Annotated in this window: 90 protein-coding genes (2 of these 90 running past the window's edge); 50 read left to right on the top strand and 40 right to left on the bottom strand. The window is 42.7% G+C overall.

Translation table 11 applies throughout. The annotated features are described in order from the left end of the window. The 4 genes from MLE17_RS09705 to MLE17_RS09690 all read left to right on the top strand — a co-directional run. Positions 1 to 694 carry the 3' portion of a hypothetical protein gene (locus tag MLE17_RS09705; protein WP_243348594.1) on the top strand. Its footprint begins 254 nt before the window's first position, so the window shows 694 of its 948 coding nt (coding positions 255–948); the start codon falls outside the window, past its left edge; its stop codon occupies positions 692 to 694. 74 nt (positions 695 to 768) lie between these two features. Continuing rightward, positions 769 to 3183, top strand: coding sequence for a glycosyl hydrolase family 95 catalytic domain-containing protein (locus MLE17_RS09700; protein WP_243348593.1), 2415 nt, complete (start codon positions 769 to 771; stop codon positions 3181 to 3183). A 74-nt stretch (positions 3184 to 3257) separates the two neighbouring features. Continuing rightward, the gene (locus MLE17_RS09695; protein ID WP_243348592.1) at positions 3258 to 6314 is read left to right on the top strand and encodes a glycoside hydrolase family 2 TIM barrel-domain containing protein; all 3057 of its coding nucleotides are present in this window, start codon (positions 3258 to 3260) and stop codon (positions 6312 to 6314) included. A 460-nt stretch (positions 6315 to 6774) separates the two neighbouring features. Further along, on the top strand, positions 6775 to 7983 hold the full coding sequence (locus MLE17_RS09690; RefSeq protein ID WP_243348591.1) for a PLP-dependent aminotransferase family protein: 1209 nt from the start codon (positions 6775 to 6777) through the stop codon (positions 7981 to 7983). 234 nt (positions 7984 to 8217) lie between these two features. Here the strand turns inward: MLE17_RS09690 and MLE17_RS09685 are convergent, their stop codons facing one another. Both MLE17_RS09685 and MLE17_RS09680 read right to left on the bottom strand, forming a co-directional pair. Continuing rightward, positions 8218 to 9027: a hypothetical protein gene (locus MLE17_RS09685; protein WP_243348590.1), complete on the bottom strand. Its 810-nt coding sequence runs from the start codon at positions 9025 to 9027 to the stop codon at positions 8218 to 8220. A 326-nt stretch (positions 9028 to 9353) separates the two neighbouring features. Further along, positions 9354 to 10628, bottom strand: coding sequence for a hypothetical protein (locus MLE17_RS09680; protein WP_243348589.1), 1275 nt, complete (start codon positions 10626 to 10628; stop codon positions 9354 to 9356). Between the two features lie 675 nt (positions 10629 to 11303). Here MLE17_RS09680 and MLE17_RS09675 point away from each other — a divergent pair. From MLE17_RS09675 to MLE17_RS09635, 9 genes are all read left to right on the top strand, one after another. Continuing rightward, entirely contained in the window at positions 11304 to 12056 is a 753-nt protein-coding gene (locus tag MLE17_RS09675; RefSeq protein ID WP_243348588.1) for a polysaccharide deacetylase family protein, read from the top strand. Positions 12057 to 12214: 158 nt separating this feature from the next. Further along, a complete protein-coding gene (locus MLE17_RS09670; RefSeq protein ID WP_243348587.1) occupies positions 12215 to 13465 on the top strand; it encodes a glycoside hydrolase family 28 protein in 1251 nt (416 codons plus the stop codon). A gap of 432 nt (positions 13466 to 13897) precedes the next feature. After that, positions 13898 to 15514, top strand: coding sequence for a right-handed parallel beta-helix repeat-containing protein (locus MLE17_RS09665; RefSeq protein ID WP_243348586.1), 1617 nt, complete (start codon positions 13898 to 13900; stop codon positions 15512 to 15514). Between the two features lie 235 nt (positions 15515 to 15749). After that, positions 15750 to 16493 (top strand): rhamnogalacturonan acetylesterase, encoded by a 744-nt coding sequence (locus MLE17_RS09660; RefSeq protein WP_243348585.1) that lies wholly within the window; start codon positions 15750 to 15752, stop codon positions 16491 to 16493. Positions 16494 to 16559: 66 nt separating this feature from the next. Further along, complete coding sequence (locus tag MLE17_RS09655) at positions 16560 to 17933, top strand: glycoside hydrolase family 28 protein (RefSeq protein ID WP_243348584.1); 1374 nt, start codon at positions 16560 to 16562, stop codon at positions 17931 to 17933. Positions 17934 to 18611: 678 nt separating this feature from the next. Then, the gene (locus MLE17_RS09650) at positions 18612 to 19724 is read left to right on the top strand and encodes an endonuclease/exonuclease/phosphatase family protein (protein ID WP_243348583.1); all 1113 of its coding nucleotides are present in this window, start codon (positions 18612 to 18614) and stop codon (positions 19722 to 19724) included. A gap of 77 nt (positions 19725 to 19801) precedes the next feature. Further along, on the top strand, positions 19802 to 20584 hold the full coding sequence (locus tag MLE17_RS09645) for a hypothetical protein (RefSeq protein ID WP_243348582.1): 783 nt from the start codon (positions 19802 to 19804) through the stop codon (positions 20582 to 20584). Positions 20585 to 20696: 112 nt separating this feature from the next. Continuing rightward, positions 20697 to 21059 (top strand): Mth938-like domain-containing protein, encoded by a 363-nt coding sequence (locus MLE17_RS09640; protein ID WP_243348581.1) that lies wholly within the window; start codon positions 20697 to 20699, stop codon positions 21057 to 21059. A 56-nt stretch (positions 21060 to 21115) separates the two neighbouring features. Beyond that, on the top strand, positions 21116 to 21571 hold the full coding sequence (locus MLE17_RS09635) for an aminoacyl-tRNA deacylase (RefSeq protein WP_243348580.1): 456 nt from the start codon (positions 21116 to 21118) through the stop codon (positions 21569 to 21571). A 101-nt stretch (positions 21572 to 21672) separates the two neighbouring features. On the opposite strand, the gene MLE17_RS09630 is transcribed toward MLE17_RS09635, so the two are convergent. The 4 genes from MLE17_RS09630 to MLE17_RS09615 form a co-directional block, all read right to left on the bottom strand. Then, positions 21673 to 22881 carry a bifunctional 3,4-dihydroxy-2-butanone-4-phosphate synthase/GTP cyclohydrolase II gene (locus tag MLE17_RS09630; protein ID WP_243348579.1) on the bottom strand — a complete coding sequence of 403 codons (1209 nt, stop codon included), beginning with the start codon at positions 22879 to 22881 and terminating at the stop codon, positions 21673 to 21675. Between the two features lie 4 nt (positions 22882 to 22885). Beyond that, on the bottom strand, positions 22886 to 24781 hold the full coding sequence (locus tag MLE17_RS09625; protein ID WP_243348578.1) for an LptF/LptG family permease: 1896 nt from the start codon (positions 24779 to 24781) through the stop codon (positions 22886 to 22888). A gap of 60 nt (positions 24782 to 24841) precedes the next feature. Further along, a complete protein-coding gene (locus tag MLE17_RS09620) occupies positions 24842 to 25225 on the bottom strand; it encodes an START-like domain-containing protein (protein WP_243348720.1) in 384 nt (127 codons plus the stop codon). Positions 25226 to 25384: 159 nt separating this feature from the next. Then, complete coding sequence (locus tag MLE17_RS09615) at positions 25385 to 25942, bottom strand: NUDIX hydrolase (RefSeq protein ID WP_243348577.1); 558 nt, start codon at positions 25940 to 25942, stop codon at positions 25385 to 25387. Positions 25943 to 26187: 245 nt separating this feature from the next. On the opposite strand from MLE17_RS09615, the gene MLE17_RS09610 reads away from it, so the two are divergent. From MLE17_RS09610 to MLE17_RS09595, 4 genes are all read left to right on the top strand, one after another. Continuing rightward, the gene (locus tag MLE17_RS09610) at positions 26188 to 26403 is read left to right on the top strand and encodes a DUF4492 domain-containing protein (RefSeq protein ID WP_243348719.1); all 216 of its coding nucleotides are present in this window, start codon (positions 26188 to 26190) and stop codon (positions 26401 to 26403) included. A gap of 99 nt (positions 26404 to 26502) precedes the next feature. Further along, complete coding sequence (locus MLE17_RS09605) at positions 26503 to 28062, top strand: cytochrome ubiquinol oxidase subunit I (protein ID WP_243348576.1); 1560 nt, start codon at positions 26503 to 26505, stop codon at positions 28060 to 28062. Positions 28063 to 28104: 42 nt separating this feature from the next. Beyond that, positions 28105 to 29250: a cytochrome d ubiquinol oxidase subunit II gene (gene cydB / locus MLE17_RS09600; protein WP_243348575.1), complete on the top strand. Its 1146-nt coding sequence runs from the start codon at positions 28105 to 28107 to the stop codon at positions 29248 to 29250. A 116-nt stretch (positions 29251 to 29366) separates the two neighbouring features. Continuing rightward, positions 29367 to 29831, top strand: coding sequence for a CYTH domain-containing protein (locus MLE17_RS09595; protein WP_243348574.1), 465 nt, complete (start codon positions 29367 to 29369; stop codon positions 29829 to 29831). 18 nt (positions 29832 to 29849) lie between these two features. Here the strand turns inward: MLE17_RS09595 and MLE17_RS09590 are convergent, their stop codons facing one another. The 11 genes from MLE17_RS09590 to MLE17_RS09545 all read right to left on the bottom strand — a co-directional run bounded on the left by MLE17_RS09590 (position 29850) and on the right by MLE17_RS09545 (position 45030). Continuing rightward, entirely contained in the window at positions 29850 to 30566 is a 717-nt protein-coding gene (locus tag MLE17_RS09590; RefSeq protein WP_243348573.1) for an SDR family NAD(P)-dependent oxidoreductase, read from the bottom strand. 91 nt (positions 30567 to 30657) lie between these two features. Beyond that, positions 30658 to 32637: a KUP/HAK/KT family potassium transporter gene (locus MLE17_RS09585; protein WP_243348572.1), complete on the bottom strand. Its 1980-nt coding sequence runs from the start codon at positions 32635 to 32637 to the stop codon at positions 30658 to 30660. Positions 32638 to 33086: 449 nt separating this feature from the next. Further along, complete coding sequence (locus tag MLE17_RS09580; protein ID WP_243348571.1) at positions 33087 to 33782, bottom strand: response regulator; 696 nt, start codon at positions 33780 to 33782, stop codon at positions 33087 to 33089. Between the two features lie 10 nt (positions 33783 to 33792). Next, positions 33793 to 36459 (bottom strand): sensor histidine kinase, encoded by a 2667-nt coding sequence (locus MLE17_RS09575; protein WP_243348570.1) that lies wholly within the window; start codon positions 36457 to 36459, stop codon positions 33793 to 33795. A gap of 125 nt (positions 36460 to 36584) precedes the next feature. Next, positions 36585 to 37169: a potassium-transporting ATPase subunit KdpC gene (gene kdpC, locus MLE17_RS09570; protein WP_243348569.1), complete on the bottom strand. Its 585-nt coding sequence runs from the start codon at positions 37167 to 37169 to the stop codon at positions 36585 to 36587. Between the two features lie 10 nt (positions 37170 to 37179). Then, positions 37180 to 39267, bottom strand: a complete 2088-nt coding sequence (gene kdpB, locus MLE17_RS09565; protein ID WP_243348568.1) for a potassium-transporting ATPase subunit KdpB — start codon at positions 39265 to 39267, stop codon at positions 37180 to 37182. Between the two features lie 10 nt (positions 39268 to 39277). Next, positions 39278 to 40954 carry a potassium-transporting ATPase subunit KdpA gene (kdpA, locus tag MLE17_RS09560; RefSeq protein WP_243348567.1) on the bottom strand — a complete coding sequence of 559 codons (1677 nt, stop codon included), beginning with the start codon at positions 40952 to 40954 and terminating at the stop codon, positions 39278 to 39280. Between the two features lie 11 nt (positions 40955 to 40965). After that, on the bottom strand, positions 40966 to 41043 hold the full coding sequence (kdpF, locus tag MLE17_RS18965; protein ID WP_410795622.1) for a K(+)-transporting ATPase subunit F: 78 nt from the start codon (positions 41041 to 41043) through the stop codon (positions 40966 to 40968). 785 nt (positions 41044 to 41828) lie between these two features. Continuing rightward, positions 41829 to 42398, bottom strand: a complete 570-nt coding sequence (locus tag MLE17_RS09555) for a dihydrofolate reductase family protein (protein ID WP_243348566.1) — start codon at positions 42396 to 42398, stop codon at positions 41829 to 41831. A 158-nt stretch (positions 42399 to 42556) separates the two neighbouring features. Next, positions 42557 to 43711, bottom strand: coding sequence for an epoxide hydrolase family protein (locus MLE17_RS09550; protein ID WP_243348565.1), 1155 nt, complete (start codon positions 43709 to 43711; stop codon positions 42557 to 42559). Positions 43712 to 44157: 446 nt separating this feature from the next. Continuing rightward, on the bottom strand, positions 44158 to 45030 hold the full coding sequence (locus MLE17_RS09545; protein WP_243348564.1) for a hypothetical protein: 873 nt from the start codon (positions 45028 to 45030) through the stop codon (positions 44158 to 44160). A 154-nt stretch (positions 45031 to 45184) separates the two neighbouring features. Between MLE17_RS09545 and MLE17_RS18960 the strand changes: the two genes are divergently transcribed. Beyond that, the gene (locus MLE17_RS18960) at positions 45185 to 45469 is read left to right on the top strand and encodes a transposase (protein ID WP_410795620.1); all 285 of its coding nucleotides are present in this window, start codon (positions 45185 to 45187) and stop codon (positions 45467 to 45469) included. Positions 45470 to 45788: 319 nt separating this feature from the next. Here the strand turns inward: MLE17_RS18960 and MLE17_RS09535 are convergent, their stop codons facing one another. The 3 genes from MLE17_RS09535 to MLE17_RS09525 form a co-directional block, all read right to left on the bottom strand. Then, on the bottom strand, positions 45789 to 46574 hold the full coding sequence (locus MLE17_RS09535) for a hypothetical protein (RefSeq protein ID WP_243348563.1): 786 nt from the start codon (positions 46572 to 46574) through the stop codon (positions 45789 to 45791). Positions 46575 to 46814: 240 nt separating this feature from the next. Further along, on the bottom strand, positions 46815 to 47126 hold the full coding sequence (locus tag MLE17_RS09530; RefSeq protein WP_243348562.1) for a hypothetical protein: 312 nt from the start codon (positions 47124 to 47126) through the stop codon (positions 46815 to 46817). Between the two features lie 2025 nt (positions 47127 to 49151). Continuing rightward, positions 49152 to 49418 (bottom strand): hypothetical protein, encoded by a 267-nt coding sequence (locus MLE17_RS09525; RefSeq protein WP_243348561.1) that lies wholly within the window; start codon positions 49416 to 49418, stop codon positions 49152 to 49154. 412 nt (positions 49419 to 49830) lie between these two features. Here MLE17_RS09525 and MLE17_RS09520 point away from each other — a divergent pair, with 412 nt between their 5' ends. The 3 genes from MLE17_RS09520 to MLE17_RS09510 all read left to right on the top strand — a co-directional run bounded on the left by MLE17_RS09520 (position 49831) and on the right by MLE17_RS09510 (position 55032). Then, the gene (locus tag MLE17_RS09520) at positions 49831 to 52452 is read left to right on the top strand and encodes a phosphatidylglycerol lysyltransferase domain-containing protein (protein WP_243348560.1); all 2622 of its coding nucleotides are present in this window, start codon (positions 49831 to 49833) and stop codon (positions 52450 to 52452) included. Between the two features lie 275 nt (positions 52453 to 52727). After that, entirely contained in the window at positions 52728 to 54173 is a 1446-nt protein-coding gene (locus MLE17_RS09515; protein WP_243348559.1) for an AcvB/VirJ family lysyl-phosphatidylglycerol hydrolase, read from the top strand. Between the two features lie 10 nt (positions 54174 to 54183). Beyond that, positions 54184 to 55032, top strand: coding sequence for a polysaccharide deacetylase family protein (locus tag MLE17_RS09510; RefSeq protein ID WP_243348558.1), 849 nt, complete (start codon positions 54184 to 54186; stop codon positions 55030 to 55032). A 111-nt stretch (positions 55033 to 55143) separates the two neighbouring features. Here the strand turns inward: MLE17_RS09510 and MLE17_RS09505 are convergent, their stop codons facing one another. Continuing rightward, positions 55144 to 56013 carry a protoheme IX farnesyltransferase gene (locus MLE17_RS09505; protein ID WP_243348557.1) on the bottom strand — a complete coding sequence of 290 codons (870 nt, stop codon included), beginning with the start codon at positions 56011 to 56013 and terminating at the stop codon, positions 55144 to 55146. A 185-nt stretch (positions 56014 to 56198) separates the two neighbouring features. Here MLE17_RS09505 and cyoA point away from each other — a divergent pair, with 185 nt between their 5' ends. Genes cyoA through cyoD form a run of 4 tightly spaced genes read left to right on the top strand, consistent with a single transcriptional unit; the run spans position 56199 to position 60226 of the window. Next, positions 56199 to 57224 carry a ubiquinol oxidase subunit II gene (gene cyoA, locus MLE17_RS09500; protein WP_243348556.1) on the top strand — a complete coding sequence of 342 codons (1026 nt, stop codon included), beginning with the start codon at positions 56199 to 56201 and terminating at the stop codon, positions 57222 to 57224. 13 nt (positions 57225 to 57237) lie between these two features. Beyond that, the gene (locus tag MLE17_RS09495; protein WP_243348555.1) at positions 57238 to 59235 is read left to right on the top strand and encodes a cbb3-type cytochrome c oxidase subunit I; all 1998 of its coding nucleotides are present in this window, start codon (positions 57238 to 57240) and stop codon (positions 59233 to 59235) included. A 4-nt stretch (positions 59236 to 59239) separates the two neighbouring features. Beyond that, on the top strand, positions 59240 to 59854 hold the full coding sequence (gene cyoC / locus MLE17_RS09490) for a cytochrome o ubiquinol oxidase subunit III (protein ID WP_243348554.1): 615 nt from the start codon (positions 59240 to 59242) through the stop codon (positions 59852 to 59854). A 51-nt stretch (positions 59855 to 59905) separates the two neighbouring features. Further along, a complete protein-coding gene (gene cyoD, locus MLE17_RS09485; RefSeq protein ID WP_243348553.1) occupies positions 59906 to 60226 on the top strand; it encodes a cytochrome o ubiquinol oxidase subunit IV in 321 nt (106 codons plus the stop codon). A 114-nt stretch (positions 60227 to 60340) separates the two neighbouring features. Here cyoD and MLE17_RS09480 read toward each other — a convergent pair whose 3' ends face one another. From MLE17_RS09480 to MLE17_RS09455, 6 genes are all read right to left on the bottom strand, one after another. After that, positions 60341 to 60583: a CDGSH iron-sulfur domain-containing protein gene (locus MLE17_RS09480; RefSeq protein ID WP_243348552.1), complete on the bottom strand. Its 243-nt coding sequence runs from the start codon at positions 60581 to 60583 to the stop codon at positions 60341 to 60343. 422 nt (positions 60584 to 61005) lie between these two features. Beyond that, a complete protein-coding gene (locus tag MLE17_RS09475) occupies positions 61006 to 62124 on the bottom strand; it encodes an IS110 family transposase (RefSeq protein WP_243348551.1) in 1119 nt (372 codons plus the stop codon). Between the two features lie 386 nt (positions 62125 to 62510). Beyond that, positions 62511 to 63227, bottom strand: coding sequence for a hypothetical protein (locus MLE17_RS09470; RefSeq protein WP_243348550.1), 717 nt, complete (start codon positions 63225 to 63227; stop codon positions 62511 to 62513). Between the two features lie 149 nt (positions 63228 to 63376). After that, positions 63377 to 64969 (bottom strand): MFS transporter, encoded by a 1593-nt coding sequence (locus MLE17_RS09465; protein ID WP_243348549.1) that lies wholly within the window; start codon positions 64967 to 64969, stop codon positions 63377 to 63379. Beyond that, complete coding sequence (locus MLE17_RS09460) at positions 64966 to 66027, bottom strand: HlyD family secretion protein (protein WP_243348548.1); 1062 nt, start codon at positions 66025 to 66027, stop codon at positions 64966 to 64968. The genes MLE17_RS09465 and MLE17_RS09460 overlap by 4 nt, the downstream gene beginning before the upstream one ends. 203 nt (positions 66028 to 66230) lie before the next feature. Beyond that, positions 66231 to 67556, bottom strand: a complete 1326-nt coding sequence (locus tag MLE17_RS09455; RefSeq protein ID WP_243348547.1) for a TolC family protein — start codon at positions 67554 to 67556, stop codon at positions 66231 to 66233. A 359-nt stretch (positions 67557 to 67915) separates the two neighbouring features. On the opposite strand from MLE17_RS09455, the gene MLE17_RS09450 reads away from it, so the two are divergent. Beyond that, a complete protein-coding gene (locus tag MLE17_RS09450) occupies positions 67916 to 68713 on the top strand; it encodes a helix-turn-helix domain-containing protein (protein WP_243348546.1) in 798 nt (265 codons plus the stop codon). Between the two features lie 565 nt (positions 68714 to 69278). Here MLE17_RS09450 and MLE17_RS09445 read toward each other — a convergent pair. Both MLE17_RS09445 and MLE17_RS09440 read right to left on the bottom strand, forming a co-directional pair. Further along, entirely contained in the window at positions 69279 to 70022 is a 744-nt protein-coding gene (locus MLE17_RS09445; RefSeq protein WP_243348545.1) for a hypothetical protein, read from the bottom strand. Between the two features lie 396 nt (positions 70023 to 70418). Continuing rightward, complete coding sequence (locus tag MLE17_RS09440) at positions 70419 to 72620, bottom strand: T9SS sorting signal type C domain-containing protein (RefSeq protein ID WP_243348544.1); 2202 nt, start codon at positions 72618 to 72620, stop codon at positions 70419 to 70421. A 281-nt stretch (positions 72621 to 72901) separates the two neighbouring features. On the opposite strand from MLE17_RS09440, the gene MLE17_RS09435 reads away from it, so the two are divergent. Further along, complete coding sequence (locus MLE17_RS09435) at positions 72902 to 73636, top strand: lysophospholipid acyltransferase family protein (RefSeq protein WP_243348543.1); 735 nt, start codon at positions 72902 to 72904, stop codon at positions 73634 to 73636. A 277-nt stretch (positions 73637 to 73913) separates the two neighbouring features. Here the strand turns inward: MLE17_RS09435 and MLE17_RS09430 are convergent, their stop codons facing one another. Then, positions 73914 to 74426 carry a hypothetical protein gene (locus tag MLE17_RS09430; RefSeq protein ID WP_243348542.1) on the bottom strand — a complete coding sequence of 171 codons (513 nt, stop codon included), beginning with the start codon at positions 74424 to 74426 and terminating at the stop codon, positions 73914 to 73916. A 186-nt stretch (positions 74427 to 74612) separates the two neighbouring features. Here MLE17_RS09430 and MLE17_RS09425 point away from each other — a divergent pair, with 186 nt between their 5' ends. Both MLE17_RS09425 and MLE17_RS09420 read left to right on the top strand, forming a co-directional pair. Beyond that, positions 74613 to 77201, top strand: a complete 2589-nt coding sequence (locus MLE17_RS09425) for an alpha-L-arabinofuranosidase C-terminal domain-containing protein (protein WP_243348541.1) — start codon at positions 74613 to 74615, stop codon at positions 77199 to 77201. Between the two features lie 181 nt (positions 77202 to 77382). Next, positions 77383 to 79335, top strand: coding sequence for a glycoside hydrolase family 97 protein (locus tag MLE17_RS09420; RefSeq protein ID WP_243348540.1), 1953 nt, complete (start codon positions 77383 to 77385; stop codon positions 79333 to 79335). 325 nt (positions 79336 to 79660) lie between these two features. On the opposite strand, the gene MLE17_RS09415 is transcribed toward MLE17_RS09420, so the two are convergent. The 5 genes from MLE17_RS09415 to fabD form a co-directional block, all read right to left on the bottom strand. Then, positions 79661 to 80605, bottom strand: coding sequence for a ribose-phosphate pyrophosphokinase (locus MLE17_RS09415; RefSeq protein ID WP_243348539.1), 945 nt, complete (start codon positions 80603 to 80605; stop codon positions 79661 to 79663). Between the two features lie 100 nt (positions 80606 to 80705). Further along, the gene (locus tag MLE17_RS09410; protein WP_243348538.1) at positions 80706 to 82400 is read right to left on the bottom strand and encodes an alpha-amylase family glycosyl hydrolase; all 1695 of its coding nucleotides are present in this window, start codon (positions 82398 to 82400) and stop codon (positions 80706 to 80708) included. Between the two features lie 16 nt (positions 82401 to 82416). Continuing rightward, positions 82417 to 83463, bottom strand: coding sequence for an oxidoreductase (locus tag MLE17_RS09405; protein WP_243348537.1), 1047 nt, complete (start codon positions 83461 to 83463; stop codon positions 82417 to 82419). A 13-nt stretch (positions 83464 to 83476) separates the two neighbouring features. Beyond that, positions 83477 to 84247, bottom strand: coding sequence for a patatin-like phospholipase family protein (locus MLE17_RS09400; protein ID WP_243348536.1), 771 nt, complete (start codon positions 84245 to 84247; stop codon positions 83477 to 83479). A gap of 155 nt (positions 84248 to 84402) precedes the next feature. Continuing rightward, positions 84403 to 85278: an ACP S-malonyltransferase gene (gene fabD / locus MLE17_RS09395; RefSeq protein ID WP_243348535.1), complete on the bottom strand. Its 876-nt coding sequence runs from the start codon at positions 85276 to 85278 to the stop codon at positions 84403 to 84405. Between the two features lie 251 nt (positions 85279 to 85529). Here fabD and MLE17_RS09390 point away from each other — a divergent pair, with 251 nt between their 5' ends. From MLE17_RS09390 to MLE17_RS09330, 13 genes are all read left to right on the top strand, one after another. Continuing rightward, on the top strand, positions 85530 to 85733 hold the full coding sequence (locus MLE17_RS09390; protein WP_243348534.1) for a twin-arginine translocase TatA/TatE family subunit: 204 nt from the start codon (positions 85530 to 85532) through the stop codon (positions 85731 to 85733). After that, positions 85730 to 86536: a twin-arginine translocase subunit TatC gene (gene tatC, locus MLE17_RS09385; protein WP_243348533.1), complete on the top strand. Its 807-nt coding sequence runs from the start codon at positions 85730 to 85732 to the stop codon at positions 86534 to 86536. Before MLE17_RS09390 ends, tatC begins: the two co-directional genes overlap by 4 nt. A 48-nt stretch (positions 86537 to 86584) precedes the next feature. Continuing rightward, entirely contained in the window at positions 86585 to 88483 is a 1899-nt protein-coding gene (locus MLE17_RS09380; protein ID WP_243348532.1) for an AMP-dependent synthetase/ligase, read from the top strand. A gap of 22 nt (positions 88484 to 88505) precedes the next feature. Further along, a complete protein-coding gene (proB, locus tag MLE17_RS09375; protein ID WP_243348531.1) occupies positions 88506 to 89588 on the top strand; it encodes a glutamate 5-kinase in 1083 nt (360 codons plus the stop codon). 35 nt (positions 89589 to 89623) lie between these two features. Then, on the top strand, positions 89624 to 90097 hold the full coding sequence (locus tag MLE17_RS09370; protein ID WP_243348530.1) for a GAF domain-containing protein: 474 nt from the start codon (positions 89624 to 89626) through the stop codon (positions 90095 to 90097). A 110-nt stretch (positions 90098 to 90207) separates the two neighbouring features. Then, entirely contained in the window at positions 90208 to 92244 is a 2037-nt protein-coding gene (locus tag MLE17_RS09365; protein ID WP_243348529.1) for a transketolase family protein, read from the top strand. A gap of 597 nt (positions 92245 to 92841) precedes the next feature. Beyond that, positions 92842 to 93387, top strand: a complete 546-nt coding sequence (locus MLE17_RS09360; protein WP_243348528.1) for a 4Fe-4S dicluster domain-containing protein — start codon at positions 92842 to 92844, stop codon at positions 93385 to 93387. 48 nt (positions 93388 to 93435) lie between these two features. After that, on the top strand, positions 93436 to 94284 hold the full coding sequence (locus MLE17_RS09355) for a CoB--CoM heterodisulfide reductase iron-sulfur subunit B family protein (protein WP_243348527.1): 849 nt from the start codon (positions 93436 to 93438) through the stop codon (positions 94282 to 94284). Positions 94285 to 94326: 42 nt separating this feature from the next. Further along, positions 94327 to 96327 carry a CoB--CoM heterodisulfide reductase iron-sulfur subunit A family protein gene (locus MLE17_RS09350; RefSeq protein WP_243348526.1) on the top strand — a complete coding sequence of 667 codons (2001 nt, stop codon included), beginning with the start codon at positions 94327 to 94329 and terminating at the stop codon, positions 96325 to 96327. Positions 96328 to 96385: 58 nt separating this feature from the next. Continuing rightward, a complete protein-coding gene (locus MLE17_RS09345; protein WP_243348525.1) occupies positions 96386 to 96844 on the top strand; it encodes a hydrogenase iron-sulfur subunit in 459 nt (152 codons plus the stop codon). Between the two features lie 28 nt (positions 96845 to 96872). Next, complete coding sequence (locus MLE17_RS09340) at positions 96873 to 97688, top strand: 4Fe-4S dicluster domain-containing protein (RefSeq protein WP_243348524.1); 816 nt, start codon at positions 96873 to 96875, stop codon at positions 97686 to 97688. A gap of 4 nt (positions 97689 to 97692) precedes the next feature. Continuing rightward, entirely contained in the window at positions 97693 to 98694 is a 1002-nt protein-coding gene (locus MLE17_RS09335; protein ID WP_243348523.1) for a 4Fe-4S dicluster domain-containing protein, read from the top strand. A 215-nt stretch (positions 98695 to 98909) separates the two neighbouring features. Beyond that, positions 98910 to 99788 (top strand): FAD/NAD(P)-binding protein, encoded by an 879-nt coding sequence (locus MLE17_RS09330; protein ID WP_243348522.1) that lies wholly within the window; start codon positions 98910 to 98912, stop codon positions 99786 to 99788. Positions 99789 to 99953: 165 nt separating this feature from the next. On the opposite strand, the gene MLE17_RS09325 is transcribed toward MLE17_RS09330, so the two are convergent. Next, complete coding sequence (locus tag MLE17_RS09325; protein WP_243348521.1) at positions 99954 to 100910, bottom strand: hypothetical protein; 957 nt, start codon at positions 100908 to 100910, stop codon at positions 99954 to 99956. Between the two features lie 114 nt (positions 100911 to 101024). Continuing rightward, positions 101025 to 101744 (bottom strand): hypothetical protein, encoded by a 720-nt coding sequence (locus tag MLE17_RS09320; protein WP_243348520.1) that lies wholly within the window; start codon positions 101742 to 101744, stop codon positions 101025 to 101027. 789 nt (positions 101745 to 102533) lie between these two features. Here MLE17_RS09320 and MLE17_RS09315 point away from each other — a divergent pair. Together MLE17_RS09315 and MLE17_RS09310 are read left to right on the top strand one after the other, a co-directional pair. Continuing rightward, complete coding sequence (locus tag MLE17_RS09315) at positions 102534 to 103265, top strand: ABC transporter ATP-binding protein (RefSeq protein ID WP_243348519.1); 732 nt, start codon at positions 102534 to 102536, stop codon at positions 103263 to 103265. Between the two features lie 92 nt (positions 103266 to 103357). Next, positions 103358 to 104476, top strand: a complete 1119-nt coding sequence (locus MLE17_RS09310) for an ABC transporter permease (protein WP_243348518.1) — start codon at positions 103358 to 103360, stop codon at positions 104474 to 104476. Between the two features lie 75 nt (positions 104477 to 104551). On the opposite strand, the gene MLE17_RS09305 is transcribed toward MLE17_RS09310, so the two are convergent. From MLE17_RS09305 to MLE17_RS09295, 3 genes are all read right to left on the bottom strand, one after another. Further along, complete coding sequence (locus MLE17_RS09305; protein WP_243348517.1) at positions 104552 to 104950, bottom strand: hypothetical protein; 399 nt, start codon at positions 104948 to 104950, stop codon at positions 104552 to 104554. Between the two features lie 149 nt (positions 104951 to 105099). Beyond that, complete coding sequence (gene htpG, locus MLE17_RS09300; protein WP_243348516.1) at positions 105100 to 107157, bottom strand: molecular chaperone HtpG; 2058 nt, start codon at positions 107155 to 107157, stop codon at positions 105100 to 105102. 227 nt (positions 107158 to 107384) lie between these two features. After that, entirely contained in the window at positions 107385 to 107927 is a 543-nt protein-coding gene (locus MLE17_RS09295) for a DUF3124 domain-containing protein (RefSeq protein ID WP_243348515.1), read from the bottom strand. Positions 107928 to 108211: 284 nt separating this feature from the next. On the opposite strand from MLE17_RS09295, the gene MLE17_RS09290 reads away from it, so the two are divergent. The 6 genes from MLE17_RS09290 to MLE17_RS09265 all read left to right on the top strand — a co-directional run. Continuing rightward, on the top strand, positions 108212 to 110149 hold the full coding sequence (locus MLE17_RS09290) for a YgiQ family radical SAM protein (RefSeq protein ID WP_243348514.1): 1938 nt from the start codon (positions 108212 to 108214) through the stop codon (positions 110147 to 110149). Positions 110150 to 110333: 184 nt separating this feature from the next. Next, positions 110334 to 110498 (top strand): hypothetical protein, encoded by a 165-nt coding sequence (locus tag MLE17_RS09285; RefSeq protein WP_243348513.1) that lies wholly within the window; start codon positions 110334 to 110336, stop codon positions 110496 to 110498. Positions 110499 to 110794: 296 nt separating this feature from the next. Next, positions 110795 to 112504 (top strand): glutamine--tRNA ligase/YqeY domain fusion protein, encoded by a 1710-nt coding sequence (locus MLE17_RS09280; protein WP_243348512.1) that lies wholly within the window; start codon positions 110795 to 110797, stop codon positions 112502 to 112504. Between the two features lie 6 nt (positions 112505 to 112510). Continuing rightward, on the top strand, positions 112511 to 113902 hold the full coding sequence (locus tag MLE17_RS09275) for a tetratricopeptide repeat protein (protein WP_243348511.1): 1392 nt from the start codon (positions 112511 to 112513) through the stop codon (positions 113900 to 113902). A 5-nt stretch (positions 113903 to 113907) separates the two neighbouring features. Next, the gene (locus MLE17_RS09270) at positions 113908 to 114543 is read left to right on the top strand and encodes a DedA family protein (protein WP_243348510.1); all 636 of its coding nucleotides are present in this window, start codon (positions 113908 to 113910) and stop codon (positions 114541 to 114543) included. A 156-nt stretch (positions 114544 to 114699) separates the two neighbouring features. Continuing rightward, a protein-coding gene (locus MLE17_RS09265; RefSeq protein ID WP_243348509.1) for a hypothetical protein crosses the window boundary here: on the top strand, positions 114700 to 115343 show its 5' portion. 439 nt of this gene lie beyond the right edge of the window; the window shows 644 of its 1083 coding nt (coding positions 1–644); the start codon lies at positions 114700 to 114702; its stop codon lies beyond the right edge, outside the window.

Raw genomic sequence — 115343 nt, 5'->3', positions numbered from 1 at the left:
GAAAGTGGTCTGGAACTACGATGCACCTACAGGTACTGAAACCCACACGGCTGTTCCGATTCGGAAGAACAGGGTGTTGTTTTTGCAAAACGGAAACCCGGCCAAACTCATTGTGATGAATAAGAAAACAAACACGGTGGAGAAGGAGCTGATTATGCAAGTGGGTAATCCCAACAAGATTCATGGCCATTTCCGCCACGCCCGCCTTACCAAAGCGGGAACCATTTTGGTTGCTCACATGGATATGGGACGCCTTTGCGAATACGATTCTGATGGAATCCAGTTGTTTAAGATGGATATTCCGGGTCTCTGGTCAGCTGAAGAGTTGCCGAACGGACATTTTCTGGTAACCAGCAAAACCGTTGTTCGTGAAATTGACCGCCAAAAGAATGTTATCTGGGAATATGCATTAAGCCTTTCCAAAGAGGACGGTTGCAGCGTTACTTCGCCACAAACTTCCGTTCGTTTAAGCAATGGAAATACCATTATCAGTAACTGGTTTAATCAGTGGAACGGAAACGGCCAGGTGGATATGAACAATCAACCGGTGCAAGCAATTGAAGTAACTCCGGACAAAAAAGTTGTATGGGTTTTGCGTCAGTGGCAATCGCCCGATTTGGGACCATCAACTATTATTGTTCCTCTGTCTCAGCCACGAACTACGGAAAAAGCTTCCTTCGGGAATATTCATTGAGAAACACCTTCTTGTTAATTATTCCATTGATGATTAATAACTTATTCGCATACATATCTTAGATATATTGTTTTATGAAACACAAACTTATAACGGTTGTGGTGCTGATGATAATTTCTATATTATCAGTTTTTTCTCAACCTAAAAACGCATCAACCCTTTGGTATAATCGTCCGGCTAAAATATGGGAAGAGGCTTTGCCTATCGGAAACGGCCGCCTGGGAGCTATGGTCTTTGGCCGTGCTGCCGAAGAAACCATCCAACTAAACGAACAAACCCTCTGGACTGGTGGCCCCGTTGATTTGAATGCCAAAACAGATGCTCCGTCTTACCTTCCGAAAGTGAGGGCAGCTCTTTTTGCTGGCAATTACGATGAAGCAGCAAAAAATATGCGAAAGATGCAGGGTAATAACTGCCAGATGTACCAGCCGCTTGGTGATTTGGTCATCTGGCAGAAATTTGATGGAGAACCAGTCAATCTTTATCGCGATCTGGATCTTACACGTGCTGTGGCAACTACCCGTTTCACGGCAAACGGAACCACCTACACACGCGAGATCTTTTCATCTGCTCCCGATCAGGTAATTGTGTTACGTCTGACTGCTGATAAAAAAGGGATGTTGAATGTCAGTATGAATGTTCGCCATGAGCTGAAATATCAAAAGGAATTTACCACTAAGAATGAAATAGTACTGAAAGGGAAAGCCCGGATTTCTTCTGATACCCGCCGGGCACCACTGCCTATTATATACGAGGACAGTTTGGGGCAAAAGGGGATGCGATACCAGTTTCGTGCCAAAGTATTGGCGACAGATGGTAAAGTATCGACGGATAGTCTCCTTAATATCACTGGTGCCACCGAGGCAATTGTGTTGGTATCGGGTGCCACCAGTTTTAGTGGCTATGATAAATTTCCGGTATCAGAAGGCAAAGATGAGGAAGCAATAGCTTGTGCTTATCTTGATAAAGCCCTGGGTAAATCCTATACTCAGTTATTAACCGCTCACCTGGCCGATTTTCAGCGGTTTTATAATCGGGTGGAACTTTCACTCACGACCAATCCGGTAAACGATCAGCCAACCGATGAACGCTTGGCGAACTATAAAAAAGAAGCCAATGATCCTTCGCTCGAAATGTTGTACTTCAATTTCGGACGTTATCTACTGATCAGTTCAAGTCGTCCTGGAGGACTTCCGGCTAATCTTCAGGGTATTTGGAATGGTAATATCCGTCCTTCGTGGGGCAGTAATTTCACTACCAATATCAATCTGCAAATGAATTACTGGCCTGCTGAAATTCTGAATATGTCTGAAATGGCTTCTCCGTTGATCGATCAGATTAAACGTTATGCTGTAACGGGTAAGGCTGTAGCCAAAAGCTATTACAATTGCAACGGATGGACCGTGCATCACAACTCTGATATCTGGGCCATGGCCAATCCCGTATCGGGTGATCCGAAATATGCCAACTGGGCATTGGGAAGTCCGTGGTTGTGTCAGCATTTATACGAACATTATCGCTATTCAGGCGATACAATATTCCTGAAAGAAACGGCTTACCCACTGATGAAAGGTGCTGCCGATTTTTGTCTCGACTGGTTGACAGAATACAAGGGTGAGTTAGTAACAGCTCCATCCACTTCTCCCGAGAATGACTATTACTTACCCGATGGAAAGAAGACGTCGGTAACCATAGCTTCTACTATGGATATGGAGATTATCCGCGACTTATTTACCAACCTGATTGAAGCCTCTCAAACCCTGGGTATTGATGACGCCTATCGTAAAATGCTGATCGAAAAGAGAGCTAAGATGCATCCGCTTCAGATTGGGAAATGGGGCAATCTGCAAGAATGGTACGGTGATTATCAGGACGTGGACTCACAGCATCGCCATGTTTCACACCTGTTTGGGTTACATCCCGGACGTGAAATATCACCGCTTCTTGACATGAAGTTTGCAAATGCATGCCGCAAAACCCTCGAAATTCGTGGTGATGGAGGTACCGGTTGGAGTAAAGCCTGGAAGATTAATTTCTGGGAGCGTCTGCTTGACGGTGACCATGCTTATAAAATGTATCAGGAGTTGCTGAAACAATCCACGCTGAACAATCTTTTTGATTCGCATCCGCCCTTCCAGATTGACGGAAACTTCGGGTCGATAGCCGGTATTGCCGAGATGTTTGTTCAAAGCCACTTGGGCGAAATCCAATTGTTACCGGCATTGCCTTCGAAGTGGTCGGATGGTTATGTGAAAGGCTTGCGTGCCAGAGGCGGATTTGAAACTGACATCAAGTGGTCGAAAGGTAACCTGACCTCGGCAGTTATCCGTTCCTCAATTGGCGGAACCTGCATATTACGTACTAATGTACCGGTTGTAGTCAAAGGTGTGAAAACTATAACCCGGAAAGTGAAACTCGGACAGGCTGTTCAGTATGTTTGCCGTTTCGATACCAAAGCGAGAAATGTGTATGACGTAATGAGTAAATGATTTTATAACAAGTCGCGGTATAACGGCTACGGAGTTGTGAATAGAATCGGAAAATTATCAAAAAGAAAATACGTATGAAATTGAAAAAGATTATTACCGGTATTTGTCTGCTTCTGACATTACTCAGTAGCGGCAGCGTAATGTCGCAGGTGTTAATGCCATCAAGAGGTTTGGGGAAACAAATATCGTTGAATGGTATCTGGAAATTCAAATATTTCCCTTCATCGCATATAGGGAAGGATACCGCATTTTTTGATACCCAAACAGATGTGTCCCGTTGGGCTGATATAAGAACACCCGGTCACTGGGAATTGCAGGGATTTGCTGAACCTTTTTATGGTAAAGAGCTGAAGGAGGGAGCCGGGTTATATCGTACTGAGTTTAATGTGCCTGCCGATTGGAAAGGAGAGCCCATTTATATTGCTTTTGACGGAGTGCAGTATGGTTATCAGTTTTGGGTAAACGGGAAATACGCCGGAAGCTTCAATAGTTCCTTTAACCGGCAAACCTTTGACATATCCTCATTCGTTACGCCCAGAAAAGCGAATGTGCTGGCAGTTCGGGTGACCACACGCTCAAAAGGATGGGAGTTTGATACAAACGATTGCTGGTCGTTATCCGGAATTATTCGTGATGTGACTTTGTTTAGTTTACCAACTACCCATATCAAAGATTTGGTGGTGAGAACCAAAGTAGGTAAAACCGATGCAACGCTTTCGGTTTCGGCTCTGATTGAGAAAGTATCAGGTGGTAAATTCTCCTCTACGGCAACAGTTACCGCTACACTGACTGACCCTGAAGGTAAGGTGGTGAGGGCGTTTTCGCTTACACGAAGCAATTTAAACGCTGCGTCCGATACAGCTTCATTTTTCCAAAATATAAAAATTGATGCTCCCCGTCTGTGGACAGCCGAAACACCGAATCTGTATAAACTTTCTGTTTTTCTGAAAGATAAAGGAAAAGAAATCCAGCGATACAATGAAAAGGTCGGTATTCGAGAAATTACCTGGGATAATGGCATTCTCAAACTGAATGGCAAGCCCATCAAACTACGTGGGGTGAACCATCACGACCTGTCGCCGGTTAATGGTCGTTCCGTTACCGAAGCTGAAATGCTTCAGGATTTAAAGCTGATTCGGGAAGCAAATATCAATTATATCCGTACTTCCCATTATCCTCCGCACTCTCATTTTATTGAGCTGTGTGACTCTCTTGGATTCTATGTGATGGAAGAAGTTCCATTCGGTTTCGGCGATAATCATTTGAATGATAAATCCTATTTGACAATCCTAAAGGAACGGGCGAAATCAACTATCTGGCGGGATAAAAATCATCCCTCAGTCATCGTGTGGAGTGTGGGGAATGAAAATCCGTTGACACCGATGTGTATTGAAGTGGGAGAGTATGTAAAACAGCTCGACCCGACTCGTCCGCATTGTTATCCGCAGATTGGTTCCTACTTCCGGAAAATATACGAAACTATCCCTGCTTCTGTCGATATTTTGTCACCTCATTACACCGTTCCGGCTGTGTTGCGTGAATATTCCAACAAGTTTGACCGCCCGATGATTATAACCGAGTATGCCCATGCGTTGGGTCTTGACTTTGACCGTGTAGAGGCTCTGTGGGAAATCATGTATGCCAATCCGAAGCTGGCTGGTGGTTCCGTATGGCATTTCTTTGACCAGGGCATTTTGCGTAAGTCGAAGGAAAAGACCATTCCAGGTACTTTTACCACCTCCGTTTGGCAAGATTCAGTTACTGTGTATGACAATTGCGGCAATCAGGGGGCTGATGGTTTAGTTTATGCCAATCGTGTTCCTCAGGTGGATTACTGGCAATTGCGCAAGGTGTACACGCCTGTGAAAGCGATGGATGATACTCTACTTGTTTCTGGCGGAAAACAGACGGTCAATCTCAAAGTGAACAACCGATACGACTTTACCAATCTTTCGCAAACTCGGTGCAAATGGGCACTTTATGCAGATACTACGGCGTTGGAGTCCGGAAAAAGCGCTCTGGATTGTGCTCCCCATGACACAATGAACCTGACGATAAATGTCAATCTTCCGGAAAAGGTAGACGCAAACTATTACTACCTGAAAGTGCAGTTTAGCGACAAGCAGAATTATACTTTTTATGAAAAAGTCTATCCGTTGCAGGTCAAAAATCATACAACCGGTTTGCGTCAAAAGCAGGCATCCAAAGCTCAGAAACCGGTTTTGAAGGCCAATACCATCACTGGCGGAGATTTCAAACTGGGATTGAATCCTCAAACGGGAATGATAAAGCTGACTGACCTATCCGGTTCAAATTTAATTGCGAATGGCCCTTATGCCCGCATGGGACGCAAAACCACCATGTCTGAACTGGCAACCACTAGCAAACCGGCGGAAAAAAAAACAGCAAACATTGACGACCCTTTGATGACAGAGAAAAACAGTGCTGAAAGTAATCCGGTCTGGACGCCTCATTTACTGACCCGTCCACAGGTGAAAGTCGAAAGTATTACAGCTAAAAAGATGGTAGTGAATTATACCTACGAGCGACAAAACGGCAAAGGTCAGTTTATTTCCGGCAAGGTAATCTATTCAGTTTCTGACAGTGGTCGTATTGATGTAGAATACCGTTTTGTGCCCAATCAGGCAAAAGGCATTGCACTCGAGGCGGGACTTTCATTCCTGATGCCGGCATCGTTTACTGAATTTCGTTGGGCTGGCAAAGGGCCTTACCCTGCTTATCCCGGAAAAGACAGACTAGACGAATTCGGCCTTTACCACCTGAACAGTGCAGACCTGAATTACCAGGGAAACCGGGAGGATGTGGATATTGCCATTCTTTCCGATGCGCAGGGCAAAGGCATTGCTCTCGTGGCAAATAAAAGCAATATTGCCGTGGAGAATACTGCTGAGGGTATTATCGTCAGCTACAATGCTTATGTTTCAGGACGATTCAACAAAGGAAGCATGCCGGAAACGAAAGTAAATGTGGAAAAATTGCAGGAAATATCCGGTCGCTTTTCTATTGTGCCACTCAATGCCAATTGGCCTGATGTTCTGCATAAACTATTTGGTTCATCCACTAATCTGGCGAAACCTTTTAAGCCGTTTTATAATAGTTATGACCAGTGAAATGAATAGTCAAACCATATTGAAGTGCGAAAATCTGAACTCCACATGCCTGATGTTTTGCCATTTATAGTAGTCTCTAATGGGTGCAGCGGTTTTTAACCGCTGATTCTAAACGAATATTATCGCGGTTAAGAGATGGTTATCGGGATGCGACACCCGCAGAGTAACCTAATGCTTCTTGTATAGTTAACAAATGTAAAAATAAATGGTGTTAAATAACATCGTAAGCCCAAAATAACTTCCTTTGCAAAACCACAACAGGAGTGTGGGAAATACTTACAGCTCAAAAAATGAGAAGAAATCTAATTAACATAGTAGTGGTCGCCATTATTGTCACCTGGGTCAGAACGATTCACCGACGGTAATGCTATTGCTATAACTCAGGAAATAGACTACCCCCTTTCGGTGATTGACCGGAAGGGGGTTTTTTCATTTAATAACTTCATCAAAACATTGAATTATGGATTCCAGTTCCGAATCGAAGAAAATGGCATTTGCCCAAAGAATGGAGGGGGTACCCCGTTCATTTATTCGTGAGATACTCAAAGTAGCAATATCACCCGAGGTTATCTCTTTTGCAGGCGGTTTACCTAACAAAGAGCTCTTTCCTCTCGAAGCGTTGAGTGCCTCGGCTCAGAAACTAATGACATCCGGTGACCGCAACATTTTGCAATACTCCAATACCGAAGGGTACATCGGATTGCGCAGGAAGATAGCCGAACGATATGCAAAGAAAGGGTTGTCGGTCAATCCGGACAATATTCTCATAACGAACGGTTCACAACAAGGCCTCGACCTGTTGGCAAAAGTGTTTATCAATGAAGGCGATAAGATTGTGATTGAAAAACCCGGATACCTGGGTGCCATTCAGGCATTTTCGGTATTCAGACCCTCTTTTATTCCTGTTCCTCTCCTGGACGATGGAATAGATACGATTCGTTTTGAAGAGGCTGTGACGAATGAATCTCCCCGCTTAGCCTATCTGATTCCCAATTTTCAGAATCCGTCCGGGATAAGTTACAGTTCTGAAACCCGTCAGCGGGTAGCAGATATTTGCCGAAATCGTTCGCTCTACCTGATTGAAGATGACCCGTATGGGGATATCCGCTTCAAGGGAGGATCGTTACCATCGTTTTATCACTTCATTCCGGAACAAACCATCATGTTGGGGACATTCTCAAAAACAGTAGTACCGGCATTTCGGTTAGGCTGGATAGTTGCACCGGATAATGTGATGGATAAGCTAATCATTGCCAAACAGGCTGCCGATTTGCATACTGACTATTTTACACAACGGCTGGTTTGCCAATACCTGACGGACTATGATGTTGACAATCATATCGCTACCATCAGTAAATCTTACGGTAAGCAGGCAAAAGCTATGATTGCGGCTATTGAACAATATTTTCCACCGGAGGTAAAATACACCCGCCCCGAAGGTGGAATGTTCCTGTGGTTAACGCTCCCTGATGACATCAATGCCATGGAGCTTTTTGAGCGGGCTATTCAGGAGAATGTTGCTTTTGTACCCGGAAATCCTTTTTACACAGACAATGAAAATGTCAATACTTGCCGGTTAAACTTTTCATGTTCGAATGAAAGTGAGATTTTTATCGGCATTCAGAAGTTGAGTCAGGTTATCAGGGAAATGATGGCTGAGAATGCGTAATGTGGAAACTCTTAACGGCGTCAGTCAGGCAGTACATTGTTTTTCTGATGTTTCGCATTATTCTACAGACTGCAAATATTATGGAACTCTGCCCGGTTATCATTAGATAAACTGAGCGAGTTCCGTAGTCTTTGTAGAATACATGTCCATAGAAAATATTGAAGTAGCGTCCCTGGATATTAATTATCATCATCGGGGTGTTCAGCTGATAACCACGAATCTCCCCAATTCCAATCAGAATATCTTCAATATCCGTCCGGTTCCCGTTTGCTTCATCTTCTCGATTTGTCCCGCAGCATTAGCCTTGCCAAAGACAATTCCCATTCCCAGTACAAGTGAATAGCCGGATAAAACCTCATCCTTTTCAAGGAAATCGGTATTCAAAGTACATTCGATTCGTTCGCTGATAGCGGAAGTAGAGAGCCATTCACTTTCAAAAGTACGACAAGCGCCTATCCATCCCTCTTTGGTTGATGTGTAGTCTTTGCCTTCTGCTTCTCTATACACATCCGGGATAAACGCCAGATTTACCATTACCCTGTAGTAAGGCATATTGATTTCGTTTACCAGATGGTAAGCCGGGTCGATAGGCGGTAAGGATAAAGTGGCGGATAAAGCCTCTCTGTCCACTTTGTATTCAGGCATTACGCTCAGTATCTGTCCGAATATTCGTCTCCGGTTGGGACTGAAACCCTCCAGCACCTCACCGTACTTACTGAGATAGACCCCTCTGAAGCCCTGCTCATGCTCCGTATCCATCAGTTGTATCTTTTTGCACAAGGCATTGAGTGTGCCAATCACCGGATAATCCGCCTGTGCGAATACATCGTGCAGCCCTTTGAATATCAGTCTTGACATCTTTGTACAGCCTGACCATTCACTGTTATTCTTGCGTACCTTTTCAAAATTAGGGTGTTTCTTAATCTTGTTTTTACTTGGTCCGCCTTTGGTGCGTACAATGGTTTTATCACAACCTGCCATTTTGTAGAAAGAGAGATTGCGGATCTTTCCTTCTATCTCAAATAAATTCTCCGCTTTTGCCATTTTGCAGTCTATTTATTATACAATGTTTTCAAAGGTAGCTCTTCTGTTGATTATATCCAACTCCGTATCATATTATATATAATACCTTATACCGTACTTACTTTTTCCATAGATATCTCATATTATATTATAATATGGGATATCCATGGGTTATCTATAGGATATCCTTGGAATTATAAATAATCAGTATACTTGTTGGTACGGAAATGGTACGGAGCAAGGGGTTGTGAAGTGGGGCGTTTTTAGGCAGGAAATGAGAGGTGAACCTTTTCCAAAGTACAAAACTTTGGAAAAGTGAGAGGAATGGGTGTTGAGCTTATATTCCGCTAACACGACATTGGTGAATCCGAGGGTATTTCCTGTTCATCGTATTTATGAAGATAATGTTCAATAAGATTAGCGGTAGATTGAATGTCTGTTTTGTCTGTTAAAATCGGGGCAATCGTCTTTAGCTCAGTTAATTTACCGCAACCGATTTTCTTAAACAACCTGCACACACTCTCGTTTCCTGCAAAATCTTCCGAATAGAAAGAGGATAGTTTGTCCAAAGCGAGATAGCTCTTGTCCGCTTTATTCAGTCCGGTAAGCTCTTCCAGTTTGTCCGCTTCCGGTGTGTCGCTGTTTGTAACCAGCAAAAAGGTCTTAATGAGTAATGCCCCTTCTACTATCGAGCAGAGCAAATACCCCACTTTTATTCGATTGATTGCAAATTCGATTAAAATACGGCCCTTGTAATGAATAATTTTAGGATTCAAAAAAGCAGTGACTAAAAGCATCTGAATCAGTCCGAGAGGAATAGTATCAATTCGTTCGGTTAGACGGTTAATGGCATGGGTCTGGATATATACCTCTATAGGTAAATCAGCAAGCCCACATTTTAAACCAAGTTTTCCTGGTGTAATTGTTGGCCAGACTTCAGTTCCAAAGGGTTTTGCCCATCCAAGCCGATATCCGGTTCTCTTTTTCTGATCAATTACAAAAGTTCTGGTTTCCGGTATCGTCTGGTGAATGATTATGGTGTTATGTAGCTTTAACGTTTTATTGTTTACTATTGGTTTTTCATTAATCCAAAGCAGTCGTTCGAAGGTATTAGCTTCATAGCAGAGATAGCTAACGCATTCAATTAAAATCTGCACAGACTGTAATTGCATTCCATTTTGTCCGTTACCTGGTTTATCGGATATAAAATCCTCAAATTCATGCTCTAAGATGGAGGTCTCTTTAAATTTTTTCTTGCTGTCTTCATTTTCTATCATGTATATAAACGACAGGAATATTTCAAAATAATCCCCGATAGTTATCTCATATTCAGGATTCTGGAATTGAATATAATCTTTATGGTAAATCGACATAAATATGTCTCTTCCTGTATTCAGCAATTCCGGCGAGATGTGGCAGGAATCATCGGCAACAATCTGCAAGGTATTGTACCTACACATAAAAAGACGTTCTTTAAATGATTCGGAAAGTAACTTATAGGTGTCACCTTTTCCCAGACCCATTAAAATGGTATGTAGTTTACGCAGGAAGATATTGCGTTGTTGTGCAATAGCCTCTTTCTGACATTTATAGCTGTTGACCGGCTTCTTCTTTTTACTCATGGCAAATGGATTGTGTGGTGTGGATTACTATGTCTTGTTTTCATGGTAGGGTTGCCCCATTCGCAAATATAATGATTTTAATATACCATTGAGCGGGGAATCTCATTTATCACTTTCCATACGGAGAATGATCACTTCCGCATATATGGTGTGCCATTCTTTACTTACAGTAACCGCCAGATGTTTGATCAGGCCATGGGGGCTGAGTTTGTTGTATCGGGATGAGGTTGATGTTCGCTCACTAACTTTTCCAAAGTTCGAAGCTTTGGAAAAGTTGGTCGAAGTCGTAATATACCGCCGGTTAAACGTCGTTTAGAGGGTATTTAACCGGCGGTTTTATCTTTGTATTTGTTATCGCTGCTCGAGGAACCGGATTTACCTAGCACCCGAATCAAATATTGGGCAGCTGGAAGGATTGTAAAAGATCTACTTTGCAGAATCATCCATTCATTTTTCGAAAACATTATTGATTTTCACGAGGAACTTAAACAGGCTCTTAGTTGAACCAATGTATTTGGTAGGTTATATAGAAAGACTTGGCACAGGAACAGGTGATATTGTTCGCATAGTCAGGGAAAACGCGGACAGTCAAAACAGAAATAAACTCCGACATTAATTGGAGTAGTGATTTCCTGAAAAGCTCTACCTTCGGGCACTCAAAGAAAATCTAATAGTATGAAGAAATATCTTATCGTTTTATTGAGTCTCTTGTTGGGGGCTTTCTCATCGCAAGCAGCCAATAAATTAAAGAAAGAAAAGGCTCCCATTGTAGTATTGACTTTTGACGATGCCGTAATCAGCCATTACGAAGTGGTGGCACCATTGTTGAAGAAATACCATTTTGGCGGGACATTCTTCGTCTGCGAGTTTCCCCGTCAGGCGCCTGAGGATTCTCTCAAATATATGACCTGGTCACAAATTGCAGAATTGAATAAGATGGGATTTGAGATTGGGAACCACACCCGCACCCACAAGCATGTCAACAAAATGAACCGGGCAAAAATGAACGAGGAGTTGGGATACATCGAAATGAAATGTAAACAGTATGGCATTCCCAAACCTGTTTCTTTTGCCTATCCCGGGTATGATACCGACTCGTTGTCTCAGGTCGTTTTGCCTGAAATGGGATACCGGTTTGGACGAACCGGAGGTAGTAAGGTCTATATCCCGGGTGAGCAAAAAACGTTGCTTATCCCTAGTTTTAGTACGACTGGAACTACAGAAAAAGCCCGCGAACGTGTCATGAAAGTGCTGCAGGAAGCCCAACCCGGTCAGATTATCGTCTTTACCATACATGGCGTGCCAGATACTGCTCATCCTTCGGTATCGACTTCTCCCGTATATTTTACCGAATACCTGCAATATATGCACGACCATCATTTCAAGGTTATCGCGATGCGTAATCTGGGAAAATATATTGATAAGTAGTAAGTTACGTCTTTTTGTTCGGTAGGAGTGTTTGTAAGACGGGATATTCTTCCATAGAATAAGTACAATTCTACATTATTTCATGAGAAATAACGATTAGTTTTGTCTAACCTACCACAACAGTGTAAACCATCTAATAAATCGGACTGAAACGTTCTATGAAAAGAGTATTATTGTTTTTTTGTTTAGCATCAGTGGCTTTTACGGCAAAGTCGAAGGATTATGTGATTACTGATTTTGGCGTTAGTGCTGATAGTACAAAACTCAACACGGTTGGAATCCAAAAGGTGATTGACAAAGCCTCTGTTGAAGGGGGAGGTACAATTGTAGTTCCCAAAGGCGTGTTCCTCTCAGGCGCACTCTTCTTCAAACCTCATACCAAACTTCGTCTAATGGAAGGTGCCGTGCTGAAGGGTTCGGATAACATTGCCCATTATCCCCTGATACCATCCCGTATGGAGGGCAAATGCCTGAATTATTACGCAGCCCTTATCAATGCCTACAAAGTGGATAGTTTCAGCATCACCGGTGCAGGTACAATCAATGGCAATGGCGCCAAATTCTGGAGTTATTTCTGGGCTTACCGCGACTCGATGAAGCTGTTGAAAAAATCGGCTACCAATCTGGAGGTTCATCGTCCCCGTTTACTTTTCATCTGGGGATGCAATAATGTAACGATTTCAAATACGAAGTTGTGTAATTCGGGATTCTGGACAACCCATTTGTACCAATGCAATAATGTGTTGATTGAAAATTGCCAGATACGCTCACCGTTCAAACCGGTTAAGGCACCCAGTACAGACGGAATTGATATCGATGTATGCAAAAAAGTAACGATTCGAAAGTGCTATATCTCGGTCAATGATGACGCCGTTTGTGTAAAAGGAGGTAAAGGCCCTTATGCGCATAAACAACCGGAAAACGGAATCGTTGAGGATGTGCTTGTCGAAGATTGTACCTTTGGTGAATCGCACGGCGTATTAACTCTGGGCAGTGAAAGTGTCCATGCGCGTAATATTACTCTCCGCAACTGTAAGGTGACCAGCAATACACCGCTATTGCGTATCAAAATGCGCCCGGATACCTATCAGGTGTTTGAAAATGTGACGGTAGATAATGTAACCGGTAGTTGTGGCTCAGTGATTGACCTGAAGCCCTGGAAACAGTTTTTCAATATGGAGGGAAGCAAGGAAAAGCCTTACGGGATAATCCGTAATATCACTCTGTCAAATATCAAGGTAAAATGTACCCAGTTTGGCGAGATTGCCGGCAATCCTTTGGATAAAGTATCCAACTTTGTTCTTAAAAACATCGAGGTTACAGCCAAAACACCGGAACTGAAGACCAAATACCCGGAGGTGAAAGCGGTTAATGTAATGGTTAACGGTGCTCCATTGGTAATGAAATAAATTGCATTTATCAGACTAATAACAAGAAAGAGAATTCCAGATACGAGTTTCTGCGTCCGGCAGAGCAGTGTAAGTTGGAGGGAATTTCAGTGAGCGGATGATTTTGGAGTCATTCGCTCACTGACGTCCTGGGTTGATTTGGTGTGGTTTACCCGGCTAATGTCAATGGAAAGAAAGCGGCTTTCTTTGATCCGTTTGCCAACGACCAGGATTGGGCTCTGGTTTATTATCTGAAAACATTAGATTCATATAAATTCAAATAAGGAAGTTCCAAACCAGCCGGTGGAGAAGGTGTGATTTAAATCTTTTATGGTGATTTATCTCCGTTGTGTAAGATAAAGCATGGATTTGTACAATCGACCATATTAAAGAGCTTATTGGTCATTTAACTTTGTGATTGATACTTTATTGACCTTGTTAAGAAATTACACTATGAAACGATTTATCTCATTCCTCTCTTTTCTGTTGTTGATTTCCCTTTCCGGAATCTCTGCCAGGAACTATTATGTTGCCACAAATGGCAATGATACAACAGGTACCGGTGCTATTTCAGCTCCTTACGCCACAATAATGAAAGCACAGCAATACGTTGTTGCGGGTGATACTGTATTTGTGCGTGGAGGAACCTATAAAATGACGGAGGCTCAAATATACAAAGAGGAGAGCATCTGGGCCTATACGCACTATCTCGATAAAAGCGGAACCTCTGCGACAAGCCGTATTTGCTATTTTGCCTACCCGGGAGAGCAACCGGTATTTGACCTCTCCAATGTGAAGCCTTCCGGATACCGGAATACCATTTTCTATACCAAAGGTTCCTGGTTGCACATCAAAGGTCTGGAAGTAATCGGGGTGCAGGTGACCATCACAACGCATACGCAGTCGGAGTGCTTCCGCAATGAAGGCAGCAATAATATCTTCGAACAGCTGAAAATGCACGACGGTATGGGTATTGGTTTCTATCTGACCAAAGGTGCAAATAACCTGATCCTGAATTGCGATGCGTATCGTAACTATGATAGTGTTTCCGAGTCAGGTGCGGGAGGAAATACGGATGGATTCGGACTTCATCCGGCCAAAGGTGGTACCGGAAATGTAATCCGGGGCTGTCGTGCATGGTTTAACAGCGACGATGGTTACGATTGTATCAACTCGGCAGAAAGCGTCACCTTTGATAACTGCTGGGCATTTTACAACGGATATGATGCCTCGTTTGTTAAGCATGGTGATGGCAACGGCTTCAAAGCCGGAGGTTACGGACAGGCTCCTGCCATTTCCAGTCTGCCCAGCCCGATTCCTTCCAATACGATCAAAAATTGTCTGGCTTACCGGAACAAGGCAAATGGATTTTATGCCAATCATCATGTGGTAACCGGCAGCAAGTGGAATAACAATACGGCGTATCGTAATTCGACCAATTACAATATGCTGAGTCAGCGACTGACCAAGAGTCCAACGACAGGAGCGGATACGACCATCGATTGTCCGGGAATCAACCACATCCTGCACAATAATATCTCCTTCAAATATTCAACTTTGAAGGATACGGTAAATCTGGGAACGTCAGTGAATACATTTAATACGTTCTCTCCCGGAATTGCAGTAGTGGTCGATGCTAATGATTTTGTTAGTCTCGATGAATCTTTGCTGATAGCACCCCGGCAGGCAGACGGCAGTCTCCCAAATAACGGTTTTCTAAGGCTTAAAACAGGCAGTGACCTGATTGATAAAGGAACGAATGTCGGTTATCCTTTTGTGGGCATAGCTCCCGACCTGGGCGCTTTTGAATACCAATCGACAAATACGGCTGTGTCAGAAGTTCAAAAAGAGAAAAAAGTGGCTTTCTACCCCAATCCCGCCCAAACAGCAATTAACTTCGGAAATAATTCTTTCAGGCATTTATCCATATATGATCTTAGCGGAAAGAGGCTGGTGGATACTCCTTATATGCCAAGCGTAGATGTTTCATCACTCAATAAAGGATGCTATCTGGTAAAAATTGAAAGAGAGGAGGGCAGTAGCCTTATTGAAAAGATGATTAAAGAATAATTATTAAGGGATTTAAAGCAAAGAGAGAGGTTGTCCGGATGCAAGATCGCCGCTTTCTTTGTTTGAATACCCAATGGAGCGTCGAATATGAAAGCATAAAAGCCGTTTGTGGCCGTTTGTCCAGCCAAAATGTACAAATCTGCATTTGGATGAATCCGGTTAAGCGTAGTTTTGCTTCTGAAATAAAGGACCGTTTGGATAAGCCACAGCGGTCATTTACCTAAATATCATAACTATGAGAATCTTCAAAACACTTTTATTCTTATTCCTTTCAGTAATTACCATACTCTCTTTCAAAACAGCTGAGAAAGTAAACATTTGGATGATTGGCGATTCGACCATGGCATCCAAAAAGCCGGAACGCGCTCCCGAATCTGGTTGGGGAGTGGCAATGAGTGACTTTGCAAAGGCGAATGCAGTCATCCATAACCATGCCGCGAGTGGTCGCAGTACAAAAAGCTATATTGATGAGAAGCGCTGGGAAGCGGTTTGCGATAGCATTAAGCCGGGGGATTACGTCATTATCCAGTTTGGTCACAACGATGAGAAACCCGATTCACCCCTTCACACCGATCCTTACACAACCTATCAGCAAAATCTGAAGAAGTTTGTAGAGGAAACCCGCATCAAAGGTGGAATACCCATTATCTGTTCATCCATTGTACGTCGTCATTTCGATGGCAAAGGCGACTTACTCAATTCACATGGGGAATACATCAATGCTGCCCGACTGATTGCAGAGCAAACTCAGACCTCTTACGTGGATATGGAGGCTCAGACGCGTCAGTTGATATCCCAATTAGGCTCTGAGAAATCGAAATCCTTATACACATTCTGCAAACCGGGTGAATATAAGGGGCGAATGAAAGGCGTGCAGGACTCTACGCATCTGAATAATGATGGTGCACGTCAGGTAGCCGCCTTGTTTGTCTCGGAAGTAAAACACCTGAAACTGTCGTTGGCAAAATATTTGAAGTAAAAGGACTGGTTTTGCCACTCATGTTTTGCACATAACTACTATTTAACTACAATAAATATTCTGATTATGAAAAATGCAGCATTATCGCTGATTCTCTTATTCTCTATTCCACTGTTTGCTTCGAATAAAGCGGAAGGAACCATCAACGTAAAATCCGTAAACGTTACTGCGCCTTTTAAGATGCCGGCCATTAAGTATCCTGATTTTGCAAAATGTAAAAGACTTTCCATTACAGATTTCGGGGCTGTAAGGGGCGATAAAGGTAAAACGACTCAGGCTATTGCAAAAGCCATTGAGGAAGCCAATAAGCAGGGCGGTGGGGTAGTGGTCATTCCCGAAGGCGAATGGCTCACCGGAGCAGTTCACCTGAAAAGTAACGTCAACCTTCACCTGAATAAGGGCGCTGTACTATTATTTTCAGAAAATCCGAAAGATTATCTGCCTGCCGTTCATTCCTCCTGGGAAGGACTGGAGTGTTACAACTATTCTCCACTGATTTATGCGTATCAGTGTAAAAACATTGCGATAACCGGACAGGGCGAGATCAGGGCTAAAATGGATGTCTGGAAGATCTGGTCAAAACGTCCGAGTGGTCACATGAACAGCCTCAAACGCCTTTACTACATGGCTTATGAGAATGTGCCTGTGGCTCAACGCATGATGGTGAACGGTTCGGCCAATTTCCGTCCGCAATTTATCCAGATAAACCGTTGTGAAAATGTCCTGCTCGATGGATTTAAGATCAGGAACAGCCCATTTTGGACAGTTCACCTTTACCTTTCCAAAGACATTGTGATGCGTAACCTTGATATTTATGCACACGGTCACAACAATGACGGCCTCGATCCGGAAATGAGCCAGAATGTTTTAGTGGAAAATGTCGTGTTTGATCAGGGAGACGATGCCATTGCTGTGAAATCAGGCCGCGCTCCCGAAGGATGGCGTACTCAGACACCTTCAAAGAATATTGTAATCCGTAACTGCACCATGAAGAATGGTCACCAGTTGCTTGCCGTCGGCACAGAAATATCCGGGGGAGTAGAGAATGTCTTTGTCAATAATTGCCATACAACGGATAGCGTAAAGATGTTTAACATCGTCTTTATCAAGACCAACGAACGTATGGGAGGATATGTAAATAATATTTATGTATCCAATGTAAGTGGCGGAAAGATGGATTATGGAGTGCTCGGCATCGAAACCGATGTGCTGTACCAATGGAAAGACCTGGTTCCAACCATCGAAAAGCGTCTTACCCCGATCAAGAACATTTATCTGGATAATGTAAAAGCAAGCAGTGCGAAGTTTGTTTCCAGAATATTAGGCAATAAAGAGCTGCCGGTGGAGAATGTTTCGCTCAAAAATGTGTCGGTAGGTACTATGAGTGGCAACCAGAAAAACATTCAGGAGAATGTAATCAACTTTAGTACTGGCAAATAAATAGGGGGCACTTTATCAGGATGTTACAGGTCCGAAGTGCCTGTATATTCAGGACGAGATTTGCCTGATTAGTGCGTTGATCAGGTAAACAATAGATGGACAAATAGGAACGATAGATTATTCAGCCGTTTCTATTTGTCCATTTTTGCTTGAATTGCCATTTTATGTATTGTGCAGATGCGCTACCTCAGTCTCTATAGTAAGCCATTGTAGCGCTACATTTCACTACTATAGTCTCTAAAGTTGCACACTGCACGATACAATGTGCAGCCTTAGTCTCGTAGGTAAGCCAATGTATCTCTACATTGTACTACTCTGGTCTCTGGGTTTGCCGGTTGCAACGAACAGGGAACAATGTTTGTTTTATCAGACAATTTTTTCGGAACATTGATAGCAAATTTTGGAAAAATATTTAATAGGTTATCTTAGCAATTTTGTTGTATTCACCCATGATTAGCAAGCCCTCAAATCGTATTAATTGATTTGGTTGTATTATCTATAGCAACTAAATCTTTATCCGAACTGTTTTATAAAAGGCAGGCTTTACTTCTCAAAAAAACATTACAACCTGAATCTCTATTTTTGGGGCTAACTAACAATATGCTTTTGCATAGAATTTTACCTAAACCGGTCTTTTACCTATAAGTTCAAGTTAATCAGATCTTAATATTCAAAGAAATGGGAAACAATACTCTGCTGAAACGGACTTGGGGATTCTTCCTACTCTTGCCAATATTTGTCTCCTGCGAAAAACCGGCAACATCTTTCGACGAAGTGGAAGACGCCATCTATTACGAGAAACAACAGAAGGTCGCAGCGCCATCGCCAGACTCTTCAATCCATGTAATGACCTGGAATATCCGTTTTGGAATAGGACGTGGTCCCTGGTTTGGGGATGCTTGCGGATATAAGGTTGTTTATGCGGCAGATGAAGTTATGCCAAATCTGAAGCTTATTGCTGACAAGATAAATCTTTTAAAGCCGGATATCCTTCTGCTGCAGGAGGCTGATATAAAATCAACCCGTTCAGCATACATCAATGAACTCAGATGGTTGCTCGATAACACCTATTTCAACTATGCCGTGTATGGCTCGCAATGGAAAGCGCAATTTATTCCCAGTGATGGATTAGGCCGAATGGATGAGAGCAATGCTATTTTGTCACGTTGGCCGCTGACCAATGCCAAAAGAATCCAGTTGGATTTGCGTAAGGATCAGATTTCCATTGAACGTTATTTTTATGAACGCTGCTGTATGGTTAGGGCAAAGGTTCTGATACCCGGTTTTGAGGATTTCTATGTAGTCAATATCCACGCTTCTGCATTTGCGACAGATGAAACTAAACATCGACATCTGATTGAGTTTAAGGAAGAGTTGGACCGGATTTCAGCTTCAGGAGCCGTTTTTGTCGCGGGTGGCGACCTGAATGAGATTCCTCCGGGCAGTGATTCTACTGATTTTTGCATCGAAGATATGTGTCCGGGGGAATCATTTCACCATCCGGGAGATGATCCGATGCATAGACCGGGTAATAACTATACGCCAGAGGTTGATTGGCTGACTCCGCTTTTTACCGCTTATCGTTCGGCGTTTTCCCTCAGCGAATATATTCAGAACCAGAAAGCCTATTTTACTAGTACGCCACTTCCGGATAAGTTCTGGGAGCGCACGCTTGACTATTTGTTTACAAACTATAGATGGAAGATTGGAGGAACAGTTATTCATCAGGATTTCATTCAGGAGTCAGACCATGTTCCGGTGAGTGGTACGCTCATTTTAAAGAAAAAGTAAAGACTTTTTTCGTCATAAGAAGACAAGAGTTTTGATTGTGAGCAATAGATATTTTCAACTCTTAAAAACGAATGGGAATGTTACGGAAAGCAGCTATAACGTTTACTTTATCAGTACTGTGCTTTGTAAGTATTGCTCAGGAGAACATTTTGTCGGATAGATGGGGGGAGAATACAGCATTTGTTAAGTCGAAAGGCAAATGGGAAAGCGGGTTGGTCCAGTCGCTGCGTTATGGGGTGAGTGATAAGGTAGAGTTTCGTACCAATGCATTATTAATGCCTTTGTTGCCCAATGCCGGAATAAAGATTCTTTATAGTGCCAGAAACGATTACTATCTTTCGGGAGAACATTCGATAAGCTATCCGACACTCTTTCTTAAAGCTGTTAGCTTCAAGGGAACAGGAGGCCTGATTTCTCCTCAGTACGATTTCCCGTTTATTTTGTCAGTAGATAATTCGTTGCTTGTAACGCATCCTGTCGGGACTTCTTCTCTGCTCACATTAAGGGCTGGTGTCTGTTTTGCAATCCATGGATCAACCCCTGATTATCAGTCAACAATTGATCTTCCACTTATATATCCAAGAATGGCACATTATTACAAAGGAGCATCTTTAAGAGGAGGACTATTTTACAAAGGATTGATTTCACAGAAACTATATTGGGAAGCGGGAGCACGGATATTCAGCATCACACGCGATCGGGATAATCTGTTTGCTGAGAATAGTGGTACGTTGATGTGGGCCATAAGTCGTTCTTTGCGGATCAGGGGAGGATATATTCTGGCGTGGGGTAATTATCCCTTCGGAGAACAAATTCAGTTATGGCCAACTATCGATCTTATATTTGGCAGTAAACTATAATTCTTTTTCACTTCAATTATCACAATCGAAGCAGGATATTTAAAAGCAACTACAACATGCAACCTTGCTGAATATAAATGTGTTGTATTGTTATAATCAGAAAGAATGTATTATGAAACCAACTATTGATACTACAACATTCGGAAGTATAACCATTAACGGGAATCTGTATGATTACGATGTAATGATCGGGTTAAACGGCCATATAAGAAGAAGAATGAAAGAGTTGTCTTCCGGAAAATACGGTACTTCACACAAGATTTCACTGGAAGAGGCCATCTATATTTTTGAGAAGGGAGCGAAGCAAATCATTATTGGAACCGGTCAGACGGGATATGTTGTGCTTTCGGAAGAAGCCAACCAGTTCTTTAAGGATCATGGTTGCACCATCACCCTGTTGCCCACTCCCAGAGCTATACTGGCATGGAATTCAGCCGAAGGCTTTGTGGTCGGAGTTTTCCATGTTACCTGCTGATATCCTTTATTAGTTCTATTATCAAGTAAGAAAGTTACACCTAAACCTTTATCATTATGCCAGTACGTAAATTAATTGAGTTCCTCAGGGAAAACAGCATCAAGTTTGTTGTCATCAGCCATTCTCCGGCTTATACAGCGCTGGAGATTGCCGAATCAGCCCATGTGCCCGGGCAAGTATTGGCAAAAACCGTGATGGTTGATATTGACGGTCAATTAGCCATGGCGGTATTGCCTGCCTCCCGTATGATTAATCTGGAATTACTAAAAGAGTCTGTTGGCGCAAAAAATGTAATTCTATCCTGTGAACAGGAGTTTGCCCGCAGATTTCCCGGTTGTGAACTGGGTGCGATGCCTCCATTTGGTAATCTCTTCGGAATGGAAGTGTATGTCTCTCCTGATTTAGCTGAAGATGACGAGATTGCATTCAATGCAGGTTCGCTATCGGAACTAATCCTGCTTTCGTATAAAGACTATGTCCGTTTGGTAAATCCTAAGATTGTGAAGTTCTGATGGATTAATAAATCAGACGGAGAGAAAAGACAGAGAGCCACGAAAGAATTTTACTTTCGCGGCTCTCTATTATATTAGAATGTATCGTGATTCTCTGAATACTAAAGGTTCTTCAGGTTGTGTCCCATTCTTTCCTTTTTCGTTTTCATGTAAAACTCATTATAAGGATTGTGAGAAACCTCGATAGGAACATTTTCTATCACTTCCAAACCGTAAGCTTCGATGCCAATGCGTTTGATCGGATTGTTGGTCATTAGTCGCATCTTGCTTACACCAATTTCACGAAGAATCTGGGCTCCAACACCATAATCACGCTCATCGGCTTTAAAACCCAGGTGAAGGTTTGCATCGACTGTATCATAACCGTTTTCCTGTAGTTTATAGGCTTTGATTTTATTCATCAGGCCAATGCCTCGGCCTTCCTGATTCATATAAACGACAACGCCTTTACCTTCCTTCTCGATTGTTTTCATCGCAGTATGAAGTTGTTCGCCACATTCACAACGTTTACTGCCGAATATATCTCCGGTTACGCAGGAAGAGTGAACGCGAACCAGGATCGGCTCATCTTTATCCCAGGTTCCCTTGATCAGGGCAACATGTTCGAGACCGTTTGATTTCTGACGGAAAGGGATGAGGCGGAAATCACCGTAATCGGTAGGCATATTGACCTCTTCGCCTTTTTCTACAAGCGATTCTTTTTCCAATAGATAAGAAATCAAAGCCGCCACTGAAATAATCTTCAGATCGTGTTCTTTGGCCATCTCGATCAGTTCCGGTAAACGGGCCATTGTTCCGTCTTCGTTCATAATTTCAACCAACACTCCCGCCGGATACAAACCGGCTAAACGGGCAAGGTCAACAGAGGCTTCGGTATGTCCTGCGCGACGAAGTACACCACGGTTGCGGGCACGAAGCGGGAAGATGTGTCCCGGACGTCCGAAGTCTTCGGGTTTAGCATCTGTCTCACAAAGTCTTTGTATAGTTTTTGCCCTGTCGTGAGCAGAAATACCGGTCGTACATCCGTGGCCTAATAAGTCAATCGAAACCGTAAAAGGGGTTGCATGGAGTGATGTGTTTTTAGTCACCATCATTTCCAGGTCAAGTTCATCGCAACGCTCCTCAGTCAAAGGAGCACAAATCAATCCACGGCCATAGCGTGCCATGAAGTTGATCTTCTCCGGAGTAATCAGTTCGGCAGCAGCAATAAAGTCTCCTTCATTTTCACGATCTTCATCATCTACCACGATCAGTAATTTACCGGCACGAATATCCTCGATAGCTTCTTCTACTGTATTTAATCTAAACATATTGTCAGTTTTTTATTAGATTCGACAATTCCTGATTGATGCGGGTCATTTGCTCGAAATCTTTCAGTAATCGTTTCTGTTGAATTTTTGCATTTATAAATAACACGATACCTATCGGGAAAAGGTATGCCAACGTCGTTCTTATCCATTTTACTTCCGGCACCACATTATATCTTTCTACCGGAATGACCGGATATTCCAATAACTTGAAATAGATATGCTGATCTGTGGAGTTATTCATCTCCTCAACCAGGCTTTCCAGAGCTTTACTTAATTGGATCAATTGATGAGAGTGTGTTCCTTCTTTCCAGAAGCGGACGTAATTCAATTTTCCCTGAGCTTTAAAGCTGTTAACTAAATCGTTTATCAGGTCGTTTTGTTCATCTATCAGTGACAAAACTTTGTTAATATCAGGATTGAACATGACTAACTCCTTGCGTTCCAGTGCTCGTTTGCCTCTTTTGCCAAACAGCTTTTTGAAAAATAACATATAGGCGTCAGAGTTAAGAATCATCGAGTCGCGGGCCGATTTGTAAGTCAGGAACGTGCCAAGCGGCAACAGGACAAAGGAGCTAAGCCACATTCCTTCCCAAGCCGGCCATTTACCATCACGGGCAAGTTTATATCCTGAATAGTCTATCATATAATAAATGATAAACAGAATAACCGAAATTACCACCGGTAATCCAAGACCACCTTTCCGGATAATTGCACCCAGTGGCGCACCGATAAAGAAGAATATCAGACAGGCAAAGGATAGTGTAAACTTTTTGTGCCATTCAATGTAGTGGCGATTAATATTGCCCTCCTGTGAATCGATAAAAAAGCTCTTGTATTCCAGCTCCTGACGGTTTGCTTCTGCAGTAGCAATGGCTCGGGAAAGAGCCGCTGACTTTTCACCGGATTCAGCATCGGCATAAAGGCTGTCCAGATTAATCGGTTTAAATGTTCGGGCAAATGCAGAATCGCTTGGCTGACCCACTTGCAGATAGGTGCTTTGTAGCGGAACGGTATTGATACTTGCCTTTTTGTTGACCTTATTGACACTGTCGATACGCACCTCCATGGAATCGATAGAGTGTCTGAGCTCTGCAATGTTTTTACCGATATACTGGCTTTGTAAGAAGCTGTTGTCAACACGCTTAAAGCTGGCGTCGAATTGGATTAGAATCTGTTTTAAAGTGAAAGACTCCCTGCGGTAGGGGATACTGTTGGAGTTGGAAGCACGCTGTTTCTGGAAGTTCTCAAATGATTCTCCATTGAAAATAGAGAATACCAGAAACTGCTTATCTTCAGTCATTTTTATTTTGGCTGAATCTGCTGCAATGACCCGTGCATTATCAAAACCCTGCGAGAAGTCGTAAATCATAACCTTTCTCAAGGTGCCTGTTTTCGGATCTTTTTTCTCTACATAAATATTGTATCCCTGTATCTGATCATAGAAAACACGTTCCGGAATATCAAGTTCAGGTGATTTCTGGCGGACGGAGAACATGAGACCCCAAAGTTTTACCTGGACTTTGGGCATGACATAGTTTTGGAAGTAAAATGAACCAATGGCAATGACTATCAAGGTGACAATCAGCGACCGCATAATGCGGATGAGCGAGATGCCTGCCGATTTCATGGCCAGTAGTTCGAGACTTTCCCCCAAATTTCCGAACGTCATCAGCGAAGCAAGCAGGATTGATAGCGGTAAGGCCATTGGCACCAGGTTGAGCGCTGCATAAGAGAAAAGTTCTGTCAGGACGGAGATGCTTAGTCCTTTTCCAACCAGTTCATCAACATATTTCCACAAAAACTGCATCAACAAAATGAAGAGGCAGATAAAAAAGGTCATGAAAAAAATAGGCAGAAATGTCTTTAAGACAAACAGGTATAATTTTTTGACACGCAACATGAGCTAACTCTGGTTTTTAGGCTGCAAAGTTAACAAAAAAGCATTATATCCCGCCACAAACTACGCACCAATACGGCGTTTGAGGGTTTCTACCTGACTATTCCAAAGTTCGATGGTGTCTTCGATTTCATCGGGTTCGGAGAAATCGGTAATCTCCAGCGCTGTTTCCCCTGTCAGCTCGGAGGTAGTCACCTTAAATTCGAAATAATATTTGGTGTCAGCGTCTTCTTCCCAACGAAAGCGAATAAAACTGCCGAAACGATTGAGAATCAGATCTGCAATCTGAGGTGTTCGTTGCCAGTAGAAGGTGAATTTCTTTCCATCCACATTTAGATCATCGCAAAACCATTTGCTCAGGCCACTCGGCGTGCCGATGTAAGTCCAAAGTACTGAAAGGGAGATGTTTTTCAGCTCGTATTCGATATGTAGTTTCTCTTTAGACATAGTTTTCATGTATTAAATTATTATGCCCCTAATATATGGGAAATTTATTTAACCGGACAAATAAATTAAAGAGAAAAATTGAGTCAGCGATTGTTTTTCTTGCTTTGGGGAGGTTTTATTGAAATAAAGTTTTTGGGCGTTGTAGTATATGTATAAAAATCAGTCTGTAAGTAAACCCTCTTTACGCAGAATGTGTTCTACCTCCGACATAATCATGGCCGTTGCGCCCCACAGGTGCCGGTTATCCAGCAGATAGGAGGGGATGGTGAACGTTTCACCATGCTCTTCGGTAAAAAGGAATGAATTCTTATTGCTGTGGTGTAAAAGGTTAAAGAGGTCAACTTCATAAAGCCGGGCGACCTCACTGTCCTGGATTTTAAACTGAGGGCGGGCAGTACAATACCCAACGAATGGATACACGATAAAGCCGCTTCGGGGAATGACCAGGGAAGAGAGTTGGCCAATCAGGGTAATTTCATAAGGGTGAACCCCGATTTCCTCTTCTGTTTCCCTGAGAGCAGTCTGATCGAGTGTCATGTCCTCAGGTTCAAACTTGCCTCCGGGCAGACTGATTTGTCCGCTATGGATACCGATTCCATTTTGCTTCAGGGTCAGAACCGTCATGATGCGGTCATTTTCATCGGGATACAACAGAAGCATTACCGCTGAAAGGCGTGCTTTCTTTTCATCCCATTCATGAAGTAATTTTCGCCTCATTTCAGATTCCATAGCTCTGTGAGCCTCGCTTCCAGGCAGCTCATTCTGAAGCAGTCTGGCCAATTGGTTTCTAAATATGTCGAATTTCGTTTTCAAGAATCAATTTAAATAAGGATTGTAATATCCGGATAATTATTTTTCTTACTTTTGCGTTTAACGCTAGTGAAGTTGTTTTAATGTTTGTTTAAACACAACTTTGTTCGCTTCAAAAATAGAGATTTCTTTATAAATAAACAGGGCTTATGATGAGAAATTCGCTGTATAAAGTTTACAGATTCTATTTGGAGGGCTTCAGGAGCATGACTCTCGGGAAAACTTTATGGATGATTATCCTGATTAAACTATTTATCATGTTCGCCGTTTTAAAGGTATTCTTTTTCCCTAATTTCCTTAACTCCAGATTTGAAATGAAAGAGCAGAAAGCCGATTATGTCGGAAAGGAACTTATTCAAAGGAAGTAAGACTAAAGACAAGATTGCCAATTCTACTTTTGCACCATTAGCATGGAAAACAAATCAAAATCAAATAATTATTCACTTTAAAATTTGCACCTATAACTTATGGAGACGATTGATTACTCTCTGGTTGACTGGTCGCGCGCGCAATTTGCGCTGACGGCTATTTATCACTGGATTTTTGTGCCGCTAACACTGGGTTTGGGCGTCATAATGTCCATTATGGAAACTATTTATTACAAAACGGGGAATCCGGAGTGGAAGCGAATCACCCAATTCTGGATGAAGCTCTTTGGAATCAACTTTGCCATTGGTGTGGCTACGGGGATTATTCTGGAGTTTGAATTCGGAACCAACTGGTCAAACTACAGCTGGTTTGTGGGGGATATTTTCGGCGCTCCGCTTGCCATTGAAGGGATTATGGCCTTCTTTATGGAATCAACCTTTATAGCAGTGATGTTCTTTGGCTGGAAAAAGGTAAGCAAAGGATTTCACCTGGCTTCCACCTGGTTGACTGTGATTGGAGCGACCCTCTCAGCGCTTTGGATTCTGGTGGCCAATGCCTGGATGCAGGCACCTGTTGGGATGCACTTTAATCCGGAAACCGTTCGTAACGAGATGATGGATTTTTGGGCGGTATTGTTTTCTCCGGTAGCTATAAACAAATTCCTTCATACGGTGACTTCCAGCTGGATGGTCGGTTCTGCTTTTGTAGTAGGCATCAGTGCATGGTATTTATTGAAGAAAAGAGAAATTGAGTTTGCCCGGAAAAGTATCCTGGTTGCAGCAGTTTTCGGCTTCTTCGGAACATTACTGGCAGCCTGGACAGGAGATGGTTCTGCGTATGAAGTGGCACAGAAACAGCCGATGAAACTGGCTGCCATGGAAGGTCTTTATAAAGGTAACACGCATGCAGGGCTGGTTGTATTTGGAGTGCTTAATTCGGATAAGAAAAGCTATGACGATGTTGTTGAGCCGTTTAAGGTTCGTTATGCTATACCAGGTGCCCTATCTGTACTATCTTTCCGTAATACAGGTGCATTTGTTCCCGGTATCCAGGATATCATGAATGGTGGTTACAAAATGAAAGACAGCAAAGGAAATACCATTACTGCGCTTTCTGCTGAAGAGCGGATTGTACGTGGGAAAGTTGCTATCCAGGCTTTGGCTGACTTTAAGGCGGCGAAAGCTGTTAAGAATGATTCCCTTGCTGCCGTTCATCGTGCTACATTGGAGGCCAATTATGACCACTTCGGCTATGGCTTTATTAAGGATAAAAAAGAACTGGTTCCTAATGTTCCATTGACATTCTATGCTTTCCGTCTTATGATACTCATTGGCGGATTTTTCCTTTTATTCTTTATTGTTCTCTGGGTTGCCGCAAGGAAGAAGATGCTACAAAATAAATGGTTGTTGTGGTTGTCTGTTTTGACTATTCCGCTGGCGTATGTTGCTACTCAATGTGGCTGGATTGTTGCTGAAGTGGGTCGCCAGCCCTGGGTGATTCAGGATATTATGCCAACGTTTGCTGCAGTGTCCCACATTGAGACTGGTTCGGTGAAGATTACCTTCTTCCTGTTTGCAATTCTCTTTACCGTATTGCTGATTGCAGAAGTAGGCATTATGTTGAAACAGATCAAAAAAGGGCCAGAGGCAGCACATTGATAATTAACTGAATTGATTAATCCGGCAATAAAATATAAAGTTATGGACTATACATTTTTGCAACAATATTGGTGGTTTCTGGTTTCGTTACTGGGAGCTTTGTTGGTTTTCCTTCTGTTTGTACAAGGCGGACAGACGCTAATATATACTATCGGAAAAACTGAACTTGAACAAACTATGCTGATTAATGCAACCGGTCGCAAGTGGGAATTTACTTTCACTACGTTGGTGACGTTTGGTGGCGCTTTTTTTGCATCATTTCCTCTCTTTTATTCAACCAGTTTTGGCGGTGCCTACTGGGTGTGGATGATTATCCTGTTCTGCTTTATTATTCAGGCGGTAGCTTATGAGTTCAGAAGTAAGAAAGGTAATTTCCTGGGAAAAAAGACTTACGAGGTTTTTCTATTGATTAACGGTTTTGGAGGACTGATTCTGTTGGGTACAGCTGTTGCTACTTTCTTTACCGGTTCGGAGTTTGTGGTTAACAAACTGAATCTGACCAATCCGATGATGCCTGTTATTTCCAGTTGGACCAATCCGTTGCACGGCCTTGAGGCTGCTTTGAGCATACATAACTTGTTGCTTGGCCTGGCTGTGTTATTCTTGGCCCGGGTGCTGGGTGCATTGTATTACATCAACAGCATTGACGATGAAACGATTTTTGCACGCTCTAAAAAACAGGTGTTGGTTAATGCGATTCCGTTCCTTGTAACCTTCCTTGCTTTTGTGGGATGGACTCTCTTTGGTGATGGCTTTGCTGTAAATCCTGAGACACAGTCGGTTTACTTGGCTCCTGCAAAATATTTCCACAACCTGATTGAAATGCCGGTAGTGCTGATTATTTTCCTGTTGGGCGTTGTGGCAGTGCTGTTTGGTATTGGTAAAACCCTGTTTTCTCCTAAATATACCAAGGGCATCTGGTTTGCAGGTATTGGAACCGTATTGACAGTTCTGGCTCTTTTCCTGATTGCCGGTTACAACAATACGGCTTATTATCCTTCAACAACTGATTTGCAAAGTTCGCTGACTATTTACAACAGTTCATCAAGTCCGTTCACGCTGAAAGCAATGAGCATTGTTTCGCTATTGATTCCGTTTGTATTGGCTTATATCTTCTATGCATGGAAAGCCATCAATAACAAACCGATTGATGCCGCTGAAATGACCGCTGATGAACATTCCTATTGATTGAGGTTAAAAACGTTTCGCTTTTGCCGGAACGTTTTTCTGAAATATTCTACTTTTGTAAGGCAATGTCAGTTGAATGGCATTGCCTTATTTTTTTATCCTAAATGTAAATAACAATGGGGCAGGAGATTGAACGCAAGTTTCTGGTAAATTCGGATGAATTCAAACAATTGGCCAAAGGTATTCATTACCGTCAGGGATACATGAGCCGGACCGAAAAAGGTGTTGTCCGGGTACGTATTGCCGGAGACAAGGGCTTTCTGACAATAAAAGGAAAGAAGAGTGGTATTTCACGCCTGGAATATGAATATGAAATTCCGGTGGAGGATGCAGCCGAAATGCTGGACAGGTTATGTATGAAGCCCGATATTGAGAAATACCGCTATCATATAGACTTCGAGGGTTTTACGTGGGAAGTCGATGAGTTTCTGGGCGCAAATGCCGGCCTTGTAGTCGCCGAAATTGAATTGCCGGAAGAAGATACTCCGTTTACCAAGCCGGATTGGATTGGAGCTGAAGTATCGCACGATGCCCGATACTTCAATTCCAATTTGATAAAACATCCTTATTCGGAGTGGTAGTCAGACTAAGACTACCGCTTATATTTTTTCATATAAAAAACGGGGAATCAGTCGAATCAGTTGTGCCATCCCCCTCCATCGACGGGAAACGTAGATAATTTCGTCTTTTCGAAGCAGCGAGCATACGATTTGTCGGGCAGCTTTTTCCACGGGGGCTACCCAAAAGATACCTTCACCCTGAGCCATCGCCGTATCTACAAATCCCGGACGAATGTCACTAATGACTATGGGTAATCTCAGTTTTCGGGCTTTATTCCTTAACGCCTGCATGTAGTTGATTTGGTAAGCTTTAGAGGCGCCATAGGCAGGTGCAAAACGCATTCCCCGAATGCCTGCCACAGAGCTGACCACCGCAATATGTCCTTCCTCTTTCTCTCTGAAATAGTTAAACGCCCAGTCAGCGATTGCCGTAAATCCCAGTACATTGGTCAGTATGGCCGGTTTCTCCACTTCAAAATCCAGCGCTTCATTTCGATGTCCTGTACCTGAGTTGATTAACAGTAAATCCAGTCCGCCCATTTTATCGACTAGTTCTTTCAAATGATTGACAGACGTGGTTATATCGGTAATGTCAAAAGTCTGGATAATATAGTTTTCCGGATTTTCTGCTTTAAGTTTCTCCAGTAGTTCGGTTCTTCTTCCGGTAATTCCAACCCGATAGCCTTCTTTTACCAATTCTCTGGCAACACCTTGTCCAATGCCGGAGGAGGCTCCTAATACAATTGCTCGTTTCATATTCTACTAATTTGCTGTAAAAATAGCTTTTTTCCCCTAACTCCATAAAAAAAGACCTTGTCCTACGGAGAACAAGGCCTTAAGTCAAATATTAGTCGTTAATCTGTTTGTCATGGAGGAATTGTTTGTCCGACCGTGTGATGCGTGACGGAGTCGCCTGTTGCAACAGGATAGGTACTTTTTCTTCGATAACCGAGCTTGTATCCAGACCCAATGCTTTGACATCGGTGTTACTGATGTGGCGAATAATGTTGTGCAGGTTCATTACGAAGCTTTCCTGTGGTTGCAGTTTGTAGTCCTCGGTCATAATGCGGTCGAGGTTTACAAAGAGGAAGTTGGATGTGATGTTATATTTGCGCAGGGATTCGTAAGGGCTTTCCAGCGAAAATTCCCCTTTGGAAACCATATCCTCAATCACCTGGCGGAAGTAGAGATTGATTCTTCGTTCAATCTTAAATCCGAGTCGGAAGTCGATTTTAATCAATGTGCCGGGGATAATCTGATTTACATGATATTCAAATGTTTCCGGAGCATCGTCATTGTCGATGTGAAGCAGGAAGTAGGTGTTAGCCCGTTTGGGGTTTTTCCTGAAAATGGAATAGATGATTTTTGATTCAATCTGCATCAGGTGATCAGCCTTTGTAATATAGACAAGGTTACCGCTGAGCAAAGGTACTGAATCGTCATTTTTCAGGTCGGTAAACATATCCAGGTGCTTGCGGAGGCTGGTGAAGGTGATATAGCGGTTCTTGATCTTACGGCCATAATACCATCCGTACATGATGGTAAAAAACACTAAGGCCAGTAGGATTGTAAACCAACCACCGTACATGAATTTATGCAGATTGGCAATCAAAAACACTGTCTCAATGGTAATAAACATGGCAATCAGAACAAACCGGAATACCTTCATATATCCTTCACGGGGCAGATAGGAGGAGAGAAGCATGGTGGTCATAATCATCGTAATAGTGATGGAAAGACCGTAAGCCGCTTCCATGTTTTGCGATTTACCAAAGAATACAACGACGAAAGAGCATGCCAGCCACAAGAACCAGTTCACCAACGGAATGTAAACCTGACCTTTTACGTTTGTAGGATAGGCGATTTTAAATTTGGGCCAGAAGCTCAGGGAAATAGATTCGCTCACAAGCGTATAGGAACCACTAATTAATGCCTGACTGGCAATAACTGCAGCTGCAGTAGCAAGGATGATACCCGGGATCAGGAACCAGGACGGCATTACAGCGTAGAAGGGGTTGACACTTTTTGCAATACCCACATGGCTAAGAATCCATGCGCCCTGACCGAAATAGTTGAGAATCAACATTACTTTTACAAAAATCCATGAGATTTGGATGTTCTTGATTCCGCAGTGCCCAAGGTCGGAATAAAGTGCCTCGGCTCCCGTTGTACACAGGAAGACTGCCCCCAGCAATAGGATACCGCTTGGATATTCGGTTAATAATTCGATGGCATAAGCAGGGTTTAGCGCCAGTAAAACGTGTGGCATGGTTACGATCTGACTTACACCTAAAATGCCCAAAGTCAGGAACCAGATAAACATAACCGGGCCGAATGAGGTTCCGACAAAGTTACTACCGAACTGCTGCACAAAGAATAATACTGCCAGAATAAGCAGTACTACCGGAACAACAGGCACATTCGGAGTGATTAGCCTCAATCCTTCCACAGCGGTGGTTACGGTGATGGCAGGAGTGATAACCCCATCGGCCAGCAAGGTACTACCACCAATCATTGTCAGGATGGCGACTGTGCTCGTTTTCTTTTTCAATAAGGCAAACAGGGCAAAAATACCTCCTTCACCGTGGTTGTCAGCCCTAAGGGTGATAATGACATATTTGATGGTGGTCTGAAGTGTCAGTGTCCAGAAGATACAGGAAATGCCTCCCAACACAAGGAGTTCGTTGATCTGTTTTGCTCCCCCCAGGATAGCGCTCATGGTATACAAAGGACTGGTACCGATGTCCCCGTAAACAATTCCTAAGGTTACAATTAGGCCGGCTAATGTGATTTTTTGAATGGCCGAATCGTGTTTCGTCTTGCTCATAAAACCGTTTATTGAATGATTTTTTATCTTTTGCTCAAAAAGCGGGCACAAATATAGCTTTTTGATATCGTATTCTCATGTGTCTTGATAAAATCTTTATACGGGGCTTCTATGATTTTATGTGAGGATTATATCTTTTTTCAATAGGTCTTAGTGAAAGCTTTGTATTTGAATGGGTGTCTTATTATAACAGAATAGAAAGACATTTGTCCTGTTTTTATGCCAGAAAATAAAGCTTAGTGTTTGATTTTCAGAAACTAGAACGCGTTAATAACGATCGCAGCTCTTTTGAATAGCTTGTAACAATCGTGGTTCTATAGGTTATCCCAAAAGTAATTAATAGCAAAACGACTTCGATCAAATCAAGGATCGAAGCCGTTTTGCTATTGAGCTAAGAAAATGCTTATAACGCTATAATTATATCAGGAAGGAAGAGGAAACTTGTCGATTTATATCTTTTTGAACCGGTAACCAACCCCTGATTCGGTAATCAGGAGCTCAGGCATTGCCGGATTTGTCTCAATTTTCTTTCGGAGTTGTGCCACATGTACACGTAGTATCTGTGCATTGTCGGAATAGGGATTTCCCCAAATCTCTTTCATAATAAAAGAGTGCGTCAAAACCCGACCAGCATGTTTGACAAAAAGCGCCAGAATGGCGTATTCGGTAGCTGTGAGTTTAACTTCTGCATTATCAAGCATCACAACGCGGGCTACAAGGTCAACAGACAACCTTCCACTGACAAACAACGGGGATTCTTCCTCTTTACGTGAATGACGCAGCGCTACACGGATGCGGGCCAATAGTTCTCCGGTATTAAAAGGTTTGGTCACGTAATCATCAGCCCCCTGATCCAAAGCCGCGATTTTTGTCATTTCGTCATCCATAACGGTAAGGACGATGATAGGCGTCTTTGACCATTCCCGCAGTTGCTTCAGCACCTGAAGTCCGCTTTTATCAGGCAATCCCAGGTCCAGCAGGATTACATCCGGGTTGTACATGGTTGCAGCCAGCATAGCACTTTTTGCATCTTCCGCCAGATAGGCTTTATAGTCGTGCGCTTCGAGTGTGATGGTCAGCATCCGACGAATCGGTGGCTCATCATCGACGATCAGTACTTTGTATTTTCCTTTATTTTCTTCCATTGCTTATTGATTATTGTTTCAATTGGAAAATCACTTTCAATCCTCCGTGTTTCCGGTTTTGGGCAGAGATGCTACCGCCGTGCGCTTCCACAATCGCTTTTGCAATGGTAAGTCCAAGGCCCATTCCTCCGCTTTTTGAGCCCGGGATGCGGTAGAATTTGTCAAAAAGTTTGTCCAGAGTCAGATCAGGAACCCCTTTCCCGCTATCTGATACTTCCAGTTGTATCAGCCCCGACTCCAGTTGATGTGCTTTGAGGATAATTTCTCCGCCTTCCGGGGAATAATCGATAGCATTGTGGATCACATTGACCAACGCTTGTTTGAGCCAATTGAAATCGAAATTGAGCATGGGCAGATTGTCCTGTACTTCTGTTTTCAAAGAATATTCCGAAAGCTCCGGCCGCAAATCGTTCAATGCTGATCCAATGAGATCGGAAATATCATGTATCTGTAGATTTAACTGCAAATATCCGGATTCAATCTTTGACATATCGAGGATATTTTCCACCAAAACATTGAGCCGCTTGGAAGCCAGATTGAGTTCTTCACAAATGCCGGAACGAATATCGGGATTTGCTGCCGTTTTTTCATCATTCAAATTTGAAATAGCTGAAGAAATGATTGAAATTGGTGTCCGCAATTCGTGTGAAACGCTGTTTAAAACAGTCTGGAAGAGCTTTTGAGACTCTAACGCCACTTCATTTTCACGAATCAGGTCTATGTTGATTTCCCGCTCAATGGCTGTAGAGACCTGACCGACAAAATTGTGTAATACCATCATATCGTTATGGTCGGGACGCTTATTTTCGAGAAATTTAATACAGAGCACGCCGATAATTTCATTGACAGTAGTCAATGGGATGACCTGAATATCTGAGTTGCTCAATGTATCCGTAAACCGACCAGCCGCTTGTCCGTTGTTAAAAACCCAGGAAGCTACAGACCAGTTCTTTTCACTGATCATCTTTTTATTTCCAAAGATTCTTTTATCCAGACCTTTACCGTCCTTATTCTTAAGCAGGATTGCAGCATCAGCAGAGAAATATTTCTGGAGTTTATCCTGAGTTCGTGCCGCCACTTCCTTGATGGAATTGGTACGGTTCAACGCTTCAAGCATGGAATTAAGCATGGTAATATGCTGCTGACTTTTCATTAACACGATTTGGTTTTTCCGTATTTTAGTCACAAAGACAGCTGAAACCATCGCGATCAGAAAATAGGCAAACAAAGTGAATACATCTTCCACGCGTTGGATATGAAAGGTAAACAGTGGAGGTATAAAGAAATAGTTCCAGATAAGAAAATTCAGAAATGCCGTCAATATTACCGGCCCACGGCCTAAAATCAGAGAGAGGACGGCAATCATAATCAGGAAAATAATACCTACAGTCTGGTATCCCATTAAGCCGCTCAATGGAAAACAGATCAAAGAGACTAATGTAACGACGGTTAGCGCTATTGTATAATCCCTTGATTTGAATGATATTCCTTCAAATAAAACGCGTTTCTGCTTTCCGGTTGTTGCTGATTTGTCGGCCTTGATAGCGTAAATATCGATATTCCCACTCTCTTGTATCAGACGGTCTGAAATGTTCTTTTTAGATAACGGATTCCATATGTTTTTTTTGTCCAGCGTTTTGCCCACCACAATCTGGGATACATTATATTCCTTGCCTACCTGCAAAAGTCCGTCTACCACATCGGTATTGGCAACGTGTATAATGGTTGCGCCCAACTTTTCTGAAAGCTCAATATTTTTATTGAGCAGATTCCGGTCTTCTTCCGATAGTTTGTGCCCTGTATCCACACATACAGCCAACCAGCTTGCACCCAGATTATAAGCCATTCGTCGTGTCCAGCGAATTAGTTTTGCAGAATAGGGACTCGGGCCAACGGCAACCATCAGCTTTTCGGTGGTTTTCCAGGGCCCGGTAATGTTTTTTGCCCGCATATAATCAAGCATATCATCATCCACCTTTTCGGCAGTGATACGAAGGGAAAGCTCGCGCAGAGCGTGCAGATTGCCTTTGCGAAAGAAATTCTCCACGGCATGCTGTGCCCGTTCCGGAATATAGACTTTTCCCTCTTCAAGGCGTTTCAACAAATCGTCGGTGGAGATATCGATCAGTTCGATTTCGTCTGCCAGGGCAATGAACGAATCCGGGACCGTTTCGTGTATATGAATACCTGTAATTTCGGTCACAGTTCCTGAACGGCTCTCTATGTGCTGTACATTAACTGTGGTTAAAACGTTGATTCCGTTATCCAGTAGTTCCGTTACATCTTGGTAACGTTTAGCATGACGGCTTCCCGGCACATTCGTATGAGCGAGTTCATCGACAAGAACGTACTGAGGATTACGTTGGAGAATTGCATCAATATCCATTTCTTCGAAGGTCACGGAGCGATAAGGGATCTTCATGCGGGGTAGCACCTCCAATCCCTGGACAAGCGCTTCAGTCTCCTGCCGTTTATGCGTCTCCACCAAACCTACGACTACATCCAGACCTTCCCGTTTCAGGACATGTGCGGCCTGAAGCATGGCATACGTCTTACCCACACCGGCACACATGCCGAAGAAGATTTTCAGTTTTCCTCTTTTTTCGACGCTTTCTTCTTTCTGAATCAGGCGCAGGAGTTCATCCGGATTTGGGCGTCCTTCAATATCATCTATCATATTTTAAACATTTTGGGACTGACCTGTTTTTCAAAATAATATCAGACAGCCTTGCGGATTAAAAAAGAAAAACTTTAAGGGTGATTTCACCCCTAAAGTAATACAATATGATCTCTAAACATCAATTATTTCACTGGAAATTGTTTATCCACCTCAATATTAAGCAATAACACATTGACCCGTTCTTCACCGAGACATCCTAATTGACGACCTTCAATCTGCTGTTTTACAAGATTTGTCAATTTATTCTGTTGAATTGACGAAAGATGTCTGGCTTTTGCAACACGTGCTACTTGTAGCAAAGCCGATTCAGGGGAAATATGAGGATCAAGTCCGCTTCCTGAAGCATAACGCATTTCAGCTGGAATAGCAGTCTCTTTACTCTGTCCATTAGAGGCCAGCCAGACTGAATCACGTTGAGCTACTTGTTGTCTGAGTTTTTCCGAAGTAATAGAAAGGTTACTTGCACCTGAACAATCCGGATTGTAATCTATTGCTGATGGTCGCCCCTGGAAATATTGATTTCCGGTAAACTTTTGTCCGATCAGCTCAGAACCGATATTGCCTTTGCCGGTTTTAATCAGGCTGCCATTCGCTTTATTCGGGAAAATAGCCTGAGCCAATCCAAATACAAGCAATGGATAAAGGACTCCCGTCAGGATCGTCATGGCCAATAACAGCTTTATCGAAGTTAAAATAGAACTCTTCATAGTCATTATATTAAACCAAATGTAAAAAATTAATCAGTAAGTCAATCGCTTTGATGGCTATAAACGGTAAAATAACACCACCCAAACCATAAATCAGGATATTACGGCGCAAAACAACAGTCGCTCCTTCAGGACGGTAAGTTACCCCTTTTAATGCTAACGGGATTAAGGCAACAATAATCAGGGCATTGAAAATCACCGAACTCAGTACTGCGCTTTCAGGACTTTGCAGGTACATGATATTCAATACCGACAAAGGGCCTTTGGCTCCACCCATCGCGTAAACACCCGCAAACACGGCCGGGATAATGGCGAAATATTTGGCAATGTCATTGGCAATACTAAAGGTTGTCAAAGCACCGCGGGTCATTAGCAGCTGTTTGCCGGTTTCCACGATTTCAATCAGTTTGGTTGGGTTACTATCGAGGTCCACCATATTTCCGGCTTCACGGGCTGCCTGCGTGCCGGTATTCATCGCCACACCTACGTCAGCCTGGGCAAGGGCAGGGGCGTCGTTAGTTCCATCACCGATCATACCCACCAGTTTTCCGTCGGCCTGTTCCTGACGGATACGTCCGAGTTTATCTTCCGGTTTGGCTTCTGCAATGAAGTCATCGACACCAGCTTCGGCAGCAATAGCGGCAGCTGTCAACGGATTATCACCGGTAATCATTACCGTTTTTATTCCCATCTTACGCAAGCGGGCAAAACGTTCGCGGATACCTCCTTTCACAATATCTTTCAGGCGAATGACACCAACCACTTTACCATCTTCTGTTACTACCAATGGAGTTGATCCTTCAGATGAGATCTGATTTACAGCTTTATCAATATCTTCCGGATAGACATTATTCTGTGATTCCACATAGTTTTTGATCGCTTCGGCAGCTCCTTTTCGGATGGATTTAATTACCTCGCCTTCTTTATTCAAAATATCAATGCCACTCATACGGGTTTGTGCCGTAAAAGGAATAAAGTTGACGTGCATATCATGTAATTCGCGTCCGCGGATATTGAATTTCTCTTTCGCCAACACCACGATGGAACGGCCTTCCGGTGTGTCATCGGACAAGGATGAAAGCTGGGCAATATCAGCCAGTTGCTGCTCATTCACTCCGGCGGTGGGGACAAACTCAGTTGCCATACGGTTTCCTAAGGTGATAGTACCGGTTTTATCGAGCAGTAATACGTCAATGTCACCGGCTGCTTCTACGGCACGGCCGCTTTTAGCAATCACGTTTTTCGACATCAACCGGTCCATGCCGCTGATACCAATAGCGCTCAAAAGTCCGCCAATGGTAGTCGGAATCAGACAAACCAATAAGGAAATCAGGATCGGCAGAGTCAATGTTACATGTTCACCCGATTGAGAAGCCGTATAAACTGCAAATGGTTGCAATGTAACGGTAACGAGCAAGAATACGATAGTCAAACCCGAGAGCAGAATACTCAAGGCAATCTCGTTAGGGGTTTTCTTGCGTTTAGCACCTTCCACCAGAGCAATCATACGGTCGATAAATGAGTGTCCGGGATCGGAAACAATGCTTACGATAATCTTATCGCTCAACACCTTGGTTCCGCCCGTTACTGCCGAACGGTCACCACCGCTTTCACGAATCACAGGGGCAGATTCACCGGTCACCGCCGATTCGTCAATCGTTGCAATACCTTCGATCACATCGCCATCAAGCGGAATGATGTCTCCGGCTTCACACACCACAATATCGCCTTTGTGCAGATCATTTGCCAAAACCTGAACCTCTTTATCTCCTTCGAGTTTACGGGCATAAGAGTTGGTTTTCAGTTTGCGTAAAGAGTCGGCTTGCGCCTTTCCACGCCCTTCTGCCATTGACTCTGCAAAATTGGCAAAGAGTAACGTAAACCACAGCCAGATCGTAATCTGAAGATTAAATCCGCTGAAAGAGTGGTTGATCAAATCCTGAATGACAAGTATGGTCGTCAGAATAGCGCCCACAAATACGACAAACATCACCGGATTTTTCAGCTGGGTTTTCGGATTTAATTTGATAAATGAGTCTTTAAGGGCTACTCCGATCAGCTCCTTATCGAACATTCCTATATTTTTCGCACGCTTCATAGCTTAACAATTAAAAAGTTTTACCGGAGAGCATCAGGATGTGCTCTATGATTGGTCCCAATGATAATGCAGGGAAGAAAGTCAATGCCCCGACGATTAATATGATAGAAATCAATAAGAAAACAAAGGTCATGTTGTCGGTCTGGAAAGTTCCTGCCGAAACAGGCACAATCTTCTTGCGGGAAAGACTTCCCGCAATGGCTAATACAGGCAGAATGATGCCGAATCGCCCGATCAGCATCCCGATACCGATCATGATGTTGTAAAAAGGAGTATTGGTGGATAATCCGGCGAAAGCGCTTCCGTTATTTCCTGCTGCGGAGGTAAAAGCGTATAGTATTTCGCTGAAACCGTGCGGTCCTTTATTGGCGATACTATTCAGTCCGGCCGGAATCAAAACCGCTATTGCTGTAAACGTCAGTATAACAAAACTCGGCAATACCACCCCGATAATCGCCATCTTCATTTCGAACGATTCGATTTTTTTGCCCAGATATTCAGGAGTACGACCTACCATCAGTCCGGCAATGAACACAGTAAGGATTACGAAGACCAGCATGCCATATAGACCGGCTCCAACGCCTCCGAAGATAATTTCCCCGAGCATCATGTTAAACAGAGCAACCATTCCCGATAATGGAGATAAACTACTGTGCATAGCATTGACCGAACCATTTGATGCTGCGGTGGTTGCATTTTCCCATAACACACTATTCAGGATGCCAAACCGGGTCTCTTTGCCCTCCATAATGTGTCCGGCAAATGAAAATTCAGAGTAAGTGGTAATGGCTTGTCCGACCAGAAAAAGAATCAACATGGTGGTAAACAGTATCCAGCCCTGCCTGACCGAACCTACCATTTTCCCATAAGTAAAGGTGAGACCAGCCGGAAGTAGCAGGATAGCCAGCATTTCGAGGAAGTTACACAGGGGAGTCGGATTTTCAAAAGGGTGAGCGCTGTTTGCCCCGAAAAATCCTCCACCGTTTGTTCCCAGTTGCTTGATCGCAATTTGCGATGCTGCCGGTCCTTGTGGCAGTATCTGTTTAGCGCCTTCAAGGGTAGTAACCTCTGAATAGTGTGAGAAATTCTGGACCACACCCTGGCTAACGAGGAATACTGCAAACACAATACTTAATGGCAACAGCACATAAACGACACTGCGGGTCAGATCGGCAAAGAAATTTCCGAGGTTTTCAGAGGTCCGGTTGCGCAACCCGCGGATCAGGGCAAGGATTACCGTGATTCCGGTAGCGGCGCTGACAAAGTTTTGCACGGCAAGCCCCAACATTTGGGTCAGGTAGCTCATGGTATTTTCACCGGAATAGCTTTGCCAATTGGTATTCGTCATAAAGCTGACTGCGGTGTTAAAGGCCAACGTTCCTTCCACATTTTTCTGATGTTGTGGATTCAGCCCAAGATGTTGCTGGAAGAGCTGGAGTAAAAAGACAACCAGGAAACCCGTGAGATTGAAGAACAAAAGAGCGAAGGTATATTTCTTCCAGTCCATCTGCTTTTCAGGGTCGATGTCGCAGATTTTGTAAATTGACTTTTCAGCCCATAGAAAAGCTTTTTTCCCTTTGAATGGCTTGTTTTCAAATACATTAGCCATAAACTTACCTGTAATGGGCGTCAAAACTACCAATGCTACGATATACAGGGTCAATTGGATCACATCAAAATAGTTCATACTTGCCGTTTTTAGAATTTTTCCGGATTTAACAATGAGTAAACGAGATAGATCAGTAGTAGAATCACTACAATAAATGAAATAATCATCATAATCTTTGAATTTTGATTAAGAAATGAATGGGTAGAACGCGATATTCACTTAAACAACTTTTTATTGCTTTTTTGTTCATGAAATCAGTTAATTAGGCTATATGCAATTCCTTTACGTAAATCTCAATAGTTGCAATTGCAAAGTTCAGTCGGAAGGAGTAAATTGGATATAAAGAATAGTAATGGCGATATAAAGATTTTGTAAAGAAAATCTTGTATTGTGAACCACATCCAATTCAATCACGGCGGTAATAGTATTTATCCAGTTTGAAAAGATGCCCTATCAGTCCGGCAATCACAAAAAGGAGAGCAAGTCCACCCAAGAAACCAAGAATAAACAAAATTGTTTCCATAACTTTACTTTTAAGATGCCTGTAAACAAGAATATTAAGTGCAAATGGTTGAAAATCCTATTCCCGTTTTTTGTTCCTGTTTACATCTGCAAAGTTCGGGCGGAAAGAATAAATATGTTGTAAAGAAAAGAGGGTGACGGGTGAGGATTTTATAAAGAAACAGGCTTGTTCCAAGGTGTGAGGGATTGAGGGAGTGAAGAATGAGGGTGATGTCATTCTCTGGCGCGAGGATGGCGAAGCGTTCCTCGTGCAGGGGATTCAAACAGCTTGTAGCTGTTTTAGAATTCGAAGAATTCTGCATTCCAATAGGCTGCAAGAAAAACTATAGCCTTAGGCGCATTGTGCTTATTGAAAGGACAGCTACAAGCTGTCTGGTTTTTTGGTACGAGATACGCTATCGCTAAACGCGCACCAGTGAGGGCATTGTTATTATCTATCCACTGTATAATTCAGCTCAGTTACCCCGCAAGAAAATGGTCGGGAAGACAATAGGTTTAGTTTGATTTTGTCTTTGATGTCTACAAACAATGGAATACCTTGACCAAGAATAATTGGATTGACAAATAGCCAGAAGCCGTCAATCAAGTTCAATTGCATAAGAAAATGTGTTGCAGTTGGGCTACCAAAAAGCAGGATTTCATTACCGGCCATTTGTTTTATTTCGCTTATTCTGTCCGCAAGGTTGTCGCTAATTATTGTTGTGTTAGTTAAACCCGCCTCTTTCAATGTTTTTGATAAAACGACTTTGTGAGCTTTGTTATACCACTTTGAATGTTCAATGTCATGCTTCGTTGCAGCCGGTTTGTCTGCTGCTGTAGGCCAGTAATTTTCCATCATCTGGTAAGTTACCCGTCCATATAATGCAGTGTCGCTCTCGCTTATCCGCTTACCGACAAAATCAAAAATTTCTTCATCAACTTTTATCCAGTCCATTTCTCCGTTGGGTCCTGCTACAAAACCGTCAAGCGACATGTGCATAAATGAAATTATTTTTCTCATAGGATTCTGTTTTTTGTTGTCGTTGGTTTGTTTGTCTTTTTACGTTAGTGGCTATGCGCTGTGTGGAATGCAAAACCCCATTACGGGCTTTACCCATGCAACCTTCAAAAATCTACAAGGCATATGAACCGTTGTTAGCTGTATTGGTTGAATAAAGTTTAGATTGGCTGTCTGAATATCCTGTAAAAGTTGCGAATATCCTCCGTAAATAAAGTTGGTTCTTCCATTGCTGTAAAATGTCCTCCCCTTGGTATTTCAGTCCAGTGAACAATATTCAGATTCTTCTCTGCCCATTCTTTGGGGGGCAGCAAAATATCTCCACGGAAAAGCGCAAGGCCGGTTGGTACATTGATTTTATTCATTGGAGGTAATGAATGTGTATTTTCATAATACATTTGCGCTGAAGAACCGACCGTATTGGTTAACCAATAAATCATCACATTGGTCAATAGTTCATCTTTACTGAAAGTATTCTCAAGATTACCTTTGCAATCGCTCCATGAACGGAATTTTTCAAGAATCCAGGCAGCTACACCAACGGGTGAGTCGGAAAGTCCATAGGCCAGTGTTTGAGGTTTTGTGGATTGAATAGACATGTAGCCACCCTCTTGAGCAATCCATTGTTGAGCTGTCCTTTTGTAGGCTATTTCTATTGCAGAAAGCTTGCTCTCATCGGTCTCCATTAAAAGGGGGCGAATAATTCCAATATCAGTCAGATGGATTCCGATAAGTAACTCGGGGTGATTTAGCGCCATATAACGCGTAATGCCTGAACCCATATCGCCTCCTGCTGCGGCAAATTTAGCATAACCAAGTTTTTCAGTCATCAGTTTTACCCATAATTCAGCTACCCGTGAATTATTATAACCACTATATTCCGGGCTGGAGGAAAAGCCAAACCCGGGTATGGAAGGTACAATGATATCAAATGAATCATTTGGATTACCACCATAACTCGCGGGATCAGAAAGCATCTTGATTACTTTTTTATAGCGGAGAAAGCTATCCGGCCATCCATGTGTGAGAATAATGGGTATTGGATTTGGTCCTTTTCCTTTCTCGTAGATAAAATGAATATCAATTCCATCAATATTACATTGGAATTGGGTGAAACTATTTAAATCTTTTTCCTGTTTACGCCAATCATAATTATTTTTCCAATACTCTACTATTGATTGTAATTCATCTCTTTTGGTGCCTCTTTCCCAATCTGAATCTTTTAACTGATTTGGCCAACGTGTATAGGATAATCGATAAGCAAGATCCTCCAGGGACTTATCCGATATTTGTATTTGAAACTTTTTGAGTGACATAGTGATTCTAATCTATTTAGTTTTTAAAATACTATTCCGTAAGTTTCCGCCCTGTGAGAGGTTTCTGGTAATGCTATGCTGTTGTTATTTTGCTAAATAGGAAAGTGACTATTTTAGAACAGTTGCGCATATAAGAATTTGTGGATTTATTGTAAGTAACGTATTTTGCTGTTTGTTTGTTCCCCCTTTAGCATGAGGTTGGCGAAGCGAATAGCTATCCGGATCGTGGTGGAAATTCAAACAGCTTGTAGATGTTTGAAAATTCGAAGAATTCTCACTCCAATAGGCTTCAATAAATAACTATAATCTTAGACACATTGAGTTTATTGAAAGGACAGCTACAAGCTGTCTTTGTTTTGGGCACGGGTTGCGCATTCGCTAAACCCGCGCCAGTGGGGTCTACTTAACCCCTTTTGGTTATAAAACAGCGTGCCAGCGTCCTTATTTTATTTTTCACCTACTGCTTGTTCCTTAAGATTGCCATATATATCACTGCTGGTGCGTATATAAACCTTACTAAAACGAAAGTCGGCGTTTACCATGTTGTTATACTGATGAATCATTGTATAATAAAAGTACTCTCCCGATTTAGAATCAAAAGACCTTGCAACTTGTCTGTTTATCAAAGCATCCAGGGCAAAGTATCCAAGACTTAAAGCCGGCAATGGTTTCCCCGTTTTTCTAAAGATATAGTGTGTAAATTGTAAGAAAGAGGAAAATATGATTAGTAACAAAGGCATAATAAGGATCCCCGGAATTATACTTATAAGAAGGCCAACCACACCAAAATAGATTTGGGAGATGATCACGACAATTATTCCAATCACTGGCAACGAGAGAATCATTCCTTTAAGGAAGCTATCTGATAAGTCCCAAAACACAGTCACTCTTTTCCGTCCATTAAGTTTAATACAGAATAGGATGCTATCTATTACTTCAGCATGTTTTCGCAGATTTCTGGCGGACTCTTTATCGTATTTGTCTAATGATTGCCTGAACCTTAGAAACCTTTTACCAAATAAGATTTCTAGACCCTCAATGTATTCTTTGATGTTTTTCGCACTATACTCTCCCTCAAAATGATAGGCTTTATGTTCTTCCGGAATCGGATGATTTTTCAAATAACCTATGTAAATAAAAGGAACCACAATTAATAGACTAAATATACACAACAGAATATCACAATATGACACAAAATCTTTTACCGATAAAATAGAATGTACAATTACATGAGGACCTAGTATGGCTGGGATTGAGTCAGCAAAAATGCAAATAGAAGAAAAGGATAAAGTAAAAAGAAGACTTAATCTATTTTTCATGAATAGAAATTGTTTCGGATGTTGATTTAAATCATTCGTTAAACGAATATATGCGACAGCTACAAGCTGTCTTAGTTTTGGGTACGAGGTACGCTATCGCTAAACCCGCGCCAGAAGTTACTTTTCAAACTCGCGCGAAAGAGGGGTAGAGTTTTTGCGACGCTTTGCGATGCACATTCTACCCAAAGGCTTTGTAAAGATCCGCTACTTCGGCATACTGGGCAGCAGCTATAAAGAGCAGGTTAAAGCCCTGAAACAGAAACCGGATATCATCCTGAAGGCAGAAACCCGACAGCAACGCATCATCCGTCTGACCGGTTACGATTCCTGTCAGTGCCCTGCTTGCAGCAAAGGCAACATTCAGCCGGTAGAAATTCTACCGCGCATCCGTTCGCCTGGCAATGTCTTTTATCCGCAAACCACGACCCTGATCCTGTAATCTGCGCTTTCTTATCTCGCTTCACTAAGCAGGACGGCCATTGTATTGTCTATGCTTTACAAGAATCAACTATATTGGCTGATTCAGAGACTCATGGCTGCGTTGCTTTTGGTGTTTGTATCAGTCAATGCCTCTTTGATACAAGCTATTTCTCCCTTACCCTGACACCGCGGTGCTCATAAAACCTGCCGCTTTCTCCATAATCAGATGACTTCTTTCTTCCGTACATGATCGACTGTGAATCGGGAATGTAGTTCAACCTGTACTTCATCTGGGTCTTGCCGACCGCACGAAAGGCTATGTAATAGGCGGTCGGTATTTATTTCGTTTTAAAGAATATTCCATCAATAGTCGCATTTAGTCCAAACAGTCTGCTACGATGCTCTTTTGTGTACTTTATAAAAACAAAGTCTTTGAAAAATTTCACTTTAAACTCGCAATCATCTGATTCTGGAACATTATAAATAAATTCCCGCTTTGTCAACTTTATAGTATCAGTTTCAATTTCTGCTGTACTTAATTCTGGTTCTCCTTTCACTGAGTATATATTAAAAGAAGCTTTGTCCTTGTTGATTTTAGTTATATTAAAAATACCAGAAGCCTTGTTCCCCCACTGGTATTCATAATCTCCAAATATTTTTGACAAATCAGGTTGATAATCTTTTGAAATTATAACCGTGTCTTTTGTAGATAAATTTAGAGATAGTTCTTTATTTGTTTTGAGGGAAGACCAAATTCCATTAAATTCTTTACCGTCTGGAAGTCCAGTTATAATTCCGGTAATATTTCCGGCTTTGTCAAATTCTAAAAGTCTGTACTTTTTATCCCAATCCTCAATTGTCCCAATAAGTTTAATCGGAGTTTTACTTTTTGTGTTTAGGTAAATAATTTCTCCAATTATTACTTCATTGTCAAACTGATAATGAATGAAAATTGGTATTTTCCCATTTAAAGTTCCTTTCCAACAAAGATCTTTTTTCTGGTCTGTTTTTGATTCGGTCAAATTTGTCGAATTACTTGTATTCGATTTGTCTGAATTCGTAAAACTAAATAGAGCAAATAAAGAAATCAATAACAATGATAATACGTAAATTCTACCTTTCATCTTGCTGTTTTTTTAGAATGCCGCCTAACGACCGAGGCTATGGGCATTTGGCGGGGTGCGGGAGCGTTCACTGTCGCACTGCGACAAAGTGAATGCGGGAGCAAAACCTGCTAAATGCACGTCAGCCAGCCAATGAACATAGGCGTGTGTTATGGCCTAGGTGTTTTATTTTTTTATTTCGTCGCTTTTCATACGAAGTATTTTAGTCGTGTTTCTCTACAATCAGTCCGCAATTCAAGCTCAAGAAAAGTCGTATTGAACTATGTTGTTTTCTTTCAGCTTGTTGATAATAGTTTTCAGTACATCTTTATCTGAGAAGTAATAAATTGGGGAAGTTATATCTCGTCCAAAACTCATTACGCTAATATATAGATTTCCAGTTCTAAAAATAAAGGTTACTTGTCTTTCGTTGCTGAACCTAGGATTTGTTTGAAAGATTATTATATCATCTTCTTCTTTTTGAATCTTCCAGTTAGGATCAGTTGTCAAGTCATGAATATATTGTTTGGTTTTTGTTTTGTCTTTGACAGACAACACAGTTAGTTTCTTCATCTTGTCAATAGTGAAGAATGTCAATGAACAAATTATAATGTAAATAGAAATCCAGAAAATTCTAATAGGTGTTATTTCATGAGTGCTATCCCTCAGTATGTCCATTAAAATGTAAGAAAGGAATACTGTCGCAAAGAATCCGTACCAAAGAAAATCTGAATAGTAACTAAACCATGATTTCGGGCAAATCTTTCCCTTTTCTATTGATTTTTCTATGTCTATTTTTAGTTTCATTTCTTTTGTTTCTCAATTATAAGTCTCGCGATAATTGTCACTTATAGGATAGATTTCTCTTGTCTTTCTTTTTTTCTACACTTGGCCATAACATCTCTCTATGTGACACTCGATTCCTGTATGAGACACTGATGTCGTATATTTCCGCCTTAGATATTTTTGATTTGGTGTATAATAGGTTGTATTTTAGGCTTGTATCTAATAATGGCAAAAAAGAGCTGTGTCACATACAGAAAAAAGGGCAATAGAGAAGGTTGTGATTTGATTGTATTTATTCTAATTCACACCTCAAATGTATGAATAAAATATTGAAATACAAATATGTCAATTACTTAATATTGAGATTGTCCAAAGGGCTCTTAATCTGATTGAAACCTTTGGTAGTGATATGCGTATAAATCTCCGTAGTTTTTACTGCTAATATGACCAGGTAAGCTAGGAATTGGAGCAAAGAGTAAATCGACGGAGTCAATATATCCCCACTATCGCTTAGTTCTGCACCAACGGGTATTTGCCATTTTGTCACGAATCTCCCTGGTTTTCATAGCAGGCAACTCCGCTCTTCCTCTACAGCAACTCCACAGTAACTCCACATATGCTCCACAGTTGTACGCATATAGGTGGTTTGATAAAAAGAGACGGATTGTCTGGTTTTGACTATCAAAATGATAATGGGGGAGAGGCTGTTTTTTTTATACGCTGTTAGGATGGTGTCGTGCGAATAAAGTCTCTTTAATTAACCATGTAACGATGGAGAACGAGTAAACCTAACAGCATCAAGAGGCCTCGTCAGCATTAAGTCCTTTGCTGTTCATTCATAGCATTTTCTTATGGGGGCAGTGTCCCGATAGTTATCTCGGGATTTAACCGCTGGTTCTAATACAAGATAATTGCGGTTAAAAACCGCAACACCTGATGGCGTTGTTTCGATTTTACTATTGATTTTTTGTGTTTGAGCTTTTTGAATATGACAGCTACAAGCTGTCTGGTTTTTGGGCACGGCCCCGATAGAATTCGGGAACGCTTTTGCTAAAGCCGTGCCAGTGTAGGGGCTTCTATGTAACAACTCCGCAGAGTATCTATGCCTTTTGACTAAATTGTCCTGAAAACCGGCTAGCTTCGCTTTTCCTCCGATACTGCTCCGATACTGCTCCAATATTCCTCCGATACTATTCCCATTAAAGGATTTAGGCTTTTAGTTATAGTTTGATGTTTTGGATAGGTGCTTTGTGTGGATTTGTAGTGTTTTGCCTCTTTCAGGTGATAGGTTGTAAATATTGGCTTTTGAATAAGATAGATGGTGCTTTTTAGCTTTGGTTCCGGAAAGTATTTAAATGGGAGGGGTGATATGTTTGACTTTACAGATTTCGCTTCGGGTCTTATATCAGAATATCAGTCAGACTGTTTTTGACATTTTGCTACAACCGGATTTCGAAAAAGAGTCTTTTTTCCGGTATTGATCCTCCAGGGATCCTCTAGGGACACTCCAGGGATCCTCCAGAGATGGTATAGAGAATGGGGCAAATAGTTTTTGAAGTTAATTTGCTTGCAAAAGTTATCCGATTGCCCTTTTATGCTGTCATAATGATATTTAGAAGGTCTCAGAGTATTGGTTTCGAGTCCAGAGGAAAGTTCCTTCATTTCAAATCCAAGAATGGGTCAATTTTTCATCGTGAATTAATTATGGTATAAGCTTTCTTTCAAAACATCTTAGCCACGAAACGTTATTGTGCCAAAAAAACGTCTGACAGAACATTTCCATCAGACGTCTTATGATTATTCACAGAAAACTTATTTCTTTTCAGGTGCTTTTTCATGAGCTTTTTTGTTTATGGCTTTCTTTTCACCTTCTTTCTTCATGCATTCTTTTTTATCGGCATCTTTCTTTTCACACTCTTTTTTCATCGGAGCTTTTTTTTCCATGTGTTTTTTGTGCGCAGGAGGTGCAGGAGCTTCTTTTTTTTCCTTTTCAGCCGGTTTAGTGGTTGTTTGTGCGATTGCGCCTGATGTTGCGAGCAAAAATGCGCAAGCCATCATGGATACCCATAGTTTTTTCATAAAGCGTAGAATTTAGTGTTATACAAAAAAGAAAATACCCCTATTAAACAGGCAGTAGTTTGGGTTTGTTCATGTCAATGATTTATTTGTTGTTTATCTGTCTTACAGCTACTGATAATGAATCGTCCATTTTATTTGTTCAGTTTGAATGTTTCGGAGTTATTTCGAATGTGAGAGTATACGTGTGTCTCAGTTTTTAACTGCGATAATATTCGGAGAGAATCAGCGGTTAAATCCCGAGATGGCTATCGGGACGCTGCACCCGTAATGGTCTGCTGTACATGAAAATTCATTTGTTATTTACTCATTGAATCAGAAGTGTTAATCAAAACAGGACTTTGTTTTGTTGTATATACATGAATTAAACATGGATACAAATCCGGGTCTGATTTCATTTCTAAGAAAGTAGGATATGAAGATGAATGTTGAAGTCATAAAATTCCGGCATTTGACTGAGCTGGGAATTCCATTTCTCCGGGAGAATGGAAAAATAATCGCTCAGTTCTTGTTAACAGCACTCTTTATTGCCCTGGCGATCTGGTTTTTCAAGCACGAAGAGTCAGAACTAAGCGAAGTACGCAAAACACTTTTTTCTGCCAAATGGGAATATGTGCTGGCGGGAATTAGTGTGACCGTGATTCACATCTGGTTGCAGGGATATATGTACCGGTACTCATTTGCTGCTGTCCGGAGCAGGATACCTATACCCGTGGCTGTTCTGCTTTTCCTGAAACGTAACTTTATCAGCGTTTTTATACCTGCGGGAGGCGTTTCTTCATTAGCCTTCTTTAGTGGAGAGGTGGAAAGGACCGGAGTTTCGAAGTCAAAGATTCATTTTGCCTCTTCCATCTATGCTTTTGTAGGTGTGCTATCGGTGTTGATTGTCGCTATTCCGGTATTTATTTATGCGATGGCTGAAGGTGTAATCGGCTCGGGGGAATGGTTTGCCTTAGGTGCATTGGCCGGATTGATTTACCTCTTTTACTTTATTTACCATTCGGTAATGGGCGAGGGGAAGGTGTATAAGCTAATCATCCGTTATTTCCCGGCTTCCGAGGTTTTTATGCAGGACCTGATATCCAACACCATTGACCGGAAAAGTCTGGTGATGGCAGTCGTTGTTTCTGTGATCATCGACCTGACCGGCGCTATACATCTTTATATAGCCATGTTGGCACTGAATTTTAGCCCGACCATTTTTATTGCCTTATTAGGCTATCTGGTCGCAGTATTATTTCTGGTTATTTCTCCATTTATGCGGGGACTGGGTGCCGTAGAGTTTTCCATGGCGTATGTATTGATGCGTTTCGGCTTTTCACAGGTAGAGGCCATTTCAATAACCTTTCTCTACCGCTTCTTCGAGTTCTGGCTCACGCTATTGATGGGCGGACTGAGTTTTCTGATTCGAATCAATAAACTACTGATGCGGATTATTCCGGCACTGCTGATATTTGCTTTGGGATTAATCAATGTAATATCGGTATTTACTCCCGCCATTGATACGCGACTGGAAGCACTGGAAGACTTTCTTCCTTTAGACGCCATTACTGCTTCAAACTATTTCGTTGCCCTGGCTGGTGTTTTTATGTTATTGACCGCCGCATTTATGTTTAAAGGATTGCGCACTGCCTGGTGGATTGCCATTGCTCTGAGTATTGTTTCCGCGATAGGCCATTTAACCAAAGCTATTGATTATGAAGAGGCTATTGCCGCTTTGCTTGTATTGGTGATGCTGGTTTATTCACGCAAAGAGTATTATATCCGAAGCAATCCCCGGTTACGGTTTGTCGGCTTTACCACGGCGTTTGCCAGTATTGTAGCTGTATTGGTGTATGGAATCGTAGGCTTTTATTTCCTGGATAAAAAGCATTTCGATATTGACTTTAATCATTGGCAAAGTGTCCGCTATACGATTCAAAACTATTTTATCGTGGGGAGCAGCGATTTGATTCCGCGGGATGAATTTGCACGCCACTTCCTGTTGTCGATTAATATCAGTGGATTGCTCTCAATGTCATTCCTTTTTTATGCGATTGTCAGTCCGTATGTGTACAAGCGATTGTCTCACCCTGAAGAACGGGAGAAGGCGCAGAAAATGATTAGTGATTACGGTAAATCGGCGATGGATTATTTCAAATGTTATCCCGACAAGCTCTTTTTTGTTCCCGAAGAGTTGAATGCCTTTCTGGCTTACCGCATTGCGGGAAACTACGCTGTCGTACTCGAAGATCCGGTAGCGGAAAATGAAGAGCAGTTGCTTCGTTGCATCCGGTTGTTCGATAATTATTGCTATGAAAACGGATTGAAGAGTTTTTACTATCGCGTACCCACCGAGAGTCTGGGTATCTATAAGAAATTGCATAAGAAATACCTCTTTCTGGGGCAGGAAGGAGTGGTGGATGTGAATACCTTTACCCTTGAAGGCGGCAGTCGCAAACCTATGCGTAATGCGGTGAATAAGGTAATCGAACGGGGATATAAATCCACTATTCATACTCCGCCGATTAAAGATGGCGTCCTGCAGAAGCTTCGGGCTGTCTCCGACGAGTGGCTAAATGAGACCGGGCGCAGCGAGATTATCTTTTCACAGGGAATGTTTATCTGGGAAGAGTTGAAGCAGCAGACCATCATCACGGTGGAAAGTCCGGAGGAGAAAATCGTTGCTTTTCTCAACGTTATCCCCGATTATGCGAAAGAAGAGGCAACTTATGACCTGATACGCAAAACGCTGGATGCACCGAACGGGGTGATGGATTTCATTCTGATAGAGCTTTTCAAATATGTGAAAAGTCAGCAGCTGCGGTACGTCAACCTGGGCTTTGCACCGCTATCAGGGATAGAGAGTCCGCAAAACATCACTGAAGAATCTATGAAGTTTGCTTACGAAAAGGTGCGTACCTTCTCGCACTACAAAGGATTACGTGATTATAAGGAGAAGTTTTCGCCGGTATGGTACAACAAATACCTGATTTACGACCACGATTACGATTTGTTGCAAGTCCCGGCCGTTTTATCCAAAGTCATTAAACCGTAAATATCAGCAAACTAAGACTAAGATTTTAGCCACGAATCCACGAATAAGAAAGTATCTTTTCTTTTCCAGTTTTGGAAAAGTATTTGTGGTATTCGATATGTATTTATTCAATATTCCAGCAAGTTGCCTCTCAATATTCATTCGTGGATTCGTGGCTTACTATTTTGATTTATATCCTGTTTCTCAGAATAATTACACGAAACTTAGGGAAATATTTTTCCTAAGTAATAGAGTCACCCACATTATTCGTTATAGAGCAAAATAAAATACGACATATGAAAAGTAAATGGTGTATTATTGTAGTAATATTCTTCTTGCTGGCGCTATCAACGCAAGCTGAAATTCGCCCCGATTCACTCAGTTACGGTGCATTCGGAACCGTGAAGATTTATAAGCCGAAAGGTATTCCTACGGGTGTGGTGCTTTTCCTTTCCGGCGATGGCGGTTGGAATGCAGGTGTCGTCGATATGACACAAAACATCCTGTTGGAAGGCGCATTTGTAATCGGGATAGATATCCGGCATTACCGTCATCAACTGAGGGTGGATAAATCCCGTTGCATCTATCCGGCGGGTGACTTGGAGATGCTGAGTATGATGGTACAGAAGCGTTATAACTTCCAGAAGTACTACAAACCGATTCTGGTAGGATACTCTTCCGGTGCAACGTGGGTATATGGCATTTTGGCACAAGCCCCTTCCAATACATTTAAGGGGGCGATATCGCTGGGCTTTTGTCCGGATTACGAACTGAACAAGCCTTTCTGTGAAGGTTCAGGTTTGCGGCAATATGTCTTTAAGCCGGGGAAATCCTACTACCTGGAACCGACCGAAAGCCTGACAGCACCATTTATCGTCCTGCTGGGGCTGGATGACCAGGTCTGCCTGTATAAAGATATCGAGCAGTTTATGAAAAAGGTAAAGATGGGAGAGTTGGTCGCTTTGCCTAAAGTTGGTCATGGCTTTTCTGTGCCTAAGAATTGGTTGCCTGAGTTTGTTACCGCCTACAAGCGCATAGAAAGTGCACCTTCGTATGCCGAACAGGTGTCAAGTCAGAGCACATTGCTCAGGGAGGAACATCTGCGTCCCGAGCCGGTTAATGTCCCGATTACCGTGATTCCTACAGCCGTGAGAGATTCATTGCCGTTGGCCATCTTTATTTCGGGTGATGGCGGCTGGACCAGCTTTGACCAGTCCATTTGCCAGGCGCTTTCCGTCAAAGGCGTTCCGGTGATAGGGGTGGATGCGCAGAAGTATTTCTGGAAATATAAATCACCGGAAGTGGTTGCCGCAGACCTGACAAAGGTTTTTCAGCAATATGCTCCGCAATGGAAAAAGCGTCGGTTTACGTTGATAGGCTATTCCTTTGGTGCGTGTGTAGTTCCTTTTGTTGCGGAACGATTGCCTATGCCCGTGAAAAACAACTTAGAAAGCCTCTTTTGCCTCTCTCCGGACGAAGCAGCCGACTTTGAAATTCATGTGGCCGACATGCTGAGTCTCGGCAGCAAAAAGGATATATTCGATGTGCTTGCCGAAATCCGAAAAGTGGGCCGGTGGCATCCGGTTTGCGTGTTCGGGGATAAGGAGAGCGTGGAATTACGCGGGAAATTTGCCCAAACGGGTGCAAGAATATTAACTTTACCGGGCAATCACCACTATAATCACAATGCAAATGCAGTCGCTGAACTTCTCTTCAACGAAATCAAGGCAATAAACAAATGATTTTCCGCTTATGGACAGACTCAAACAATCCATTCCGTTCCTGTTGTTATTTTCTCTCATTCTGACCTCTATGTTTGCCGGAAATTCGTTGAAAAACCAGAACTTCATCAAGCAGCTTTACCGCGATAGCAATTACCTGAAGAAGCGGGCGCTGATTTCCCATACCTTTGAACACACCACCCCCGGTCATTGGGGCGAATTTGTAAAAGGGGTGGATGAAGACTTGGTCACCCGCAATAAAATTGTGGCCTTTACCTTCGATGCCTGCGGCGGTCAGCACGGAAGCGGCTATGACCAGGCGCTGATAGAGCTACTGAGACGTGAAAAAGTACCCGCCACACTCTTTGTAACAGGCAAATGGATTGATAAGAACCTGAAATCCTTCCTGCAACTAAGCCGGGATACCCTTTTTGAAATCGAGAATCACGGATTTAATCACCAGCCTTGCGCCATCGACGGCGAGAGCGCATATGGCATTAAAGGGACGCCCGATGTGCCTGACGCTTTTGACGAGATAGAAGCCAATGAAATGAAAATTGCTCTTCTGACCGGACGTCGTCCTCTCTTTTACCGTTCGGCCACAGCCTTTATTGACGAGGCGGGAGTACGCATAGCGCAACGGTTGGGTGTGACGGTCGTGAGTTTTGATGTTCTCTCCGGTGACGCCGTGCCGGGTACTCCGGCGCATGAGATTGAGAAAAATGTGCTGGAAGGTGTTCGTCCGGGCGCCATCATTATCATGCACTTCAACCGTCCGGAGTGGAATAGCTGTGAAGCGCTGGAGAAGATCATTCCTGCCTTACGTAAACGAGGCTTTACCTTTGCCCGGTTAAAGGACTTTCCACTGAAACGGAAATAGGAGGGCGGATTTTTGTTTTAACAGCGTAACATCAGATAGAATATCTCATCAATATAAAAACGTCTGACAGAAATAATCTGCCAGACGTTTTTTATGGGGCAATAGGAATTCTCAGACCAGAGGATCGACGATCATAGCAATAATAATCACCAAAAGAAACATATTCAGTCTCATAAATAACTTGAAAGGATTGAAGTCTTCATGAGGTTTAGTCACCAGCTTAAGGAAAGCCACAATAAGCCACACGGCAGCCAGAGTCACTACTATAGTGAAAATATAAGTGTGGATTAGACCTGAAAACAAAAGGAGAATAATATTGAGTGCAGTTGCCACTATCCATACAAAAGTAACTCTTCGGATCTGTTGAGTATTGAATATCCTGATAATGACAGGGAAGCCGGCCTGATCATATTCTTCTCCATATTTTAGCATAAGCAACCAGAAATGAGGTGCTTGTGACATAAAGAAAAAGAATGCCATGATATACAACCGGGGATCGTGTAGAGTTCCTCCACCGGCAACCCATCCTACCATTGGCGGAATGGCTCCGATCACACTTCCGGGGATTACAGCAAAAGCGGTTATTCTTTTCAATGGGGTGTAGATTAGATTATACCACACAAAAGCCATAAACCCTAGAAAAGCAGCTTCAAAGCCATTACCCACATACACTATCCATGTTCCTAATCCAATTTCAATAATAGCGATAATCAAAGCTGTTAATGGTTTAATATTACCGGAGGGTATCGGGCGGGTTTTCGTTCGATTCATCAGGATATCTTTATCCCGTTCCTGAAATTGGTTCAGGGCAGCTGAGCCACATGCAAGTATAAATATACCCAACAGAGGTAGAGCGACCTTTTGGTCGATTGTGCCGGCTGCCAGAGTATAACCGGCTAAAGTAGTTAAGGTTACAATTATTGTAATTCTTAGTTTGTTTAATTCTACGAGCAGACGGATGTATTCGGTGATTGACTTCATTCTATTTTAATTATTTCCCTTCCAAACAAAAATAGAGAAGTTTTGTTTATTGTGAGTCATTATATTGGTTCTGCAGTTTAGAATGGATAAATTCCTGAGCCAAATATAAAATAAAATGTTTGTGAAATCAATTTCTTATTATATTTGATCGCCATCTTAAGTTAATCATTTTTACATGAATTCTAATGAGTGAAAAAAAAATCAGTAACGGAATCAAAGGAGGAGTTTTTCTACTGCTGACATTAATGCTTAGCAGCTGTAAGGATATGGTTATCCTGGATCCCAAAGGCCCGATTGGGCATAGTAACGCGAATTTAATTATTACAGCAGTTGCTTTAATGCTAATCGTTGTGGTTCCCGTTTTTATCATGGTGATGTGGTTTTCCATCCGTTATCGAAGAGGTAATGAGAAAGCGACATTTCGTCCTGAATGGGGCCATTCTTATACCGCAGAATGGGTTATCTGGTCAGTCCCGATTGCCATTATCGCAGTTCTTTCCTATCTGACCTGGACAAGTACTCACGCGTTAGATCCTTACAAACCTATTCAATCCGAAAAGAAAGCCCTTCAGGTAGAGGTCATTTCTACAGACTGGAACTGGGTGTTTATTTATCCTGAAGACAGTGTGGCCACGATAAATGAGCTGGTCATTGAAGCCGGTCGTCCGGTAAGCTTCCGCCTTACCTCTGCCTCTGTGATGACTTCATTCTTTATCCCGCAGTTGGGAAGCCAGATCTATGCCATGGCCGGTATGCAAACCAAATTGAATCTTTTGGCTGACCATGTCGGAACTTATACCGGACAAAACCAGGAATTCAGCGGAGACGGGTATGACAATATGCATTTCAACGTATATGCCAAGAGTCCTGAAGATTTTAAACAATGGTTAGGGACTGTAAAGGGAAAAGTCAATAGGCTCACTAATGAAGACTTTATTAAGATTACGCAATATGGTCAGGAATACCAATTGGCTAAAAAATCGGATCATCATCTGGCTTATAAACCTATTGCACCCTGTGTTTATTACCCTGTAGAACCGGGTATTTTTGATAAAACGATGGCTCCATACATGGACTGGATGAATATGGAAGAAGGTAGCACCAATTCCGGAGAAAGCATGGATATAAATAAAAAAGAGTGCAGTGAGCACATGGACAAGACCATGGCTCAGGGAGATTGCTGTAAACATAAGAATAACAATAATAAGTAGGAGGAATAAAAATATGTTTGGAAAACTAACATTAGCAGATTTTCCCTTTAACGAGCCTGTGATCATGGGTGCTCTGGTAAGTGGAGGACTTGGTGCATTAGTCGTTTTAGGGTTAATTACATATTTCAAGAAATGGGGTTATCTGTGGAATGAATGGCTGATTAGCGTTGACCACAAGAAGATAGGTGTAATGTATATCGTATTTGCCATTATCATGCTGTTGCGTGGATTTGCTGACGGTATCATGATGCGTGCCAATCAGATGATGTCAGTAGGTGACCATACCGGTTATTTAACTCAGAATCACTATGATCAGGTTTTTAGTGCACACGGTACCATTATGATCATATTTGTGGCAATGCCATTTATGGTCGGTTTGATGAATTTGGTGATTCCTCAACAGATCGGAGCCCGTGACGTAGCATTTCCATTATTGAATTCATTGAGTTTCTGGATGACTGCTGCCGGTGGGGCTCTGATGATGATCTCTTTAGGTGTTGGAGTCTTCTCAAATACAGGATGGACAGGTTTGGCTCCATTATTTGAAAAAGAGTATAATCCGGGAGTTGGTGTTGATTACTGGATTTGGGCATTTCAGATAGCTGGAGTAGGTTCAACCCTGACGGGCATTAACTTTCTGGTCACTATCATTAAGATGAGAGCGCCCGGTATGAAACTAATGAGAATGCCCATGTTTACATGGACTACTCTTACCGCTAATGTCTTGATGGTCCTTGCTTTCCCTGCGATCACTGTAGCATTGGTTCTTGTGTCTCTGGACAGATATCTGGGAATGCACTTCTTTACCAATGATATGGGGGGCAACATGATGTTGTACAATAATATTTTCTGGATGTGGGGGCATCCTGAAGTGTATATCGTAATACTACCTGCTTTCGGAATTTTCTCGGAAGTCGTTGCTACATTCTCAAAAAAGAAATTATTTGGATATGTATCACTTGTGTACGCTACAGCAGTAATTATGTTGTTGTCATTTTTGGTATGGTTACACCACTTCTTTACGATGGCAAATACTCCAAATGTGAATATATTCTTTGGAATTGCCACAATGTTAATTGGAGTTCCGACGGGTGTAAAAATCTATGATTGGTTGCTAACCATGTATAGAGGTCGAATTACATTTTCACCGGCAATGCACTGGATGCTTGGCTTTCTGGTTTTATTCGTAATTGGTGGTATGACCGGTGTGCTTATGGCTGTTCCGGGCGCTGACTATGTAGTGCACAATACAACTTTTCTGGTCGCGCACTTTCACAATGTGCTGATTCCCGGAGCTCTGTTTGGTTATCTGGCCGGTTATAACTACTGGTTTCCAAAGGTTTTCGGATTTAAACTGAACGAAAGATGGGGTAAACTCTCCTTCTGGGGCTGGGCTTTAGGATTTGCGCTTGCTTTCTTCCCGTTGTACGTGACCGGATTCATGGGAATGCCACGAAGAATTTCTCATATTAGCAATTTATCGTGGGAGCCCTTTTTGATCGTTGCCATGCTGGGTACATTGGTCGTTGGGTTCGGTGTTTTTGCAATGCTTGTTCAACTCTTCTTTAGTATCAAAGACCGCAATAAAAATCTTGATCTTACCGGAGATCCCTGGGATGGAAGAACCCTGGAGTGGGCTACTGATTCACCTACACCGGTCTATAATTTTGCAGTCATTCCTGTTGTTAAGGAGCTTGACGATTTTAAGAGAATGAAAGATGATGGTTCTGTATTTCATCGACCCGAGAAATATGATCCTATTGTAATGCCAAAAGATAAAGTCTATGGACCAATAATGGGTGCACTTCTTATCGCATTTGGATTTTCTATGGTATGGTATATCTGGTGGTTAGCTATTATCAGTTTCTTGGGAATCCTGATCACAGTTGTAATTATAGGTAATGATAACGATAATGAATATATCATATCAGCCGAAGAGGTCAAGGCCATTGAAGATAAGCGATACGAGAAACTTGCTGCAGCATTAAAAAATAAAATCGAGGAGGATTAATAAAATGAATACAGACGTATTAAATCAAGATGCTGTAAAAGCACTGGAAGCAGAACATCACCATCAGATGGAATTAAAGACCTATGGCTTCTGGATCTATCTGATGAGTGACCTGGTGATTTTTTCCCTGTTGTTTGCTACCTTTATCGTGTTGGGAAAGAATGCAGCAGGTGGTGAAAGTATCGGGAAACTTTTTGAGTTACCCTATTTATTTACAGAAACCATGCTGCTCCTTTTCAGCAGTTTTAGTTTCGGTATGGCTATGATCTCCATGCAGAATGATAACAAAAAAGGAGTTCTCGCCGGATTGATTCTGACAGCGCTGCTTGGACTTGGATTCGTAGGTATGGAAGTTACCGAGTTTGCCAAACTTATTGCAGAAGGTAACGGACCAGACAGAAGCGGAGCGCTTTCTTCCTTCTTCACTTTGGTAGGGACTCACGGGCTTCACGTCTCCTTTGGTATCATATGGTTGACAGTAATGACCATACAAATAGCCAAAAGAGGATTGTCTTTTCATGCACGTTCCCGTATGATGACCCTGAGTTTATTCTGGCATTTTCTGGATGTAATATGGGTAGGCGTATTTACCGTTGTTTACCTTTTGGGCCTTGTATAAACAAAGGTTGGCTTAAATATTTTATAAACACTAAAATTCGGAGATTTTACTATGAGTGATACACATGGAGGTGGAGCCCACCTGACAACAAAAGGATATATAACCGGTTTTATACTGGCACTGATACTTACATTGGTATCGTTTGGTATTATAATGTTCAGAGATAGCGTTTCTCAAACAGTTCTATACACAGTATTGTTCCTTGCAATGACTGTGCAGATGCTGGTACATGTTCACTATTTCCTTCACCTCGATACCTCTAAAGCACAACGCTGGAATGTAATAGCCATCGGATTTACAGCAATTCTGTTATTTATCTTTATTGCAGGAACTATGTGGGTAATGTACACCCTTAATTCGAGAATGATGTAACAGAGATCATATTAATGTAACAGCCTGATTATTGAATTGCCCCCTCAAGTTAGAAGCATAACTTTAAGGCGGTAACTCAATAATCAGGCTGTTTTTGTACAATTAAACAAGGGGTTATTCATCGAGGAATCCTGCCTTTTTGTGTGCGCCGTCGCAAAATGGTTTGTTGTTACTGTGACCGCAACGGCAGAAATGTGCATCTTTTTTTACTTCTTCTTTACCGTCTTTGTACACTACTTTAATTTCTCCTGAGATCAAAATTGGTCCGTTTGGCCAGATTTTTGCTGAAATTTTCTCTTCCATAATTTTATTATTAATTGGTGATTGATTATAGGACAAAGGTAAGCTCTGATCCATTGTGTACGGTTATACTATACGGTAGTTCTGTTGTACATTTCGGAAAGAATGTCTGTTACCTCCTTTCTTGGTTCTTCGATCGGCTTTCAGCTAAGAGAGGCACTTACTTCGGTTATCTCATACTTTCAGTGCATTCACCCACACTTTTACTGCATTAATGCACTGAAAATGTTAAACAACGCATGCTTTGTATGCGTGATCGCATGGAAAGTGTTAAACGTCACAGTGAAAGTGTGCGTGATTTCATCAATTTGGTGCGATCACGCAGTAAAATGGTGTGATATCACACAGAAAGTATGCGTTCACGCAGTCTGGGCGTGCGTGGGCGCATGTGAAGTATGGAATTAGGAGGTTTTTATTTGTAGTTGGTAGCTAGTTCAAGGTACTGTCTTAATCTCCAAATAAAATCGCAATTATTTTTCCTATATTTGTGGAATTGAAAGAGGACTTCCAACAGCAATGTTAGACAGTTTATCTTGTGTAGGTGGATTTATTCCACCTACTTTTTTATCTATACCTGGATTACTTTGTTTAGCTTCGTAATTTGCATCATACGCTTCATTTCTTTTCCACAGGATATATGTTAAGCATAAAAGTTTTCTTTGAATAGCGACATAGGCTTTCATTTTTATTGTCGTTTTACTCATAATCCGATTGTATAGATTCACGAATTTAGGTTCTCCATACTTGACTACATTCAAAGATGCCATATGCATTATACGGCGAATATGGCTATTTCCTTTCTTCGATATTTTAGTCTTTCCGACTCTCTTTCCGGATTGATTCTCTACAATATCATAACCGGCATAGCTGGTTAATTGACGTTCGTTTTCAAAGAGTTTAAATCCATTTGTTTCTGCTATAATTGTAGCAAAGGTAAGAGGCCCAAGCCCTTTTATAGGACTGATTTTATCGTATCGCTCACGTATCTTTTCATCTTTATTGATCAACTCTTTTATGCGAACCTTTGTTTCTGCGATCTGTGTTTCTATAAGTTGAATCAGGGATAACAAGCTATTCTTAACTTCTTCAACCTGAAACATGCCATATTCCATGCTTGATAATTGATTCATAAGCTGTGTTCGGTTCATTGACAGTTGCTCACAAAAACGGGTTAGGGCTCTTAGCTCATAAACAGATGGTGAAAATGGCTCCCAGGCAGGAAGTCTCTGTTCTGCTCCCATTTGAGAAAGTCCCTTTGCATCAATTGTATCGTTTTTACTCTTTAGTCCCAGGCTTTGCATGTATTTCTTCGACTTATTCGGCAATACAATACTTACTATATACCCCTGATTATAGAAGTAATAAGCCAGATTCTCATGGTAATTACCTGTAGCCTCCATTGTCAATACAATAGCAACATCTACTTTCTTGTGTTGACAGATCCAATGATCACAATCACTAAATCCTTTTGCTGTATTTTTGAACTTTCGAGTTGCTTTGACTGTAATCTTTTGATCACTGGTAAACAACGACATTGCAGCGACAAACTCTTCTTTAGAACAATCTAGTCCTACCGAATACTTTACTGGAGTTACCATAAGTAATTAGCTTTAAGTTGATAATAAATCAGAGCTTTAAATGGGTCCTCTTCTTTTCGTCTTTACTCATATTTTATGCTGGATTATGCAACAATGCGCATATCCTTAAGTATTGTTCAAACTCTTGAAGAAGCTCTAATAGTGTGGTTCCTTGCGCACTACATCGATGTCTCGTGTTTAGTCTGAGCTGTTTTACACTATTAGAGGCCATTTCTTCTATAACAATGAAGTTTCTTCTAAGTATTAGCTGTATGTTTATATGTCGTAAAGATATGAGTCTCTGCTGCGCTAAGACTCTAAACTAAAAGTAACCTTATATACCTCTTGTGATAAGAGGGAAATCACATAAAATATTCATCAATATTTTACCGCAGAATTTTAGGAAACTATTTAACTTCAAATGAAATATCGTGTATGAATCCATAACAATTACCGTTTCTATCATTCTGAATCTGAATTTTAACGGTAGTGTTGTGCGTTCCCTTTTTTTCTGCTTTAATTTTCAGGATAGCTTTGTTTTTTACGATAGGTATTTCATTCTTTTCGTGGAATGCCTTTATCTGACATAATGAATCATTAACTGCCAAAAATATCTTTGCATTATATAGCCCACCGGCTCTAACGACTTTGCTTTCAGGAACTATTACTGGTGTTAATGAGTTGATTAGAAAGCTTTCTTTGGAAGAAGAATTGGAGAGCTCATTTAAAACCTTACTGTGCAATTCAAGCATAAGGATGTCGAGTGTATTGTTGTCAAAAGAACTCAAATCTTCATCTAAAAAGAACTGAATTCTTTTCTTTATCATATTATCATTTCCAACTATTGATAATATGTTTCGCAATTGATCTTTAATCAGTTTTTCGTCACGATTGTTTTTAAGAGCAGCCTGTATCGATACAAAACAATCTTTTATTGAATGCATACAATGAAATTCTTTCTCAAATCGAGCAGGATTAAGATGATGTGAAAAGTCAATATCCATTTCTTCATATTGAATTTCATCGTAGTAAACCGACTTGATTTTTTCAGTTTTCTTGTTACTTGTTTTGTTACAGGAAACAAATAATATAGCTAAAAGGAGAATTGAAATCTTTGTATTCATGGAGATTGCTTTGAGGTTGTATGTATTTGTATTGTGCAAATTTAGAATGTTTATCGCATAATATGGTTTATCACTTTAAAAAAGCGACTTCGGAAGAAACTCCCGAAATCGCTGCAACGGATATAATTGAAAGGAAACGAAAATTTCTCTTACCCCACAATAAACGGACTTCTCAACTTCAACTTCCGGTATAGAATTCTTGACGGCTTCATCAATAGAATCAGTACAAAAGTAGCCAGAGCTAAGTAGGAAAGGTAAGTGAATATCTCCATATTGCTGAGCAGGATCGATTGTTTACGAACCATACCATCCAGTTTGCTATTGGTCAGTATCGTTGCAACCTGAAAGTTGTATGTTGCGAGGAACTTACGCATATAGCCGCCCACCACCTGTTGTACATTAGAGCTGTAGGGGACAATGTTTTGCTGAAGGTTGCTATAATGCACCTTATTGAGGAAGAACGACGCATTCCGCATCACCGCAAAGCCGATATTGGTGGTCCAGAAACGGACAGTCGTTCCCATCAGGGAGCCGTTTCCCACCAGTTTGGCCGGAAGTCCTGTGATGAGGTACATCACCAGCGGAGTGAAGAGCCATCCCTGTGCAAATCCCTGCACGAAGAGTGGTGCACCGACCGTAAGCAGGTCCACATCAGGACTAAAGACAAACGTAAACCAGGCGCAATCAACTGCGAAGATCAGAAAGCCGATGCTGAAGATAATCTTCGACCGCACTTCCTTCGTGAGCAGGTATCCAGATGAAATAATGCCAAGCAATGTCCCCGCGACATTGATGTATTGCACATGGAGCACATATTCCCACGGCCATTGCCATACGCCCGACATGGTGCTGTAGAGATTGTTGACGCCGGAGCGAAGGATATAGAAGATGAAAAAGAGCAGAACACCGACCACTACATTCCGGTAGCGGATGACCGTGAAATGAAAGATGGGGCGTTTCTCCATCAGTTGTTTCAGGATGAAGAGTCCGCTGAAGATCAGGAACAGGGCAAAGGTGATGATGATCTGAGGAGAATCGAACCAATACAATTTGTGTCCGTAGAGCAGGGCAAACGATCCGCAATGCAGGGCGATCAGCAGAAAGAGGCAACTGGCGAAGTCAATCTGGTAAAGCGGTAGCTTGGGTAACAGTCTGTTTTTGTTGAAGAGCATCGTCACGATAAAGAGCACCACCAGATGGAACGCCAGGAAGAGGTAAATCATCTCCTTCCAGCCGTAATCGACAATGGCCGATTTCACCAGTGAAGTGGTAATCGTTCCTCCCGTGAGCATGATGGCATACAGGAAAAGGTAGGCAATCATGCGGGCATGGCGCGTCTTGAGTTGTCCGATAATCAACGGCAGGAAGCAGGCACCTTCCAGTACACCGAATATCCCTTCTGCAATTCGCAGAATCCGTATCGTGTTGAAGTCATTGACAAAGGCGAGCAACAACAGGATAAAGATGGAAATGGAGCACATGATTAGGATGTAACTGCGCACCCTGAAAAAGGCAAACAGGCGGCTGAATATCATTAGCGTCACAACCACCGAACCGTACATTAGCGACAGCAGGTACTGCACATCTTCCGGCTCAATACCGAGAAACGAGGCTGAAAAGGTACTGTTGGAGTGAAACAGCGACATCAGCATCAGGTGCGGGAACATGGCAATGACCAATAGCGGCAGTTTCACCCACTCAGGCACCCAACGACGGTATATGGTGTCTTTATGTGGACTCATAAAGTGTTTTCCTTTCCACCGGCACCTTTGCGGGCGTTGACAACGACGTTCATGCCGGCACGGAGCATCGAGATATCCTGTCCGTTGACGAAACGGATGCGCATGGGGATGCGTTGCTCAATCTTCACAAAGTTTCCGGTAGAGTTGTCTTGCGGCAGGAGGGAGAATTTTGCTCCACTGGCCGGGGAGAAGGACTCGATGACCCCGCGAAACTCTACATCGGGGTAGGCATCGGCAGTGACAAGCACTTCGCTGCCCGGGTGCAGGTCGGCAATCTGCGTTTCGCGGAAGTTAGCCGTCACCCACTTCTCTTTACTGACAATGTTGAGCAGGGTTTCTCCCTCTTTGACCAGCTGGCCGGTCTGAATGGTTTTGCGGCCCACCCATCCGTCGTAAGGAGCGGTGATAACAGTATAAGTGATATATAGGGACGCATTTCGGAGAGAAGCCTGCTTCTGCTCGATGTTTGATTCGATGGGCTTAATCTTGGTTGATTCCTCCTGGGTAGAAAGGTCTGCCGACTTTTGCTCGTCCTGAATGGCTTTGTACTCGGCAACAGCTACCTCGTAGGTTGCCTTTGCCGCTTCGAATTGCTGGTTGGTTGCCGCATCTTCATTGAGCAGATTTTTGAAGCGTTTGTAGTTGGCCTCACTTTGCCAAACTTTGGCTTTAGCTGCTTCGAGACGCGCCTTTTGCACGTTGATGCGGTTCCGGGCGTTGCTGACTGATTTCTCACTTACCGCAATCTGGTTCTGCATGACGTGTAAGTCGGATTCCGCCATCTGAAGTTTGTTGGCGTACTCACGACTATCGAGTACGATCAGCGTATCGCCTTTGTGTACGTATTGGTTTTCCTCGAAACGTATCTCCTGAATGTATCCCGATACGCGACTGGCAACCGGGGTCACATATTGATCCACCTGCGCATTGTTAGTGGTGGTATATTTCGAAGCAAAGAGGTAATATTTCACGGCAATGCCAATACCAGCCAGAATCAGTATCCAGGCAAACACAACTAAAGCGGTATTGAATCTTGATGGAGTGGATTTTTTATTCATAGATATGTTGTTTTGAAAATCGTTTAATTTGAAAAACAGAAGATTAAGTTGAGTAAGAATAGTTTTGAGTTGTCATCCCGTGCTTGACACGGGATCTCAAAATTGCAGTTGGCTGATTTTTCTTACTTTTATCTGATTGGGAGATCCCGCATCAAGTGCGGGATGACAGTAGTCGCTTTTCTGCAATCTTTTAAAAGCAGTTCTTACAGTTTTCCCAAGATATACTGCAACTGGAAGTACTTCAACTGCTTGTCAATCCTGTTTGTAATCAGGTTTGACTCGGCTTCCAGATAAGCATTGTCGGCATCAATCAGTTCCGTAATCAGGCTCAGGTTTTCGCTGTATTTCTGTCGCACCGTGCGGTAGTTCTCCTTTGCCTGCTCGATAGCCTCCTGCGAAATGCGGATGCGCTCGTCAGCCTCAATCAATTTTTGCCGGGCCGTAAAGAGGGCGTGATTCACTTTCTCTCCGGTTTGCTCAATTTCCAGGGCTTTTTGGTCTGTTGCTAATTTTGTCGCCCGGCTTTTCGATCGGTTTTTATACAACTCGCTGATGGAATATTTCATGCTCAGGCCAATCATCCCGATTCGGTAGAAGTAGGGCTGCGGTGGGTAGAATTTATAGTTCGGATTCATCAATCCGTAGTTTCCAATCAGGGCAAGCTGCGGGAGAAGGGCACTTCGGACCATCTGTTGGTCTGTCTTTTGCAGCTCATAGCCGGTTTTGGCCATCAGTAGTTCGTCGTTTTGTGTCAATGCTGCATTGGACTCAGGTACTTCTGCATCTTTGTAGTATTCGTTGATACTTTTCGGGTCAATATGCAGAATAGTCTGACCATCGAGGGAGAGGAGCGTCAACAGTTGATGCTCGCCGATAATGATGTCGTTTTGTACTCTGGTCAGCATCAGTCTGTGATTGGAGAGTTGCAACTTTGTTCGCAGCACTTCGTTGCGGGTACTGGCGCCGTTGCAGCGCATCGCTTCCACCTGCCGGATGATGAGGCTATCTTCTTTCATTTTATCCGTAACCAGCTTTTCTTGCTGCATCAGATGGCAAACGTGCAAAAATGCGGTGGCAATGTCCAGCTTCAGTATGCGTTGGGTACGTTGCGTTTTAAGCTCAGACAGTTGAGTGCCAATCTTTGATTTTCGGGATTCGGCATTGAGCCTGCCACCACTGTATAAGGGGAGCGACGCATCCACGTTAAACTCGTACACATTCTTGGTAGGAACATAAGTAGTAGGAGATTCAAAGAGACCATCTTCGTATTGGTATAGGTTGGTCAGTCTTTTATAACTGGCGCCGAAACTGATTTCCGGCAATTTGTGATTGAAAATCTCTTTCTCCCTTTCTTTGGAGATTTCGGTTTCTGTTATGCTGTTTTGCAGCTCTTTGTTGTTCCGGATTCCCGTTTCGATGGCCTGTCTGAGTGTCATTTTATCAAAATGGGAGGGGGAATCCTGCGCTTTTACAATCCATACACAACAAAATGAAAATGCGAAAAGTAATTTGGGTCGAATGATATTCATGCGTAAAAAATATATACAATGAAAACGGGTAAGGTAAAAGTCAGAAAGTGATGTCAGAGAGCAAATTCCAGAGAGATACATTTGATTAGCATCGTTGAGATATAATCCGAAAATATCCACTTGCCACGGATTCATACCCGCAATAACTTTAAATATGCCCTTTACAGTTGCAGGGCTATATATGCTTTAAAACCTACCGAATTGAAAACCTGATTAAACGGCTTATTGTAATGCCTGATTGATGATGCAAAATTACAGCCCGTATGACCATGACGTATTTATATAATCAGCCATATATTTGCTCATTTTCGCCAAATAGGTAGTTTTTGACTACTTTTGAGGTCTGAATATCTTATCCGATGAAGCAGTTTAGTCCATTAATCAACGACCCGAACGTTTTTGCCTTTGTAGATAATGTCTATGTGAAGGAGTTTGGCTATGAAATGCACAGCCATGACAAGGGGCAATTTATCTATGCGGAAGGAGGAATTGTCCATATCTATGGAGAAGACAAACATTGGTATCTGCCTGCCCGCAACTACATGTGGATACCAGCCGGAATGCCGCATAGCATTGTACATCAAAGCGTTTCAATGAGCATTTTCAACTTTTACTTCACCATAGGGGAGGGGGACGATGACTTTTACCGGCATCCTAATATCTATATGGTCAATGATATGCTCCGGTCAATGGTACATTACACGCGGGAGTGGAACGGTCCGGTAACGGAGGAGCATTCAACGCGACTGGCTTTCTTAAAGGCTATCAAGGCGATATTGCCAGAGATGGACCTTACCATCACGACCTATCCGGTAAGCTATCCTTACCCGAAGGACGAGGGGTTGAAGAAGATTGCCGAATTTCTTAGCGAACATGTGGAAACATCTTTTGCATTTGACGATATCGCACGCCGGTTTGGCTACAGCAGTCGCACGCTTTCCCGACTTTTTAAGGAGGATATCGGTTTTAGTTACGTGCGTTTTGTCCGGGCTATCCGGATGACCCGGGCTTTGGAATTGATGGCGGAAAATAAACTTTCGGTTTCGGAAATTGCCATGGCGGTAGGCTATACCAGTCTTTCTGCTTTTAGCAATATCTTCGAGCGGATAGTGGGAGTGAGGCCATCTGAGTTTATGGCGAGGGCATCGGGCGGCTGATACAGGAAAAATATCAGTCACGAAGAATAAACTATAAGCATAAATGCTGTGGCTATCTTAGACTAAAGGCCAACTATTGTCCAAGATAAAGTCACTATCGGCGTTTTTCAACTAACTATCTTTTTCTAAAGGACGACTATCTTATGCGGTAAAGTAACTATCTTCTGCGAAGAACCAACTATCGACCAAAGAGAAGTAACTATCATCTATGTTTTAACATCTATAGGCACAGATAGGACAACTATCACATAAGAAACAATATCTATGAGCCGTGATGGAGTATCTATCTTACAAAGTAAGACAACTATCTTCTGCGAATTAACGTCTATATGCGCAGGTGAAGTAACTATCGACCACGGTGAGGTAACTATCTCTTCGAATTAACAACTATAAGTATAAACGGGATAACTATCTTTTCCATTAAATTCACCGATTGATCACGATAACTATGCGGAAAATAAAAAAAAGGCTTCTCACCGGAATGAGAAGCCCCAAAGGGTCATTTCTGTAGAAGGGTTTTCTAATATGCTCTTAGATTCAGAGCCTGAGAAGGGTTAAGGAAGGATTAAGCATTATCCGTAGGGGAAGAATTGGCGTCTGAAGAGTTATTTCCGCTGGTTCTGCTGACTTTATCGGCAATCTTACTAAATGTAAACTGCTCTTTTTTAGTAGAATCATCTGCGTAATGCTTTGATGCAATTTTACAGATGGAAATAACTTCGTCATAAAGAGCATTGAAAATGTTTGCCGTCTCCTGGGTAATCTCTTTGCTGACCGTTTTCTGGTTTTCCTGATGGGAACTGGCGGCAAACGAAACATCGGCATAACCGATAATACGTTCAATGAGGGCAACGTTCATCCCCTTGGCGGTGATTTTCGTGCGAAGGGTATCGGACATGTTTTGTTTGAAACTAAGGAGCAACTCAACCACCGACTCCTGGCTTCCTCTTTGTACCTGAGACAGGTTTTTGTCAAATCCCAATGTCTTGAACACTTCGCTAATCACGGCAGGTTCTTTTTTGAAGTCTTCCTCGACCTGCACTTTGAAGAACGCCAGGTCTTTTTTTGCCGGTTTAACGATGCTTTTCAGCTCTTCACTGGCTGCGCGTTGGTCTTTCTTCGCATCCACTCCCACCTGAGTAGCTACGATTGCTTCGATTCGGGCCAGTAAATCATCAGCATAATCGGGAGTCCACGTTGAGCGTAAAGTTCCCAAAATTCCGATGTTTGCCTTAAAGCTAACCGCAACACTTTGACATGCTGTCAGCATGACAATGTCCTTGTAACTGTAATTTCTTAAGTTCGACATGTTGTGAAATTTTTAATGGTTTAAAACTACTTGAAATAATTCACTGAGAATTTCCGAAGCTGGATTTAAAACGATATATCCTTTAAATATCGCTTCTGGATTTACAAATATAGAAAAATAATTAACATGTAGTTTGGTTGAAAATATTTTTATTCTCAAAAGATAGCTGATATTTGATGTCGGGTAGTTAATAGAAGAGAGGGTGATGGAAGTTGAAAAACGGAAGATTTGACAGGTTCAAGCAGTTTAATTATTGTTATTCCGGCTTATTTATCTAAGCCGCTTGATGAAATATATATTACAGTGCGCTGCGACTAATGAGGTGTCTTTAGTTTTATCAACAAAAAAGGATGCCACACGGACATCCTTTTTTGTTATCATCGCCAGTTATAGAGATTAAAATATGACCTTAGCCGTCTGAATGCCAGATGTGGTTTTTATTCTGATAATCAGCACTTCATTATTTGCCGGAATAGTTTGTCTGAATTCCTGATTCTGAATATTGCTTTTTGCAAATATCAATTGTCCCGTCACGTTATAGACCGTAACTGATTCAATCATTTCGGAGGAGTTGACGATTAATTCGTTGCCGGAGCAATAAATAGCAGCGGTTTTGAATGACGTGCTTTGAACGGCAGACGTAGATGTGTTATATCGAACCATCTGAATGTCCGGTTGCGATACGTTTGCTATGCCGTCACCAATGTAAAATCCAAGGTGAGGCGGTTGGTTGTAAGCGCTATTCTGCCACGCAACGCCTAAGCGGTAAACAGGGTCGTGCATTGGCGTAAAAAGACGATATGAAGTAGGAGTAGTGGTCGTGTAAATATTAATTGAACTGGAATCGGTTTTGTTCCACAAGATCACCTCTTCACGCCAGTCTCCGAACAGATCGGCACTCAGGTTGGGAGTCGCTTTTGTGCTGTTACAACTGCTTACCCCTGAAGCTGAAAGTAACGTAGTCGTTCTGCTTGTAGAAGGAACCCACTTGGTAATCGAAGTTCCATCAAGTAACTCATCCTGCAGGTCACCATCCCAGTAAATTCTGAAATTCACAGACGGTCTGCTGGAAGAGAGCATTACTCCTTTACAGGAAAATACACCGATTGAAGTGCCGGCAGCATTTTGATTGGTACTCCACATCTCAAATCCGCGTGAATTCGGGTCAATATCCGCAGCTGTTCCCCGTCCGTTATCAGCTGCAACAGCGCCGCTCCAGATGATTTCTCCGGTACGGGCGTCATGCATCTCAAAACCTTTGGAAAAAGCAGCAGATTCTTCATGCACCTCCCACACTTCCAGACCGGCACGATCGGGATCAAGATCGGATACATGCATAGCGTCACCATGCCCCAGACCGGTACGATACAAGAGTGTACCATCATCATTGATAGCACAGGAGCCATAGATAATCTCGTCTTTTCCATCACTATCCACATCGGCCACGCTGAGATTGTGATTTCCTTGTCCGTATGCTCCCACGCCTGAAGTAGTTCCCGAGTCGTAAAACCAGCGTTGAACCAATTTTTTATCTTTAATGTCATAAGCAGCCAGAGTAGCGCGTGTGTAATAACCGCGGCACATGACTACACTCGGATGTACACCATCAAGATAGGCAGTACAGGCCAAAAAACGGTCAGAACGATTGTAATAGCTATCGCCCCAGGATGAAGTGGAACCACGTTGCGGATTATAAGCCACGGAGTTCAGTTCAGCACCGGTTTTTCCATCAAACAAAGTCAGATATTCCGGACAATTCTGGATGGTTCCCAGCATTTTCGAACCACTTAGCTGGGTGGTATCCATGTTGCGGTAGTCAGCTGTAGGGCTGTCGCTACCCATAATGACATATTTGCCTTTACCGTCAATCGTTCCCGGCGCTGTGCGGCAAACTACTTCGGCCAATCCGTCGCCATCATAGTCAAAGACCTGAAACTGGGTGTAATGAGCTCCGGCGCGGATGTTTTTTCCCAAATCGATACGCCAAAGCTGGGTTCCGTTGAGCTTATAAGCATCAATGTAAACATTACCGGTGATGCCGTAGTATGAGTTGTCTTGAGAATTGGTCGGATCCCATTTTACGATGATCTCATATTCACCATCACCGTCCACATCACCCACGCTGCAATCGTTGGGCATGTATCCATACGGCTGGCCTTTCGGAAAACTTCCGGAGGCTGTTTTCCCGGTACTTCCGTATTTATTGGGAGGAGTAACGCCTGAAGCGGGGCGGTTAAGTTTAATGCTTTTATATTGTTGCGTCCACGGGGTAACCGTCGTGACACCGACAGTGTCTTCCACTCCATTCAGCACGGGAACGACACGATAGCTGCTTGTCGTGGTTCCACTGGCGTCTGTATAGTTTGTCGAGGTGGTAACAGGCGAAGAGGTAATCAGCGTATTATTCCGGTAAATGTTGAATCCGACGTTGGGATTATCCGTCCCCAGGTATCGCCAGCTCAGGTAAACGCCACTGGTGACTTTAATCGCAACCAATCCACGATTGAGGTATTCCATCTGCCGGGTAAGGGCATTTGCCGAAATGGCAGATAAAAGTAAAATAGTAATAATCAGAAAATGAGATCGATTTGTTTTCATGTGTATTAGTGGTTAAAAATGGTATGGCTGATTGTCCGGAATTTAATTTCTGCCAGACTTTTAATGGTTGTCAAAGTTATTGGGGAATCAATCAACGAAGGTGGAATATTTGATTGATTAGATGTAAATATTGATATTTATAGTGTCCTGAAGTATTCTGATGTGATTCGGGGATTCAAGTAATAATTGAAGGTGGAGGAAACAGCCGTTTTATACTAAAAGCCATTAGGAGTGATGGTTTCTGGAAATTAAATTCTATTTTTGCCGCAAATTTTCATGCAATGCAAAAGTTATTATCGTATCCGTTATCCATTATTACCTATTTCTTCTTTTTGCTTTTCATCTGTATTTTCCATCCAATACAATGGGTTTGTTTCAATCTTTTTGGCTATCAGGCGCATAAAAAGAGTGTCGATTACCTGGGTTTTTTCCTGCTTAAAATCCTTTACTTTACTGGTTCATCTGCTAAAGTAGAAGGTCTGGAACTGATTCCTGAAGGAAAGCCGTTGATCATTGTAGCCAATCACCAGAGTGTTTACGACATTGTCGGGTTTGTGTGGCTATTTCGTAAATGTCACACCAAATTCGTAAGCAAAATAGAGTTGGGAAAAGGAATTCCCAGCATTTCCTATAACCTGAACCACGGCGGTTCGGTGCTGATTGACCGCAAAGACCCGAAACAGGCGCTTCCCGTTTTGAAGAAAATGGGTGAATACATCGAAAAGAATAATCGCGGAACAGTGATTTTTCCTGAAGGTACACGCAGTAAGACAGGAAAACCGAAAGCCTTTGCCCCGAATGGCGTGAAGATTCTCTGCAAATATGCACCCAGCGCTTATGTTGTACCGGTGACCATCAATAATTCCTGGAAACTGTTCCGTTACGGCGGATTCCCTTTTGGATTGGGCTGCCAGTTGAAATTCATCGTGCATCCTCCGATGAAGGTGAGCGAATGGGATTTCAACGAGATGTTTGAAAAAACAGAACAGGCAGTTGTCTCTAAAATAGAATATTAAGAGCCTGTTTAAATTTTACCGAATATTCTTATACGGAGAAAAGACTCCTTTCTTTGCTCCTTTTTTAGCCTCTTTCGGGTATATTTTTCACTTTTCCCCCTTGATTTAGCCCGCTAAATCTACGGGATAAAAGCAAAAAATCTACCTCGAAATAGCTCTAAAAAAGTCGAGCAATAAAATTTAAACAGGCTCTAAGTTTGTCGTATAAAAAAAGAGGAAGCGGTTTCATCTCATTTGGATGAAACCGCTTCCTCTTTTTAGCCCGTAAATTCTCTTTTTACTTTTGTTCCTGATTGTATTTTCTGACTTGCACCAACTTTAGCTTTCCATCAGGCATCATGTGGGCGTCGCAGACTTTAAACTCAAACGTCTTTTCCCCGCTTTTAATGGTTGCTTTGATTCTCCAGATTTCTACCCCGATGCTGGTAAACTGTTTTACTTTGTCAATGCTGGCCAATTGTGCATTTGCCCAGTTTATTCCCTGCTTTTCTGCGGCCTGTTTAAGATCGGAGTAGCATTGATTGACATTCATGTCCATGCTCTGCCAGGCTACGACCAGGTCTTCTTTGCCAAGTGTACGCTCTTCCTCTTTTTTTATCTTCTGCCCGTCAAGTCCCATTTGGATAAATTCGGGTTCGGTCAGGAACAGGGCATGGAATGCAGTAGTGTCGTTCTTTTGATACGCCTGGATAACGGACTTAACCAGGGTTTCGGAAACCGCTCTTTCTTCTTTTGATATACAAGATGAAAGAACGAGTAAAGCAAACAGTGAATAAATTAGTCGTTTCATAGTGTGTGTATTTGCCCGCAAAATTATTAAAAAAGAAAACATCAGAATTCTTTATCCGGTATTGTTTTCTTGAATTTCCAGCTATCTGTGAATATTTATCGACTAAAAAAGACTGATTTGTGAACTTCTGAAATAGTATTAAGTAGTACTTTTGGGTTCGAATAATTTTATCCAAAACACACATAAATGAGAAAACTATTATCATTACTCTGGCTGGTGGCCCTGATATCCGGCCAGGCGTTATCCGCAAAGTCGGTCAATGAACCGGATTCAGCCTATATCTTTGCTTATTCTACCCAAAAGAGCAACGGACACAGTGGCTTGCTTTATGCATGGAGTTCCAACCGCAAAAACTGGAATAGCATTGGTCCGGAATTTCGTTTTCTTTTCTCCGACTATGGACGTTGGGGTGCTGAGAAAAGAATGGTTTCACCATACCTGTTTCAGGGGCCGGACAATCTCTGGCATTGCGTCTGGAGCCTGAACGAGAAAGACGGGGTCTTTGCCCATGCTGTTTCTAAGGATTTGATTTACTGGAAACCACAGACCTATCCCGAAGTAATGAAAGGCGGAAACTGCCTGCAACCAGAGGTTTCCTATGATAGAGCACATGCTCTTTATGTGATCACCTGGTTGAGTGAAAAATCACAGGGGACTGAGGCTTATACTGTGACAACAAAAGATTTCAAAACCTATACTTCTACAAAGTCTGTTCCCGTTGCAGCCCGTCTGAACAGCCGTGAAAAGATTTTTGTAAATGGGAATGAAGAGACCGGAGTCGTACGCAAAGTAGCCTGGTCAACTGTGGAATCTTTACTCAATAAGCAAAAACTGGAAGCTTACCGCGGCAAGTTATTCAGCGAATCGCCTAAAGACGATGCTACCCGCTTCGCAAATCTGAAGCCGCTAGAGGCTACCGTTTCGGTAAATTCTGCTGATGCTAAGAAAATCAGCGACAAACTGGTTGGCGTTTTCTTTGAAGACATCAATTATGCTGCTGATGGAGGACTTTACGCCGAACTGATTCAGAACCGTGGATTTGAATATAATCCCGGAGATAAAGAAGGACGGGACAAAAGCTGGAACAGTACCAAAGCCTGGAGCCTGAACGGAACCAAAGCTGAGTTTCTTATTGATACGATCTCTCCACTTCATGTCAATAATAAGCACTTTGCTCTGCTGAAAATAACCGAACCGGGTGCCGGACTGGTGAACGAAGGCTTTGACGGTATTGCCTTGAATGAGGGGGACAAGTATGATTTTTCCATTTTTGTGCGCAACAGTGACGGTCGGGCTAAAAAGTTATTGATCAGATTGGTGAATGCCAAAGGTGAACTGTTCGGTGAGACAACCATTGCAACAAACTCGACCACCTGGAAAAAGTACAACGCTGTTATTGTTGCTAAAAAAGGGATTGCTGATGCCCGTCTGGAGATCGTTCCACAATCTGCCGGAACCGTTGCACTGGATATGATTTCCCTTTTTCCGCAAAAGACTTTCAATGGCCGTAAGAATGGATTGCGTGCCGATTTAGCTCAGTTGATTACTGATATCCATCCCCGTTTTGTGAGATTCCCGGGCGGATGTGTTTCGCATGGTGATGGTCTTGGCAACATTTACCGATGGAAAAATACCATTGGGCCACTGGAAGCCCGCAAACCGATGCGTAACCTTTGGGGATACCACCAGTCTATGGGATTGGGATACTACGAATACTTCCAGTTCTGCGAAGACATGGGTGCGGCTCCGCTTCCGGTCATTGCCGCCGGTGTTCCCTGCCAAAACTCGGCTACCGGTGGCGCCGGTCAGCAAGGTGGTGTGCCGATGTGTGAGATGGATCAATACGTGCAGGATATCCTTGACCTGATCGAGTGGGCCAATGGCGATGCAAAGACCAAATGGGGGAAACTCCGTGCCGAAGCAGGCCACCCGAAACCATTCAACCTGAAATACATCGGTATTGGTAACGAAGACCTGATTAACGATATATTCGAGGAACGCTTTTCCATGATCTACAAAGCGATTAAGGCGAAGTATCCCGAGATCACGGTAATCGGAACGGTTGGCCCTAATTCCGAAGGTACAGATTACACTGAAGGATGGGAAATTGCCTCCAGACTTGGTGTGCCTATGGTGGACGAACACTACTATCAGTCGGTGGGATGGTTCATCAATAACCAGGATTTTTATGACAAATATGATCGTTCAAAACCTAAGGTATATCTCGGAGAGTACGCATCCTGGGGGAGTACTTTGGCGAATGCTCTTTCGGAAGCCCTTTATATGACCACATTGGAACGAAACGGCGATGTGGTGAGCATGTCGTCTTATGCTCCGCTTCTGGCAAAAGAGGGGCATACGCAGTGGAATCCGGATATGATCTATTTCAATAACACGGAAGCTAAACCGACTGTCAACTATTATGTGCAGAAGCTCTATGGCCAGAACTCAGGCGATCAATTCATAAATGGAAAAATAAAGCTTTCTGACAGTAAAGAAGAACTTGCTAAACGTGTTTCTATGTCTGCTGTACGTGATAGTAAAACCGGTGACCTGATTGTAAAACTGGTGAATATACTTCCGGTAGAAATAAACACGAAAGTTAGTCTCGAAGGTGTTGGTACTGTTCTTTCCTCTGCCGTGAAATCAGTACTAACCGGTAATATCAATGAGAAGAACCAGAAACCTGAAATAAGCACGATAACAGTGGGCAAAGAATTTAATTGTACGATGCCGGCTTATTCATTTACAGTAATCCGGATGAAAACAAAATAAAATAACCAAATGCTTTGCGAGAACGGTTTTAGTGGATTTCCGCTAAAACCGTTCTCTAATTAGGAATTGGACAAAATATCACCTGTTTTTGTTTTTTATCCTCCTGGAAATGAATTCAATTGTCTAATTTTGGCACACAAAAGAAGGTTTTAATCACTAATCTAATAATTAAAAACACACAATGAGAAAACTATTTCTGGGTCTCTTTATGTTGCTCTTTGCAGGATCTTTGCTTGCACAGGAGTTTGTTGTTTCGGGACCAGACAAGCAGCTGAAAGTAAAAGTATTTGTAAAAGCAGGTGTTCCGACCTACGCCGTAACCTACAAGGAGAAACCGATTCTGGAAGATTCCCCGTTGGGGTTGGTCACAAACGTTGGCGACTTTAGCAAGGATATGACCTTGACCGATCACAAAGAGTCTGTCATTGATGAAACTTACGAACAGACCCGTATCAAAACCGGTAAGGTGCATTACCAGGCCAATGAGCTGGTTTGTACATTCACTAATGCCCAAAAGAAGAAAGTTGACGTTACTTTTCGTGTAAGCAACAACGATATCGCTTACCGTTATTCCTTGCCACAGTTCGGTGAAACTGCCCGTTGCATCATTGAGAAAGAGGCTTCCGGATTTAACTTTCCACAGCAAACTACCACATTTATCTGTCCTCAGGCTTCTCCGATGATTGGTTGGATGAAGACAAAACCGAGCTACGAAGAAGAGTATAAAGCCGATGAAGCGATGGGTACTCCGTCACAATATGGCCGCGGATATACTTTCCCCTGTTTGTTCCACGTCGGGGATAACGGATGGGCACTGGTTTCGGAGACCGGAGTGACCAGCGGATATTGTGCATCGCATCTGAGTGATGGTACGAAGGAGGGTTTGTACACTGTTGCATTTCCCGATGCGGGTGAAAACAATGGCGTAGGTGCTGCAAATGCTGCATTTGCTTTGCCGGGCTCAACACCATGGCGTACGATTACCGTGGGTAGCAATCTGAAGCCTATCGTGGAAACCACCGTTCCTTTTGATGTGGTGAAACCGCTTTACCAGCCTTCACAGGAGTACAAATTCGGTCGCTCTACCTGGAGCTGGATTATGTGGCAGGATAATAGCGTTAACTACGATGACCAGGTGAAATACATCGACCTGGCCGCAACGATGGGCTACGAATATTGCCTGATTGACGGTATGTGGGACAAGCAAATCGGTTACGATAAAATCCCTGATCTGGTGAAATATGCCAAAAGCAAAGGTGTGGATATCTTCATCTGGTACAACTCAAACGGTTCCTGGAATGATGCACCACAAGGTCCGAAACAGCGGATGAATACCTCCGTTGCCCGTAAGCAGGAGATGAAGTGGTTGAAGGAGATTGGTGTAAAAGGATTGAAGGTTGACTTCTTTGGTGGAGACAAACAGGAAACCATGAAACTCTATGAGGATATTTTGTCAGATGCAAACGAATATGGTTTAATGATTATTTTCCACGGTTGTACATTACCGCGCGGATGGGAGCGTATGTATCCCAACTATGTGGGTAGCGAAGCTGTACTTGCATCTGAAAATCTGATATTTAACCAGCATTTTGATGATATGGCAGCTTTTAATGCCTGCTTACATCCTTTCATCCGCAACTCTGTCGGTTGTATGGAATTTGGCCCTGTGGTACTCAACAAGAGACTGAACCGCAACAATAATGGTGGTCAGATCCGTAAAACAACGGATATCTTTGAGATTGCAACAGCTGTTTTGTACCAGAATCCGATTCAGAACTTTGCCATTGCGCCAAACAACCTGACCGATGCGCCTGCATTGGCCATTGACTTTATGAAGAAGGTTCCGACTACCTGGGACGAAACGTGTTTCATCGACGGATATCCGGGCAAATACGTTGTTATCGCTCGTCGTCACGGAGCAAAATGGTACGTAGTCGGAGTGAATGCCGGCAAGGAAGCATTGAAACTGAAAGTAGATTTGTCTTTGCTGGCAGGTCTGAAGGTTACCCGTTATTTCGATGATAATAATGCTTCAGCACACATGCAAAGCGAAAGCATCGCGAAATCAGGTAAGACCGAATTGGTTATTCAACCGAATGGCGGGGTGATTATTATTAGTGCGAATCAGAATTGAAAATAAGGACGATGAAAGTGATATTTTACCGGGCAAAAGAATTAAGAGTTCGATATTAGATTAAACTTTCATCGTTCTTTTATTCTTAGTTCTTTCATTCAGTTAGTTGGAAAATGTTTCTATTGGCTGAATGAGCTTTGAAACAATACTTGAATATACTTTGTTGAAGCTTTAATTGAGTTAATTAATTTGTTTGCAAAAAGCAAGAACAGCTTTTGACCAATTACTGATTGAATGTTTGATTCGAAGGAGGCTTTTTAGCTACAAAAAACGGGAAACAAATTTTGTTTCCCGTTTTTTGTAGCTAATATGTTGTTTCAGATTATTACTTAATCAAAAACTGCGAACTGATGGATTCATTCGTGTAAACACGTTTGATAGTTTCACCAATCAAGTCTGCCACTGAAAGAATATTTGCTTTAGGACAACATTTCTTGAATGGAATGCTGTCGGTAAAGATAATTTCAGTCAAAGCAGAGTCCGTTACCCGTTGGCTGGCAGGATCGGACATCACAGCATGGCTGGTTATTGCTCTTACAGAGATAGCTCCGTTTTCTTTCATGATATTTGCCGCTTTGGTGATAGTGCCGGCTGTATCCACCATATCATCCACAACAATTACATTTTTGCCCGAAACATCACCGATGATGGTCATTTGTTCCACTTCGTTTGCTTTCGAACGGGTTTTATGACATAAAACCAAAGGAACACCGAAGTATTTAGAGTATGAGTTTACACGTTTTGAACCACCAACGTCAGGCGACGCAAACACTAAGTTATCAAGATTTAATGATTGGATGTAGGGGATGAAAACGGATGATGCATAAAGGTGATCCACCGGAACATCGAAGAATCCCTGAATCTGATCTGCATGAAGATCCATCGTGATCAGACGGTCAATACCCGCAACGCTCAACAAGTCGGCAATGAGTTTCGCCCCGATTGATACACGTGGCTTATCTTTGCGGTCCTGGCGTGCCCATCCAAAGTAAGGAATAACTGCAACGATTGATTTGGCAGAGGCTCTCTTAGCTGCATCGATCATCAGCAACAGTTCCATCAGGTTGTCTGAATTAGGATAAGTTGATTGGATGAGGAAAACATGTGAGCCACGGATTGATTCTTCGAAAGAAACAGAAAATTCACCGTCTGCAAAATGAGTGATGTTCATTTTTCCAAGTTCACAACCAATGCTTTCACATATTTTTTCAGCTAAATAATGGGAAGTAGTTCCCGAGAAGATCTTGAATAGTGGTGGTGTTTGTGCCATCTCGTTTGAGTAGATATGGGTTTGTTAAATAGTGAGTACAAAAGTATGAATATTTGTCCGCTTTCGGGCAATATTTGGTCTAAAATTGATGTGTAAACTATTATTCTATCAGAAAACACTTCATCATAACCCCTGAAAAGGCCTTTACCGATATCCTAAATGGTACCGAAGAGCTCAATTCCCGTGTAATTGTGTCACCTGTACAAAGGTCGGTGAAATTCAAAGTAGCACCTTCCCTAATGTTAAGGAACTCGAATGCATGCATCGGAATATTGATGGCAATATCCACATCTTTCTGGTCAAAATTTGTCACAATAAGCAACATCTCTTTTTCGTATTTGCGGATGTAGGCGTATTGCTTTTCAGGATTGAAGGTGATATTGTGATAGTTTACATACATCAGGTCATAAAATTCGCCTTTACGAATAGAGGCTTCTTCATTACAAATGACCAAAATGCGGTTGTAAATCTTGCGCAATTCTTGTTGTTCTTTTGATAATGCCGATATATTGCATTTTCCATCATTATACCAACTGCTAACAGTTGTCGGATTCCAGTAATCGAAAATACTAGTTCGTCCATCCCGTCCGCTGAAACCTTCGCAGTCCATCCCTTTTTCTCCCAATTCCTGACCGAAATAGACCATAAACGGTCCCTTATTGATTGTCGAAGAGACAATGAGCGCAGGAACAGCCTTTAATGGATCTCCCAGAAAATACTCAGAAGCAACACGTTGTTCGTCGTGATTTTCCAGAAAGTTGAGCATTTTGTTGTCAATGCCGCCCAATGATTGCCAACATCCGGTAATGGCTGATGCGGGTTTGTATCCTTTGGAGATTTCTTTTAGTGTATCATAAAGACCTACTTTGTCGTAGAGATAATCAAATTTTCCATGACGGATAAAATTATGATATTCAGTTGGATTATAAACTTCGGCAATGAAAATTATCTGATGGAAATGCTCTTTTATCTGTGGAATAACCCATTCCCAGAATGCCACCGGAACCATTTCTGCCATGTCGCAACGGAAGCCATCGACACCTTTAGCGGCCCAAAACATAAGAATATCGCGCATCTTAACCCAGGTATCGGGGGTGGGATGGAAATGGTGATGTCCGAAATCCTGATAATCCACCCCATAGTTTAGTTTTACCGTTTCGTACCAGTCATGAACCGACGGATAGGCATGGAAACAGTCATTTCCGGTTGCTTTTGCCGGTTTTTCCTTATATTTTTCCTTGGGGAACTGCATCGGAAATTGCAGTTTAAGCTCTTCATTATGTATATAATAAAAGTCGTTCTGTGGATCAAAGTTGACCATTGTATCGTCGTTTGCTCCCAAATCGACTACGCCTTTAGGTTTTGCGTCTGATTTATACTGACGGGCAACATGATTCGGAACGAAATCAATGATGACTTTCAGCTCTGCCTTATGAGTCCGTTTAATCAGATTCTCTAGCTCTTTCATGCGGTTGGGTACATCATTGGATAAATCCGGATCTACATCGTAGTAGTCCTTAATGGCATAGGGTGAACCTGCATTTCCTTTTACAATGTTGGGATTATCTTTGGCAATGCCATAAGCTGAATAATCAGTCCGGGTAGCATGTTCTATCACGCCGGTGTACCAGATGTGGGTGCATCCTAACGACCTGATTTCATCCAAGGCTTTAGTTGTGAACGCTGAGAATTTTCCACAACCGTTTTCTACTATAGTTCCGTTGAATTTATTTGTTGTATTTGGGTTTCCAAATAAACGGTTGAAAACCTGATATATAATTACTTTATCTTTCATGTCGCATAAATTATTTCTATTCTAAGAAAATGACTTTGTTTAGCTCCTGACTCTGGAACGCCGCTTCCAGGACACGGATTAACTTTAGATTTTCTATTGCCGGTACAGCCGGATTTCCATTTCTCAGCAGGCAATCAGCGATATTGTCGTAGTAGGTTGTGTAATTGCCGGGGATGGTTTTCTCTTTACGGCGAACAACTTTTCCGTTTATCTCGGTATGTAAGATACCCCAATTGGCTTCAGGTTCTTCTCCCCAATGGGTAGAGCCCGGTATTGAGCCACTTTTTAATGCTTCTTCCTGTGGATCAAGACCGTATTTGACAAAAGAACCCAATGTGCCATGTATAGTATAGCGTGGGGTTTCTTCACGCATCAGGTATCCGGCTGACAGACTTACCTGAATATCCGGATAAATGAGCATGATATGATAATAATCATCCACTTCGGCATTATCTCGCAAAGTGGCAATTCTGGCAAAAACACCTTTGGGCAATCCAAACAGGCAAATAGCCTGATCAATCATGTGTGAGCCCAGATTATAGGTGGTTCCTACATAACGGTTTTTGGCCTCTTTCCATGTATTCGGTGGAATAAAGTTGCGAAAGCGTTGAAAGCTCGAACGGAATTCAACTACACGACCTAAAAGGCCCTGCTCAATAATGCTTTTCACCGTCAGGAAATCTCCGTCCCAACGGCGATTCTGAAAAATAGTAAGCAGCAGACTCTTTTCGTAAGCAAGAGCAATGAGTTCCAGACCTTCCGCTACAGTAAAAACAAATGGTTTTTCAACTACGACATGTTTTCCAGCATTAAGGGCTTGCCTGACAAAGTCATAGTGCGTAGTGTCTGGCGTATTAACAATAACTAGTTCAATTTCTTTATCATTCAGCAGCTCTTCGAATGATTTGTAGATTCGTGTATTGGGATAAAGTCCAGCTGCTTCATTTTTGGAGCGTTCGCAAATAGCTGTAAGTTCAAATTCGGGATGTGCTGCCAAAAGAGGAGCATGGAATACTTTTCCTGACATTCCGAAAGAGGCAATTCCAACTTTTATTTTTTTCATTGTAAGGGTTTTCCTATTGTTGACGTTTCAGAAGCTCGGATAGCGTGGAATGGTAACCAAGCTGAACCAGCTCATTGAGGTATTCCAGGTTAAATATGTTATTAAACTTTCCTTCAGCTGTTTCGATATAAAGGTCACACAATTCTTTATCCGGAATCGTATTTGCTTTAAGCATCATTAAAAAAGAGCGCTCAAGGATTCCGAAAAAGCTGTTTTTGTAGTCCTCTGTCAAATAGGCCGTAACATTTATTCCAAATAAATTCTTACACTCTTCCCGGATAGGTCTGACCGGAAGGTTGCAAAGGACGCCTCCGTCCACATAATTGATATTGTGTATTTTAACCGGTTGGAAAATGATAGGAATGCTACTTGATGCGCAAATAACATCTATCAGTGGGCCGCTTCTGAAAAAAACGCTTTCGGCATGATCGAAGTCTGTTGCACAGACTACCAGAGGGATCTCAAGTTCTTCAAAAGTGCGGGCTTTCAGATACTTTTCCAAGAAGTTTTTTAGTCCTTTAAAAGTCATAAAGCCTCCGCGGGCAAGAGTGAATTCGGCTAGTGAAGTAAATGATTTATCAGAAAATATATCTACGATTTCGTCCGGTGTGTAGCCATCACAATAGAGAGCTCCAATAATAGAGCCGGCACTTGTCCCGGATATAATTTCAGGGAAATGACCATTCTCATTTAGCGCTTTTAAAGCACCTATGTGTGCAAAGCCTTTTGCTCCTCCGCCACTCAATGCCACTCCCAATGTATAATTATGTTTGGAAAAAATCATTGACATTCAACTTAAAGTTTTCGTTTCTGATATATACGAGTCGGCAAGATAAGAAAAAATTCCTCTCCGGATAATTTAACGGGGAGAAATATGCAAAAGACGCTTAGCTTTTCCAAAAGGAATAACTAAGCGTCTTTGATATTGAGATTCAAAAATTAAGCTCCCTGAGTCGCTACGTTTTTGTCCACTTTTTTTATCAATCCCTGAAGAACAGCCCCCGGACCTACTTCTGTAAAGTCGTTTGCACCGTCAGCAATCATATTGATAACAGATTGAGTCCAACGTACCGGAGCTGTCAACTGTGCAATCAGATTTTCTTTGATAACTGCAGGTTCTGTTTCCGGTTTTGCATTTACGTTTTGGTAAACCGGACAGATTGGTTTGTGGAATTCAGTCGCGTTGATAGCTTCAGCAAGTTCTGCGCGTGCAGGCTCCATTACCGGAGAGTGGAAAGCACCACCTACTTTCAGTTTCAGTGCACGTTTAGCTCCGGCTGCAAGCAGTTGCTCACAAGCAGTGTCAATGCCGCTTTCAGTACCTGAAATTACGATTTGCCCCGGACAGTTATAGTTTGCAGGCACAACTACATCGTCGATTCCGGCACAGATTTCTTCTACTTTTTCGTCTGAAAGGTTCAATACCGCAGCCATAGTTGAAGGAGTCGCTTCGCAAGCTTTTTGCATGGCCATAGCACGTGCGTAAACCAGTTTCAGTCCGTCTTCGAAAGACAATGCTCCGGCAGCAACCAGTGCGGAAAATTCACCTAAAGAGTGTCCGGCAACCATTTCGGGAGCGAATTTTTCACCCATAGTTTTTGCCAAAATCACAGAGTGCAGAAAGATGGCAGGCTGAGTTACTTTAGTTTGACGAAGATCTTCATCAGTACCAGCAAACATCAGGTCAGTGATGCGGAACCCTAAAATTTCGTTCGCTTTTTCGAACATCTCTTTAGCCAGGGCAGAGTTTTCGTACAAATCTTTGCCCATTCCTACAAACTGGGCGCCTTGTCCCGGGAATACAAATGCTTTCATTTTAGTTGTATGATTTTTAAACGAATATATTCGGAAGGACTCTCTTGCTTTTCGATTGTTTGTGGCTGTCGAAACAGACGTTCTTCCGGTTTGTTTCAGTTCTTGTTTTCAAAATTACGGCCGCAAAATTAGCAAAATAATCGCTAACCCGTTCAAACATTGCCTATTTTGGTTTATATTTGCGTGAAATCGCAATCAGCGATTGATATAAAAGATAATCATTTTTCTTTCATCCTATAAATATTTTGACCATGAACCATTTACTTCTTTTCAATCTGGGTACGCCAGAAGTTGTCGTGATAGCAGTGTTAGTTCTCCTCTTATTTGGTGGTAAAAAAATTCCCGAACTGATGAAAGGGTTGGGAAAAGGCGTAAAAAGTTTTAAAGAGGGAATGAATGAGGTGGAGAAAGAGATTAAAGGGGAAAACGATAAAGAGAAAAAAGATCAGGAATGAAAGCTGTTTCTGCTGAAGAAATGACATTCTGGGATCACCTTGATGATCTGAGAAAGCGGGTATTTTATTCTTTGATTTTCGTAGGTATTGCGTCTATTCTTTTATTTATCTATATTCCTGATTTGTTTGACCGGATTATATTGGCGCCTTGTCATTCTGATTTCATTTTCTACCGTTGGTTGGCTACTCTGAGTCATGTTGTTCCGATGATGCCGGATTTTTTTCTCGCGCGGTTTGATGTAAATCTGATTAATGTAAATCTGGCCACTCAGTTTATGACTCACATGTCGCTCTCCTTTTGGCTGGCGGTAGTGTTGAGTTTTCCTTTTATTATATATCAGATTTGGCTCTTTGTCCGTCCGGGATTGTACGTGCATGAACGCAAGAATATCGGCTGGGCATTTCTCTTTGGAAACTTCATGTTTTTTCTCGGTGTCGTCGTAAGTTATTTCTTGGTTTTTCCATTGACCTTACGGTTTTTGGCAACCTACGAGTTGAGCCGGGAAGTGAAAAATTTTATTTCCCTGGATTCCTATATTGACAATTTTACAATGATGTGTTTTGTCATGGGGATTGTTTTTGAATTACCGTTGCTGGCTATGTTATTATCGAAGTTGGGGATTCTTAACCGTGCATTCTTTCACAAATTTCGGAAGCACGCTTTGGTCGTGATTATGATTTTAGCTGCTGTAATTACACCTACAGGAGATCCATTTACACTTATGGTCGTATTTCTACCCATTTATCTTTTATGGGAGCTGAGTGCCCTGCTGGTAAAGCCTGCACCGAAAGATATGTCATAATTTATTGGTAATTTTGTTCCCGGAATATTTGAAACAGTATATCAAACTATGAAGAAAACCCTTGTCGATTTGTTTGAAGAGGCGGTGCAACAACATGCGCAACGTCCTTTTTTGTATGAAAAAACCGATAAGAAATATATAGAAACCACTTATGCCCAGACTCATGATCTGGTTTACCGAATGGGTGCCGGACTAAAGGCATTAGGTGTAGAAAAAAACGATAGAATAGCCTTGCTATCGGAAGGTAAAGGTTCCTGGATTATCAGCGAATTGGCGATGTTTTATGCCGGAGCGATTAATGTGCCTTTGTCCGTAAAACTGGAGGAGACTAATGATTTACTTTTCCGAATTGAGCACTCCGATGCGAAATATGTGATTGTTTCCGGGCAACAATTGCCAAAAATCCGAGCTATTAAGGATAAAATTCAGGCAGTGACGCAAATCGTTGTTCTGGATCATTTGGAAAAATACGAAGAGCGTGAGATGGCGCTTGCTGAGATTTACCGTTTGGGTAAAGTGTATTTTGAAACTCATTCAAAAGAAGAGTTTTTGCAAACGGCAAATGCCTTGCAGAATGATGATTACGCTACGATCACTTATACATCAGGTACTACCGCAGAACCAAAAGGTGTAATTTTGACTCATCGAAACTACACAGCTAATGTTGAGCAGTCGTTGTCTTTGCTTTCTATACCCCCGGGTTGGATAAATCTGATTATTCTACCTCTGGATCACTGCTTTGCCCACGTGGTCGGATTCTATATTTTCATGAAATGCGGAGGTGTTGTTGCATTTGTGCAAACCGGTAAAACACCTTTAGAAACGCTGAAAAACATACCTTTGAATATAAAGGAGGTAAAACCTCATCTTTTATTGAGTGTGCCAGCATTAGCCAAAAACTTCAAGAAGAATATTGAAAATGGTATTAAGGCAAAAGGCGGATTTACAGTAGGATTATTTAATCTGGCTCTTAAAACGGCGATCGCATACAATCAGGATGGTTGGAATAAAGGTGCCGGTTGGCGTATTGTCCTGAAGCCGTTCGTTTCTTTGTTTGACAAAATATTATTTTCTAAAATACGGGATAACTTTGGCGGAAACCTGCAATTCTTTGTAGGTGGAGGCGCATTGCTCGATAAAGATTTGCAACAATTCTATTACGCTCTGGGTATTCCAATGTTTCAGGGTTACGGACTGTCAGAAGCTACACCGGTAATTTCATCCAACGGACCGGTGAATCACAAATTTGGTTCATCCGGAGTGCTGGTTCAACCACTGGATATTAAGATTCTGGATAACGAAGGGAAAGAACTTCCACTCGGAGAAAAAGGCGAAATTGTTGTTCGTGGTGAAAATGTTATGGCCGGTTACTGGAAAAATCCGGCATCTTCGGCAGAAACAGTTCGTGAAGGTTGGTTATACACCGGTGATATGGGCTATATGGGCGAAGACGGCTATCTCTATGTGATGGGACGATTCAAGAGCTTACTGATTGGTAGCGATGGCGAGAAATACAGTCCCGAAGGTATTGAAGAGGCGATGGTTTCGCTTTCGCCGGCGATTGACCAGATCATGCTTTACAATAATCAGAATCCCTACACAGTCGCATTGATTGTTCCGAACAAAGAGTATTTGAAAAAACATATTCATCATCACCATGATTGGAATAGTGAAAAAAGTAGGGAAGAGGCAGTTCTGTTAATCAAACATGCTATTGATCAGTTTAAGGGAAAAGGACATCATGCCGGAATGTTTCCGGAACGTTGGTTGCCATCTACCTTTGCTATTCTGCCAGAGCCATTTACCGAGCAAAACCGCATGGTCAACAGTACCATGAAGATGGTTCGTGGGAAAATAGAGGAGGCATATGCCGCAGAATTGAATTATCTTTACACCGCGGAAGCCAAGAATCTGGCGAATCCGATGAACTGTAAGAATGTTTTTTGAGCGTTTGTTTAGATTAACATCAATGGAATATTTATTCAAAAGAATAGCCGTAAAAATCGGCAGTAACGTATTGACCCGCAAAGATGGAACGCTGGACGTAACCCGCATGTCTGCGTTGGTAGACCAGATTGCTGAACTTCACCACAATGGGGTAGAGGTGGTTTTGGTATCATCGGGAGCTGTGGCTTCCGGGCGCAGCGAGCTCAACGTAGATAAGAAACTCGATGCAGTTTCTGCCCGCCAGCTTTTCTCTGCTGTCGGACAAGCGAAACTGATTAATCGTTATTACGAAATGTTTCGCGATCACGGAATCGCCTGCGGGCAGGTGTTGACAACCAAGGATAGCCTTTCCACCCGTGTGCAATACCTCAATCAGAAAAACTGTATGTCCGTGATGCTGGAGAATCGTGTAATTCCAATTGTGAATGAGAATGATACGATTTCGGTGACGGAACTGATGTTTACCGATAATGATGAATTGTCAGGAATGGTCGCGACCATGATGGGGGCCGAAGCTCTGGTGATTCTGAGTAATATAGACGGAATTTACAACGGAAATCCGGCAGATCCGGAATCGGAAGTTATCCGCGAGATATTCAGTGCAAAACAGGATTTGTCCCAATATATACAAACACAGAAGTCTTCTTTTGGTCGTGGTGGAATGTTGACTAAATGTAACATTGCCCGTAAAGTAGCAGATGAAGGTATAACCGTGATGATTGCCAACGGAAAGAAAGATGGTATTTTGCCTGCATTATTAAGTGATAACGAGACGCTTTGCACCCGTTTCATTCCCGCTGAGAAACCGGTTTCTAATGTGAAAAAATGGATTGCCCATTCCGATGGATTTGCCAAGGGTGAAATTCACATCAATCAGGGAGCATACGACGCTATGTTGCAACCCAATGCGGTCAGTTTGTTACCTGTAGGTGTGGTGAAAATTGAAGGTGATTTTGAGAAAGATGACATCGTGAAGATTTTCAATCCTGATGGTGAACAGATTGGTGTTGGCCGCATTTCTGCGGACAGTGATAAGGCACGCGAATTAATCGGGCAGCAAGGCGCAAAACCTCTGATTCATTACGATTATCTCTATTTGGATTAATCCGGGCTTATTGTATTTTCTAAGATAATAATGAAATGGCAGAACAACTGAATATTCCTCATACCGGAGTTAAAAAGGATATTTATGAGGCAATTTTACCCCAGATTGAAGCATTAGTCAGTGGTGAAAAAGATTTAATTGCAAACATGGCTAATGTGTCGGCTGTGCTGAAGGAGGCCTTTCATTTTTTATGGGTTGGTTTTTATCTGGTAAAAGAAGAACAGTTGGTTTTAGGCCCGTTTCAGGGACCAGTAGCCTGTACGCGGATACAATATGGTCGGGGTGTTTGTGGAACGGCCTGGAAGCAACAGGCGGCGATTGTTGTACCTGATGTCGATGCTTTTCCCGGTCACATTGCCTGTAGCTCCCGTTCCCGCTCTGAAATAGTAATCCCAATGATTGCTGACAATAAGGTTTTTGCTGTGCTTGATATTGATAGTGAATTGCTAAACCGGTTTGATAAGGAAGATCTGAATTATCTTACTCAGATTTGCAATATGATCAACTAAAGAATTACGGAAAAAATTCTTTATAAAATGAGACGGACTGTGTTTGGTGTCTCTTTTTTTTCTACTTTTGCAGAATAAATGTACGATTTACACTTATATACTAATACACAATGAGTCAACTTAATGTATTAAACAGAGCAGCTGATAATATTCGTATTTTAGCTGCTGCTATGGTTGAGAAAGCAAAGTCAGGTCACCCGGGTGGTGCCATGGGTGGTGCAGACTTTGTAAACATTCTTTACTCTGAGTTTTTAACCTACGATCCAAAAGATCCTGAATGGATCAATCGTGACCGTTTCTTCCTAGATCCGGGTCACATGTCGCCAATGCTCTACGCTATTTTGAGCTTGACCGGCAAATTTACCATGGAAGAGTGTAGCAACTTCCGTCAGTGGGATAGCCCGACTCCGGGACACCCAGAGGTAGATGTTATGCGTGGTATTGAAAATACATCAGGTCCTCTTGGTCAGGGTCACGTAATGGCTGTGGGAGCTGCAATCGCTGAACGTTTCCTTTGTGCACGTTTCGGTGAGTGGATGAGCCACAAAACTTACGCGTTTATCTCTGACGGTGGTGTTCAGGAAGAAATTTCTCAGGGTGCTGGCCGTTTGGCTGGTCACTTGGGATTGCACAACCTGATCATGTTCTACGATAGCAACGATATTCAGTTGTCAACCGAAACATGGGCTGTAACCAAAGAAGATACTGCAAAAAAATACGAGGCGTGGGGCTGGAACGTATTGACTATCGATGGTAACAGTGCAGAAGCCATCCGCGGTGCTTTGACAATGGCTCATGCTGAAACAGAACGTCCTACCTTGATTATTGGTAAAACCATCATGGGTAAAGGTGCAGTTACTGAGTCTGGCGAAAGCTATGAGCGCAAATGTGCTACTCACGGTATGCCTCTGGGTGAAGCTGGTGCTTCTTTCGAAAAATCAATCGAAAACCTTGGTGGTGATCCTAAAAACCCATTCGTAATCTTCCCTGAAGTTGCTGATTTGTATGCTAAGCGTGCTGCTGAGCTTGAAAAAATCGCTGCTGAGAAAAAAGCAGAACAAGCTGCATGGGAAGCTGCTAATCCTGAATTGGCAGCTAAGCTGAAAAAATTCTTCTCTAAAGAAGCTCCAGCTGTTGATTACGCTAAAATTGCTCAGAAAGCTGATCAGGCTACACGTGCTGCTTCGGCTACTGTATTGGGCGTATTTGCTAAAGAGGTAGAAAACATGATTGTTTCTTCTGCTGACCTGGCTAACTCTGACAAAACAGACGGCTTCCTTAAAAATACTACTTTCTTCAAAAACAACGACTTCTCAGGTGCATTTCTGCAAGCTGGTGTTTGTGAGCTGACTATGGCTGCAATCATGAATGGTATTGCATTGCACGGCGGTGTAGTTTGTGCTTGTGGTACATTTTTCGTATTCTCTGACTACATGAAACCAGCTGTTCGTATGGCTGCTTTGATGCAATTGCCGGTTAAATATATCTGGACACACGATGCATTTCGTGTAGGTGAAGACGGTCCTACCCACCAGCCGATTGAGCAGGAAGCTCAGATCCGCCTGATGGAGCAACTGAAAAACCACCACGGCAAAAACAGTGCTTTGGTTCTTCGTCCTGCTGACGTTGAAGAGTGTACTGTAGCATGGAAAATGGCTATGGAGAACGTAGAAACTCCAACAGCTTTGATCCTGTCTCGTCAGAATATCAAAAACCTTCCTGCAGTAAGCGGAAATCGCTATGAAGAAGCTTTGCAGGCAGCTAAAGGTGCTTACATCGTTACTAAAGACGAAAAACCTGAAGTTGTATTGGTTGCTAACGGTTCAGAAGTTGCTTCTTTGGTTGCCGGAGCTGAATTGCTGAAAGAACGCAAAGGTATTCAGGTACAAATCGTTTCTGCTCCGTCTGAAGGTTTGTTCTTCAACCAGTCAAAAGAATACCAGGAAGAAGTTATTCCTTCTAACTTGCCTGTATTTGGTCTGACAGCCGGTCTTCCTTCTTCAATGTATCGTTTGGTAGGTAAAAACGGTATCGTTTGGGGCTTGGATCACTTCGGTTACTCTGCACCTTTCAAAGTGTTGGATGAAAAATTCGGTTTCACAGCTGAAAACGTATTCAACCAGGTTTCTGCTTTGCTGAATAAGTAATTAGCATAAATTCAAATCATACAAATCCCCGTTGGCTATTGCTGGCGGGGATTTTTTTGCTCTTTTCGCAGTAAAATAGAGCTCTTTCTCGAAAGTAGAATCAGTGTGTTGTATATCCGGAAATATTTCCATATTAATTATTTTTATTTTATCGTTTTTGTGCAAAACGGAAAATAAACTCCCTCTTAAGCTTCCCTTTTTTCGATTTCTTAAAGTCAATTTCCGCAGATTGCAGTCAAATTGCACACTTTTTACTTGGTGTGTGCAATTTATATTAGTTGTAAATAGTGGTTTGTATGTGTTTGTATATTAGGTGGGTGTCCGTTGTGTGTCTTTTTGTAAACCAATTTTTCTCCTGAAATAGACCAATTTTTCTACAAAAAATATTCGCGGAAAATATTGTCATGAATTTTTTTTGTTGCAGATTTGCAATGTCAGCATGACAAAATGCGATTTAAAATGCAATCTTGAGTTGACAAAAGCAAAACTAATTATCAGATTCACTGCTCATTAATCCAAAAAGTGTGCAGCGGAAATAGTGAGAAGTCGGATTTTAAGCTTCAACTAAGACTGAAAAACCTAAGATTTAAGATTTATATGGAAAAACACCAGGATGCGATTCAGGAATTGCAGCAACACACAGGCGTGAATGTGAACCGTTGTTACCAATGTGGTAAATGTACTGCAGGATGCCAGCTTGCAGATGAGATGGATTTTTCCCCTAGTTTATTGATGCACATGTTGCAGACCAGAGACGAGGAGTTGTTTCAACAGCTTTTGCATTCGAAGTCAATATGGCTGTGTGTAACTTGTGAGAACTGTGTTTCTCGTTGTCCGATGCAGATTAATATTCCGGAAATCATGGATTATTTACGCGAATTATCAGCAAAAGAACACAAAGTAAATATTGAGTCTCGCAATATTGTAGCTTTTCATCGGGCATTTCTAGATTCAATTAAGTTTACGGGACGTCTTTTCGAGATCGGTTTGATTGCAGGTTATAAAGCTCGTACATTCCGTTTGACCCAAGATGTGGAATTGGCTCCCAAGATGTATTCAAGAGGGAAATTACCGTTAATGCCCGAAATGATTAAAGATAAGAAGGGTGTTGCCAATCTCTTTTCTAGAACCCTTGCTAAGTAATAAATAAAAGCCTGACAAAACTACAAGTTATCTGATTACCATCAAATTATGAAGAAAGTTGGATTTTACCCCGGTTGTTCGCTGAAGGGTTCTGCTTCGGAGTATAATGCTTCCGTACTGGCTCTGGCGAAAGCGTTCGACCTAGAATTGACCGAAATTTCGGATTGGAATTGTTGCGGAGCCACTGCTGCACATAGCATGAATAAAGAACTTGCGTTGTCTCTTTCAGCCCGTATTCTTGCATTGGCAGAAAAAGACGGAATGAAAGAAATTGTCGTTCCATGTGCAGCCTGTTATAATCGTCTTTCTGTAGTTCAGCATCAACTGAATAACGATGCTGCGTTGAAAGAACGCATTAGTGATATGATAAAAATGCCTATCAGTGGCAATTTGCAAATTCTGAATGTCATGCAGATGATAGACAAGTTTGTCGTAGAACGTCTTGAGGAAAAAGTAACTTCCGCATTTACCAAAAAGGTAGCTTGCTATTACGGCTGTCTGCTGGTTCGTCCTCATGATATTCTGAAATTCGACCGTGTGGAGGACCCACAATCCATGGATATCCTGATGAAAAAGGCAGGTGCAGAGACGATTGACTGGGCTTATAAAACCGAATGTTGCGGTGCCGGTTTCTCTGTTTCAAGAACCGATATCGTAGCGAAACTTTCCGGAAATATCGTGAAGGATGCAGCAGACCGTGGCGCAGAAGCGATTATTGTGGCTTGTCCGATGTGCCAGTCGAACCTCGATATGCGCCGTCCGCAAATCAATGAATACCTGAAAGCGAAAATTAATATTCCTGTGCTTTATATCACGCAGGCGATTGGTCTGGCAGTCGGACTGAGCGCTGAAGAAGTAGGTCTGAAAAAGCACTTTGTTCCCGCTGAATTTGCCTGATAAGGGCTCATCTTCAAATTTTCAAATCCTCAAATTATCATCATGTCGAAAATAGGAGTATTTATTTGCCATTGCGGTGAAAACATCAGCGCTACAGTAGATTGTGAAAAGGTGGCCGAAGCCGCATCAAAAATTGATGGGGTAGAGGTTTCGACCGACTACAAATATATGTGTTCCGACCCGGGACAGACTTTGATTAAAAATGCAATTAAGGAAAAAGGGTTGACCGGTGTGGTTGTTGGAGCCTGTTCTCCGCGCATGCACGAGCCAACTTTCCGCAAAGCCTGTGCCGAAGCGGGATTGAACCCTTACCTCTGTGAAATGTCAAACCTTCGCGAACATTGTTCATGGGTTCATGAGAAAAGCGAAGAGACTACAGATAAGGCAATTGACCTCGTCCGTATGTTGGTGGAGAAGGTTAAGAAGAACAAACCTTTGAATCCCATCAAAGTGCCTATCACCAAAAAAGCCCTCGTGATTGGTGGTGGTATTGCAGGTATCCAGGCTGCGCTTGATATTGCCAATGCGGGTCAGCAGGTAATTATGGTGGAAAAAGAACCTTCCATCGGCGGTCACATGTCGCAGTTGTCCGAGACTTTTCCTACTCTTGACTGTTCGCAGTGTATCCTTACTCCGCGTATGGTGGAGGTGGCTCAACACCCGAATATCAAGCTTTATACTTATGCCGAATTGGAGCATCTGGAGGGCTTTATCGGAAACTTCAAAGCAACCATTCGCCTGAAAGCTAAGAGTGTAGACCCGAAACTCTGTACCGGTTGCGGAATGTGTACGACCAAATGTCCGAGCAAGAAGATTCCGAGCGAGTTCAATGAAGGTCTGGGTATGCGCACTGCTATCTACACGCCATTCCCTCAGGCAGTTCCCAATAAGCCGGTGATTGACCGCGCTAACTGTACTTACTATCAGAAAGGCAAATGTAAAGTTTGCCAGAAAATATGTCCGACCGGTGCGATTGAATATGATAAACCCGACGAATTCATCACCGAAGAAATCGGTGCGGTAGTCGTGGCAACCGGATTCAACGTGTTGAAAACCGATTTCTTCCCCGAATATGGTTATGGAAAATACGCTGATGTAATCACCGGATTGCAGTTTGAGCGTCTGGCTTCTGCATCAGGTCCAACACTGGGTGAAATCCGTCGTCCGTCGGATGGTAAAATCCCGCAGAAGATTGTATTTATCGCTTGTTCCGGCTCGCGTGACCCGGCAAAAGGCATTCCATATTGCTCGAAAATCTGCTGTATGTACACCGCTAAACATGCAATGCTGTATCAGCACAAGGTTCACCACGGCGAGTCGTATGTCTTCTACATGGACATTCGCGCAGCGGGAAAAAATTATGACGAATTTGTACGCCGTGCCATTGAAGATGATGGTGTAAACTACATCCGCGGCCGTGTAGCCCGTATTTACGAGAAAGACGGCAAGCTGATTGTAAAAGGAGCAGATACGCTCCTTGGCGCAAAACCGGTTGAAATCGAAGCCGACATGGTGGTACTTGCCACTGCCGGTGTATCAAATCCGGGTGCGGAAGAGTTAGCTCAACGTCTGCACGTATCTTACGATTCTTACAAGTTCTTTGCCGAAGCTCACCCGAAACTCAAACCGGTGGAAACCAACACGGCAGGTATTTTCCTATGTGGTGCCTGTCAGGCTCCGAAGGATATTCCCGAAACGGTGGGGATGGCATCCGGTGCGGCAGCAAAAGTTATCGGTCTGTTCTCCAACAGTGAACTGACCCGCGAACCGGTAGTTGCTGTTGTAAACCGATCAGCGCCTCCGGTATTCTCTACCTGTGTGGGCTGCTTTATGTGCGAAACGGCTTGTCCGTACAATGCCATCGAGCACGAAGAGATTAAAGGTCGAAACGGTCAGGTCATCAAAACTGTAGCCAAAGTAAACCCGGGCCTTTGTCAGGGATGCGGTACCTGTGTTGCCTTCTGTCGTTCCAAATCCATTGACATTCAGGGATTCTCTAACGAGCAGATGTTTGCCGAAGTAATGGCATTGTTGAATGACTAAAGAGACCACCTGAGAGTCGGAATAGTAAATTGTAAATGAATAAATTGTAAATTAAAATATGTCAGAATTTGAACCGAAAATCGTAGCCTTCGTCTGCAACTGGTGTACCTATGCCGGCGCCGATTTGACGGGAACCAGCCGGATTAAATATGCTTCGAATGTGAAGATTGTCCGCTTCCCGTGTACCGGTCGTATTGACTTCATGTTGCTGCTGAAAGCCTTTTCAGAAGGCGCTGACGGCATCATTGTATCGGGATGCCACCCCAACGACTGTCACTATACATCGGGTAATTTCCATGCCCGTCGCCGCTGGTTGATTTTCCGCAGCCTGCTCAACTTCCTCGGTATTGATGTTAACCGTATCCAGTATTCGTGGGTGTCGGCTGCCGAAGGTGCCAAATGGGCAGAAGTGGTCAACACAACCGTGACCAAAGTTCGTGAGTTAGGTCCTTACACCGAATACCGAAAAGCCGCTGATTATGTGGAACAACAAGAAAGGGAGGTTTTCAATGGTTGATACAATGATGGCAGAAAAAACAACTGCCGTGAAAAATACATTTTCAAGTGAACTGAGCCAAAAAGTCGCTTCCATGCTGGAATCTGGTGAGGTGCAACTGGTGATTGGCTACGAGGAGGGCACCAAACGTCCGCGTCCGTGCTTTATCTCGGATGCTGCGGATGCCGGAAAATTGATTTTTGACGAACGTTGTACCGGAAACCTTACCGTTTACCTGACTAAAAAAGAGTTGATTGGCGATAGCAAGGTTGTAGTGACTGCGTCCTATTTTGCATTACGCAGCATTCTCCGTTTATTGACAGAGAATCAGGTGAATCTGGAGAAACTGGTGGTGCTGACTGTCTCTGCTGAAGGCCACTTGATTCAGTTTGAAACGACAGATGATATTGCCGCTTTCATCAAGAGTGCGCCGGTTCCTGCCCGTGAAGACGACCAGGTATTGATGCAAAAACTGGAAGCGATGAGCCGCGAAGAGCGTTGGGAATTCTGGTCCGAAGAGCTTTCCAAATGCTTCAAATGCTACGCCTGCCGTGCGGCCTGTCCGATGTGCTATTGTACAAAATGTGTTGTCGAAGAGAACCGTCCGCAATGGATTCAGCCCTGGGCGAGCACATTGGCCAATATCGAATGGCACATCAACCGCGCCATGCACATGACTGGCCGCTGCTCTGACTGTGGAGCTTGTGGCTCGGCTTGTCCGCTGGGATTGCCGGTACATTTACTTTCGAAGAAGATTACGGAAGAGGTGGAAACGAGCTTCGGCATGAATCTGAATGATACCTTGCAGGGCGGAAATGCGCTTTCGACTTTCAAACCAGAAGATAAAGAAACGTTTATAAAATAAGAAAATGGAGAAGCGTTTTATCAGTCAACCTTCGCTCGTGCGTTGGTTAGACAAACTCAATAGCGAGGGAAAACACATCTATGCACCGGTGAAAAAGGGTGGTGAAAGAGTTGATTTCGGTCGTATCTCATCGGTTGACCAAGTCTCTTTTGACCATGTTCAGACGACTCAGTCAGCCAAGTCCGTAGCATTCCCCCGTACTGAGGTTTTATTTTCCTACCAAAAAGAAAAAGGAAAAGTACAGCTCGATAATTTTGACCCGGAGAAGATGCCATCGACTGTTGTTTTCGGTCTGCATCCGTGCGATGCGGCGGCGTTCAATCCGCTGACGGCCATCTTCAGTTGGAACAGCCGTGATGAACTTTACGATGCACGTCTGGAGCGTACTTTCATCGTCACGTTCAGTTGTACAAAGGCGGATGAGTCTTGTTTTTGTACTTCGGTAAATGGTGGCCCGGGAAATACTACCGGAAGTGACATTCAGCTTACTCCGGTCAAAGAAGGTTTCCTCGTGGAAATTCTGACCGAAAAAGGAATAGCTTTGGTGAAAGCCAATGAAGATTGTTTCGAAGCCGACCGTGGTGAGGTGAAAGAGGATTATCTGGCTAAATTGCCGTTGAAGTTTGATGTGAAAGCCGTACAGGAACGCCTGAATACCGCATTTGACAGCCCGATCTGGAAGAAACAGTCGCAGCGTTGTCTAGGTTGCGGGGCATGTGCTTTCGTTTGTCCTACCTGTGCCTGCTTCGATATTCAGGAAGATGCGCACGGAGCTAAAGGTAAACGCCTGCGTTGCTGGGACTCTTGCGGTTTCGCGCTGTTTACGCTGCATACTTCCGGACACAATCCCCGCGAAGTGCAGGCCCAGCGCTGGCGTCAACGTCTGTTGCACAAATTCTCTTATATGCCTGAGCGTCTTTCTGTTCGCGGCTGTACAGGTTGCGGTCGTTGCTCACGCGCTTGTCCGGTGGATATGAATATCTCGGAACACTTAGGCTCTATCTAAATCGCAGATGTTGAACCCCTTCAGGGTTCTGTCCCAATGAAATCTATTTTCCACGGGTTTTACCCGTGGTTATTGAAGTTCAATCCTTTCAGGATTTCTCCAAAACCACGAAGTGGTTTAATCTGAATAACCCCGGGTATAGCCCGGGGAGTCACAAAAACGGTAAAAACCGAACCCTGAAGGGGTTCAACAGCATCTCAATAAAGTATTGAATTATGGAAAACACTCAGTTAGTAGAAACTCCACATACCCATACTCATCAGGACAATATCTATCTTCCGTACCTGATGACCATTGATAAAGTAACGCAGGAAGCTCCCGGCGTGAAGACCTTCCGCCTGAAGTTTCAGGATGAAGCGGAAGCCGAGCGTTTCGACTTCAAAGCCGGACAGTTTGGCGAATATTCAGCGTTCGGGGAAGGGGAGAGCACCTTCTGTATCGCGTCGTCACCTACCCGCAAAGGCTATATCGAATGTACATTCCGTGAAGCCGGTAAGGTGACTTCATCGCTCGCAAAGCTGGAAGAAGGTGATACAATGGGCTTTCGTGGCCCTTACGGAAATACCTTTCCCCTTGACCAGTGGAAGGGTAAAAACCTCCTCTTTATCGCCGGTGGTATCGCGTTACCTCCTATGCGTTGCGTGATCTGGAACGCGCTCGATACCCGCGAAAACTTCAAAGACGTATCCATCCTCTACGGTGCCCGTTCGGTGAATGACCTGGTGTATAAGCACGAACTGGAAGAGTGGCACGACCGTGAAGATGTCAATCTGGTAACGACCGTTGACCCGGGTGGCGAGACGCCTGACTGGAAAGGGGAGGTGGGTTTTGTTCCTTCTATACTTGAAAAAATGAATCCATCCAGCGAGAATACCATCGCTATCGTGTGTGGCCCTCCCGTGATGATTAAATTTACTTTCCCGGTTTTGTATAAGCTGGGATTTACGCCTGATAATATCTACACGACGCTCGAAAACCGTATGAAGTGCGGTGTCGGCAAATGTGGTCACTGTTATGTGGGCAAAGTCTGCATCTGTAAGGACGGTCCGGTGTTTACCGGTGCCGAGCTCGAAAAGATGCCGGCGGAATATTGATTGATAAGTGCGAAGAGGCAATCCTGGTGTGTGGGGATTGCCTCTTTTGTTTTTGATAAGGCTGAAAGCTTTTCTGGTTTTAAAACTGACAGTTTAAGTTTCAGTCTGTACCTTGAACTAGCTGCTGACTGTGAAAACTAGACTTGGAGTATTGGGCGAGCGCTTTTAATCTGGATAAATATTTTGACACTTATTGATTATAGCTTCAAATTTAGCTGCAGTTCTCCAACTAAAGTTTAGTTTTTCTGAGGCTTGGAATTCAGCTTGTCGTATCATATCTCCGTATTCTTTTTTCATATCAAAGCATTTGAAATATTCTCTATTGGAAATGAAAGATGTGAATTCCTTTGGTTTGATTTTTCCATTCTCTATCAAATTCTCGTTTATATATTTCTTGACATTCGGATGATTGAAGATTATTTCTTTTAAGCTCTTATTATGTTCTAAAGAAAATTCGTTCCATTTTTTATTATATTCATCAGTCCACTTTACCAAATAGACACATTCATCAAAGTCTGAATGTTTTATATAAGAATCTTCTACTGTGCTTCCATGCCAAGTATGAACTTTTATATCAAATAGTTCCGAAAGACTTTTTGAAAAGTTATCTGTGTTTTTATCTGATAAATCAAAAACTTCATCTCTGAAATATATATTTAATAAGAATAATGCAGCCATAGCACGAAGTAGGTGCTTGATATTGCCTTTAGAAAGATTTGCTGTACGATGGTGTTTAACGGCTTGATATGCCCTTTTCCAGTCAGCACCGCTAGTTCCTCTTTTATTTGCTTTGTTAAGGGGAGTTAATACTTTATTTTCATAATTCTTAAAATAGAAATTTGGGGATGTAACCAAAACTTGTTTTTTACTGAGAAGCCATTTGCGTTCTAATAATTCAATACAATCCGTGTCAAAAAATAAGTCTTTATCAGAAGGTTCTATTCCTCCAATAATGAAATATAGTTCTTTTGCTATTGCCTCGATTTCAACAGAACATCTGATTAGTAACTCTGAAAGCTTAACTGAATAAATTAAAATCTGAGTATCATCAAAATGAACCTGATTAGATAATTCGATAATTTCTCGCTCGAGATTTTTGTAAACGGGCCAATATAAATTCATAATAGTATTCCAGTTTTATATTAGAAAGTTGTGAGATGTTTCAATCGATAAATTTGACATACCATGAAAAGAGAAAAAGGGACGATCCCTCACAACCGTCCCCATTCCCAAATCTCATTGAGCCGCAGCACCCGTATCATCTTTCGAATGACTACCTTCGGCATTCACCCGTTTGAGTAATTCAGTAACGGTATATTCCTTCAGCTTCAGGTCGTCCACGCCGCGGAAGAGCGAGCGGGCCGTGGTGAAGACTGTTGAGAGCATATCCCACAGCTCGTTGTAATCCTTGATGTTGGAGGCAGTGGCGTTGTTGCGCTCGTTGATCATGCTGTTTTGTTGGGTGTTGAGCTGGTCGATCTCTGTTACGGCAGCCGAAAGAGAGTCGATAAACTCCTGTTTCAGCCCTTTTGCCAAGAGAATCGTTTTGTTGCGGTTGATGTTTTTCAGTATCGTCTGCATGGAGGCAATGACACCTTCGTCGTTACCCTTGCTGATGGCATCGCGCACCGCTTTTATACCGAAGCTTTCTGCCGGGATGTCCATCGCGCTTCCGGCCAGATTGAGGTATCCTTCGAGCTTATTAAGCTGGGGGCGGAGGGCTTTTTCCTTATCAAGGAGTTGAGTGGTAAGGGCTTTCAATAGTTTGGTTGTGATACCCGAGCTTTCCAGTTCCATACAATAGTTTCGTTTCGTGCTGAGCTGGGTAATAAACTCTTCGCTAAACTCCGGCGAATATTCCCTGAAGAGCACCAGATCCCTGATCAGACTCTCTTTGACAAAACCGGCAATGGCCGGAACTTCTTCTGTTTTACAATGAAAATTAACTTGTTCCATAACAATGAATTTAATGTTAATGAAGTGATTTATATTGTATTAAGGTCATATCTTATTTCAGTTGCTAATCGTGTCCTCTAGCTTTCGAAGGTTGTCCTCTAGGTTTCGAAGGTCATCCTCTAGGTTTCGAAGATCGTCCTCTAGGTTTCGAAGGTCGTCCTCTAGGTTTCGAAGGTCGTCCTCTAGGTTTCGAAGGTCGTCCTCTAGGTTTCGAAGGTCATCCTCTAGGTTTCGAAGATCGTCCTCTAGGTTTCGAAGGTCGTCCTCTAGGTTTCGAAGATCATTCTCTAGGTTTCAACGTCTTCTTCACATTTCGGGAATACCTGACTTCGGTTGTCTTGTTTCGCCTTTCCAGGTGGTATGGGGAAATTATTAATGACGAAGAACGCAATTTTGAAGGCAGGGCTTATCTAAAAGGTATTTTCAGATTTTACCTACATTGATGAACTGTCTAAATGCAAAGATATTGTTTTGTTTGACATAAACTGTTTTATGTGTTGAGTTTATTGTTAAAATTATTTTTGTTGAATGATGCAGTTAGAAGCCTCTGTAATTGACGGAGAGTGACATCTGTTTAGGTAGAATGCACTGTTTTTGGATATTCGGTATGGAAATTCTAGTCAGCGGAAATCCGGTATTAACCCTGCTGTCATTTGATTCTCAAAAACCTATAATAAACGCCATGGATTAGAAAGATTCCGAACAAATCAGGTTATATTTGGTTCTGAAATGAGGCTGTCGAAGTGATCGTATTACAAAAAGGCAGCAATATCCTATTTTTTTAAGCAAATGGAATATATCGTAGAAATAAGTGGCGTGAAGAAGTCCTTTAAGGATGTACACGCCGTAAAAGGAGTCAGTTTCGCCATCAAACCGGGGGAATTTGTCGGACTTTTGGGACCTAACGGCGCCGGAAAGACCACGTTGGTAGAGATGATCGAAGGACTCCAGCAACCTGATGACGGGGATATCCGCATTGCAGGCAAACGCTGGAAAACGCACCAAAAAGAGTTGCATCAACTTATCGGGCTTTCGTTGCAGGAGACAAAGTTTATTGACCGGCTGACAGTGCTGGAGACGGCAAAACTCTTCGCCAGCTTTTACAATCTCAACTCAAAACGGGTGGATGAAGTGATCGAACTGGTAGGTCTTCAAGAAAAGGGGAAAGCCTATGTCAACAACCTTTCCGGTGGTCAACGCCAACGTCTGGCTTTAGGGATTGCGGTACTCAATAAACCTTCGGTACTGCTGCTTGACGAACCGACTACCGGTCTTGACCCGCATGCCCGCCGTGAAATCTGGATGATCCTGAAGAATCTCAAGGAGGAGATGAATACTTCCCTGATCCTGACGACGCACTACATGGAAGAGGCGGAGTATCTCTGCGACCGGATTATCATGATGGACCACGGTTCCATACTGGCCGATGGACCTTTGCCCGAATTGCTTCGTCAGTTTGACGATGCCCGTAATCTTGACGAGCTGTTTATCAATATGACGGGAAGGCATTTATACGAGTAATCTAAGTAAGAGGGATTGAGGAAATGAAGGATTGAGGGTATTATCTCCTTCTAACGACTTTTACTCCATCTAACTACATAAATAAAGAAGTAATGATTCAAAAAATAACAAACCATCAATTATACAGGCTCATTTCGGCCCACATACTGGAGATTGTCCGTGAACCAGCGGTACTTTTCTGGGGTATTATCTTTCCCATTCTGATGGCGTGGGGACTGGGCATTGCCTTTTCCAATAAAAAAGACATAAACCGGGAGGTGGCGTTGATTCTTCCTCAGGGGATTAGTTCTATTCACCAGTCTGCACTGGGAGATATCATCGAGCATTATCCTTCAAAGACAAACGGGGATTTCTATTTGCCTCTTAAGAATGCAAAGCTCGGAGATGTAAATCTTACCTTTCATCCTTATACGCAGGAAGAAGCTAATGTGCAGTTGAAGAAGGGGACAGTCAGCCTGATAGTGTTGATCGACAAAGGTAAACTTTACTATCACTTCGACCCTGCCAATGCCGATGCACAGTTGCTTTATCAGTTGGTGAAAGGAGTGGTCAATAACGGGCCGCAATACTATTCGTCGCATCAGGAGGAGATAAAGCCGCTTACCCTTGCCGGGACGCGTTACATAGACTTCCTGCTCCCGGGATTGCTGGCGATGGGGATCATGATGTCCACCTCGTGGGGGATCAGTTATACGTTGATTGAAAGACGTTCGAAGAAATTGCTCCGCCGCATGGTGGCTACTCCGATGAAGAAATCGAACCTGCTCATTGCCCTGATTTCGGCACGTTTCATCATGAATGTGATGGAAGCTTCGCTGCTATTCTTGTTTGCCTGGCTCTATTTCGATATGCAGGTGCAGGGAAATCTATTCGCATTGGCACTGTTGTTTATTTCCGGAAATATGGCCTTTGCCGGTATATCCATCCTGATTTCCTCACATACCTCCAATACCGAAGTGGGTAATGGTTTGATCAATGCCGTGGTGACACCGATGATGGTGCTTTCGGGGATTTTCTTCAGCTACACCCATTTCCCGGAATGGACTTTGCCATTTATCAAGAACCTGCCACTTACCATGCTGGCAGACGGTGTGCGAAGCATTTTCAATGAAGGAGCGGGATTGTTTGAGGTCTGGAAGCAGATCGCCATATTATCCGTAACGGGTATTGTTTCCTTTATTATCGGATTGAAGATTTTCAAATGGTATTAACCCTGTTCCCCAATAAAAACGAAACGGCCTCAAATGCTTCAGTCGAGTATTTGAGGCCGTTTCATTTCGGGATATTTATTTTTCCTGATTTTCAGGAGCTTTGTTATTTAGTGGTTTCTCCATTTTATGTTTACGCATTTCCATATTACGATTGCGCATCTTGTCTTTAAGAGTGAGGTATTCACGGAATTGCTCCGGTGTCAATACCTTTTCCATTTCCTGATCTTTTTTATACTTGTATTCGCCGGCCTTCATCATTTCCTTCCTAAGTTCCTCCATCTTCTGCGCGAAACGCATATTGATATCAGTCACTTTCTTCATTTGATCATCTGTCAGCTTGAGTCTTTTTTGCATCATTTCAGCCTGTTTTGATGCTCGTTGTTCCGGGGATAACATTTTGTCCCTGGGCGGTTGTGCTACTGCTCCGAGGGCAATCATTACCATCATGAGCACGGATAATAGTCTTGTTTTCATATTCGTGTAAATTAAATGAATGAATAGTTTGGAATAAATCACTGTTCTTTTGATGCTGGAAAACGGAAAAGGTTAAATGAAAAGTAAAAAAAAAGCAGCAGATCAATGAAGACCTGCTGCCATTATGTTGTGATTTAATGCTGTGATAATTAAAGCAATTCCACGCTACGCTTGATGAAGTTGCTGAGCGATTCGCCTTTCAGCATACCATTTGAAAGAAGAGCGATGTCGATCATCTGGCGAACAAGCTTATTATCACTTGCGTATTTTGCCAGTATATTGTTACGTTGAGCTTCCAAATCGCTTACCTGTTTTTCAACTGCTTCAATCTCTTCTTTTTCAGCTGAAGGAATCTCGTCAGCTTTCAGTTTTTCGTGTTTCTTTTTTAGCTCCGCCTTTTTGCTTTTAGCGCTTTCAAGTTCTGTAATAACCGGAGAAAGCGTATCGCTGCATGAGCTGTGTTGCTCACTGATTACGCGTTTGAAGAGAGCATGATCCGTGTTCAGCACCAGGTTGTAGCTATCAGGCAGTTCGCCATAGAAGCTCATACCACCCTGCATAGCCGACATCTCTTTCATACGGCGCAGATACTCGCTTTGGGTAATGATTACCGGTTGGTTATCTGCACCCAATGCTTCGAATGCTACGATGAAGTCTCTTTTTTCGTCTTTCGGCAGTTGCGAGCTGAATACCTGCTGCATCGCTTCGCGCTCATTTTCAGAGATCGTAACTTTGTTCTTGTTCTCTTTTTTGATCAGGTTGTCCACTACGTCAGAGTCAACACGCACGAATTGGCTCTTCTCAAACTTCTGCTCAAGTTTTCCCAGGAAGTGCACATCCAGCGGACCGTCCATCAGCAATACATCATACCCTTTGGTACGTGCTGCATCGATATAACTATACTGATGTTCTTTGTCGGTGGTGTAGAGGTAGATCAACTGATCGTCTTTATCTTTCTGGCTTTCACCAATCAACGTTTTATATTCTTCGAAGGTGAAGCATTGGCCTTCCGTATTCTTCAACAATGCGAATTTCTCGGCACGCTCATAGAATTTCTCTTCGGTGAGCATTCCGTATTCCACGAATACTTTCAGGCTGTCCCACTTCTCTTCGTACTGCTTGCGGTCTTCTTTGAAAATCTCCTGCATGCGGTCAGAAACCTTCTTGGTGATGTGGTTTGAGATCTTCTTGACATTTGCATCACTCTGCAGGTAAGAGCGGGACACGTTTAATGGAATATCCGGTGAGTCGATCACACCGTGCAGCAATGTCAGGAATTCCGGCACAATACCTTCTACAGAGTCGGTGACAAAAACCTGGTTGCAGTAAAGCTGGATTTTATTGCGGGTAGGCTCTATGTTTGCCTTGATTTTCGGGAAATAGAGAATACCGGTCAGGTTGAACGGATAATCCACGTTCAGGTGAATCCAGAACAGCGGTTCTTCAGACATCGGATAAAGATCGCGGTAGAATTTCTTGTAATCCTCTTCTTTCAGTTCGCTTGGCTTTTTAGTCCATGCCGGAGCAACATCGTTGATCTGTTTTTCTTTTTCAGTGTCAACGTATTTGCCGTCTTTCCACTCTTGCTCTTTACCGAATATAACGGCAACAGGCAGGAACTTACAATATTTCTTTAACAGTCCTTCGATGCGGGACTCTTCGAGGAACTCTTTGTTTTCATCGTCGATGTAGAGGATGATATCGGTTCCGCGGTCGTTGCGGGTAGTCGCTTCAAGTACATATTCAGGATTGCCTTCACAGCTCCATTTCATGGCCTGAGCACCCTCTTTGTGTGACCGGGTAACGATTTCCACCTTTTTAGCCACCATAAATGAGGAGTAGAAACCGAGACCGAAGTGTCCGATGATGGCAGCCGCATCGTTTTTGTATTTATCCAGAAACTCTTCAGCACCGGAGAAAGCAATCTGATTGATGTATTTGTTGATTTCTTCTTCAGTCATACCGATACCGCGGTCAGAAACGGTCAGCGTGCCTTTGTCTTTGTCAATGCTGACGCTGACTTTTAGTTCCCCAAGTTCTCCTTTGAATTCGCCTACAGAGGAGAGCGTTTTCAGTTTCTGAGAAGCATCCACAGCATTTGAAACCAACTCGCGGAGGAAAATCTCGTGATCACTGTACAAAAATTTCTTGATGACGGGGAAAATGTTGTCGGTAGTTACCCCAATGTTTCCTTTTTGTGTAGCCATTGTCTTTATCTTTTTATGATTTGATTAAATGTCAGGTTCGAAAACCGGTTACTATTTATCAAATAGAGTGCCATGGGGGAGAAGTATGACATTTTTGCGTAGATTGAAGTGAAGTCTGTCAAAATGGATATGTTTTCGTTGCATCAATCAGTGCAATGATGGATTTTCGGATAACAAAAAAGCCACAGACGATAAAGTCTCTGTGGCTTGACATAGAATTAATGATGTTATTTCATCTCCCGTATTACTTTGCCTGTGCTCGAAAATGATACCCCCTGCCCATGTGTGAGACCAAGCATAACAGACTCAATAAGAGGTTCATTTACCGGAATATCAGACATCCATTCAACAAGGAAGTTAGCGCCGGTGCCGCTCTGATCCTTTTCCGGTATAAAATAATTTGTAGAACCTAATGGTTGTACATTGACCGGTTTAGGTAAATAGTTTGCCACCAGTTTTCCGTCATTGTTGAAAAACAAGACTTTAGTAATCCGGATCGGATGATTCAGGTCCGTATTGTGAATAGCCACAAAGGCGCTCAGATCAAATTGCTTTGATTGCTTGTGGTAGGGAACATTGGAGTAAACCGGAATATAGAGCACTTGTCCCCGAAGCTTTTTCGCGTCACTGTTTTCTTTGATAATCAGTGATTTTGGATCAAATGGGAGGTTTCTTTGCTTTTTTTCGGGTTGGTGCTCATCCTTATTTGTGCATGACATGACTCCGAGCAGGCTAAGTGTAAGGATAAAAATTATCGCTGGATATTTCATAATCTATTGTATTCCTGTGTTTTGCTAAAAGTAATATTGATATTGGGCTTTTGCCCATTGTTATAACTGCAAATATGTCTGATTTGTTGTGTTGGCTATTTCCTGTTATTCGGTGATTTTAGAAGTATCTCAAAGTTAATCATTTTCATGGTATTTACCCGGTCTTATTTATCCGTCAGAACCCCATCCTTTTGATTATCCGTACTTTTGGCGTAATTTTGTTATCTTTTTGATAGACAAAAGCTATCTTCTAAGATACGATAATTCTGAAAAATAGATTGCAAATGCGCACATACGACCTGAAGCAATGGCTTCCGACAACGAAAAAAGAGATGGAACTGAGAGGATGGGATTCGGTGGATGTCATCCTGTTTTCGGGTGATGCTTACGTGGATCATCCCTCTTTTGGCATTGCCGTGGTAGGCCGTATTTTGGAGTCGGAAGGCTTGCGCGTGGCCATTGTACCGCAACCCAACTGGCGCGATGACTTGCGCGACTTCAAAAAGCTGGGGCGCCCTAATCTTTTCTTCGGCATCTCTGCCGGATGTATGGATTCGATGGTTAATCATTACACCGCCAACAAGCGCCTGCGTTCAGACGATGCCTATACACCCGATGGAAAGCACGGTATGCGTCCGGATATGCCGACCATTGTTTACAGCAATATATTGAAGGAACTTTATCCTGACGTGCCGATTATGGTCGGAGGAATAGAGGCTTCATTACGCCGCTTGTCTCATTATGATTATTGGGAAGACAGGTTGCGCCCCTCTATACTGGCGGATTGCAAGGCCGATTTGCTGGTGTACGGGATGGGGGAACAGCCGCTACGGGAGCTGGTGAAGCGGCTTCACAACGGAGAGTCATTTGCCCAAATCAGGGATCTTCAGCAAACGGCTTATCTGGTCAATAATGAAGAATTAAGAATTAAGAATGATGAAGATATCGAGCTGTTTCCCCATGAAGAATGCCTGAAAGACAAGCTCAAACAGGCAAAGAACTTCCGTCATATCGAAGAAGAGTCCAATGCGGGCGAACCCAAGCGCATATTGCAACGCATTGGCAAACAGACCGTAGTAGTCAATCCTCCTTACCCGACAATGACATCTACGGAGATTGATGCCTCATTTGATTTGCCTTATACACGATTGCCTCATCCGAAATACAAGGGTAAGACGATACCTGCCTACGAGATGATTAAATTTTCCGTTAATCTGCATCGGGGGTGTTTTGGCGGATGTGCTTTTTGCACCATCTCGGCGCATCAGGGCAAGGCAATTGCCTCACGTTCGAAAGAGTCTATTCTAAATGAGGTGAAAAAGATCTCCCAAATGGAGGACTTCAAAGGTTACCTCAGCGACCTGGGTGGTCCATCTGCCAATATGTATCGAATGCAGGGAAAGGACCTGAAAATTTGCAGGAAGTGCCGGAAGCCATCTTGTATTTCACCCGTTATTTGTAAAAATCTGAATATGGATCACCGCCCATTGATGGAGATTTACAAAGCGGTGGATGCTTTGCCCGGGATGAAAAAGTCATTTATCGGCAGCGGAGTGCGCTATGACCTGTTGCTACACCGGGACAAAGACGAGGCGATTAACAATGCAGCCCGTCAATATACGGAGGAGTTGATTGCCAATCACGTCTCAGGTCGACTTAAAGTAGCACCTGAGCATACATCAGATAATGTGCTGAAAATGATGCGAAAACCATCGTTTAAACTGTTTGAGGAGTTCAAGCGCCTGTTTGACCGGATCAATGATGAGAAAATGCTTCGTCAGCAGTTGATTCCCTACTTCATTTCCAGCCATCCCGGGTGTGGCGAAGCAGATATGGCAGAACTTGCAGCACATACCCGCAAGCTGAATTTTCACCTTGAACAGGTGCAGGATTTTACCCCTACGCCGATGACGCTTGCCACGGAGATGTTTTACACCGGTTATCACCCTTATACTTTAGAGAAGGTTTTTGCTGCTCATAGCAAAGAGGAAAAACTGGCTCAACGCCAATATTTCTTTTGGTATCAACCGGAGTATCGCCAACAGATTATCCGTTCGTTACGGAAAATAGATAGACCTGATTTGATTAATACACTCTACGGACAGAATATTGCTGCACCGCTTAATAATAAAGGGGAAAATAAGCCCGGCACTAACGAAAATATTAAAACAAAAGGAACTTCAAAAATATTTTCACGAGAACGGAAGGGTGGTAAGAGATAAGAGGGTTTCATTCGTTATTACCTCTAGGTAAACCGCATGCTAATGATACACTAAGACTATTTAAAGAAGATAAAAACGAGATACTAATAAGAGATCAAAGAGAGATAAAACAAGGATATTACACCAATAATATCTGTTATATTCCTGTCTTATCTCTGTTATATCCCTGCTTTATGCCTGTTATATGTTTTCATGTACTACCACTCAGGCAGGAGATAGGTATGGGGAACAACCGGGCTGTCTTGCAGAATTTAAGAAGAAGGTCTTTATGCTATTCTCTGGCTCGACCGGAGTCAGAGAATTTATGGCAATCGACCGAAAACGATTGTTTATGGATAATGCAGGTTAAATACAACTTAAAGCAAACCTATATACAAACCTATCTGAATCTTACCTCCGGAATCTCAGCATCCCATTTTGGGGCAAGTGCTATAATAACATGTATAGGATGCATATCAACCTGATATTAAAAGTGTCTATATTCGGGTTGTTATAATCCTTAGTGATTTGACTACGTATTATTATCAATATCGCTCTTTCAGACGGTAATTTTTACTTCATAATGACTTTTGATTACTGTCGGCCGTAAAAAATCACTATTTTTGCGATTCTATTCGCATTAAGGAAATATTAAATATAACAGGCATGTCAATTATTGAAGACGAAACAGGCAAACGAAGTCTGAACTTTATTGAAGCTTTCGTAGAAAGTGATTTAAAAGAAGGAAAGAACGGTAACAGGGTACATACACGTTTCCCGCCCGAGCCAAATGGCTATCTGCATATCGGCCACGCAAAAGCAATCTGTCTTGATTTTGGCATTGCCCAGCAATACGGAGGTAAATGCAACCTCCGCTTTGACGATACCAACCCGACTAAAGAGGATGTAGAATACGTTGACTCTATTATGGAGGACATTCACTGGTTGGGATTTGACTGGGAAGATCGCCTCTTCTATGCCTCGGATTATTTTGGCAAACTTTTTGATTTTGCCAATCAACTGATAAAATCGGGTCTGGCTTATGTGGATGACCAACCGGCCGAGGAAATCAGCAAGCAGAAAGGTACCCCTACACAGCCGGGTACTGACAGTCCATTCCGCAGCCGTTCTGTAGAGGAGAACCTTGATCTTTTTGCCCGTATGAACCAGGGCGAATTTGAAGAAGGTAGCCGTGTGCTTCGTGCGAAAATCGATATGAGTTCGCCGAATATGCACTTCCGCGACCCGATCATTTACCGCATTATCAAATACCCACACCACCGCACCGGAGAGGCGTGGAAAGTATATCCGATGTACGACTTCGCACACGGTCAGTGTGACTTCTTCGAAGGAATCACTCACTCATTGTGTACGCTCGAATTTGAAGTACACCGTCCGCTCTACGACTGGTTTGTCACTCAACTGAAAGATGAAGATAACGATTACCGCCCGCGTCAGATCGAGTTTAACCGACTGAACCTGACTTACACCGTGATGAGTAAGCGCAAATTGCTCCAACTGGTACAGGAAGGTTTGGTAAAAGGTTGGGATGACCCCCGTATGCCGACGCTTTGCGGTCTTCGTCGCCGTGGATATACACCGGAATCTATCAAAAACTTCATTAAGAAAATCGGATACACCAAAGTGGACGGTATGATAGATGTTTCGTTACTGGAGCACAGCGTTCGCGAGCATCTGAACCAGATTGCTACCCGTATCTCTGCTGTAATAGATCCGGTGAAACTGATCATTACCAATTATCCGGAAGATAAAGTGGAAATGATGGAAGCGATTGATAATCCGGAATTGCACGAAGAGAGCCCGGTACACGAAATTCCGTTTACCCGCGAACTTTACATTGAGCGCGATGACTTTATGGAGAATCCTCCGAAGAAATATTTCCGCATGACACCGGGCAATGAGGTTCGCCTGAAAAGCGCTTACATCGTGAAGTGTACCGGATGCAAGAAAAACGAAGAGACCGGAGAAGTCGAAGAGATCTACTGCGAATACGATCCGCAAACCCGTAGCGGTATGCCCGAAGCTGACCGTAAGGTTAAAGGCACGCTTCACTGGGTGTCAGCCGTGAAGAGTATTCCTGCAGAAGTGCGCATCTATGATCGCCTTTTCAATGTGGAAAATCCGGCGGAAGAGACGGAGAAAGATTTCCGTGAACTGCTGAATCCCGATTCACTGAAAGTGCTGACCAATTGTCGCATCGAACCGTACGCTGAAAAAGCGCAACCCGGTGACCGCTTCCAGTTTCAGCGCATCGGCTATTTTAATGTGGACAAAGATTCTCAGCCCGGCAAACTGGTATTTAACCGTACTGTTTCGTTGAAAGATACCTGGGGTAAAGTAAAAGGAAAAGAATAACACCGGATGAGTAATAGTAAAACACCGGAATTAGTAAAACGATATGAGGAAATGCTGGCCAAAGGAGCCAGCATTTACTTTGATACGGACGAGTTTGAGGATATTGCCTTCTACTACGAACTGGAGGAGCAGTATCAGCTGGCTTACGAAGCCGTGTGCAACGGCCTGGCCATCCATCCTGGTAGTAATGAGCTTTTGGTCAAAAAAGCGCTTTATCTTTTGTGTATTGAAAAGCCGGAGGAAGCGATGCAATTAATAGAGAGTTTGCACATCACAAGTCCGCAGGCATTACTGATCAAAGCCGATATTTATCTGGCTAATAAAAAGCTGGATGAATCGTTAGCCATCGTGGATCAGGTAATCCTTGAGGGTAACCCTGATTTCACGCTCTATCTCGACGTATCGGATGTATTTGCCAATAACGAATATTTTGACCTAGCTATTTCATATCTGAAGAAAGGCCTGGAGGTATTCCCCGACAACAGTGACCTGATCCGCGAATTAGCTTTTACCTATGGCGACAGCGAGCAGTTTGAGTTGATGGTGGAAGCGCTTAATCAACTTCTGGATGCCAATCCGTATGAGATTTCCGACTGGATTAGCCTGATTCGCGCTTATGGTTCAATGAACCAATTGGACAAAGCCGTCGAAGCTTGTGATTTTGCCCTGGCGATTGACGATAATAACGAAGAGGTGAAGATGATGCGCGCCGTTTGTCTGTATGAAAATGGCAATTCGGAAGCAGCGGCAGAAGCGTTTGATGAATGCGTGAATTTTGAATCGGCCAATTCAGCCTTCCTGATTGTAGTGATTCAGTGTTTCCTTGAACTGAAACGCTATGAAAATGCCCTGAAAGTGGCAGAACGAATCATTCGTGATCATCCGGATAGTGCTGACGGATACTATCAACAATCAATTTGCTTCATCGGACTTAAGGATGTCGCCAAAGCGTATGACAGCATCAATGAGGCGCTGAATATAGACCCCTCTAATCCGGATTTTCTGGTAGTAAAGGCTGATTTGTTGACCGAACGTAACGATTATACCGAAGCCAAACAAATCCTGCTGGATCTTTACGAACGTGAGCCTGATTTCTACAAGCTCTATTTCCCCCTTGGCTATATTTATGAGCAGGAGGAAAACTGGACGAAGTCGCTGGAATTCTATCGTAAAAGCTATGAGCAAAATACGACTGATGCTGTTTCATTGCTGAAAATGGTGAAGCTTTTTTACCTGACCCACGATTATAAATCGACGGTAGAGTACAAGTTGCTGCTCGATGCAGCAATAGATGATCCTTCAAATGCTGAAATGCTGTCAAATGAATACCTGCTACAGGAGTATCAATTGACAGACGAGTATATAAAGAATATTGATAACTTATTAAATAACAACTGATAACCATGCACTTCTACGACCAGATAATCCACTGGTACATGGAAAATATCAACTATTTTACCATTACCCTGCTTATGATGATTGAGAGTACCGTAATCCCTTTGCCTTCGGAACTTGTTATTCCACCGGCGGTATATAAGGCGTTGGATTCCGGACAGATGCACATTGCCGGCATCATTCTTTGCGGTACGTTTGGTGCGTTGCTGGGGGCTTCGATTAACTACTTTGTATCCCGTTATGTGGGACGCATTATCGTTTACCGGTTTGCCAACTCTCATTTGGGGCATCTCTTTCTGGTGAATCAGAAGAAAGTGGAGCATGCCGAACAATATTTCATCAAAAACGGAAACAGCTCAACCTTTATCGGGCGTTTGATACCGGGTATTCGCCACCTGATTTCTATTCCTGCCGGTCTGGCCAAAATGAACGTCAAGAAATTTATCTTCTACACCACATTGGGAGCCGGATTGTGGAATGTTTGCCTGGCAGCTTTAGGTTGGTTGGCTTTTGGCCAAAAAGACAAACTGGAGCAATATTACCATCAGCTGACATTAGGGTTGGTAGTATTGGGTGCTATTTTTATAATATATCTCGTTTACAACGGCATAAAGAAAAACGGAAAGAACAAGGCGAAAGCCTGATTCCTTTCCTGAATTGCATAAGAGGTAATCTGGACAGACAGGTTGCCTCTTTTTGCTGAATGACGTTCTTCTAAAATGATATTAGTCTGCACATGTTCAGGCATTTGTTCGTATTTTTACGTGGATTTACTCCTCCTCAAACAATGATCACCCACTATGAAACGATTATTTCCGCTCCTTCTGATTTGGCTGATTTCAGCTGGTGCTTTCGCCCAAAAAGCTGAATGGCAAGTCAATCTATATGATTTCTTTGATAATACGGAGTTTGGTTTTTCTAAATACCAAATGCCACAAACCATGTCGGGTGTCCATGTGGCTCCAGAGATAGGACTCGGATGGGATTCCGTCCATCATGTGCGAGTCGGTGCCGATTTGTTACATGAATTTGGCAGCGACAAAGTCGTGGATTACAGCAATCCGATTGCCTATTATGCTTTCGAATACAAACCTTTCCGCTTTTACATGGGGGCATTTCCCCGTAAAATGGCGGTTGACAGATATCCGCGCATTTTCTTCCAGGATTCGATAACTTTCTATCGTCCGACAATTACCGGCCTCTTTTGGGAATTTTCCAAAAAGAATAGTTATGCCAATGTGTGGCTCGATTGGACCAGCCGTCAGACAACGAAACGTCACGAGGCCTTTATCATGGGTTGGTCAGGTAAGCTTGCTTCCGGAATATTCTACGGTCAGCATTTTGGGTATATGTATCACTATGCCGGAGTTATTCATCCGACTGAGCCGGAAGCCCTACACGACAATGGCATGATGCTGACTTCGTTGGGCGTGGATTTAGCTGA

Origin of the sequence: Parabacteroides sp. FAFU027 (genome assembly GCF_022808675.1) — a bacterium.
Taxonomy (GTDB): domain Bacteria; phylum Bacteroidota; class Bacteroidia; order Bacteroidales; family UBA7332; genus CAXXIC01.
Note: the sequence above shows the minus strand (reverse complement) of the source record. Positions and strands in the feature narration are given on the sequence as shown.

Bases quoted from the DNA above. Each gene is read 5' to 3' on its own strand.
- MLE17_RS09310 (WP_243348518.1), top strand. From the start codon at position 103,358: ATGATTCAAAAAATAACAAACCATCAATTATACAGGCTCATTTCGGCC.
- MLE17_RS09585 (WP_243348572.1), bottom strand. From the start codon at position 32,637: ATGAGCAAGACGAAACACGATTCGGCCATTCAAAAAATCACATTAGCC.
- MLE17_RS09325 (WP_243348521.1), bottom strand. From the start codon at position 100,910: ATGAATTTATATTGGCCCGTTTACAAAAATCTCGAGCGAGAAATTATC.
- MLE17_RS09625 (WP_243348578.1), bottom strand. From the start codon at position 24,781: ATGTTGCGTGTCAAAAAATTATACCTGTTTGTCTTAAAGACATTTCTG.
- MLE17_RS09270 (WP_243348510.1), top strand. From the start codon at position 113,908: ATGCACTTCTACGACCAGATAATCCACTGGTACATGGAAAATATCAAC.
- MLE17_RS09425 (WP_243348541.1), top strand. From the start codon at position 74,613: ATGAGAAAACTATTATCATTACTCTGGCTGGTGGCCCTGATATCCGGC.
- cyoD (WP_243348553.1), top strand. From the start codon at position 59,906: ATGAGTGATACACATGGAGGTGGAGCCCACCTGACAACAAAAGGATAT.
- MLE17_RS09655 (WP_243348584.1), top strand. From the start codon at position 16,560: ATGAAAAATGCAGCATTATCGCTGATTCTCTTATTCTCTATTCCACTG.
- MLE17_RS09455 (WP_243348547.1), bottom strand. From the start codon at position 67,556: ATGAATATCATTCGACCCAAATTACTTTTCGCATTTTCATTTTGTTGT.
- MLE17_RS09665 (WP_243348586.1), top strand. From the start codon at position 13,898: ATGAAACGATTTATCTCATTCCTCTCTTTTCTGTTGTTGATTTCCCTT.
- MLE17_RS09605 (WP_243348576.1), top strand. From the start codon at position 26,503: ATGGAGACGATTGATTACTCTCTGGTTGACTGGTCGCGCGCGCAATTT.
- MLE17_RS09285 (WP_243348513.1), top strand. From the start codon at position 110,334: ATGTTTTCATGTACTACCACTCAGGCAGGAGATAGGTATGGGGAACAA.
- htpG (WP_243348516.1), bottom strand. From the start codon at position 107,157: ATGGCTACACAAAAAGGAAACATTGGGGTAACTACCGACAACATTTTC.
- MLE17_RS09610 (WP_243348719.1), top strand. From the start codon at position 26,188: ATGAGAAATTCGCTGTATAAAGTTTACAGATTCTATTTGGAGGGCTTC.
- MLE17_RS09460 (WP_243348548.1), bottom strand. From the start codon at position 66,027: ATGAATAAAAAATCCACTCCATCAAGATTCAATACCGCTTTAGTTGTG.
- MLE17_RS09290 (WP_243348514.1), top strand. From the start codon at position 108,212: ATGCGCACATACGACCTGAAGCAATGGCTTCCGACAACGAAAAAAGAG.
- cyoC (WP_243348554.1), top strand. From the start codon at position 59,240: ATGAATACAGACGTATTAAATCAAGATGCTGTAAAAGCACTGGAAGCA.
- MLE17_RS09615 (WP_243348577.1), bottom strand. From the start codon at position 25,942: ATGAGGCGAAAATTACTTCATGAATGGGATGAAAAGAAAGCACGCCTT.
- MLE17_RS09350 (WP_243348526.1), top strand. From the start codon at position 94,327: ATGTCGAAAATAGGAGTATTTATTTGCCATTGCGGTGAAAACATCAGC.
- MLE17_RS09660 (WP_243348585.1), top strand. From the start codon at position 15,750: ATGAGAATCTTCAAAACACTTTTATTCTTATTCCTTTCAGTAATTACC.
- MLE17_RS09390 (WP_243348534.1), top strand. From the start codon at position 85,530: ATGAACCATTTACTTCTTTTCAATCTGGGTACGCCAGAAGTTGTCGTG.
- MLE17_RS09440 (WP_243348544.1), bottom strand. From the start codon at position 72,620: ATGAAAACAAATCGATCTCATTTTCTGATTATTACTATTTTACTTTTA.
- MLE17_RS09580 (WP_243348571.1), bottom strand. From the start codon at position 33,782: ATGGAAGAAAATAAAGGAAAATACAAAGTACTGATCGTCGATGATGAG.
- MLE17_RS09355 (WP_243348527.1), top strand. From the start codon at position 93,436: ATGAAGAAAGTTGGATTTTACCCCGGTTGTTCGCTGAAGGGTTCTGCT.
- kdpF (WP_410795622.1), bottom strand. From the start codon at position 41,043: ATGATTATTTCATTTATTGTAGTGATTCTACTACTGATCTATCTCGTT.
- MLE17_RS09465 (WP_243348549.1), bottom strand. From the start codon at position 64,969: ATGAGTCCACATAAAGACACCATATACCGTCGTTGGGTGCCTGAGTGG.
- MLE17_RS09295 (WP_243348515.1), bottom strand. From the start codon at position 107,927: ATGAAATATCCAGCGATAATTTTTATCCTTACACTTAGCCTGCTCGGA.
- kdpA (WP_243348567.1), bottom strand. From the start codon at position 40,954: ATGAACTATTTTGATGTGATCCAATTGACCCTGTATATCGTAGCATTG.
- MLE17_RS09525 (WP_243348561.1), bottom strand. From the start codon at position 49,418: ATGAAAAAACTATGGGTATCCATGATGGCTTGCGCATTTTTGCTCGCA.
- MLE17_RS09365 (WP_243348529.1), top strand. From the start codon at position 90,208: ATGAGTCAACTTAATGTATTAAACAGAGCAGCTGATAATATTCGTATT.
- MLE17_RS09280 (WP_243348512.1), top strand. From the start codon at position 110,795: ATGTCAATTATTGAAGACGAAACAGGCAAACGAAGTCTGAACTTTATT.
- MLE17_RS09475 (WP_243348551.1), bottom strand. From the start codon at position 62,124: ATGGTAACTCCAGTAAAGTATTCGGTAGGACTAGATTGTTCTAAAGAA.
- MLE17_RS09410 (WP_243348538.1), bottom strand. From the start codon at position 82,400: ATGAAAGATAAAGTAATTATATATCAGGTTTTCAACCGTTTATTTGGA.
- MLE17_RS09405 (WP_243348537.1), bottom strand. From the start codon at position 83,463: ATGAAAAAAATAAAAGTTGGAATTGCCTCTTTCGGAATGTCAGGAAAA.
- MLE17_RS09680 (WP_243348589.1), bottom strand. From the start codon at position 10,628: ATGAGTAAAAAGAAGAAGCCGGTCAACAGCTATAAATGTCAGAAAGAG.
- tatC (WP_243348533.1), top strand. From the start codon at position 85,730: ATGAAAGCTGTTTCTGCTGAAGAAATGACATTCTGGGATCACCTTGAT.
- MLE17_RS09330 (WP_243348522.1), top strand. From the start codon at position 98,910: ATGGAAAACACTCAGTTAGTAGAAACTCCACATACCCATACTCATCAG.
- MLE17_RS09345 (WP_243348525.1), top strand. From the start codon at position 96,386: ATGTCAGAATTTGAACCGAAAATCGTAGCCTTCGTCTGCAACTGGTGT.
- MLE17_RS09595 (WP_243348574.1), top strand. From the start codon at position 29,367: ATGGGGCAGGAGATTGAACGCAAGTTTCTGGTAAATTCGGATGAATTC.
- MLE17_RS09495 (WP_243348555.1), top strand. From the start codon at position 57,238: ATGTTTGGAAAACTAACATTAGCAGATTTTCCCTTTAACGAGCCTGTG.
- MLE17_RS09690 (WP_243348591.1), top strand. From the start codon at position 6,775: ATGGATTCCAGTTCCGAATCGAAGAAAATGGCATTTGCCCAAAGAATG.
- fabD (WP_243348535.1), bottom strand. From the start codon at position 85,278: ATGAAAGCATTTGTATTCCCGGGACAAGGCGCCCAGTTTGTAGGAATG.
- MLE17_RS09670 (WP_243348587.1), top strand. From the start codon at position 12,215: ATGAAAAGAGTATTATTGTTTTTTTGTTTAGCATCAGTGGCTTTTACG.
- MLE17_RS09275 (WP_243348511.1), top strand. From the start codon at position 112,511: ATGAGTAATAGTAAAACACCGGAATTAGTAAAACGATATGAGGAAATG.
- MLE17_RS09685 (WP_243348590.1), bottom strand. From the start codon at position 9,027: ATGGCAAAAGCGGAGAATTTATTTGAGATAGAAGGAAAGATCCGCAAT.
- MLE17_RS09510 (WP_243348558.1), top strand. From the start codon at position 54,184: ATGGACAGACTCAAACAATCCATTCCGTTCCTGTTGTTATTTTCTCTC.
- MLE17_RS09555 (WP_243348566.1), bottom strand. From the start codon at position 42,398: ATGAGAAAAATAATTTCATTTATGCACATGTCGCTTGACGGTTTTGTA.
- MLE17_RS09370 (WP_243348530.1), top strand. From the start codon at position 89,624: ATGGCAGAACAACTGAATATTCCTCATACCGGAGTTAAAAAGGATATT.
- MLE17_RS09590 (WP_243348573.1), bottom strand. From the start codon at position 30,566: ATGAAACGAGCAATTGTATTAGGAGCCTCCTCCGGCATTGGACAAGGT.
- MLE17_RS09575 (WP_243348570.1), bottom strand. From the start codon at position 36,459: ATGATAGATGATATTGAAGGACGCCCAAATCCGGATGAACTCCTGCGC.
- kdpC (WP_243348569.1), bottom strand. From the start codon at position 37,169: ATGAAGAGTTCTATTTTAACTTCGATAAAGCTGTTATTGGCCATGACG.
- MLE17_RS09400 (WP_243348536.1), bottom strand. From the start codon at position 84,247: ATGATTTTTTCCAAACATAATTATACATTGGGAGTGGCATTGAGTGGC.
- MLE17_RS09505 (WP_243348557.1), bottom strand. From the start codon at position 56,013: ATGAAGTCAATCACCGAATACATCCGTCTGCTCGTAGAATTAAACAAA.
- cydB (WP_243348575.1), top strand. From the start codon at position 28,105: ATGGACTATACATTTTTGCAACAATATTGGTGGTTTCTGGTTTCGTTA.
- MLE17_RS09450 (WP_243348546.1), top strand. From the start codon at position 67,916: ATGAAGCAGTTTAGTCCATTAATCAACGACCCGAACGTTTTTGCCTTT.
- MLE17_RS09630 (WP_243348579.1), bottom strand. From the start codon at position 22,881: ATGTTTAGATTAAATACAGTAGAAGAAGCTATCGAGGATATTCGTGCC.
- MLE17_RS09645 (WP_243348582.1), top strand. From the start codon at position 19,802: ATGTTACGGAAAGCAGCTATAACGTTTACTTTATCAGTACTGTGCTTT.
- MLE17_RS09380 (WP_243348532.1), top strand. From the start codon at position 86,585: ATGAAGAAAACCCTTGTCGATTTGTTTGAAGAGGCGGTGCAACAACAT.
- MLE17_RS09305 (WP_243348517.1), bottom strand. From the start codon at position 104,950: ATGAAAACAAGACTATTATCCGTGCTCATGATGGTAATGATTGCCCTC.
- MLE17_RS09435 (WP_243348543.1), top strand. From the start codon at position 72,902: ATGCAAAAGTTATTATCGTATCCGTTATCCATTATTACCTATTTCTTC.
- MLE17_RS09695 (WP_243348592.1), top strand. From the start codon at position 3,258: ATGAAATTGAAAAAGATTATTACCGGTATTTGTCTGCTTCTGACATTA.
- MLE17_RS09520 (WP_243348560.1), top strand. From the start codon at position 49,831: ATGAAGATGAATGTTGAAGTCATAAAATTCCGGCATTTGACTGAGCTG.
- MLE17_RS09640 (WP_243348581.1), top strand. From the start codon at position 20,697: ATGAAACCAACTATTGATACTACAACATTCGGAAGTATAACCATTAAC.
- MLE17_RS09470 (WP_243348550.1), bottom strand. From the start codon at position 63,227: ATGAATACAAAGATTTCAATTCTCCTTTTAGCTATATTATTTGTTTCC.
- MLE17_RS09320 (WP_243348520.1), bottom strand. From the start codon at position 101,744: ATGGAACAAGTTAATTTTCATTGTAAAACAGAAGAAGTTCCGGCCATT.
- cyoA (WP_243348556.1), top strand. From the start codon at position 56,199: ATGAGTGAAAAAAAAATCAGTAACGGAATCAAAGGAGGAGTTTTTCTA.
- MLE17_RS09650 (WP_243348583.1), top strand. From the start codon at position 18,612: ATGGGAAACAATACTCTGCTGAAACGGACTTGGGGATTCTTCCTACTC.
- MLE17_RS09535 (WP_243348563.1), bottom strand. From the start codon at position 46,574: ATGAAAGGTAGAATTTACGTATTATCATTGTTATTGATTTCTTTATTT.
- MLE17_RS09620 (WP_243348720.1), bottom strand. From the start codon at position 25,225: ATGTCTAAAGAGAAACTACATATCGAATACGAGCTGAAAAACATCTCC.
- MLE17_RS09420 (WP_243348540.1), top strand. From the start codon at position 77,383: ATGAGAAAACTATTTCTGGGTCTCTTTATGTTGCTCTTTGCAGGATCT.
- MLE17_RS09675 (WP_243348588.1), top strand. From the start codon at position 11,304: ATGAAGAAATATCTTATCGTTTTATTGAGTCTCTTGTTGGGGGCTTTC.
- MLE17_RS09530 (WP_243348562.1), bottom strand. From the start codon at position 47,126: ATGAAGAAACTAACTGTGTTGTCTGTCAAAGACAAAACAAAAACCAAA.
- MLE17_RS09545 (WP_243348564.1), bottom strand. From the start codon at position 45,030: ATGAAAAATAGATTAAGTCTTCTTTTTACTTTATCCTTTTCTTCTATT.
- MLE17_RS09515 (WP_243348559.1), top strand. From the start codon at position 52,728: ATGAAAAGTAAATGGTGTATTATTGTAGTAATATTCTTCTTGCTGGCG.
- MLE17_RS09445 (WP_243348545.1), bottom strand. From the start codon at position 70,022: ATGTCGAACTTAAGAAATTACAGTTACAAGGACATTGTCATGCTGACA.
- MLE17_RS09480 (WP_243348552.1), bottom strand. From the start codon at position 60,583: ATGGATCAGAGCTTACCTTTGTCCTATAATCAATCACCAATTAATAAT.
- MLE17_RS09315 (WP_243348519.1), top strand. From the start codon at position 102,534: ATGGAATATATCGTAGAAATAAGTGGCGTGAAGAAGTCCTTTAAGGAT.
- MLE17_RS09430 (WP_243348542.1), bottom strand. From the start codon at position 74,426: ATGAAACGACTAATTTATTCACTGTTTGCTTTACTCGTTCTTTCATCT.
- kdpB (WP_243348568.1), bottom strand. From the start codon at position 39,267: ATGAAGCGTGCGAAAAATATAGGAATGTTCGATAAGGAGCTGATCGGA.
- MLE17_RS09635 (WP_243348580.1), top strand. From the start codon at position 21,116: ATGCCAGTACGTAAATTAATTGAGTTCCTCAGGGAAAACAGCATCAAG.
- MLE17_RS09415 (WP_243348539.1), bottom strand. From the start codon at position 80,605: ATGGCACAAACACCACCACTATTCAAGATCTTCTCGGGAACTACTTCC.
- MLE17_RS09360 (WP_243348528.1), top strand. From the start codon at position 92,842: ATGGAAAAACACCAGGATGCGATTCAGGAATTGCAGCAACACACAGGC.
- MLE17_RS09700 (WP_243348593.1), top strand. From the start codon at position 769: ATGAAACACAAACTTATAACGGTTGTGGTGCTGATGATAATTTCTATA.
- proB (WP_243348531.1), top strand. From the start codon at position 88,506: ATGGAATATTTATTCAAAAGAATAGCCGTAAAAATCGGCAGTAACGTA.
- MLE17_RS09550 (WP_243348565.1), bottom strand. From the start codon at position 43,711: ATGTCACTCAAAAAGTTTCAAATACAAATATCGGATAAGTCCCTGGAG.
- MLE17_RS09335 (WP_243348523.1), top strand. From the start codon at position 97,693: ATGGAGAAGCGTTTTATCAGTCAACCTTCGCTCGTGCGTTGGTTAGAC.